This is a genomic window from Falsibacillus albus, from assembly GCF_003668575.1.
GTDB lineage: Bacteria > Bacillota > Bacilli > Bacillales > DSM-25281 > Falsibacillus > Falsibacillus albus.
In genome coordinates this window covers 1-115,343 of sequence record NZ_RCVZ01000005.1, presented here as the reverse complement: position 1 = coordinate 115,343, position 115,343 = coordinate 1, and the positions used below count along the sequence as shown (strand labels likewise).

The 115,343-nt window shown below is 42.4% G+C and carries 113 protein-coding genes; 112 read left to right on the top strand and 1 reads right to left on the bottom strand.

The features are described from left to right. Window positions 1-101 precede the first annotated feature (101 nt). Complete coding sequence (gene rpmB, locus D9X91_RS09170; protein WP_121680310.1) at window positions 102-290, bottom strand: 50S ribosomal protein L28; 189 nt, start codon at window positions 288-290, stop codon at window positions 102-104. 254 nt (window positions 291-544) lie between these two features. Between rpmB and D9X91_RS09165 the strand changes: the two genes are divergently transcribed. The 112 genes from D9X91_RS09165 to D9X91_RS08610 all read left to right on the top strand — a co-directional run bounded on the left by D9X91_RS09165 (window position 545) and on the right by D9X91_RS08610 (window position 115,261). Continuing rightward, window positions 545-907, top strand: a complete 363-nt coding sequence (locus D9X91_RS09165; protein WP_121680309.1) for an Asp23/Gls24 family envelope stress response protein — start codon at window positions 545-547, stop codon at window positions 905-907. A 17-nt stretch (window positions 908-924) separates the two neighbouring features. Further along, entirely contained in the window at window positions 925-2,610 is a 1,686-nt protein-coding gene (locus D9X91_RS09160; RefSeq protein ID WP_121680308.1) for a DAK2 domain-containing protein, read from the top strand. Window positions 2,611-2,700: 90 nt separating this feature from the next. After that, a complete protein-coding gene (sdaAB, locus tag D9X91_RS09155; RefSeq protein ID WP_121680307.1) occupies window positions 2,701-3,363 on the top strand; it encodes an L-serine ammonia-lyase, iron-sulfur-dependent subunit beta in 663 nt (220 codons plus the stop codon). Window positions 3,364-3,409: 46 nt separating this feature from the next. Beyond that, complete coding sequence (sdaAA, locus tag D9X91_RS09150) at window positions 3,410-4,297, top strand: L-serine ammonia-lyase, iron-sulfur-dependent, subunit alpha (RefSeq protein WP_121680306.1); 888 nt, start codon at window positions 3,410-3,412, stop codon at window positions 4,295-4,297. Then, entirely contained in the window at window positions 4,290-6,341 is a 2,052-nt protein-coding gene (recG, locus tag D9X91_RS09145) for an ATP-dependent DNA helicase RecG (protein WP_121680305.1), read from the top strand. Before sdaAA ends, recG begins: the two co-directional genes overlap by 8 nt. 126 nt (window positions 6,342-6,467) lie before the next feature. Further along, complete coding sequence (gene fapR / locus D9X91_RS09140) at window positions 6,468-7,049, top strand: transcription factor FapR (RefSeq protein ID WP_121680304.1); 582 nt, start codon at window positions 6,468-6,470, stop codon at window positions 7,047-7,049. Then, window positions 7,049-8,035, top strand: a complete 987-nt coding sequence (gene plsX, locus D9X91_RS09135) for a phosphate acyltransferase PlsX (RefSeq protein WP_121680303.1) — start codon at window positions 7,049-7,051, stop codon at window positions 8,033-8,035. Before fapR ends, plsX begins: the two co-directional genes overlap by 1 nt. Before the next feature lie 21 nt (window positions 8,036-8,056). Further along, on the top strand, window positions 8,057-9,004 hold the full coding sequence (gene fabD / locus D9X91_RS09130) for an ACP S-malonyltransferase (protein ID WP_121680302.1): 948 nt from the start codon (window positions 8,057-8,059) through the stop codon (window positions 9,002-9,004). Next, entirely contained in the window at window positions 9,001-9,744 is a 744-nt protein-coding gene (fabG, locus tag D9X91_RS09125) for a 3-oxoacyl-[acyl-carrier-protein] reductase (protein WP_121680301.1), read from the top strand. Before fabD ends, fabG begins: the two co-directional genes overlap by 4 nt. A gap of 74 nt (window positions 9,745-9,818) precedes the next feature. Beyond that, window positions 9,819-10,052, top strand: a complete 234-nt coding sequence (locus D9X91_RS09120; RefSeq protein ID WP_121680300.1) for an acyl carrier protein — start codon at window positions 9,819-9,821, stop codon at window positions 10,050-10,052. A 261-nt stretch (window positions 10,053-10,313) separates the two neighbouring features. Further along, on the top strand, window positions 10,314-11,060 hold the full coding sequence (gene rnc, locus D9X91_RS09115) for a ribonuclease III (RefSeq protein ID WP_121680299.1): 747 nt from the start codon (window positions 10,314-10,316) through the stop codon (window positions 11,058-11,060). 88 nt (window positions 11,061-11,148) lie between these two features. After that, window positions 11,149-14,715, top strand: coding sequence for a chromosome segregation protein SMC (gene smc / locus D9X91_RS09110; protein WP_121680298.1), 3,567 nt, complete (start codon window positions 11,149-11,151; stop codon window positions 14,713-14,715). 14 nt (window positions 14,716-14,729) lie between these two features. Next, entirely contained in the window at window positions 14,730-15,725 is a 996-nt protein-coding gene (gene ftsY / locus D9X91_RS09105) for a signal recognition particle-docking protein FtsY (protein WP_121680297.1), read from the top strand. 342 nt (window positions 15,726-16,067) lie between these two features. Next, window positions 16,068-16,400, top strand: a complete 333-nt coding sequence (locus D9X91_RS09100) for a putative DNA-binding protein (protein ID WP_121680296.1) — start codon at window positions 16,068-16,070, stop codon at window positions 16,398-16,400. A 12-nt stretch (window positions 16,401-16,412) separates the two neighbouring features. Further along, complete coding sequence (ffh, locus tag D9X91_RS09095) at window positions 16,413-17,756, top strand: signal recognition particle protein (RefSeq protein WP_121680295.1); 1,344 nt, start codon at window positions 16,413-16,415, stop codon at window positions 17,754-17,756. A gap of 96 nt (window positions 17,757-17,852) precedes the next feature. Next, window positions 17,853-18,125, top strand: coding sequence for a 30S ribosomal protein S16 (rpsP, locus tag D9X91_RS09090; RefSeq protein WP_121680294.1), 273 nt, complete (start codon window positions 17,853-17,855; stop codon window positions 18,123-18,125). Window positions 18,126-18,134: 9 nt separating this feature from the next. Continuing rightward, window positions 18,135-18,368, top strand: a complete 234-nt coding sequence (locus D9X91_RS09085; protein WP_121680293.1) for a KH domain-containing protein — start codon at window positions 18,135-18,137, stop codon at window positions 18,366-18,368. A 196-nt stretch (window positions 18,369-18,564) separates the two neighbouring features. Next, window positions 18,565-18,951: a YlqD family protein gene (locus D9X91_RS09080; RefSeq protein WP_121680292.1), complete on the top strand. Its 387-nt coding sequence runs from the start codon at window positions 18,565-18,567 to the stop codon at window positions 18,949-18,951. An 11-nt stretch (window positions 18,952-18,962) separates the two neighbouring features. After that, window positions 18,963-19,481 (top strand): ribosome maturation factor RimM, encoded by a 519-nt coding sequence (gene rimM / locus D9X91_RS09075; RefSeq protein WP_121680454.1) that lies wholly within the window; start codon window positions 18,963-18,965, stop codon window positions 19,479-19,481. Further along, complete coding sequence (gene trmD, locus D9X91_RS09070; protein ID WP_121680291.1) at window positions 19,478-20,215, top strand: tRNA (guanosine(37)-N1)-methyltransferase TrmD; 738 nt, start codon at window positions 19,478-19,480, stop codon at window positions 20,213-20,215. Before rimM ends, trmD begins: the two co-directional genes overlap by 4 nt. Window positions 20,216-20,357: 142 nt before the next feature. Then, window positions 20,358-20,702 (top strand): 50S ribosomal protein L19, encoded by a 345-nt coding sequence (gene rplS / locus D9X91_RS09065; protein ID WP_121680290.1) that lies wholly within the window; start codon window positions 20,358-20,360, stop codon window positions 20,700-20,702. A gap of 184 nt (window positions 20,703-20,886) precedes the next feature. Next, window positions 20,887-21,426 carry a signal peptidase I gene (lepB, locus tag D9X91_RS09060; protein WP_121680289.1) on the top strand — a complete coding sequence of 180 codons (540 nt, stop codon included), beginning with the start codon at window positions 20,887-20,889 and terminating at the stop codon, window positions 21,424-21,426. A gap of 40 nt (window positions 21,427-21,466) precedes the next feature. Continuing rightward, the gene (gene ylqF / locus D9X91_RS09055; RefSeq protein WP_121680453.1) at window positions 21,467-22,312 is read left to right on the top strand and encodes a ribosome biogenesis GTPase YlqF; all 846 of its coding nucleotides are present in this window, start codon (window positions 21,467-21,469) and stop codon (window positions 22,310-22,312) included. 141 nt (window positions 22,313-22,453) lie between these two features. Beyond that, window positions 22,454-23,218, top strand: a complete 765-nt coding sequence (locus D9X91_RS09050) for a ribonuclease HII (protein WP_121680288.1) — start codon at window positions 22,454-22,456, stop codon at window positions 23,216-23,218. Window positions 23,219-23,286: 68 nt separating this feature from the next. Then, window positions 23,287-25,134: a hypothetical protein gene (locus D9X91_RS09045; RefSeq protein WP_121680287.1), complete on the top strand. Its 1,848-nt coding sequence runs from the start codon at window positions 23,287-23,289 to the stop codon at window positions 25,132-25,134. Continuing rightward, window positions 25,131-25,427 carry an EscU/YscU/HrcU family type III secretion system export apparatus switch protein gene (locus D9X91_RS09040; protein ID WP_121680286.1) on the top strand — a complete coding sequence of 99 codons (297 nt, stop codon included), beginning with the start codon at window positions 25,131-25,133 and terminating at the stop codon, window positions 25,425-25,427. Before D9X91_RS09045 ends, D9X91_RS09040 begins: the two co-directional genes overlap by 4 nt. A 222-nt stretch (window positions 25,428-25,649) precedes the next feature. Beyond that, on the top strand, window positions 25,650-26,810 hold the full coding sequence (gene sucC, locus D9X91_RS09035; protein WP_121680285.1) for an ADP-forming succinate--CoA ligase subunit beta: 1,161 nt from the start codon (window positions 25,650-25,652) through the stop codon (window positions 26,808-26,810). Between the two features lie 18 nt (window positions 26,811-26,828). Continuing rightward, window positions 26,829-27,731 (top strand): succinate--CoA ligase subunit alpha, encoded by a 903-nt coding sequence (gene sucD, locus D9X91_RS09030; RefSeq protein ID WP_121680284.1) that lies wholly within the window; start codon window positions 26,829-26,831, stop codon window positions 27,729-27,731. 122 nt (window positions 27,732-27,853) lie between these two features. Continuing rightward, window positions 27,854-28,756: a DNA-processing protein DprA gene (gene dprA, locus D9X91_RS09025; RefSeq protein WP_121680283.1), complete on the top strand. Its 903-nt coding sequence runs from the start codon at window positions 27,854-27,856 to the stop codon at window positions 28,754-28,756. A gap of 268 nt (window positions 28,757-29,024) precedes the next feature. Next, window positions 29,025-31,100: a type I DNA topoisomerase gene (topA, locus tag D9X91_RS09020; RefSeq protein ID WP_121680282.1), complete on the top strand. Its 2,076-nt coding sequence runs from the start codon at window positions 29,025-29,027 to the stop codon at window positions 31,098-31,100. Window positions 31,101-31,466: 366 nt separating this feature from the next. Further along, window positions 31,467-32,771, top strand: coding sequence for an FADH(2)-oxidizing methylenetetrahydrofolate--tRNA-(uracil(54)-C(5))-methyltransferase TrmFO (gene trmFO, locus D9X91_RS09015; RefSeq protein ID WP_121680281.1), 1,305 nt, complete (start codon window positions 31,467-31,469; stop codon window positions 32,769-32,771). Between the two features lie 63 nt (window positions 32,772-32,834). Further along, window positions 32,835-33,734: a tyrosine recombinase XerC gene (xerC, locus tag D9X91_RS09010; protein ID WP_121680280.1), complete on the top strand. Its 900-nt coding sequence runs from the start codon at window positions 32,835-32,837 to the stop codon at window positions 33,732-33,734. A gap of 26 nt (window positions 33,735-33,760) precedes the next feature. Then, window positions 33,761-34,303, top strand: a complete 543-nt coding sequence (hslV, locus tag D9X91_RS09005; protein ID WP_121680279.1) for an ATP-dependent protease subunit HslV — start codon at window positions 33,761-33,763, stop codon at window positions 34,301-34,303. A gap of 39 nt (window positions 34,304-34,342) precedes the next feature. Then, window positions 34,343-35,743 carry an HslU--HslV peptidase ATPase subunit gene (gene hslU, locus D9X91_RS09000; RefSeq protein ID WP_121680452.1) on the top strand — a complete coding sequence of 467 codons (1,401 nt, stop codon included), beginning with the start codon at window positions 34,343-34,345 and terminating at the stop codon, window positions 35,741-35,743. A 106-nt stretch (window positions 35,744-35,849) separates the two neighbouring features. Next, window positions 35,850-36,629 carry a GTP-sensing pleiotropic transcriptional regulator CodY gene (gene codY / locus D9X91_RS08995; protein WP_121680278.1) on the top strand — a complete coding sequence of 260 codons (780 nt, stop codon included), beginning with the start codon at window positions 35,850-35,852 and terminating at the stop codon, window positions 36,627-36,629. 802 nt (window positions 36,630-37,431) lie between these two features. Then, entirely contained in the window at window positions 37,432-37,824 is a 393-nt protein-coding gene (gene flgB, locus D9X91_RS08990) for a flagellar basal body rod protein FlgB (RefSeq protein ID WP_121680277.1), read from the top strand. A 2-nt stretch (window positions 37,825-37,826) separates the two neighbouring features. Then, on the top strand, window positions 37,827-38,312 hold the full coding sequence (flgC, locus tag D9X91_RS08985; protein ID WP_121680276.1) for a flagellar basal body rod protein FlgC: 486 nt from the start codon (window positions 37,827-37,829) through the stop codon (window positions 38,310-38,312). Window positions 38,313-38,328: 16 nt separating this feature from the next. Next, window positions 38,329-38,646 (top strand): flagellar hook-basal body complex protein FliE, encoded by a 318-nt coding sequence (gene fliE, locus D9X91_RS08980; RefSeq protein ID WP_121680275.1) that lies wholly within the window; start codon window positions 38,329-38,331, stop codon window positions 38,644-38,646. Between the two features lie 51 nt (window positions 38,647-38,697). Further along, window positions 38,698-40,281: a flagellar basal-body MS-ring/collar protein FliF gene (gene fliF, locus D9X91_RS08975; protein WP_121680274.1), complete on the top strand. Its 1,584-nt coding sequence runs from the start codon at window positions 38,698-38,700 to the stop codon at window positions 40,279-40,281. Between the two features lie 7 nt (window positions 40,282-40,288). After that, window positions 40,289-41,308: a flagellar motor switch protein FliG gene (fliG, locus tag D9X91_RS08970; RefSeq protein ID WP_121680273.1), complete on the top strand. Its 1,020-nt coding sequence runs from the start codon at window positions 40,289-40,291 to the stop codon at window positions 41,306-41,308. Next, window positions 41,301-42,080, top strand: coding sequence for a flagellar assembly protein FliH (gene fliH, locus D9X91_RS08965; RefSeq protein WP_158598272.1), 780 nt, complete (start codon window positions 41,301-41,303; stop codon window positions 42,078-42,080). Before fliG ends, fliH begins: the two co-directional genes overlap by 8 nt. Further along, on the top strand, window positions 42,077-43,402 hold the full coding sequence (gene fliI / locus D9X91_RS08960) for a flagellar protein export ATPase FliI (RefSeq protein ID WP_121680271.1): 1,326 nt from the start codon (window positions 42,077-42,079) through the stop codon (window positions 43,400-43,402). The genes fliH and fliI overlap by 4 nt, the downstream gene beginning before the upstream one ends. Beyond that, window positions 43,399-43,851: a flagellar export protein FliJ gene (gene fliJ, locus D9X91_RS08955; RefSeq protein ID WP_121680270.1), complete on the top strand. Its 453-nt coding sequence runs from the start codon at window positions 43,399-43,401 to the stop codon at window positions 43,849-43,851. Before fliI ends, fliJ begins: the two co-directional genes overlap by 4 nt. 5 nt (window positions 43,852-43,856) lie before the next feature. Further along, the gene (locus D9X91_RS08950) at window positions 43,857-44,453 is read left to right on the top strand and encodes a MotE family protein (protein WP_121680269.1); all 597 of its coding nucleotides are present in this window, start codon (window positions 43,857-43,859) and stop codon (window positions 44,451-44,453) included. A 32-nt stretch (window positions 44,454-44,485) separates the two neighbouring features. Then, window positions 44,486-45,727 carry a flagellar hook-length control protein FliK gene (locus D9X91_RS08945; RefSeq protein ID WP_121680268.1) on the top strand — a complete coding sequence of 414 codons (1,242 nt, stop codon included), beginning with the start codon at window positions 44,486-44,488 and terminating at the stop codon, window positions 45,725-45,727. A 9-nt stretch (window positions 45,728-45,736) separates the two neighbouring features. Next, entirely contained in the window at window positions 45,737-46,372 is a 636-nt protein-coding gene (gene flgD / locus D9X91_RS08940; RefSeq protein ID WP_121680267.1) for a flagellar hook assembly protein FlgD, read from the top strand. Window positions 46,373-46,386: 14 nt separating this feature from the next. Next, window positions 46,387-46,782, top strand: a complete 396-nt coding sequence (locus D9X91_RS08935; protein WP_121680266.1) for a TIGR02530 family flagellar biosynthesis protein — start codon at window positions 46,387-46,389, stop codon at window positions 46,780-46,782. Window positions 46,783-46,856: 74 nt separating this feature from the next. Beyond that, window positions 46,857-48,062 (top strand): flagellar hook protein FlgE, encoded by a 1,206-nt coding sequence (locus tag D9X91_RS08930; protein WP_121680265.1) that lies wholly within the window; start codon window positions 46,857-46,859, stop codon window positions 48,060-48,062. Window positions 48,063-48,110: 48 nt separating this feature from the next. After that, window positions 48,111-48,332, top strand: a complete 222-nt coding sequence (locus tag D9X91_RS08925; RefSeq protein ID WP_121680264.1) for a flagellar FlbD family protein — start codon at window positions 48,111-48,113, stop codon at window positions 48,330-48,332. Further along, window positions 48,322-48,747 carry a flagellar basal body-associated protein FliL gene (gene fliL, locus D9X91_RS08920; protein ID WP_121680263.1) on the top strand — a complete coding sequence of 142 codons (426 nt, stop codon included), beginning with the start codon at window positions 48,322-48,324 and terminating at the stop codon, window positions 48,745-48,747. The genes D9X91_RS08925 and fliL overlap by 11 nt, the downstream gene beginning before the upstream one ends. Window positions 48,748-48,791: 44 nt before the next feature. Then, window positions 48,792-49,790 (top strand): flagellar motor switch protein FliM, encoded by a 999-nt coding sequence (gene fliM / locus D9X91_RS08915; protein WP_121680262.1) that lies wholly within the window; start codon window positions 48,792-48,794, stop codon window positions 49,788-49,790. After that, window positions 49,780-50,973: a flagellar motor switch phosphatase FliY gene (fliY, locus tag D9X91_RS08910; RefSeq protein ID WP_121680261.1), complete on the top strand. Its 1,194-nt coding sequence runs from the start codon at window positions 49,780-49,782 to the stop codon at window positions 50,971-50,973. Before fliM ends, fliY begins: the two co-directional genes overlap by 11 nt. Window positions 50,974-50,995: 22 nt before the next feature. Beyond that, window positions 50,996-51,358: a response regulator gene (locus D9X91_RS08905; RefSeq protein WP_121680260.1), complete on the top strand. Its 363-nt coding sequence runs from the start codon at window positions 50,996-50,998 to the stop codon at window positions 51,356-51,358. Window positions 51,359-51,386: 28 nt separating this feature from the next. Further along, entirely contained in the window at window positions 51,387-52,055 is a 669-nt protein-coding gene (locus tag D9X91_RS08900) for a flagellar biosynthetic protein FliO (RefSeq protein WP_121680259.1), read from the top strand. Next, window positions 52,048-52,713: a flagellar type III secretion system pore protein FliP gene (gene fliP, locus D9X91_RS08895; protein ID WP_121680258.1), complete on the top strand. Its 666-nt coding sequence runs from the start codon at window positions 52,048-52,050 to the stop codon at window positions 52,711-52,713. The genes D9X91_RS08900 and fliP overlap by 8 nt, the downstream gene beginning before the upstream one ends. 22 nt (window positions 52,714-52,735) lie before the next feature. Beyond that, window positions 52,736-53,005 carry a flagellar biosynthesis protein FliQ gene (fliQ, locus tag D9X91_RS08890; RefSeq protein ID WP_121680257.1) on the top strand — a complete coding sequence of 90 codons (270 nt, stop codon included), beginning with the start codon at window positions 52,736-52,738 and terminating at the stop codon, window positions 53,003-53,005. A 4-nt stretch (window positions 53,006-53,009) separates the two neighbouring features. Beyond that, window positions 53,010-53,786 carry a flagellar biosynthetic protein FliR gene (gene fliR / locus D9X91_RS08885; RefSeq protein WP_121680256.1) on the top strand — a complete coding sequence of 259 codons (777 nt, stop codon included), beginning with the start codon at window positions 53,010-53,012 and terminating at the stop codon, window positions 53,784-53,786. Then, window positions 53,783-54,865, top strand: a complete 1,083-nt coding sequence (gene flhB / locus D9X91_RS08880; RefSeq protein WP_121680255.1) for a flagellar biosynthesis protein FlhB — start codon at window positions 53,783-53,785, stop codon at window positions 54,863-54,865. The genes fliR and flhB overlap by 4 nt, the downstream gene beginning before the upstream one ends. Before the next feature lie 36 nt (window positions 54,866-54,901). Next, the gene (gene flhA / locus D9X91_RS08875; protein WP_121680254.1) at window positions 54,902-56,938 is read left to right on the top strand and encodes a flagellar biosynthesis protein FlhA; all 2,037 of its coding nucleotides are present in this window, start codon (window positions 54,902-54,904) and stop codon (window positions 56,936-56,938) included. Next, on the top strand, window positions 56,935-58,071 hold the full coding sequence (flhF, locus tag D9X91_RS08870) for a flagellar biosynthesis protein FlhF (protein ID WP_121680253.1): 1,137 nt from the start codon (window positions 56,935-56,937) through the stop codon (window positions 58,069-58,071). Before flhA ends, flhF begins: the two co-directional genes overlap by 4 nt. Then, complete coding sequence (locus tag D9X91_RS08865; protein WP_121680252.1) at window positions 58,068-58,952, top strand: MinD/ParA family protein; 885 nt, start codon at window positions 58,068-58,070, stop codon at window positions 58,950-58,952. Before flhF ends, D9X91_RS08865 begins: the two co-directional genes overlap by 4 nt. A gap of 8 nt (window positions 58,953-58,960) precedes the next feature. Beyond that, window positions 58,961-60,091, top strand: coding sequence for a protein-glutamate methylesterase/protein-glutamine glutaminase (locus tag D9X91_RS08860; protein ID WP_121680251.1), 1,131 nt, complete (start codon window positions 58,961-58,963; stop codon window positions 60,089-60,091). Continuing rightward, window positions 60,082-62,136: a chemotaxis protein CheA gene (locus D9X91_RS08855; RefSeq protein ID WP_121680250.1), complete on the top strand. Its 2,055-nt coding sequence runs from the start codon at window positions 60,082-60,084 to the stop codon at window positions 62,134-62,136. The genes D9X91_RS08860 and D9X91_RS08855 overlap by 10 nt, the downstream gene beginning before the upstream one ends. 17 nt (window positions 62,137-62,153) lie before the next feature. After that, window positions 62,154-62,606 carry a chemotaxis protein CheW gene (locus D9X91_RS08850; protein ID WP_407644183.1) on the top strand — a complete coding sequence of 151 codons (453 nt, stop codon included), beginning with the start codon at window positions 62,154-62,156 and terminating at the stop codon, window positions 62,604-62,606. A 12-nt stretch (window positions 62,607-62,618) separates the two neighbouring features. After that, window positions 62,619-63,260, top strand: a complete 642-nt coding sequence (locus D9X91_RS08845; RefSeq protein WP_121680249.1) for a chemotaxis protein CheC — start codon at window positions 62,619-62,621, stop codon at window positions 63,258-63,260. Continuing rightward, on the top strand, window positions 63,253-63,753 hold the full coding sequence (locus D9X91_RS08840; RefSeq protein WP_121680248.1) for a chemotaxis protein CheD: 501 nt from the start codon (window positions 63,253-63,255) through the stop codon (window positions 63,751-63,753). The genes D9X91_RS08845 and D9X91_RS08840 overlap by 8 nt, the downstream gene beginning before the upstream one ends. Further along, window positions 63,753-64,067, top strand: a complete 315-nt coding sequence (locus tag D9X91_RS08835) for a hypothetical protein (RefSeq protein WP_121680247.1) — start codon at window positions 63,753-63,755, stop codon at window positions 64,065-64,067. Before D9X91_RS08840 ends, D9X91_RS08835 begins: the two co-directional genes overlap by 1 nt. Window positions 64,068-64,236: 169 nt before the next feature. Beyond that, window positions 64,237-65,001 (top strand): FliA/WhiG family RNA polymerase sigma factor, encoded by a 765-nt coding sequence (locus D9X91_RS08830; protein ID WP_121680246.1) that lies wholly within the window; start codon window positions 64,237-64,239, stop codon window positions 64,999-65,001. Between the two features lie 124 nt (window positions 65,002-65,125). Further along, entirely contained in the window at window positions 65,126-65,425 is a 300-nt protein-coding gene (locus D9X91_RS08825) for a hypothetical protein (RefSeq protein WP_121680245.1), read from the top strand. Between the two features lie 9 nt (window positions 65,426-65,434). Further along, on the top strand, window positions 65,435-65,938 hold the full coding sequence (locus D9X91_RS08820; RefSeq protein ID WP_121680244.1) for a hypothetical protein: 504 nt from the start codon (window positions 65,435-65,437) through the stop codon (window positions 65,936-65,938). Window positions 65,939-66,095: 157 nt separating this feature from the next. Next, entirely contained in the window at window positions 66,096-66,806 is a 711-nt protein-coding gene (rpsB, locus tag D9X91_RS08815; protein ID WP_121680243.1) for a 30S ribosomal protein S2, read from the top strand. Between the two features lie 107 nt (window positions 66,807-66,913). Beyond that, complete coding sequence (gene tsf, locus D9X91_RS08810) at window positions 66,914-67,798, top strand: translation elongation factor Ts (RefSeq protein ID WP_121680242.1); 885 nt, start codon at window positions 66,914-66,916, stop codon at window positions 67,796-67,798. 119 nt (window positions 67,799-67,917) lie between these two features. Further along, the gene (pyrH, locus tag D9X91_RS08805; protein WP_121680241.1) at window positions 67,918-68,643 is read left to right on the top strand and encodes a UMP kinase; all 726 of its coding nucleotides are present in this window, start codon (window positions 67,918-67,920) and stop codon (window positions 68,641-68,643) included. Continuing rightward, window positions 68,643-69,200, top strand: coding sequence for a ribosome recycling factor (gene frr, locus D9X91_RS08800; protein WP_121680240.1), 558 nt, complete (start codon window positions 68,643-68,645; stop codon window positions 69,198-69,200). The genes pyrH and frr overlap by 1 nt, the downstream gene beginning before the upstream one ends. Window positions 69,201-69,439: 239 nt before the next feature. Continuing rightward, window positions 69,440-70,231 carry an isoprenyl transferase gene (locus D9X91_RS08795; RefSeq protein WP_121680239.1) on the top strand — a complete coding sequence of 264 codons (792 nt, stop codon included), beginning with the start codon at window positions 69,440-69,442 and terminating at the stop codon, window positions 70,229-70,231. A gap of 3 nt (window positions 70,232-70,234) precedes the next feature. Beyond that, entirely contained in the window at window positions 70,235-71,023 is a 789-nt protein-coding gene (locus D9X91_RS08790; RefSeq protein WP_121680238.1) for a phosphatidate cytidylyltransferase, read from the top strand. 35 nt (window positions 71,024-71,058) lie between these two features. Further along, window positions 71,059-72,204 carry a 1-deoxy-D-xylulose-5-phosphate reductoisomerase gene (gene dxr, locus D9X91_RS08785; protein WP_121680237.1) on the top strand — a complete coding sequence of 382 codons (1,146 nt, stop codon included), beginning with the start codon at window positions 71,059-71,061 and terminating at the stop codon, window positions 72,202-72,204. Window positions 72,205-72,271: 67 nt separating this feature from the next. Further along, window positions 72,272-73,537, top strand: coding sequence for an RIP metalloprotease RseP (rseP, locus tag D9X91_RS08780; protein ID WP_121680236.1), 1,266 nt, complete (start codon window positions 72,272-72,274; stop codon window positions 73,535-73,537). 21 nt (window positions 73,538-73,558) lie between these two features. Next, window positions 73,559-75,256 carry a proline--tRNA ligase gene (locus D9X91_RS08775; protein ID WP_121680235.1) on the top strand — a complete coding sequence of 566 codons (1,698 nt, stop codon included), beginning with the start codon at window positions 73,559-73,561 and terminating at the stop codon, window positions 75,254-75,256. A gap of 255 nt (window positions 75,257-75,511) precedes the next feature. Then, window positions 75,512-79,831, top strand: coding sequence for a PolC-type DNA polymerase III (locus D9X91_RS08770; RefSeq protein WP_121680234.1), 4,320 nt, complete (start codon window positions 75,512-75,514; stop codon window positions 79,829-79,831). A 717-nt stretch (window positions 79,832-80,548) separates the two neighbouring features. Further along, window positions 80,549-81,016, top strand: a complete 468-nt coding sequence (gene rimP / locus D9X91_RS08765; protein ID WP_121680233.1) for a ribosome maturation factor RimP — start codon at window positions 80,549-80,551, stop codon at window positions 81,014-81,016. 35 nt (window positions 81,017-81,051) lie between these two features. After that, window positions 81,052-82,191 carry a transcription termination factor NusA gene (nusA, locus tag D9X91_RS08760; RefSeq protein WP_121680232.1) on the top strand — a complete coding sequence of 380 codons (1,140 nt, stop codon included), beginning with the start codon at window positions 81,052-81,054 and terminating at the stop codon, window positions 82,189-82,191. A gap of 26 nt (window positions 82,192-82,217) precedes the next feature. Next, entirely contained in the window at window positions 82,218-82,490 is a 273-nt protein-coding gene (rnpM, locus tag D9X91_RS08755) for an RNase P modulator RnpM (RefSeq protein ID WP_121680231.1), read from the top strand. 6 nt (window positions 82,491-82,496) lie between these two features. Then, the gene (locus tag D9X91_RS08750) at window positions 82,497-82,817 is read left to right on the top strand and encodes a YlxQ family RNA-binding protein (protein WP_325050512.1); all 321 of its coding nucleotides are present in this window, start codon (window positions 82,497-82,499) and stop codon (window positions 82,815-82,817) included. A gap of 4 nt (window positions 82,818-82,821) precedes the next feature. After that, window positions 82,822-85,044 carry a translation initiation factor IF-2 gene (gene infB, locus D9X91_RS08745; RefSeq protein ID WP_121680230.1) on the top strand — a complete coding sequence of 741 codons (2,223 nt, stop codon included), beginning with the start codon at window positions 82,822-82,824 and terminating at the stop codon, window positions 85,042-85,044. Beyond that, on the top strand, window positions 85,041-85,319 hold the full coding sequence (locus tag D9X91_RS08740; RefSeq protein WP_121680229.1) for a DUF503 domain-containing protein: 279 nt from the start codon (window positions 85,041-85,043) through the stop codon (window positions 85,317-85,319). Before infB ends, D9X91_RS08740 begins: the two co-directional genes overlap by 4 nt. Window positions 85,320-85,334: 15 nt before the next feature. Further along, window positions 85,335-85,694 carry a 30S ribosome-binding factor RbfA gene (gene rbfA, locus D9X91_RS08735; protein WP_121680228.1) on the top strand — a complete coding sequence of 120 codons (360 nt, stop codon included), beginning with the start codon at window positions 85,335-85,337 and terminating at the stop codon, window positions 85,692-85,694. A 68-nt stretch (window positions 85,695-85,762) separates the two neighbouring features. Beyond that, window positions 85,763-86,668 carry a tRNA pseudouridine(55) synthase TruB gene (gene truB, locus D9X91_RS08730; RefSeq protein WP_121680227.1) on the top strand — a complete coding sequence of 302 codons (906 nt, stop codon included), beginning with the start codon at window positions 85,763-85,765 and terminating at the stop codon, window positions 86,666-86,668. 19 nt (window positions 86,669-86,687) lie between these two features. After that, window positions 86,688-87,641 carry a bifunctional riboflavin kinase/FAD synthetase gene (gene ribF, locus D9X91_RS08725; RefSeq protein ID WP_121680226.1) on the top strand — a complete coding sequence of 318 codons (954 nt, stop codon included), beginning with the start codon at window positions 86,688-86,690 and terminating at the stop codon, window positions 87,639-87,641. A 147-nt stretch (window positions 87,642-87,788) separates the two neighbouring features. Continuing rightward, window positions 87,789-88,058: a 30S ribosomal protein S15 gene (gene rpsO, locus D9X91_RS08720; RefSeq protein WP_121680225.1), complete on the top strand. Its 270-nt coding sequence runs from the start codon at window positions 87,789-87,791 to the stop codon at window positions 88,056-88,058. A 210-nt stretch (window positions 88,059-88,268) separates the two neighbouring features. Beyond that, on the top strand, window positions 88,269-90,392 hold the full coding sequence (pnp, locus tag D9X91_RS08715; protein WP_121680224.1) for a polyribonucleotide nucleotidyltransferase: 2,124 nt from the start codon (window positions 88,269-88,271) through the stop codon (window positions 90,390-90,392). A 149-nt stretch (window positions 90,393-90,541) separates the two neighbouring features. After that, on the top strand, window positions 90,542-91,519 hold the full coding sequence (locus D9X91_RS08710) for a polysaccharide deacetylase family protein (RefSeq protein ID WP_121680223.1): 978 nt from the start codon (window positions 90,542-90,544) through the stop codon (window positions 91,517-91,519). Window positions 91,520-91,568: 49 nt separating this feature from the next. Continuing rightward, window positions 91,569-92,804, top strand: a complete 1,236-nt coding sequence (locus D9X91_RS08705) for a M16 family metallopeptidase (RefSeq protein ID WP_121680222.1) — start codon at window positions 91,569-91,571, stop codon at window positions 92,802-92,804. A gap of 325 nt (window positions 92,805-93,129) precedes the next feature. Then, entirely contained in the window at window positions 93,130-93,372 is a 243-nt protein-coding gene (locus tag D9X91_RS08700) for a YlmC/YmxH family sporulation protein (protein WP_121680221.1), read from the top strand. Between the two features lie 367 nt (window positions 93,373-93,739). Next, entirely contained in the window at window positions 93,740-94,642 is a 903-nt protein-coding gene (dpaA, locus tag D9X91_RS08695) for a dipicolinic acid synthetase subunit A (RefSeq protein ID WP_121680220.1), read from the top strand. Next, the gene (gene dpaB / locus D9X91_RS08690; protein ID WP_121680219.1) at window positions 94,639-95,238 is read left to right on the top strand and encodes a dipicolinate synthase subunit B; all 600 of its coding nucleotides are present in this window, start codon (window positions 94,639-94,641) and stop codon (window positions 95,236-95,238) included. The genes dpaA and dpaB overlap by 4 nt, the downstream gene beginning before the upstream one ends. A gap of 126 nt (window positions 95,239-95,364) precedes the next feature. Next, window positions 95,365-96,411: an aspartate-semialdehyde dehydrogenase gene (gene asd / locus D9X91_RS08685; RefSeq protein WP_121680218.1), complete on the top strand. Its 1,047-nt coding sequence runs from the start codon at window positions 95,365-95,367 to the stop codon at window positions 96,409-96,411. Between the two features lie 71 nt (window positions 96,412-96,482). Then, a complete protein-coding gene (dapG, locus tag D9X91_RS08680; protein ID WP_121680217.1) occupies window positions 96,483-97,727 on the top strand; it encodes an aspartate kinase in 1,245 nt (414 codons plus the stop codon). Window positions 97,728-97,755: 28 nt separating this feature from the next. Continuing rightward, the gene (gene dapA, locus D9X91_RS08675; protein ID WP_121680216.1) at window positions 97,756-98,634 is read left to right on the top strand and encodes a 4-hydroxy-tetrahydrodipicolinate synthase; all 879 of its coding nucleotides are present in this window, start codon (window positions 97,756-97,758) and stop codon (window positions 98,632-98,634) included. Window positions 98,635-99,059: 425 nt separating this feature from the next. Then, the gene (locus tag D9X91_RS08670; protein ID WP_121680215.1) at window positions 99,060-100,730 is read left to right on the top strand and encodes a ribonuclease J; all 1,671 of its coding nucleotides are present in this window, start codon (window positions 99,060-99,062) and stop codon (window positions 100,728-100,730) included. A gap of 236 nt (window positions 100,731-100,966) precedes the next feature. Beyond that, complete coding sequence (locus D9X91_RS08665) at window positions 100,967-101,713, top strand: ClpP family protease (RefSeq protein WP_121680214.1); 747 nt, start codon at window positions 100,967-100,969, stop codon at window positions 101,711-101,713. Next, window positions 101,710-101,916, top strand: a complete 207-nt coding sequence (locus tag D9X91_RS08660) for a YlzJ-like family protein (protein WP_121680213.1) — start codon at window positions 101,710-101,712, stop codon at window positions 101,914-101,916. Before D9X91_RS08665 ends, D9X91_RS08660 begins: the two co-directional genes overlap by 4 nt. A gap of 501 nt (window positions 101,917-102,417) precedes the next feature. Continuing rightward, a complete protein-coding gene (locus D9X91_RS08655; protein WP_121680212.1) occupies window positions 102,418-104,778 on the top strand; it encodes a DNA translocase FtsK in 2,361 nt (786 codons plus the stop codon). A 414-nt stretch (window positions 104,779-105,192) separates the two neighbouring features. Then, a complete protein-coding gene (locus D9X91_RS08650) occupies window positions 105,193-105,921 on the top strand; it encodes a GntR family transcriptional regulator (RefSeq protein ID WP_121680211.1) in 729 nt (242 codons plus the stop codon). A gap of 67 nt (window positions 105,922-105,988) precedes the next feature. Then, window positions 105,989-107,080: a BMP family lipoprotein gene (locus D9X91_RS08645; RefSeq protein ID WP_121680210.1), complete on the top strand. Its 1,092-nt coding sequence runs from the start codon at window positions 105,989-105,991 to the stop codon at window positions 107,078-107,080. Window positions 107,081-107,368: 288 nt separating this feature from the next. Beyond that, window positions 107,369-108,904 carry an ABC transporter ATP-binding protein gene (locus tag D9X91_RS08640; RefSeq protein WP_121680209.1) on the top strand — a complete coding sequence of 512 codons (1,536 nt, stop codon included), beginning with the start codon at window positions 107,369-107,371 and terminating at the stop codon, window positions 108,902-108,904. Continuing rightward, entirely contained in the window at window positions 108,897-109,946 is a 1,050-nt protein-coding gene (locus tag D9X91_RS08635) for an ABC transporter permease (RefSeq protein ID WP_121680208.1), read from the top strand. Before D9X91_RS08640 ends, D9X91_RS08635 begins: the two co-directional genes overlap by 8 nt. Beyond that, the gene (locus D9X91_RS08630; RefSeq protein ID WP_121680207.1) at window positions 109,947-110,906 is read left to right on the top strand and encodes an ABC transporter permease; all 960 of its coding nucleotides are present in this window, start codon (window positions 109,947-109,949) and stop codon (window positions 110,904-110,906) included. A 401-nt stretch (window positions 110,907-111,307) separates the two neighbouring features. Continuing rightward, a complete protein-coding gene (gene yfmF / locus D9X91_RS08625; RefSeq protein ID WP_121680206.1) occupies window positions 111,308-112,591 on the top strand; it encodes an EF-P 5-aminopentanol modification-associated protein YfmF in 1,284 nt (427 codons plus the stop codon). After that, on the top strand, window positions 112,588-113,874 hold the full coding sequence (gene yfmH / locus D9X91_RS08620; RefSeq protein WP_121680205.1) for an EF-P 5-aminopentanol modification-associated protein YfmH: 1,287 nt from the start codon (window positions 112,588-112,590) through the stop codon (window positions 113,872-113,874). Before yfmF ends, yfmH begins: the two co-directional genes overlap by 4 nt. Before the next feature lie 97 nt (window positions 113,875-113,971). Next, window positions 113,972-114,694, top strand: coding sequence for an elongation factor P 5-aminopentanone reductase (ymfI, locus tag D9X91_RS08615; protein WP_121680204.1), 723 nt, complete (start codon window positions 113,972-113,974; stop codon window positions 114,692-114,694). A gap of 309 nt (window positions 114,695-115,003) precedes the next feature. After that, window positions 115,004-115,261, top strand: coding sequence for a DUF3243 domain-containing protein (locus D9X91_RS08610; RefSeq protein WP_121680203.1), 258 nt, complete (start codon window positions 115,004-115,006; stop codon window positions 115,259-115,261). Window positions 115,262-115,343 lie beyond the last annotated feature (82 nt).

Sequence of the window (115,343 nt, the reverse complement as noted above, 5' to 3'; positions counted from 1 at the left end):
GCCCGTGCATGTGGAAGTTGATTGTATACACAAAAGCAAAAATCACCCGAATATAAAAATAAAGCATCCGTCATTACCGGATGCTTTATTTTTATACGCAATTATACGCGTTCAACTTTACCTGATTTTAGTGCTCTTGCAGAAACCCATACACGCTTAGGTTTTCCGTCTACAAGAATGCGAACTTTTTGAAGGTTAGCGCCCCAGCTACGTTTTGTAGCGTTCATAGCATGTGAACGTGCATTACCTGAACGAGCTTTACGACCAGTTACTACGCATTTTTTTGGCATTGAATTCCCTCCTCACTTGTGAAGATGAAATATTTGTTCGTTTCATCATTTCAATTTCTTCAAAGATACTTTAATAATTTATCACACAACCTTTGAGAATGCAATACTTCAATAATAACCTTTCAAGAAAATTACCTTGACATTCCCATGAAGTACTGGAATGATAGAGTGCATCAAGGCTCTACTTTTAAAAATGTTTGAGATATAGTAAAATGTCATTATCCAAGGAGTATAATCCAAAGGGGGAACGACTCATGTCCATCGAATTAAAAACGAAATTCGGACAAATTGATATTTCAAATGAAGTAATAGCTACTATTGCCGGCGGGGCGGCAATCGATTGTTATGGAATTGTCGGAATGGCATCTAAAAATCAAATCAAAGATGGCTTAACCGATATTCTTCGCAAAGAAAATTTCACAAGAGGCGTGATCGTTCGGCAGGAGCAAGATGAAGTACATATAGATATGTACATTATCGTCAGCTATGGGACCAAGGTTTCGGAAGTTGCTCATAATGTGCAATCGAAAGTAAAATACACGCTGAATAAAACAGTCGGGTTAGCAGTTGAGTCAGTAAATATTTTTGTTCAGGGAGTTCGTGTAACGAACTCATAGATTGGAGGAAAAGATTCGTGTCGATTACAGTATTGGATGGGAAGCGTTTTGCAGAAATGGTGGTTCAAGGCGCCAACAACTTAGCCGCAAATGCTAATATGGTTGATGCCCTTAACGTCTTTCCAGTCCCAGATGGAGACACAGGAACGAACATGAATTTATCGATGACTTCCGGGGCAAAGGAAGTCCAGAATAATGTTCAATCCCATATTGGCAAGGTGGCTTCATCATTGGCAAAAGGATTATTGATGGGGGCACGCGGGAACTCGGGAGTGATCCTATCCCAGTTATTCAGGGGCTTCTCAAAGGAAATTGAAAGTAAATCTACCATCACTTCCATGGATTTCGCACATGCCTTGGAAGCGGGTGTGAATACTGCTTATAAAGCAGTCATGAAGCCTGTTGAAGGAACGATCCTCACCGTAGCAAAAGATGCAGCGAATGCAGCAGTCAAAGCGGCTGAAACGGAAACAGACCTCATCAAATTGATGAAAGAGGTTGTAAAGGAAGCAAAAGCTTCATTAAACCGTACGCCTGAACTCTTGCCGGTATTAAAGGAAGTAGGGGTTGTCGACAGTGGTGGACAAGGTTTGCTTTGCGTATACGAGGGCTTTTTGGCCGAATTGACGGGAGAAAAATTGCCAGACGTACCATCTTCGCAGCCTTCAATGGATGAATTGGTCAATGCGGAGCATCACAAAAGTGTTCAAGGTTTCATGAATACCGAGGATATTGAATTTGGGTATTGTACGGAATTCATGGTCCGATTTGAAGAGGCTAAAACAAAAAGCAATCCTTTCTCGGAAGAGCAGTTCAGAAATGATTTAAGTGCATTTGGGGATTCCCTGCTCGTTATCTCAGATGACGAATTAGCTAAAGTGCATATTCATTCAGAAACACCTGGAAAGGTATTGGACTATGGTCAGCGCTATGGTTCGTTGATCAAAATCAAGATCGAGAATATGCGTGAGCAGCACAGCGGCATAGTAGGGGAAACCCATGCGAAGCTTCAGACCGAACATGTCCAAAAGAAAAGCCTTGAGAAACAGGATTATGGCATTGTGACAGTTGCCATGGGTGATGGGATCTCAGAATTGTTCAAGAGCATCGGCGCCACTGGTGTCATCGAAGGCGGACAAACGATGAATCCCAGCACAGAAGATATCCTGAAGGCAATCAAAGGTGTAAATGCAAATAAAGTCATCATCCTGCCAAACAATAAAAATATCATCATGGCTGCAGATCAAGCTGCTGAAGTGGCAGAGTGCGACGTAGTTGTCGTTCCATCCAAAACTGTTCCACAGGGACTTTCGGCATTGCTTGCCTTCAACCCTTCAGGAAGCCTTGAAGATAACAAACAATCTATGGTAGATGCGATGGAGCATGTCAAAACCGGTCAGATCACATACGCTGTTCGTGATACTACGATTGACAACATTGCGATCACTAAGAATGATTATATGGAAATAGCGGATGGCAAAATCATCGGGACAAACCGTGAAAAAATCCCGGCTGCGTTCAATTTATTGGAAAAAATGATTGATGAAGATTCCGAGATCCTCACGATCCTTTTCGGTGAAGACGTTGAAGAGGGCGAAGTGGACGAGCTGGTTGCCATGATCGAGGCAAAATTTGATGATTTGGAGATTGAGGTTCATAATGGAAAGCAGCCGTTATATTCCTTTATCTTTTCAATTGAATAATAGGATATAATACTAAATAGAAGGGAACTCCCCTTCTATTTAGTATGTTGGCATGTTTTTATTTTTTTCTGTCATCAAGGGGGAATTGCGATGAAATATAAAAGTGTTTTTGATATTATCGGTCCTGTAATGATAGGTCCTTCAAGTTCACATACAGCAGGGGCGGCAAGGATTGGCCGTGTTGCCAGGAGCTTGTTTGGAAGAGAGCCTAAATGGGCGGATATTTCCTTATATGGGTCTTTTGCCAAGACATATAAAGGGCACGGAACGGATGTAGCATTAGTCGGTGGTCTGCTCGATTTCGATACCTTTGATGAACGGATCATCAATGCATTGGAAATAGCGAAAGAAAAGAAGATGAAAATCAAATTTCGTGAGGAAGAAGCAATCAGCGATCATCCAAATACTGCAAGAATTAAATTGGGCGACGATTTGGGTGAATTGGAGCTTGTTGGTATATCCATCGGCGGCGGGAAAATTGAAATCACCGAGCTCAATGGATTCCAACTTAAGCTTTCAGGACATCATCCTGCCATCCTGGTCGTCCATAATGACCGTTTTGGGGCGATTGCATCGGTTTCCAATATATTGGCAAAATATGAACTTAACATCGGTCAAATGGATGTGTCTCGAAAGGAAAAAGGCCAAATGGCACTGATGACGATTGAAGTGGACTCGATGATCGACGACGCCGTTATCGAGGAACTGAAATCACTTCCAAACATTACTCAAGTAACAAGAATCGTTGATTAATTAAGATTGTGGCAGCGCTTACAAAGCGCAAGGGAGGTTATTGTGTATGTTTCGAAATGTTGCAGAGCTAGTCGAACTAGCCGAGAGTCAAAACAAAAAAGTATCGGAAATCATGATTGAACAAGAAATGGAAGTAAAACAAAAAACGAGGGAGGACATCATGTCCTTCATGGATCGAAACCTTGAAGTGATGGAACAGGCTGTGGAGCGTGGGATTCAAGGGGTGAAGTCTCATTCAGGTTTGACAGGCGGCGATGCGGTCCTTCTTCAAAAATATATTGAAAAGGGTCAATTCCTTTCTGGTGAAACGATTTTGGATGCTGTCAGCAAAGCGGTTGCGACAAATGAAGTAAATGCGGCGATGGGAACGATATGTGCCACCCCAACGGCAGGATCAGCAGGGGTGGTGCCTGGTACATTGTTTGCGGTAAAAGCGAAATTAAATCCAACACGTGAAGAAATGATTCGTTTTCTATTTGCTGCTGGCGCCTTCGGATTTGTCGTTGCCAATAATGCTTCTATTTCAGGAGCGGCAGGCGGATGTCAGGCGGAGGTTGGATCAGCGGCTGGGATGGCTGCTGCTGCCATCGTTGAAATGGCAGGCGGAACCCCTGCGCAGTCTGCAGAGGCGATGGCAATAACACTCAAAAATATGCTCGGATTGGTTTGCGATCCTGTGGCAGGTCTTGTAGAAGTCCCTTGTGTGAAAAGAAATGCGATGGGAGCAGCAAATGCGATGGTGGCTGCCGATATGGCACTTGCCGGGGTCACAAGCCGGATACCGTGCGATGAAGTCATTGATGCAATGTTCAAGATCGGCCAATCGATGCCGACAGCACTGAAAGAAACTGCACAGGGAGGTTTGGCGGCCACTCCAACCGGTCGGGAACTTGAAGCCAAGATCTTTGGAATACCGCTGAATAAACGTGGCTAGCAAAGGGTTACAATCGTCTGTTTCAATTTTGAAGGGGATCGGCCAGGAAACGGAAGAGTCGCTTGCTGCCATGGGGATATTCACGATTCAAGATCTCCTTGATTATTTTCCGTATAGGTACGAAGACTACCGACTAAAGGACCTTGCCGATGCACAGCATGAGGAAAGAGTTACTGTTGAAGGGAAGGTTCATAGTGAGCCTTCTCTTATGTATTTTGGAAGAAAAAAATCAAGGCTGACTGTAAGAATTCTGGCAGGGAGATATTTGATTAAGGTCGTATTTTTCAACCAGCCTTATTTGAAATCCAAAATGGAGATCAACGAAACGGTCACGATTTCCGGAAAATGGGATCAGCATAGACAAACGATTACGGCATTGGAGTTTCATAACGGCCCTCACATAAAAAAAACGGATTTCGAACCGGTTTATTCAACAAAAGGTTCGATTAGTGTCAAGGCTTTAAGGAAGTTCATAGGTTTGGCCCTAAAAGAATTCGGTCATGAAATCAGAGAAAACATTCCTGAAAGCCTCAAGAGCATGTATAAGCTTCAAGACCGGCTATTAGCAATGAAGTCCATGCATTTTCCATCTTCACAGGAAGATATGAAACAAGCAAGAAGACGTTTTGTGTATGAAGAATTCCTGTACTTTCAATTAAAAATGCAGGCCCTAAGGAAGTTTGAACGTGAACAGACAAGCGGTATATCCCAGAATTATGATATAAAGAGATTGAAAAAGTTTATATCGAGCTTGCCGTTCCCGTTGACGAACGCACAAAAAAGGGTTGTGAACGAAATATGCAAGGATATGAAATCCCCATACAGAATGAACAGGCTCCTTCAAGGGGATGTCGGATCTGGCAAGACAGTTGTAGCGGCAATCGGCTTGTTTGCATCCTTTACGGCGGGATTCCAAGGTGCCTTGATGGTCCCAACGGAAATCTTAGCCGAGCAGCATGCAGAATCTCTATTTGAGCTTCTATCCCCATCAGGATTGACAATCGCTTTGCTGACGAGTTCGGTAAAAGGCAAGAAGCGCAGAGAAATATTGGAGCGCTGTGCAGCAGGTGAGATTGACGTCTTGATCGGTACGCATGCCTTGATTCAAGAAGAAGTGGTTTTTGACAACCTCGGTTTGGTCATCACCGATGAACAGCACCGGTTCGGCGTGGAGCAAAGGCGAGTATTGAGGGAAAAAGGAGAAAATCCGGATGTTCTTTTCATGACGGCGACCCCCATTCCGAGAACATTGGCAATCACTGTCTTTGGGGAAATGGATGTTTCGATCATAGATGAAATGCCTGCAGGAAGAAAGGCGATTGAAACCTATTGGGCAAAGCACGATATGCTTGACCGAGTATTGGGGTTTGTCGAAAAAGAATTGGCAAATGGCCATCAAGCCTATGTCATCTGTCCACTGATTGAAGAATCTGATAAGCTTGACGTCCAAAATGCAATCGATGTATATAATATGCTTTCCCAGCACTTTCAAAGCAAATATAAAGTTGGACTCATGCATGGACGCCTTTCCTCGGATGAAAAGGAAATGGTCATGAAGGAGTTCAGCGAAAATGCTGTCCAGCTGCTCGTTTCTACAACAGTTGTCGAGGTCGGCGTCAATGTCCCGAATGCAACAATGATGATGATATATGATGCAGAGCGGTTCGGATTGGCGCAGCTGCACCAGTTGAGAGGGCGTGTCGGCAGGGGGAGCGAACAGTCCTACTGCATCCTGCTCGCTGACCCAAGAACAGAAGTCGGCAAAGAACGGATGAAAATCATGACCGAAACAAATGATGGGTTCGTGCTTAGTGAAAAAGACCTTGAATTGAGAGGGCCAGGGGACTTTTTTGGCAAAAAGCAAAGCGGGCTTCCTGATTTTAAGGTGGCAGATATGATCCATGATTATCGAGCTCTGGAAATTGCCAGGAATGATGCAAAAACGTTGATAGATTCAGAAGAATTTTGGACGTCATCCGAGTATGAAAGTTTAAGAGCTTACTTGGAGAGGACAGGCGTTTTGAATGGAGAAAAGCTAGACTGATTGATCAGGATGCAGGGGGAATTTCCTTGCATTCTGATTTTTTTAATCATATACTACTATTAGTACCAAGTCCTAATAGTTAATTCAGTTGGATACTATCCTACTATTAAAGATGGTGTTTATTCCATGAGAGTTTCTAAAAAAAATAGACAACGCCAGTTAATCGAAACAATAAAAGAAAATCCATTCATCACTGATGAAGATCTGGCTGAAAAATTTTCTGTAAGTGTCCAGACGATACGTTTGGACAGGCTGGAGCTTGCCATTCCTGAATTGAGGGAACGGATTAAAAGTGTGGCAGAAAAAAGCTTCGAAGATGAAGTGAAATCCCTTCCGCTTGAAGAGGTCATTGGGGAAATCATTGATATAGAATTAGACCAAAATGCCATTTCCATCTTTGATGTCCGCAAAGAACATGTTTTCCAGCGAAACTTGATCGCAAGGGGGCATCACCTCTTTGCACAGGCCAATTCACTGGCAGTCGCTGTCATCAACGATGAATTGGCATTAACCGCGAAAGCAGCAATACAATTTACCCGTTCGGTTAAAGAAGGGGAAAGGGTCGTTGCAAAAGCACGGGTTACGGAAACATTTAAGGAACAGGGCCGGACGATGGTTGAAGTTGTCAGTTATGTTGGCCAGGAAATGGTGTTTAAAGGAAATTTTGAAATGTATCGCTCGAATAAGAAGACAAAGGATGAATCATGATGAAGATTGCCATTGACGCAATGGGTGGAGACCACGCTCCAAAAGAGATCGTATTAGGGGCGTTAAGCGCAGTGAAGGAATTTCAGGATCTTGAAATCATCCTTTACGGTGTGAAAGATGAAATAATGAAATACATAGATGGTGATGTACCCCGCTTGGAAATCATCCATTCCGATGAAGTCATTTTAGGTACAGATGAGCCTGTCAGGGCCGTTCGCCGCAAAAAAAATTCTTCCATGGTGATGATGGCACAAGCTGTTGCCGACGGTAAAGCGGATGCCTGCGTCTCAGCCGGGAATACAGGGGCGTTAATGGCTGCTGGATTATTCATTGTCGGCAGAATTGAAGGAATAGAAAGACCAGCCCTTGCCCCGACCCTGCCGACCTTGGACGAAAAAGGTTTCGTGATGCTCGACCTTGGAGCGAATGCAGATGCAAAGCCGGAGCATTTATTGCAATATGCGGTAATGGGTTCCGTTTATGCTGAAAAAGTCAGGGGAATCGCGAATCCGCGAGTAGGCTTATTAAATATCGGCACCGAGGAGAAAAAAGGAAATGAATTGACCAAGGAAGCATTCAAACTGCTGAAAGCCGGTCAATCCATTAATTTTATTGGAAATGTAGAATCCAGGGATCTGCTTCATGGACCAGCAGATGTAGTGGTAACCGATGGATTCACAGGCAATATGGTATTGAAAACACTCGAAGGGACGGCTATGTCTGTATTTTCGATGTTAAAGGATACACTCACCAGCAATTTAAAAAGCAAAATCGCTGCCGGCTTGATCAAATCCGATTTGATGAAACTAAAGGGGAAAATGGATTATTCAGAGTATGGGGGCGCAGCACTTTTCGGATTAAAAACCCCTGTGGTAAAAGCACATGGATCTTCAAACGCCAGGGCTCTCTACAATGCCGTCAGACAAACAAGGGAAATGGTCAAGCACGATGTCCCTGAAAAGATAAAAACGATAATCAAACAATAAATACCAAAGGAGGAAAACGTAATGGGCAAAATCGCTTTTGTATTTCCCGGCCAAGGATCTCAGACAGTTGGAATGGGAAAAGATGTAGTTGATAATCATAATGGGGCCAAGGAAATTTTTCGCAAAGCAGATGAAAGATTGGGATTTTCGTTATCCCAGTTGATCTTTAACGGACCTCAAGAAGACCTGACTTTGACAACGAATGCCCAGCCTGCTTTGCTTACAACGAGCATTGCCATCCTAGAGGCGCTAAAAGAAGAAGGCATTATGGCAGACTTCGCCGCAGGCCACAGTTTAGGGGAATACTCAGCACTTGTTGCGGCAGGCGCTTTATCATTTGAAGATGGCGTGTATGCTGTGAGAAAAAGAGGGGAATTGATGGAAGAAGCAGTTCCAAATGGTGAAGGAACGATGGCTGCCGTACTTGGAATGGACCGCGAGGCATTAAAGAAAGTTACCGATGATGTTTCAGCACAAGGGAATTCCGTGCAGCTTGCAAATTTGAATTGTCCTGGCCAAATTGTCATTTCAGGAACTGCAAAAGGCGTTGAGCTTGCCTCGGAACAAGCTAAGGAAAATGGTGCAAAACGTGTGCTCCCACTTCAAGTCAGCGGACCGTTTCATTCCGAATTGATGAAGCCGGCTGCGGAAAAGTTCGCTTCAATACTTGAGGAAGTGGACGTGAAGGATGCACAGATTCCGGTCGTCGCCAATGTAACGGCAGAGCCGATGAAAAATTCAGAAGAGATTAAAGAAAAGCTGATAGAACAATTATATTCTCCGGTTTTATGGGAGGATACGGTTGAGACGATGCTAGCTCAAGGTGTCGATACATTTATTGAAATCGGACCCGGAAAAGTATTGTCCGGTTTGATCAAAAAAGTCAATCGCAGGGTCAAGACGTATTCCATTCAAGATATGGAGAGTTTGGAATCTGTAATGTCTTCTTTAAAGGAGGAGTCACAATGAATTTACAAGGGAAAGTTGCGCTTGTAACCGGAGGTTCAAGAGGGATCGGGCGTGAGATCGCCATTGAGCTTGCCAAGGAAGGTGCAAAGGTTGCGGTGAACTACGCCGGGAGTGAAGCGAAGGCCAACGAAGTAGTGGACGAAATCAAGTCTCTTGGCGGGGAAGCAATCGCTATACAATGCAACGTGGCTGATGGAGAGCAAGTGCAGAATATGGTAAAGGAAACGATCAATCGATTTGGTCAGATGGACATTTTGGTGAATAATGCCGGGATCACACGTGACAATCTCATCATGCGAATGAAGGAAGATGAATGGGATGATGTCATAAATACGAACCTAAAAGGTGTATTCTTGTGTACAAAGGCTGTTACGCGACAAATGATGAAACAACGGTCCGGCAGGATCATCAACATTTCTTCCATTGTCGGTGTAAGCGGCAACGCTGGACAGGCTAATTATGTTGCAGCAAAGTCTGGTGTCATCGGCTTAACAAAAACGACGGCAAAAGAGCTGTCATCGAGGGGTATTACCGTGAATGCCATCGCCCCTGGTTTTATTTCTTCTGACATGACGGATAAACTATCTGAAGAGGTAAAGGCGGAAATGTTCAAGCAAATCCCGCTTGCAAGATTCGGCGAACCAAAGGATATTGCCAAGGTAGTGACGTTCCTTGCATCTGACGCAGCTAATTATATGACAGGGCAAACGCTTCATGTTGATGGCGGAATGGTCATGTAATAAGCAAGAAAAAAAATCTATCATTTATTATTTTGAGGAAATACTCTATAATGACTTGAGGGGAGGTGAGCACAATGGCAGAAGTATTAGATCGCGTAACGAAAATTATCGTTGATCGTCTTGGTGTTGACGAGTCCCAAGTAACTCTTGAAGCTTCATTTAAAGATGATTTAGGAGCTGATTCCTTAGACGTAGTTGAATTGGTTATGGAACTTGAAGACGAGTTTGACATGGAAATTTCTGACGATGATGCTGAAAAAATTGCCACAGTCGGAGACGCTGTGAATTACATAAAAGCAAATGCTTAATCGTTAGGACGATAATTTTTTAAAAGGCTGGCCATGAGATGCTCGGCAACCATTCATCACTTTTGCACATCGCTGCAGTTTAAGGGGAGAAGGTCGCTAAGTAATTTGTGGTCAGCCCTTTCGTATTTTTTAGCCTTTTAGTTGCATTGGTCTGTTAAAAGAATCAAACAAAAAATACGGATACCCTTTGCGCTTGAGCTTAATTTGGAATAAACTTGTTTTATGTGTTTTATTGAAATTATTTAGCAAGGTGGAGGACCTATGCGTAAGTCAAACAGAGAAAAAGAGAAACGCAGCTTACATAAGATGAGCGAAGCATTTAAGGAATTTCAGAAGGGAATCGGCATTTCCTTTCATAATGAGCAGCTGTTGAAGCAAGCTTTTACCCATTCATCCTATGTGAATGAGCATCGACGCAAACCGTTTGAAGATAATGAAAGGTTGGAGTTTCTAGGTGACGCTGTATTGGAATTAACGGTGTCGAAGTACCTTTATAACAAATACCCGACAATGAGTGAGGGAGAATTGACCAAGTTGCGGGCGGCAATCGTCTGTGAACCTTCTCTTGTTACCTTTGCCCATGAATTGAACTTCGGCAAGCTCGTCCTATTGGGGAAAGGCGAAGAAATGACAGGTGGAAGGGAAAGGCCGGCATTGCTGGCGGATGTCTTTGAAGCATTCATAGGTGCCCTTTACCTTGATCAAGATCTAGAAACGGTCATATCATTTTTGGAAAAGGTTGTTTATCCAAAAATTAATGAAGGTGCTTTTTCTCATGTGATGGATTATAAAAGCCAGTTGCAGGAAGTCATTCAAAAGGACGGTGCGGGTCTGATCGAGTATAAAGTCCTTCAAGAAAAAGGGCCAGCCCATAGCCGTGAATTTGTGTCACAGGTTTCGTTGAATCAAGAAATCCTGGGAACGGGGACAGGCCGTTCAAAAAAAGAAGCAGAACAGCATGCAGCCCAAATGGCATTGGAAAAATTAAAAGTGAATCAACAGCATTAATCTAGGAGCGGGATGTACAGAACTTGCCGTTAGGGCAATGACATTCCCCGCTCCTTTTTGAAAATAGATGAAAGCAGGGGGAAGACTTATGTTCCTCAAACACTTGGACGTAGTTGGATTTAAGTCATTTGCAGAAAGGATTTCCATTGATTTTGTCCCGGGGGTAACCGCAGTCGTCGGTCCCAACGGTAGTGGAAAAAGCAATATTACCGATAGTATCAGATGGGTATTGGGTGAGCAATCGGCAAAATCCCTTCGTGGAGCAAAAATGGAGGATATCATCTTTGCAGGGAGCGACTCACGTAAAGGATTGAATTTCGCCGAGGTTTCGCTTACTTTGGATAACGAAGACCGCTTTCTTCCCATCGATTATTTCGAAGTATGCGTTACAAGACGTGTGTACCGCTCGGGTGATAGTGAATTCTTAATAAATAAACAGTCTTGCAGATTAAAGGACATCATCGATCTTTTCATGGATTCAGGGTTGGGCCGTGAAGCTTTTTCGATCATCAGCCAAGGAAAAGTGGAGGAGATCCTCAATAGCAAGGCTGAAAACAGAAGAAGCATCTTTGAAGAGGCTGCAGGGGTTTTAAAGTATAAGACACGAAAAAAGAAGGCTGAGACGCGTTTATTCGAAACGCAGGAAAACCTTAATCGTGTCAATGATATCCTTCATGAATTGGAAGGGCAGGTAGAACCACTCAAAATTCAGGCCTCCATGGCAAAGGACTATTTGGAGAAAAAAGAAGAGCTTGAAAAGTATGAAGTAGCCTTGACGGTCCAGGATATTGAAGAATTACATAGAAGATGGGAAAAGTTAAAAGAAGATTTTGAACAGCACCAGCAGCAAGAGAGCGAATATTCTGCTGAAATTAATCAGCGTGAAGCGAATTTGGCCGGGACCCGCGATCGATTGGGCGCGCTGGATGAATCCATAAACGGTCTGCAGCAGGCACTTCTAACAGCCAGTGAAGAACTGGAAAAGTTGGAAGGACGGAAAGAGGTCTTGAAGGAGCGCCAAAAAAATGCTTCGCAGAACAAAGAACAACTGCAGAAGAATATTGAAGAGGCAGCACTGAAACAAAAGGAGCTGGAGGAGCAGAAACTGTTGTATGAACAGGAGCTTGCACTCCAGAAGGAAGAAGCGGAGAACCTTAAAAATGCACTCCGTGAAAAAAATGAATTAATTCAGCAATTTGATGCAAATATTGAAGAAAGAATTGAATCGTTGAAAAGCGATTATATCGAATTGCTGAATGGCCAAGCATCCTCAAAAAATGAACTTCAATACTTGGACCAACAATTGACCCAACAGCTATCCAGAAATGAAAAATTGGATGCAGAAAACCAAAAATATATTGAGCTGAGAAAGAAGATCCTTGAAGAGAAGCAGTTCCATCAGCAGGAATTGTCGGGGATCAAGGAGAAGCTCGAGGTACAGGTTCACTCATTCCGGGAAGCCAAGCAAAAATTGGAATCGCTTAGAAATCAATATCAAAAGCAGGAAACAACACTCTATCAAGCATACCAATATTTGCAGAAATCAAAATCCCGAAAAGAAATGCTTGAGGAAATGGAAGAAGAATATACAGGATTCTTTCAAGGGGTCAGGGAAGTCCTGAAGGCCCGCAGCAACAAACTGCCGGGAATTGAAGGCGCCGTTGCAGAGCTTGTAAAGGTCCCGAAGGAATTTGAAACTGCAATGGAAACAGCGCTTGCAAGTTCCATGCAGCATGTAGTAGTCCAAACAGAAGATCACGGAAGACAAGCAATCGCTTTTCTTAAAAAGCATCAATATGGCAGGGCAACTTTTCTTCCGATGAGCGTATTGAAGAGCAAAAAATTGGCATCATCTCAAGTTCATATGCTTAGCCAGCATGATGAATTCGTAGGACTTGGTGCAGATTTGATCAAATTCGATTCTGCCTACCAAAATATATTTGAAAATTTATTGGGCAGCGTGGTCATCACAAAAACATTGAAAGGCGCAAACCAACTTGCAAAGCTCCTCCAATACCGGTATCGAATCGTAACCCTCGAAGGGGATGTCGTCAATCCGGGTGGATCGATGACCGGTGGAACCATCAAGCAGAAGAACAATTCTCTTCTAAGCCGAAAAGGCGAATTGGAGGATATTAAAGAAAAGCTTGTAACCATGGAACAAAAGACACACCAACTTGAAAATCATGTAAGATCGATAAAGAATGATGTCTCATTACAGGAGAAGAGCCTTGATGAAATGCGGCAGACAGGTGAGTCGCTTCGTATAAAGGAAGAGCAGGTAAAGGCCGAATTAAGACAGACAGAGGCACAAGAAGCAAGCATGAATGAGCGGCTTGGTGTCTATGATATTGAGATGGAAACCTATACAGCCGAAAGGGACAGGATCTCCCAAAGGAAGGATGAGCTTTCCGAAACGCTTGAACAAGGAAAGGCGAAATTGAAGGCTTTGGACGAGGAAATAGAGCTTCTCACAAAGAAAAAGGATTTACAGCGCCATTCAAAAGATTCTCTTATAGGCGAAATCAGTGATTTGAAGGCAGCGCTTGCTGTAAAGAATGAGCAGCTTGCCAGCAGCAAGGATCGGCTGGAACGATTAAAAAGGGAACTGGCGGAAATCAGCCAAAAGAAATCCAACTATGAAGATAATCTTCATTGGCTTGACAATGAAATGGATGGTACAGACAGCGGAGAGGAAGAATTATCGAATGCAGCGGAATTGAAGCGGAAGGATAAATTCGAGACAGCTGCTTTGATTTCCACCAGAAGGGAAGACCGCGTAAAGCTGCAATCGGAGCTTGAGGGTCATGAGCTTGAATTGAAAGAGCTTAAAAGGCAATATAAAGGGCTTGTTGAAGTACTCAAAGACGAAGAAGTGAAAATCAATCGCTTGGATGTGGAACTTGAAACCCGCTTGGCTCATTTGCGGGAAGAATATATGCTGTCGTTTGAAGCAGCGAAAGCAGAATATGTTTTGGAAGTGCCTATCGATGAAGCCAGAAAGAAAGTGAAATTGATTAAAATGGCGATATCCGAGCTTGGAAATGTAAATCTCGGTGCGATCGACGAATACGAACGGGTCGCAGAGAGGTATGATTTCCTAAAGATGCAGCAATCCGATTTGCAGGAAGCAAAGGAAACGCTTTATAAAGTGATGGATGAAATGGATGATGAAATGATCAAACGATTTTCAGAGACGTTTGAAGCCATCCGAAGTCATTTTGAATTCGTATTTAGAGCATTGTTTGGAGGGGGCAGGGCTGAGCTAAAGCTGACAGATCCCTCGGATTTATTGAATACGGGTGTGGAGATCGTGGCCCAGCCCCCAGGAAAGAAACTGCAAAACCTCGGATTGCTGTCTGGCGGGGAACGCGCTCTCACAGCGATAGCCCTTCTCTTCTCCATTTTAAAGGTCAGGCCAGTCCCGTTCTGTATATTGGATGAAGTTGAAGCGGCATTGGATGAAGCCAACGTACATCGTTTTGCAAAATATTTACGGAATTTCAGCCAGGAAACCCAATTTATCGTCATCACCCATCGAAAAGGAACGATGGAAGAAGCTGATGTCCTTTACGGCGTTACGATGCAGGAGTCAGGCGTTTCCAAATTGGTTTCGGTAAAATTGGAAGAATCACAGGAACTTGTTAAAGCATAAAAGGACGTGAAGGTATGAGTTTTTTCAAAAAATTAAAAGATAAATTCACTGTTTCTACGGATTCAGTAACTGAAAAATTCAAGGACGGTTTAACGAAAACCCGCGATAATTTCTCCAACCGTGTCAATGATTTGGTCGCCCGCTACCGAAAGATCGATGAAGATTTTTTTGAAGAGCTGGAGGAAATCCTCATTCAAGCGGACGTTGGATTTGAAACGGTCATGGAGCTTGTGGAAGAATTGAAACTAGAAGTGAAACGACAAAACATGCAGGATCCCAAGGATGTCCAATCCGTCATTTCGGAGAAGCTTGTGGAGATTTATCAATCCGGTGAAGAGGCTCCCAACGAACTGAATATGCAAGAAGATGGACTGACTGTCATCTTGTTCGTAGGCGTCAATGGCGTTGGAAAGACAACGACAATCGGAAAGCTTGCCCATCAATTTAAGTCAGAAGGAAAAAAGGTCGTCATGGCAGCCGGGGATACTTTCCGTGCAGGTGCCATCGAACAGCTTGAGGTTTGGGGCGAACGTGTCGGTGTCGATGTAATCAAACAGGGGGCAGGATCAGATCCCGCAGCCGTAATGTTCGATGCGATCCAATCTGCCCGTGCGAGAAAAGCGGATGTACTGCTATGCGACACTGCTGGCCGGCTCCAAAATAAAGTCAATTTGATGAACGAGCTTGAAAAGGTTAAGCGTGTCATCGAAAGGGAGATCCCTGGGGCACCACATGAAGTCTTGCTCGTACTTGATGCCACGACTGGCCAAAATGCCATGATCCAGGCAAAAACTTTTAAAGATGCAACAAATGTAACGGGGATTGTCTTAACAAAGCTAGATGGGACCGCCAAGGGCGGAATCGTTCTCGCGATCAGGAATGAACTGCACATCCCGGTGAAATTTGTTGGATTGGGAGAAAGAATGGATGACCTGCAGCAATTCGATGCAGAGAAATACGTGTACGGGCTATTCTCTAACTTGATTGAAAAAGAAACGGATGAGGAATAGAACTCTTTCACAACATTGAAATAAAGTATTTTTATCAAGGGAAGCTGTGACGTTCCTTCGGCAAACAATCTGGCATGAGCGAACAATCCTGCCGATTGCCAAGGAAAGGAGCAGGTTCCCTTCTGCTTTTTACAATTGCTGAAAAGGAATTATGCCTAAAGGTTGATTGAAGCGAGCATCCTTCCGCGGAAATCAACATTGCACAACCTAGGGGGAATATCACCGCTCTCACGAAGGGTGAAGTAAAAGTCAGTTGAAATTACAGGGGAAGCCTTGACTTTCCTAGAAAATCTGTGTATTCTTCATATGTAAAGGTTTTTCACTTAACAAGGGGGAATGGACATGCTTGAAAAGACTACAAGGATGAACTATCTCTTCGATTTTTATCATTCCTTGTTAACACCTAAACAAAGCAATTATATGTCCCTCTATTATCTTGATGACTTTTCGCTGGGCGAAATTGCCGAAGAATATGAAATCAGCAGGCAAGCTGTTTATGATAATATAAAGCGAACGGAAGTCATGCTTGAGGAATATGAGGAAAAACTTCAATTATTTCAAAAATTTCAAGAGCGAACCAAAATTTTTCAAAAGATGAAGGAAACGCTTCAAAGCGAAACTGATTCAAAGAATGAATTATTTTCCATGCTGGAAAGGCTTGAGAAATTAGATTAGGAGGCGGCATATATGGCATTTGAAGGATTAGCCGACCGACTGCAGAACACGATACAAAAAATCCGTGGAAAAGGAAAAGTCAACGAAGCGGATGTAAAAGAAATGATGCGGGAAGTTCGCCTGGCTCTACTTGAGGCAGACGTTAACTTTAAAGTTGTAAAGGACTTCGTCAAGAAAGTAGGCGAACGGGCCGTCGGCCAGGAAGTAATGAAAAGCTTGACACCAGGGCAGCAGGTCATTAAGGTCGTACAGGAAGAGTTGACCCAGCTTATGGGCGGGGAACAAAGCCAAATTGCAGTGGCGAAACGTCCGCCGACAGTCATCATGATGGTCGGATTGCAAGGGGCAGGGAAAACGACGACAACCGGAAAGCTTGCCAATGTCCTGCGGAAAAAGTATAACCGAAAGCCATTGTTGGTTGCAGCGGACATCTATCGTCCAGCCGCGATCAAACAGCTTGAAACGTTGGGGAAACAACTCAGCATGCCTGTCTTTTCTTTAGGTGACCAAGTGAGTCCTGTGGAAATTGCCAAGCAGGCGGTCGAAAAGGCAAAAGAAGAACACCATGATTATGTTCTTATTGATACAGCAGGCCGTTTGCATGTGGATGAAGCGCTGATGGATGAGCTGAAGGACATTAAAGAAGTGACAAAGCCTGATGAAATCTTTCTAGTTGTCGATGCGATGACAGGGCAGGATGCCGTCAATGTGGCACAAAGCTTCAATGAACAGCTCGGCATTTCAGGTGTCGTCCTTACCAAGCTGGATGGCGATACCCGTGGTGGTGCTGCACTTTCCATTCGCGCCGTAACAGAAAAACCGATAAAATTTGTCGGTTTAGGTGAAAAAATGGATGCGCTTGAGCCGTTTCATCCTGAAAGAATGGCTTCACGAATCCTTGGCATGGGCGATGTTCTGACCTTGATTGAAAAAGCACAAGCCAATGTGGATGAAGAGAAGGCGAAAGAACTCGAGCAAAAGATGCGCACGATGTCATTTACGTTTGATGACTTTTTGGAGCAGCTTGGACAGGTTCGCTCAATGGGACCTTTGGATGATATATTGAAAATGCTTCCGGGTGCAAACAAAATGAAGGGCATCAAAGACCTTCAAGTGGATGAGAAGCAGATCAACCACGTTGAAGCAATCATTCGTTCGATGACCAAGCATGAAAAGGCCCATCCAGAAACAATCAATGCGAGCCGCAGAAAACGAATTGCGAAAGGAAGCGGAAGGACCGTACCGGAGGTCAACCGTCTACTTAAGCAATTCGAAGAAATGAAAAAAATGATGAAACAAATGTCGAACATGCAGCAAAAAGGCAAGAAAAAAGGATTTAAATTTCCCTTTATGTAGGGTAAAATGAAAGTGTTAAGAAAAAACACTTTACAAACAAAATACACATTTGTTATTATACTATCTTGTGTGAAACTATTCGGAGGTGCTTTAAAAATGGCAGTAAAAATTCGTTTAAAACGTATGGGAGCAAAAAAATCCCCTTTCTATCGTATTGTAGTAGCAGATTCTCGTTCACCGCGTGATGGTCGTCAAATTGAAACAGTAGGAACTTACAATCCTGTTGTTCAACCAGCACAAGTGAACATCGACGAAGAATTAGCTCTTAAATGGTTGCAAAATGGTGCTAAGCCATCTGACACAGTTCGTAACCTTTTCTCTAAACAAGGCATTATGGAAAAATTCCATAACGCTAAAAACAGCAAGTAATCACTGCTGATGAAAGATTTAATCTTGACAATTGTCAAACCTCTTGTCGATCACCCCGACGATGTGGATGTTCAAGTAACTGAAGACGATCGTCATATCACCTATCAATTATCGGTCCACAAAGACGATATGGGCAAGGTGATCGGCAAGCAGGGGCGTGTTGCTAAATCCATTCGAACTGTGGTATACGCTGCAGCAGGGTCTACACAACATAAGAAAATCTATCTTGAAATTGTCGAATAGGGAGGGATAACCTCCCTTTTTACATATCAAAAAAATGGCTATATAAAAACTCACATAGGTGTGGCACTAGCAAATTCCTCAAATACAACAACATGTACATACTCCCCTACCTTTCGAGGAAATACTCATGTAAAATCTTGCAGACAAATTTTTTCAAAACAATATAATACGGATCATCTCGGGGAGGTGTTTTTTAATGAAAATCATCCAAAAGGTTACCGTGAAACAGGTGTTGACTGAAAACAGCAAGCAAAAGCTTCTGGGAGATTACGAAAAAAGAAAATTCCAGCTTGGCAAAGAATGCGATCAGCTTCGCTTTGAGTTGAAAAAATTAGAAAAGACAAAGAAATATGCGTCAAACAATTTGAAGGGACACTTTGAAAAAGAGATCGAGTCTAGACAGGAGAAAATCAAGCTGGTAGACTTTCAAATTGACCAATTACATATCTTGCCGTTGGGCAGTGAATTGAAGGACCAAGAAATACAAAGTGTAATCGATGTCCAGATTGGAGACAATTGGGATGATATTTCTGCCGGGAAAACCTTGATCATTGAAGATGGGGTCATCAAGGATATACGCTAGAGGTGATGGAAATGAATAAATGGTTTAATGTTGGGAAAATTGTCAATACACATGGGATCAAAGGTGAAGTCCGTGTTATTTCAAGGACGGACTTTGCAGAGGAAAGATATAAGCCTGGAAACAGACTCTACCTATTTATGGACAAAGCTGAAAGTCCTCTTGAATTGATTGTGAAATCACATCGGGTTCACAAAAATTTTGATTTATTGACCTTTGATGGTTTTGAAAACGTAAACGATGTAGAGAATTTCAAGACAGGGATATTAAAAATAAAAGAAGAACAATTAACTGATCTGGATGAAAATGAATTCTATTTTCATGAAATACTAGGCTGTAAAGTAAAGACAACATCTGGTGAAGAGATAGGTGAGATTAAAGAAATCTTAACCCCCGGCGCTAACGATGTATGGGTGGTTAAAGGGACGAATGGCAAGGAACTTCTCATCCCATATATTGAAGATGTTGTGGTGGACGTAAATATATCAGACAAAATCGTGGTTATTGAACCGATGGAAGGGCTGCTTTCATGAAAAGTATCGATATCCTGACTTTGTTTCCTGAAATGTTCTCTGGCGTGTTCGGCCATTCCATCCTGAAAAAGGCAGCTGATAAGGAAATCGTACAATATAATGTCGTCAATTTCAGGGAATTCTCTGACAATAAGCACCAGCAAGTCGATGACTATCCATATGGCGGCGGGGCAGGAATGGTGTTGAAGCCTCAACCGATATTCGATGCAGTCGAGGATCTATCCAAAAAGAGCAAATCCTCTCCAAGGGTCATTTTGATGTGTCCGCAGGGTGAAAGGTATACTCAGGCAAAAGCGGAAGAATTGGCTAACGAAGACCATTTAATCTTTGTATGCGGGCATTACGAAGGTTATGACGAAAGAATCAGACAGCATGTGATTACGGATGAAATATCCATCGGGGATTACGTGCTTACAGGCGGAGAACTTGGAGCAATGGTCGTTGTCGACAGTGTTGTGAGGCTCTTGCCGGATGTACTGGGAAATGAAGATTCACCTGTAAAGGATTCTTTCTCCTCAGGATTACTTGAGCACCCACAATATACTCGTCCGGCGGACTTTCGCGGGATGAAGGTCCCGGAAGTGCTGCTATCCGGAAACCATCGCTTGATTGAAGAATGGAGAGAGAAGGAATCGCTGAAAAGGACACTCGATCGAAGACCTGATTTGCTGAAAAAATACCCGTTGTCCGATCAGCAAAAAAAGTGGCTGCAACAACGGAAAAATCCCCAGTAATTATATTGCATAACAAGTTTCGTTATGATATGATATTTTTTGTGGCTTGGGCAGATTCTTTCTATCCAAGTCCGTTGAAAACGATGTTCCGCTACAATGCAATTTCGTTTGTAAGAGCATCTGTTGGAAGGAGTTGAAATCGATGCACAAATTGATTGAAGAAATCACAAAAGAACAGCTTCGCAGTGATATGCCTACATTCCGTCCTGGTGATACAGTACGTGTACACGTTAAGGTTGTCGAGGGTACTCGTGAACGTATCCAGCTATTTGAAGGTGTTGTAATCAAACGCCGTGGCGGTGGTATCAGTGAAACTTTCACTGTACGTAAAATATCTTATGGTGTTGGTGTTGAACGTACTTTCCCAGTACACACACCAAAAATTGCGAAACTAGAAGTAGTGCGTCGCGGTAAAGTTCGCCGTGCGAAACTTTACTACCTACGTAGTCTACGTGGTAAAGCCGCTCGTATTAAAGAAATTCGATAATCAAGAGATAAAGGGGCTTGGAGACAAGCTCCTTTTTCATTCTTAAAAAAATCTTCATCCCATTTCAGATGACTAAACATCTATTAAATAGACCATGATTGAACTATAGATGTTTCAACCATTTGGCATTTGTGGAATATCTACATATATATTTCAAATATTGTTGAATCAGGTGGTGAAGGTTTTGGCGAAGAAAAAGAACGAGGCGTGGGAATGGGTAAAAACATTTATCATCGTTTTGGCCGCTGTGTTCCTGATAAGATATTTTTTATTTGCGCCAATTGTAGTTGATGGGTTATCGATGATGCCAACCCTTCATAATGGGGATCGAATGATTGTCAATAAAGTAGGGAAACCAAACCGTTTCGACATCGTGGTTTTTCATGCTCCGGAGCATAAAGACTACATAAAGCGCGTGATCGGCCTCCCTGGAGATAAAGTGGAATATAAAGATGATACACTTTATATTAACGGAAAAGCTTATAAGGAACCTTATTTGGATAAATACAAAAGACAAGTGGATGATGGTCCTTTAACTGAGGATTTTACATTGAAGGATTATATCGGCCAAGACCGCGTCCCAAAAGGGGAAATTTTTGTGATGGGTGACAATCGCCGCTACAGCAAAGACAGCAGGCATATTGGGACAATCCCCCTCTCAAAGGTAATTGGTGACACGCATGTCATCTATTGGCCCATGAAGGATATGAAATTGTTAAATTAGAACTTAATGCAATCAATAAAGGAACTGGAGGCGAATGGCCTTGACGATTCAGTGGTTTCCTGGCCATATGGCTAAGGCAAGGAGAGAAGTTTCCGAAAAGCTGAAACTCGTAGATATTATCTATGAATTGGTGGATGCAAGAATTCCACTGTCATCACGAAACCCGATGATTGAGGATATCATCGGCCAAAAACCAAGGCTCATCCTGTTGACGAAAGCGGATATGGCAGATAAAGAGATGACAAGAAGCTGGATTGAATTTTTTGAAAAAAGTGGCCAGAAGGCTATTGCCATCAATTCCCAAGCTGGAACAGGCCTGCATGAGATCGTGAAATATTCGAACGAATTGTTAAAAGAGAAATTTGACCGGATGAGAGCAAAGGGCTTAAAAAAACCGAGAGCAATACGAGCAATGATTGTAGGGATTCCGAATGTCGGAAAGTCCACCTTGATTAACCGGCTTGCCAAAAAGAATATCGCCAAGACCGGAAATACACCTGGCGTAACGAAGGCGCAGCAATGGATCAAAGTCGGGAAAGAGCTTGAACTTTTGGACACGCCTGGAATTCTCTGGCCTAAATTTGAAGATGAAGAAGTCGGGTATCGTCTGGCGCTGACAGGAGCCATTAAGGATACCATTTTAAATCTACAGGATATTGCGGTTTACGGATTGAAATTCTTAGAGGCCCATTACCCTGAGAGGCTCCATGAACGTTATCAGTTGGCTGAAGGGGTAGAGGTGGTCGAGATGTTTAATAAAATCGGCAGCTTGAGAGGTTGTCTTATGGGAGGCGGAGAAGTCGATTATGACAAAACCGCAGAACTGATCATCCGTGATATACGTGCGGAAAAGCTTGGGCCGCTGACATTCGATTTTCCCGAGTGATGATTGAAAAGATGAAAAGGGTTGACTGAAGACAAAGGAATTTTCCAACGACGATTTAGGAGAATTTCAATGACTTTTTGGTCAACTCTTTATTATTTTTTGAGTGTGTCGATAAATAAATTGAGATGATGGTGAATGAAGATGAAGTCAATGTCAATAAAAGAAATTGCCAGTGCTCTGTCCATGGTTGAGGATGAAGCCGATAAGTTCCTGATGGATTGCAGGAACGATGATCGCAAAGGCGTTCAGAAACTTGTGGCGCAATGGCAAAAAGCAAATGAACAGAGAAAGAAAGCAGAAAGAGATTTTCATGAGCTATTGAGATATGAAAGAGGATTGTGGGAGAGAGGCTTCGATTTGATAGCAGGCATTGATGAGGTGGGAAGGGGCCCTCTGGCAGGACCTGTTGTAGCCGCAGCGGTCGTGCTGCCGAAGGACTTTCGTTTGATTGGCATCAATGACTCCAAAAAATTGAGTGAAACAAAGAGAGAGCTATTTTATGAAGAGATCTATAAAGGGGCTATCCATGTCGGGGTCGGCATTCTTGCAGCGGAGGAAATCGATGCCTTGAACATCTATCAAGCAACGAAAAAGGCAATGCTTTCCGCGCTTAAAGGGTTAGGGGCTATGCCTGACTATTTACTGATCGATGCAATGGAATTGCCTGCACCCATGCCGCAGTCGTCCATCATCAAAGGCGACGCAGCCAGTGCTTCCATTGCCGCAGCATCTATCATTGCAAAGGTGACAAGAGACAGGATGATGAAGGAGTATCATCAGAAGTACCCGCAATACGGATTTGCCCAAAACATGGGCTATGGCACGAAAGAACATTTGGACGCCTTACATAAGTGGGGACCTACACCGATTCACCGGAAAACCTTTGCACCAGTAAAAAATTTATAACTTCTGCTGCTGGAGGCGTTTTGGAGAAATCAGGGATTAAATAGATTTTTTATCAGGGAGTGGGTTACATGGTTTCACCAGCAAGCAATTCAGTTAATCGAAGCAATGCCGACAACGTCCCAAAAAATCAAATCCGCAGTTTTAAATCAGGAGAAATCATCCATGGGACAATTAAAAAAATGTTTTCAAACGGTACGGCAGAAGTTCAGGTCGGTTCCCAGAAGTTGATTGCCAAGCTTGAAACGGGTGTGAAATTGACCGACTCTAATTGGTTTCAAGTTTCTTTTCAAAAAGGTGAATTGAGATTAACACCTATCCCGAATGTTCAAATTAGTGATAGTGGAATGGCAGAGGTGTTTAAAAACTTGAATCTCCCAGCGGATAATGCAACAAAAAAGCTGGTTCAATTCTTGATGCAAGAAAAATTGCCGCTGACCAAGGAGGTTATTGTCAATGCATCGCTGTGGCTGAAGGATGCCCCCACAATCTCCAAAGGACTGAAAGCGTTAAAGGTCATGTTCGAAAGAGGAATGCCTCTATCGAAAAGCATATTCCTTGCACTAACATCGATGGCAGAAGAAAATGGAATATCCGGACTGATGGACAACCTGCATGAAAAGCTTCTTCTTTCATCAAATAAATCTTCTACGACTGCCTCTCTGTTGTCGGTCATAAATGAATTAAAATCAGATGAAAGCTTGGCATATTCGAAAGCACTCACGATGCTGGTAAAGGATGCTGTTGGCCATGATAGCCACTCGACCGGTCATATCGACATTTTGAAATCAATTGGAGTTGCCGATCCTTCCATAGAAACTTCAAAGGGGTTTTATCGGTCTTTAATTGAGAAATTTCTGGCCAGTGAAATTCCCGATCAAGAAAAAGACCTGTCCGAATTCCAACATGTATTGAAAAACGATGCTTCTCTTGAAAAGTACATACCTGAATTAAAACGGCTGATCAACCAGTTGGGTGCAAATATCAAGGCTGCATCACCCTCTTCAGAAACTGATGACATCCTCGCAAAAACCAGTGAACTTATGGATGAGATGTCCATGGGAACAAAACCAACGCTAGAGAAGGTTTACAGACATTTTGTTAGTGGCTATGCCGTTTTGGCCAGTGGCAAAGAATCATTGATTGGTGAAGAGCAGCTCAGTTTGCTGCTGGGAACTTCCTTAAGTGAAGCTGCTTCTGAAATGAAACTATTGAGGGAAAGCGGTAAACAGCCCGAAGGTTCTCTAAACCTCGTGGAGGAAGCATTAACAGCGGTAAAAAGCGATTCACACCAGCTGGATAAGGGCGGCGTGCTATTGTTACTGAAACATGTGTTGGATCGCTTGGGTATCGACTATGAGTCAGGCTTATTAAAGGAGTCCGCCCAACCCGATCAGCTTCAGAATAAATTAAAGCCGTTACTAGTCCAATTCTTACAAGAAGGGCATTCGCAGGAGCTGAAGGATGCGGCCCAAAGGGTATTATCCCATTTGAATGGACAGCATATATTGAGTGTGGAGAATGGGCCGCTTCAAAATATTATCATGCAGTTTCCTTTCCAACTCCTTTCAACCTCAACAGATGTGACGCTGCAATGGACAGCTAAAAAGAGGGAAAACGGAGAAATCGACCCTGATTATTGCAAGATTCTATTTTACTTGAATCTACGAACTTTGAATGAAACGATCATTGACATGAACGTCCAAAATCGGGTTGTTTCCTTGACGCTCCATAATGAGAAGGAGTTGAATGAAGCTGCAGCCCCCTTTTTGCCGATCCTATCATCAGGTTTGGAAGCCATCGGCTATAAGCTATCATTCGTGCAGTGCAGACCGTTGGAAAAAACAGAAAAAAGATTGGGGCAAGATTGGATGCTTGACAGCAGCTCATCGTATTCGGGAGTGGATATGAAGGTATGAAAAAAAATACAAAATCATACAAAAGAAAAGAAGCGGTAGCGCTCAGCTATAAGGCTGAACAACAGCAGTCGCCGAGTGTAGTTGCAAAAGGGAAAGGGAAAATCGCGGAAAATATATTAAAAAAAGCAGAAGAACATAACATCCCTATCCAGGAAGATCCCAGTCTTGTTCAGTTATTGGGACAGCTGAATATACAGGAATCAATCCCCGAGGAACTCTATCAAGCGGTCGCAGAAGTATTTGCCTTTGTGTACAGGCTTGACCGTGAATCTAAGGATGAGAATGAATTATAGGACATTAAAAGTTTTTCCAAAAAAGTTTTATGCTCATTCGTTCTCAAAATCACATGGGGAATATATTTGATTTAACAGGTATAAATGTATAAATTACGCCCAGGAATGTTCTGAAATTTAAAACTAATATAATATTTGAGTCGAAACGGTAGACATATTTTCATACATTTTATACAATGAAAGCGCAGTCTATTTTTTGAAGAGTTTGATAGGAGGATGAATATGAATATCCATGAGTACCAAGGTAAAGAAATCCTCAGAAAATACGGGGTTGCAGTACCGAATGGAAAAGTAGCTTTTACCGTTGAAGAAGCAGTTGAAGCTGCAAAAGAACTAGGTACAAGCGTAAATGTTGTTAAGGCACAAATCCACGCTGGAGGACGCGGAAAAGCGGGCGGCGTAAAAGTTGCAAAGAATCTTGATGAGGTTCGTACATATGCAGAAGAAATTCTGGGTAAAACGCTGGTTACCCATCAAACTGGTCCTGAAGGGAAAGAAGTAAAGCGCTTACTTATTGAAGAAGGCTGCGATATTAAAAAGGAATATTATGTCGGCCTAGTTTTGGATCGCGCGACTTCACGCGTTGTTCTAATGGCTTCCGAAGAAGGCGGAACGGAAATTGAAGAAGTGGCGGAAAAGACGCCTGAAAAAATCTTTAAAGAAGTCATCGATCCGGTTGTTGGATTGACAGGCTTCCAAGCACGTAGAATCGCATTCAATATCAACATCCCTAAAGAGTTGATCAATAAAGCAGCTAAATTCATGATGGGTCTTTATACGGCCTTTGTTGAAAAGGATTGTTCAATTGCAGAAATCAATCCACTTGTTGTAACTGGCGACGGAAACGTCATGGCATTGGATGCGAAATTGAATTTTGATTCAAATGCTTTATATCGTCAAAAAGACATTCTTGAATATCGCGATCTTGAAGAAGAAGATGCAAAGGAAATCGAAGCTTCCAAGTATGATTTGAGCTACATTTCCCTTGATGGGAATATCGGATGTATGGTTAATGGTGCCGGTCTTGCAATGGCCACTATGGACATCATCAAGCATTACGGAGGAGACCCTGCTAACTTCCTGGATGTTGGGGGCGGTGCTACAGCTGAAAAAGTTACTGAAGCATTCAAAATCATTCTTTCCGATGAGAATGTTAAAGGAATTTTCGTTAACATCTTCGGCGGTATCATGAAGTGTGATGTCATTGCTTCTGGTGTTGTAGAAGCAGCTAAGCAAGTTGGCCTTTCTGTGCCTCTTGTTGTTCGCTTAGAAGGTACGAATGTTGATCTTGGCAAAAAGATCCTAAGTGAATCAGGAATCAATATCATCGCTGCAGAATCTATGGCTGACGGCGCACAAAAAATCGTTAACCAAGTAGGATAAGAAAGGCAGGGAAACGTAATGAGCGTATTCATTAATAAAGATACGAAAGTAATTGTACAAGGGATTACCGGTTCCACAGCTCTTTTCCATACAAAGCAAATGCTGGAATACGGAACGAAAATCGTCGCTGGTGTCACACCAGGAAAAGGCGGGTCAGAGGTAGAAGGAGTGCCAGTATTCAATACGGTTGCTGACGCTGTGAAAGAAACAGGAGCAAACGTATCAGTCATCTATGTCCCTGCACCATTCGCTGCAGATGCGATCATGGAAGCGGTTGATGCTGAATTGGATATGGCCATCTGCATCACTGAGCACATCCCGGTATTGGATATGGTGAAAGTAAAACGCTATATGGAAGGCAAAAAGACTCGTTTGGTAGGTCCTAACTGCCCTGGCGTCATCACCCCGGAAGAGTGCAAAATCGGCATCATGCCTGGTTACATCCATACGAAAGGGCACGTTGGTGTTGTTTCCCGCTCTGGTACGTTGACTTATGAAGCTGTTCATCAATTATCAGAAGCAGGCATCGGCCAATCGACAGCGGTTGGAATCGGTGGAGACCCTGTGAATGGGACAAACTTCATCGATGTATTGAAGGCATTCAATGATGACCCTGAAACATATGCTGTCATCATGATTGGTGAAATCGGCGGAACAGCTGAAGAGGAAGCTGCAGAATGGGTGAAAGCCAACATGACGAAGCCTGTAGTAGGCTTTATCGGCGGCCGTACTGCACCTCCAGGAAAGCGAATGGGCCATGCTGGTGCCATCATTTCCGGCGGAAAAGGAACTGCTGATGAAAAAATCAAAGTCATGAATGCATGCGGAATCGAAGTCGCTGAAACCCCATCAGTCATGGGTGAAACTTTGATCAAAGTCCTAAAAGATAAAGATCTGCTTGAAAAATGTAAAACTCATTAATCATAAAAGGCACAAGTGCTAGACTTTTTCAACAGATGATGCCCCTCTTTAAGAGGGGCATCCTTTTAGATTTCTTTCCGTATGATAATTTAATAGATTTTAAAAATGAATAGGAGGAAATAATGAACGAGATATTATTTGAACTGATAAAAATACATCATTCTGCCTCTCTGACAATCCAGCAATTTGTTAGGCTTATGAAAGCAGACCCCCATCTCACATCCTACCAAAGTTGGAATGCATCCACTTGGCAGAAAAACCTTCATCTCCCACTCAAAAAAACACTGCAAATAATTGAAAACCTCAACCGCATACCCTTCAAACGCTTGTTCCATACTTATGAAGAAAGGCAAATCCGCTATATAAGCATCCTGGACCCTGACTATCCTCCTCATTTAAAGAACATATATAACCCTCCATGGATTCTTTACACTCTGGGTAATGCGAATCTTCTTAACAGCAAGCAAATTGCCGTAGTAGGTTCGAGGCGTCCGCTGATGACATCTCAATATGCATTGAAGAAAATCCTTCCTGATTTGCTGGCCGATGGCTTTACAATTACAAGCGGATTGGCAAAAGGGATTGATGCAGAAGCGCACAAAATGGCCATAAGCCTTGGAGGAAAGACCATAGGAGTCTTGGGAAGTGGATTTTTTGAAATATATCCGCAGGAAAATCGCGGTCTTGCAGAGAATATGAAAATAAATCAGTTATTGATCTCTGAATACCCGCCATATCAAAGGCCGAATCGATGGCATTTTCCAATGAGGAATAGAATCATCTCTGGACTTGCATTAGGAACACTTGTGATACAAGCTTCAAAAAAGAGTGGATCTCTCATTACAGCTGAGCTGTCTTCCGAAGAAGGCCGTGATGTTTTTGTGGTTCCTGGCCCCATTCATTTTCCTCAATATGAAGGCTCGAATCTGCTCATTCAAGATGGGGCAAAACTGGTTCAAAATGGTCGTGAAATAATGGAAGAATTAAATCATTTTCTCGTTGAAAGACCAATAAAAAACAATTGATTATGTCAAAACAGTTGCATTTCATTTAAATATGTTATACATTTTGCAACAGAAACAAAAAAAGATGATCCTACCAATCAACAGGAAATATCCGGGACAAATGTGATTCAATTCTACTTTGGACTGTAAACGGTTTCGGATGTATAAAAAGATTTTTTTTCGTTGACAAATGAAACTAAGATAGATAAGATTTTCGCTTGTGGACAAAAAAGTCGTGTAAATACTAAATTATGATTTATGAAATTACTACCTCTAAGGAGGATTATGGATGTCAGATTTTTTAGTCATTGTGGAATCGCCGGCAAAGGCGAAAACCATCGAACGCTATTTAGGAAAAAAATATAAGGTTAAAGCATCTATGGGGCATGTGCGTGATTTACCAAAGAGCCAGATGGGTGTGGATACTCAACATAACTTCGAACCGAAATATATCACAATTCGCGGAAAAGGTCCGGTTCTGAAGGAATTGAAGACCGCTGCGAAAAAAGCGAAGAAAATCTACCTTGCGGCCGACCCGGATCGTGAAGGGGAAGCTATCGCTTGGCATCTAGCCCACAGCTTGGACATTGATGTCCATTCCGATTGCCGAGTTGTGTTCAATGAAATAACAAAAGATGCAATCAAGGAATCATTTAAGCATCCTCGCCCGATCAACATGGATTTGGTTGATGCCCAGCAAGCCCGGAGAATTCTTGACAGGCTGGTCGGATATAATATCAGTCCATTACTATGGAAGAAAGTGAAAAAAGGACTCAGTGCAGGAAGGGTTCAATCAGTTGCAGTCAGACTGATCATTGATCGGGAAAATGAAATTAAAGGATTCGTCCCGGAAGAATATTGGACCGTTGAAGCAGAGTTTCAAAAGGGAAAATCCAATTTCAATGGTTCCTTTTATGGGATAAACGGTAAAAAAGTTGAATTGAAATCGGAAGATGAAGTCAAAAATATTCTCAAGCAGATAAAAGGAAAAGAATTTGAAATTACGAATGTAACGAAAAAAGAGAGAAAGCGAAACCCTGCACCTTCATTTACTACTTCATCCCTTCAGCAGGAAGCAGCACGGAAATTGAATTTCAGGGCAAAAAAGACGATGATGCTTGCTCAGCAATTATACGAAGGAATTGAACTTGGAAAGGAAGGAACGGTCGGGTTGATCACCTATATGAGGACAGATTCGACACGTATATCAGAAGTCGCGCAAAAAGAGGCTTTCGATTTTATTCAAGATCAATATGGAAAAGAGTATACCCGAACTGATCAAAGGAGCGGCAAGAAAACTGCTAAGGCGCAGGATGCCCATGAGGCGATACGCCCGACCAGCACATTAAGGGATCCAAGTTCGATGAAGCCTTACTTAAGCAGGGATCAACTTAGGTTATACCGATTGATCTGGGAACGCTTCTTAGCAAGCCAAATGGCTTCAGCCGTCATGGACACGATGAGCGTGGATATTGCGAATGGTGAGATCATATTTAGATCGACCGGTTCTAAAGTCAAATTCCCAGGGTTTATGAAAGTGTATGTAGAAGGATCTGATGATCAACTCGAAGAAAAAGAGAATATGCTTCCGAAGCTGGAAAAAGGTGATATAGTCAAATCTGAGATGATCGATCCTAAGCAGCATTTCACTCAGCCGCCTCCACGATATACAGAAGCCCGGCTGGTCAAAACTCTGGAAGAATTAGGGATAGGGAGGCCGTCGACATATGCACCAACATTGGATACGATACAAAAAAGAGGATATGTCGCACTAGACAACAAAAGATTCATCCCGACAGAACTTGGGGAAATTGTCTTGGAATTAATTCTGGAATTTTTCCCTGATATCTTGGATGTCGAATTCACGGCAAAAATGGAAACAAGCCTGGATGATATTGAAGATGGAAATGTACAATGGGTGAAAATCATCGATGAATTCTACCGTGATTTTGAAATACACCTGGAAAAAGCGGAAAAGGAAATGGAAGAAGTTGAAATAAAAGATGAATATGCCGGGGAAGATTGTGAGCATTGTGGAAATCCCATGGTCTTTAAAATGGGGCGCTATGGAAAGTTCATGGCTTGCAGCAATTTCCCTGATTGCAGGAATACCAAGCCGATCGTAAAAGAAATTGGAGTGAAATGCCCGAAATGCAAATCAGGTAATATAATAGAAAGAAAAAGTAAAAAACGTCGAATTTTTTATGGATGTGATCAATTTCCGGAATGTGATTTCCTCTCATGGGATAAGCCACTTGAAAGAAGCTGTCCAAAATGTGATCAACTCCTAGTGGAAAAGAAATTGAAAAAAGGCGTTCAAGTGCAATGTACGAATTGCGATTACAAAGAAGAACCTCAAAAATAGCCGGAAAGGGTGGGCGAATAAGCTCACTCTTTTCTGTTTGTTTGTGGATGGCAAGATCTTATTAGATTGCGGCGTGGGTTGTTGCTCAATTTGACGTGGATGGGAGCGGCAGGTGCTGGACTCCTCTAAAATGCAAACACATTTTCCTTGTGAGTAATCAAACAACTCCACTGATTTGTAAGTCAAAAGTAAAGTCAACCCCGCTAAATCTTAATAAAATGAATTTTTGTAGGTAAATTCTTAAACTTGTGCTATTCTTATTTATGGTTTTTCTTTCGTATCATATAAGTTTATTGTACAATGCCAAAAGAGATGTAAAAGCAGGGAAGTAAACTCTGTTTTAAAGATATAGGAGGTTAGCATTAAATGACCCAAACTGTTAATGTAATCGGAGCTGGGCTTGCTGGAAGCGAGGCGGCTTGGCAAATTGCAAAACGAGGAATTAAAGTCAATCTATTTGAGATGAGGCCAGTGAGGCAGACGCCTGCGCATCATACGGATAAATTCGCTGAATTGGTCTGTTCCAATTCGTTAAGGGCCAATACACTTACAAATGCTGTTGGTGTACTTAAGGAAGAAATGAGGATGCTGGACTCAGTCATCATTAATTCTGCAGATGCATGCGCTGTACCTGCAGGGGGGGCGTTGGCGGTAGATCGCCATGAATTCGCTGCACGGGTGACAGAGAATGTGAAAAATCATCCAAATGTGACAGTATACAACGAAGAAATTACTGACATCCCCGATGGCATCACAGTTATTGCAACAGGCCCTTTGACGAGTGAATCACTTTCTGCAAAGCTGAAGGAATTGACTGGGGAAGAATATTTATATTTTTATGATGCAGCAGCACCAATCATTGAAAAAGACAGCATCGATATGGATAAAGTATATTTGAAATCCAGATACGATAAAGGCGAGGCTGCTTATTTGAACTGTCCAATGAACGAAGAAGAGTTCGATGCATTTTATGAAGCACTGATCAATGCCGAAACTGTTCCATTGAAGGAATTTGAAAAGGAAATTTTCTTTGAAGGATGCATGCCGATAGAAGTAATGGCTCAACGAGGCAAAAAGACCATGCTTTTTGGACCGCTGAAGCCTGTCGGGCTTGAAGATCCGAAAACAGGGAAGCGTCCATATGCCGTCGTGCAGTTGAGGCAGGATGATGCTGCAGGAACGCTATATAATATCGTTGGTTTCCAAACGCACTTGAAATGGGGACCGCAAAAAGAAGTACTTAAACTTATTCCAGGATTGGAAAATGCTGAAATAGTACGATATGGCGTAATGCACCGCAATACGTTCATCAACTCCCCGAGCGTATTGGAACCGACCTATCAATTTAAAAATAGGGAGAATCTATTCTTTGCCGGACAAATGACAGGCGTTGAAGGATATGTAGAGTCTGCTGCAAGCGGATTGGCAGCGGGCATAAATGCTGCAAGGCTTGCATTGGGTGAAGAGTTGGTCAAATTCCCGCATGAAACAGCGATTGGAAGTATGGCCAATTATATCACGACGACGAGCAAAAAGAACTTTCAGCCGATGAATGCCAACTTTGGTTTATTTCCGGACCTCCCAGTCAAAATCAGGGGGAAAAAAGAAAGAAATGAACAGCATGCGAATCGTGCGTTAGAAACAATTCAAAACTTTGTGAAAAGTTTGTAATATCAATTGCAAGGGCTACTAAATTGTGATAATATTTAGTAGCCCTTGTGAGGTGTTATGGAAATGGATCAAAATCCAACAAAATTATTACAATTGTTTATTGAATATTTACAAATCGAGAAACATTATTCAGAGTATACAATAGAGCAATACCGAAAAGAAATAAATGATTTTTATTTATTCATGAATGAGCAAGGTATAAAAGAGCTGGAAAATGTTGAATATTTTGATGCGAGGGTTTTTTTGACTCGACTGCATGAGCAGGAATATGCCCGTGCAAGTGTATCCAAAAAAATATCCAGTTTGAGAAGCTTTTATAGGTTTTTGATGAGGGAAAAGTACGTCAAGGAAAATCCCTTTTCCATGGTGTCTCAACCCAAATCCAATGTTCGCTTGCCTAAATTTTTTTATGAAGAGGAGCTACAGGTGCTTTTTGAAGCAGCTCATGAGCCGACTCTGCTTGGTGCCCGAAATCTCGCATTATTGGAGCTTTTATATGCAACAGGGATACGGGTGAGTGAATGTGCGGACATTCACTTGAAAGACATCGATTTTCACTTGTCGACAGTATTGGTTAGAGGGAAGGGCAAGAAGGAACGGTATGTCCTTTTTGGCAGCCATGCTCATGAAGCATTGGAGGAATACATAAATAATAGTAGGGGAAAATTAATGGGCTCAGCCGAGCATCCTTATCTCTTTGTAAATGCTCGCGGGAAGCATTTGACAGTAAGAGGGATTCGCTACATATTAAACGAACTTATCAAGAAAGCTTCTCTTACAAACAAAATGCATCCTCACATGCTGAGGCACACATTCGCCACCCATTTATTGAACCAGGGTGCAGATCTCCGAACCGTTCAAGAGCTTCTTGGACATGAGCATTTGTCATCCACACAGGTTTATACGCATGTTACGAAAGAGCATTTGAAGAAAACTTATATGGCTCATCATCCTAGGGCCTAATCACTCCGAAAGGGGAGGTAAATGAAATGGGAAATTTTCATGCAACAACAATCTTTGCAGTCCATCATCAAGGAAAATGCGCGATGGCTGGCGACGGACAGGTGACATTCGGAAATGCGGTAGTCATGAAACATACAGCCCGAAAGGTAAGGAAGTTGTTCAATGATAAAGTCATTGCGGGTTTTGCCGGATCTGTCGCAGATGCTTTCACGCTTTTTGAAATGTTTGAGTCAAAGCTTCAGGAGTATAATGGAAACTTGCAGCGTGCCTCTGTAGAGCTAGCTAAGCAATGGCGCAGCGATAAAGTGTTAAGAAAGCTTGAAGCTATGCTGATTGTCATGGATGAAACACATTTACTCCTCGTATCCGGCACAGGGGAAGTGATTGAGCCCGATGACGGAATATTAGCAATCGGATCTGGCGGAAATTATGCATTGTCTGCAGGCAGGGCCCTTAAACAACACGCAGGGGAGCATTTGACTGCAAAGGATATTGCGAAAGCTTCACTGGAGATAGCAGCGGATATTTGTGTTTATACAAATGGCAACATCATTGTTGAAGAGCTGTAAATAAAGGGAGTGAGCCGCTTGAACTTGAAAAAGGATAAAATGATGAGTTTGACCCCGCGTCAAATTGTTGAGAAGTTGGATCAATATATCATTGGACAGAAAGAAGCGAAGCGAGCTGTGGCGGTCGCACTAAGGAACCGCTATCGGCGCGGATTGCTCGATGAAAAATTAAAGGATGAAATCATCCCTAAAAATATCTTAATGATCGGTCCTACTGGTGTTGGAAAAACCGAAATCGCTCGTAGGATGGCTAAACTGGTGGGAGCCCCTTTTATCAAGATCGAAGCAACGAAATTCACTGAAGTAGGATACGTTGGCCGAGATGTAGAGTCTATGGTTCGAGACTTAATGGAAACGTCTGTCCGCTTGGTGAAAGAAGAAAGAATGGAATCGGTCAAGGAGAGGGCAGAGCAAAATGCAAATCGGCGCCTTGTCGATTTATTGGTTCCCGGAAGCAAGAAAAATTCGAATTATAAAAATCCATTTGAAATGATTTTCGGTGGCAATAATGGCAGTGAAAATGATGCGGAAAATGATTCAGCTGAAGAAAAAACCAATTACGAGAGAAAGAAAATCATCACTGATAAATTGGCAAAAGGCGAATTGGAGAACGAACTTGTAACCGTTGAGGTGGAAGAACAAGCACCATCCATGTTCGATATGCTTCAAGGCTCGGGAATGGAGCAGATGGGGATGAATATGCAGGATGCCTTCAGCAGCTTCATGCCCAAGAAAACGAAGAAACGCAAACTCACAGTCAAGGAAGCAAGAAAGGTGCTGACAAATGATGAGGCCCAGAAACTCATCGACATGGATGAAGTAACGTCAGAAGCTGTGTATAGAGCGGAGCAAACGGGTATTATCTTTATCGATGAAATCGACAAAATTGCAAGCAAAGGCTCGAACAGTTCTTCTGCCGATGTATCCCGTGAAGGAGTCCAGCGTGATATCCTGCCAATCGTAGAAGGATCTACAGTTGTAACGAAGTACGGTTCTATCAAAACAGACCATATTCTTTTCGTTGCTGCAGGTGCATTCCATATGGCTAAGCCGTCTGATCTGATTCCTGAATTGCAAGGAAGGTTTCCAATCCGCGTAGAGCTCTCAAAGCTCTCTGTCGAAGACTTTGTGAAGATTCTTGTTGAGCCTGACAATGCACTTGTCAAACAATACAAAGCATTATTGGAAACAGAAGGTATAGAAATTGAATTTTCTGACGATGCTATTCGTAGAATTGCTGAGACAGCTTTTAATGTCAATCAAAATACGGATAATATAGGTGCAAGGCGACTCCATACAATCTTGGAGAAATTGCTGGAAGATCTTTCATTTGAAGCACCTGAAATAACATTGGGCAAAGTGGATATCACTCCTCAATATGTGGATGAAAAACTAGGTGCGATTTCTCAGAATAAGGACTTAAGCCAATTCATTTTATAAAAGTTTGAATGGAAAGTCTGTGTGGTATATGAATTTAACGTACGGAAAATTACTGAAATTAGTTTAAATAATAGATGAACTTACAGTGTCACTAGGAGGAAAAATAATGAATTTATTAGCGAAAACAAGAAAAATTAATGCCATGCTTCAAAGAGCAGCCGGTAAACCGGTGAATTTTAAGGAAATGTCCGAGACGCTTTGTGAAGTGATCGAAGCGAATATCTTCGTCGTCAGCCGTCGCGGAAAATTATTAGGATATTCCATCAATCAGCAAATTGAAAATGAGCGTATGATCAAGATGCTTGAAGATCGTCAATTTCCAGAGGAATATACGAAGAACTTATTCAACATCAATGAAACTTCTCCTAACCTTGATGTCGAGAGCGAATATACGGCATTTCCGGTAGAGAACAAACAGCTTTTCCAAAGTGGCTTAACGACAATCGTTCCGATCATCGGAGGCGGTGAGCGTTTAGGCACATTGATTCTTGCACGTCTTGAAGCTAAATTCCTTGATGACGATTTGATCCTTGCAGAATATGGGGCTACCGTTGTTGGAATGGAAATCCTTCGTGAAAAAGCCGAGGAAATCGAAGAGGAAGCGCGAAGCAAGGCCGTCGTTCAAATGGCCATTAGTTCTTTATCCTACAGTGAACTTGAAGCGATTGAACATATCTTCGAGGAATTGAACGGAAATGAAGGACTTCTAGTTGCTTCAAAAATTGCTGACCGTGTCGGCATCACAAGATCTGTCATTGTCAACGCTTTGAGGAAACTTGAAAGCGCCGGTGTCATTGAATCCCGTTCATTGGGGATGAAAGGAACATACATCAAGGTGTTAAACGACAAGTTCTTATTGGAATTGGAAAAACTAAAAACAAACTAATTATAAATGCAGCCATTTCGATAGGCTGACTGAGACTGTGGATGAATTCGAAAGGAATTTCGAGTTTATCTACAGTCTTTTTTTATTGCACGTTGATATCCTGAAGTTTCATAAGAAATTATTGAGAGAGCAATTTCAAATGTCGTGATGGGATTTCAGTCGTTTTCATAAGGATCACCACCGCCTGCCCTCAGTGAAAATAAACATTACTTCTAGGCACCCCCCATCGTTCTTTCGACAGAGTTCATGTGCATCCCTACAAGAGTTTCATTCAAGCCCATTATCTTGAAAATGAAGGTTGCTGATTGAATGTCAGCCTTTTTTGTAAGGGGAAAAATAATAAATTGTTAATGAGTGAAATTGTCATTCATTCGTCATATTTGTAAAAGAATGAAGTAACTGTGTGAACCAAAGCTGTTCAGAAAATTGAAAACAAATGTATCTTTGGAACTGCATCATAAAAAGGAAAAATAGAAATCCAGCAAAAATAATATTTAATCGGATTATTTGTGTCAATATTTATGGGTATATTTTACCTTTTATGATGATTGCCTTATATATTTGGCGGATTTTATTTCCGACTGGAAAAGAATATGGTATTCTATCCATATAATGTCGAATGGTGTCAAAGATTGATACAGGTAAAAAGACCCTTTCGCAAAAATGGTCCTTATGAAGTGGGCGAAAACCTGAAGCTATCATAGACACAAAGCTTTTAAATTATTACAATAGTTATTGGGTTTTTGGGAATTTTGTAAAAAATGATAAATACTTGTCATATTTATGGTTAGGAGTGTACAAATTGAGATTATTTTCTAACACTGTGGGGACGATTGAGCAGGCGCTAGATTATTCCGCGCTGAAACAAAAAGTGATTTCACAGAACATTGCAAATGTGGACACGCCCAACTACAAAGCGAAGGATGTAAGTTTCAAGAAATTTTTAGAAGAAGCCAACTCAAGTCAGGTGGAAGCCTATAGAACCGATCCAAAGCATTTTTCTTTTACGAGTTCCAGTGAAAGCCCGGCTGTCATTTCGCAGGCAAATGTTCGATATAATGAAAACGGTAATAGCGTGGATGTGGATAAAGAAATGTCAGATCTCGCATCGAATCAAATTTACTTTGATGCATTGACATCGCAATTAAATAATCAGTTCTCCATTCTGCAGGCTGTGATCAAGGGAGGCAAGTGATCATGAATATGTTTCATAGCATGAATGTGACCTCTTCGGCACTTACAGCCCAGAGGCTCAGAATGGATGTTATCTCGTCCAATATGGCGAACGTCGATACGACAAGAGGAGAATATAAAAAAGATGAAGTTGTGAACGGGAAGCTGGTAAAAGCTCATTGGGAGCCGTACCGGCGAAAGACCGTTGAACTTGCGCCAAAGGATGCTTCATTCAATTCTTTATTAAACACGGCAATGGGCAATGGGGGAACCATTGGAGATGGCGTCAAGGTTAGCCGGATCAAGGAAGATACAACAACACCTTTTAAAAAGGTCTATGATCCCAGCAACCCAGATGCTGATAAAGATGGATTTGTAAATATGCCAAACGTTGATCCGCTTAGAGAAATGGTGGACTTGATCAGTGCCACTCGTTCGTATGAAGCCAATGTAACCGTCTTTAACTCATCAAAGGCTATGATGATGAAATCATTGGAAATAGGAAGATAAAAGGAGGCATTCATTTATGGGCTTCGGTCAAATTAATTCGATTGCCGATTCGGTTTTACGACCGTTGGATGCAACAAAAGTTCAAAAAAATTTAGAAACGCCAAATGAAGCACAAGCCAAATTCGCAGACTTTTTAAAAGAGTCCTTGAACGCAGTGAATAATTCACAAGTTGAATCAAACAAACTGACTGAAAAAATGGCAAATGGCGAGAATGTTGATTTGCACCAAGTGATGATTGCTGCGCAAAAAGCCAATATTACGATGCAGACGACAATTGAACTAAGGAATAAAGCTGTTGAAGCTTATCAAGAGATTATGAGAATGCAAGTGTGATAACGGTTATCCACTCATAAGAAGAATATAGAGAATAACCGGGGGATTGTCATGAATGAAACTTTACAAAACTATTTGAACAAAATAAAACGTTTTTGGGCAGGGCGTTCAAAAAATCAAAAAACAATGTTGGTAGGCTCTCTTATATTCTTAGTAGTCTTAGTATCAGTTGTGAGTTACTTTGCTACGAGGGAAACAATGGTGCCGCTATACAGTAATCTATCCGCCAGTGAAGCAGGGAGCATCAAAGAAAATCTTGATGGGAAAGGCATCCATTCTGAAGTGGCGGATGGAGGGACTACGATCAAGGTTCCCGCTCAGGATGTAGATACACTCAAGGTGCAGCTGGCATCGGAAGGAATTCCTAAGTCGGGCAGCATCGACTACTCTTTTTTCAGCCAAAATGCAGGCTTCGGGATGACCGATAATGAGTTCGATGTGTTGAAGCTCGATGCCATGCAGACAGAATTAGCCAATCTCATCAAAGGGATTGATGGAGTGAACGATGCAAAAGTGATGATCAACTTGCCTGACAAGGGGATTTTTGTATCGGACCAACAGGAGAAAGCTTCGGCATCGATTGTATTGAACACAAAATATGGATTCCAGATGGATCAGAAGCAAATAAAATCTTTGTATCACTTGGTTTCTAAAAGTGTTCCGAACCTTCCTACAGATAATATCGTCATCATGAACCAATATTTTGAGTATTTCGAAATGGAAAATGAAGATTCTTCTCTTTCTGGAAAATTTGCTCAGCAAATGGATGTGAAAAAACAGATCGAAAAGGATATCCAGCGCCAGGTGCAAAATATGCTGGGCACATTAGTTGGATTTGACAAAGTCGTTGTATCCGTATCAGCTGATATAGACTTTACCCAGGAAAATAGGGAAGAAAACCTTGTTTCTCCTGTTGATCAGAATAATTTGAAGGGGATTGAGGTCAGCGCCAAGCGCATAACCGAGACCTTCTCCGGGAAAGGGGCGGTTCCTGGAGGCAGTCCAACAAGTGAAACAACAAGTGATACACCAACCTATCAGGGTTCACAGGATTCGAACGGCGATTATGAAAGAAAAGAAGAGACGATCAATAATGAAGTGAACAAAGTCCGCAAACAGATTGTGGAAAGCCCATATAAGGTAAGGGATCTCGGCATTCAGGTCATGGTAGAACCGCCCAATCCAAAAGATCCTGCATCATTGCCGCAAGGACGTGTGGATGATATTAAACAGATTCTATCCACAATCATCCGAACCACCGTCGATAAGGATTCCGGTACGGATTTGACCCAAAATGCCCTTCAGGACAAAGTCGTTGTATCCGTACAGCCATTCAATGGGAAGATACAGATGGATACCGCTGCTAAATCGGTTCTTCCTTGGTGGGTATACGTCGTAGGCGGCATATTGTTGGCCATTATCGTCCTGCTATTCTTGTTTTTATTCAGATCGCGTAAAAAAGAAGAAATTTCTATTGAAGAAGAAGTAGAGCCGTCCAAGCCAATCTATGTCCAGGACGTAAATCAAGAAAAAGAGACAGAATCTACAGTGAAAAGAAAGCAATTAGAAAAGATGGCGAAGGATAAACCAGAAGAATTCGCCAAGCTTTTGCGGACTTGGCTAGCAGAAGACTAGAGGGAGGATGGACACTTTGAGAAAAGAAAAAGAATTAACCGGAAAGCAAAAAGCTGCTGTCCTCCTCATTTCATTAGGACCTGATGTATCTGCATCTGTTTATAAGCATTTATCCGAGGAAGAAATTGAACGGCTTACATTGGAAATCTCCAGTGTTAAAAAAGTAGATTCATTGGCGAAAGAAGAAATCTTAGAGGAATTTCATAATATTGCAGTTGCGCAGGATTATATTTCACAAGGTGGAATCGGTTATGCGAAAACGGTTTTAGAAAAGGCTTTGGGACAGGATCAAGCGACTGCCATCATCAATAGGCTGACATCTTCTCTTCAAGTTAAGCCATTTGATTTTGCCCGTAAAGCCGATCCTGCCCAAATACTGAACTTTATCCAAAACGAACATCCACAAACGATTGCTCTTATCTTATCTTATTTGGACCCACAGCAGGCAGGATTGATATTATCCGAGCTTCCTCAAGAAGTTCAGGCTGACATTGCCAAAAGGATTGCATTGATGGATGGCACCTCGCCTGAAGTGATCAACGAAATTGAGTCAATCCTTGAAAGGAAATTGTCAACGACTGTCACCCAGGATTACACCCAGACCGGTGGCATAGAGGCATTGGTTGAGGTATTGACCGGAGTGGACCGGACTACGGAGAAGACGATCTTGGATTCCCTGGAAATCCAGGATCCAGAGCTGGCGGAAGAAGTCAAGAAGAGAATGTTTGTATTTGAAGACATTGTCACATTGGACAATCGATCGATTCAGCGCGTCATTCGCGATTGTGAAAATGAGGACTTGCTTCTTGCACTTAAAGTATCCAGTGAAGAAGTTAAACAAATCGTCTTTAGAAATATGTCCAATCGAATGGTCGATACATTCAAGGAAGAAATGGAATTCATGGGGCCGGTTCGTTTGCGTGATGTAGAGGAAGCTCAATCAAGGATTGTTTCAATCATTCGCAGATTGGAAGAAATAGGGGAAATCATCATTGCTCGAGGTGGAGGAGACGATATCATTGTCTAGAATCATAAAGTCCAATTCGGCCTTTAAAGAGTCAAAAGAGCAGTTGAAAGTGATCGAATTAAGACAGGTTTTCAGGGGCATTCCATCTGAATCAGAAACCACAGACAAACAATCTTATTTCTTGGAAAGAGAAAAAGAGAGAATGATTGCCATCGCAAAAAGGGAAGCCGAAGAGCTGCTTGCATCGGCTGCCCAAGAAGCGGAGCACCTTAAGATGGGTTTAGATGAAGAAAAGGCAAAGTTCGAGCAAGAAAAATCCTCTTGGCTTGAACAAGCGAAGAATGAAGGTTTTGAAGCGGGATTTCAGACAGGGCAGGAAGCTGGGTACCAACAATACAAGGAATTATTGGCTGCAGCAAAAAGAACAACTGACCTTTCCAAGGTCGAATTCTCCCAATACCTTGATTCGGCAGAGAATGTCATTTTGGAGTTGGGCATGAAGGCGGCAGAAAAGATCTTGAATGATGTCATCGCCGGTCATCCAGAGCGATTCCTTCCAATTGTCAAACGTGCGCTGAAGGAAGTTCGTGAATATAGTGAAATTCAAATTCATGTTCATCCGTTTCAATACGATTTTTTAATAAGTCAAAAAGAAGAGCTTGAATCGGTGTTTCCGAAAAATACACAGGTCTTCATCTATCCGGATGAAGACCTCGGGGAAATGAATTGTTTCATTGAGTCCCCGAATGGAAGAGTGGATGCCAGCATCGATAGTCAATTGATCGAGCTGAAAGGCAGGCTCCTATCAATACTTGAGGGTGATTCTGTTTGAAAGCAAAAGAACTGATTCCATATATACCGGACATTGATACATTCAAGCGATATGGCAGAGTCAAACGTGTCGTCGGGCTGATGATCGAGTCTCAAGGTCCTGAATGCTCCATAGGGGATGTTTGTTGGATCCGAGTCATTTCACAAAAAAAGACAAGGAAAATCCAAGCTGAAGTGGTGGGCTTCAAAGAAGAAAGTGTCATGTTGATGCCCTATGCATCCATTAATGAAATAGCACCAGGATCATTAGTAGAAGCGACTGGACAAACCTTGGAAGTTAGGATGGGCCACCAGCTGATCGGGAGCGTCGTTGATTCCTTGGGACAGCCAATGGATGGCGGCGTATTGCCAAAAGGCCTTTCAGCCATCCCGACAGAGCAATCTCCCCCCAATCCTTTAAGCAGGCCACCGATCGAAGAACCTCTGGAAGTAGGAGTCAGGCCAATCGACAGCTTGCTGACGGTAGGCAAGGGACAGCGGATCGGAATTTTCGCCGGAAGCGGTGTCGGAAAGAGCACGCTGCTTGGAATGATTGCCCGCAATACGAAGGCAGACGTCAATGTCATCGCCCTGATTGGGGAGCGGGGACGGGAGGTCCGGGAGTTTATCGAAAGGGACCTTGGCCCCGAAGGTTTGAAAAAAACGATTGTCGTGGCAGCAACTTCAGATCAGCCGGCTTTGATGAGGATTAAAGGTGCATTTACTGCTACTGCCATTGCGGAATATTTCCGTGATAAAGGAATGAATGTCATGTTTATGATGGATTCCGTCACCAGGGTGGCCATGGCGCAAAGGGAAGTGGGCTTGGCAGTGGGGGAACCACCTGCTACAAGGGGATATACACCATCAGTATTCGCCATCCTGCCAAAGCTTTTGGAAAGGACCGGTACAAATGAATTTGGTTCCATCACTGCATTTTATACTGTACTCGTCGATGGTGATGACATGAATGAGCCGATTGCAGATACAGTCCGCGGGATTTTGGATGGCCATCTCGTCCTGGATCGAAACTTGGCAAACAAAGGACAATTCCCAGCCATCAATATCTTGAAAAGCGTAAGCCGCTTAATGAACCATCTCGCATCAGAAGAACACCAAAAGGCGGCTGAACGTATACGCGACCTCTTGAGCACCTATTTGAATTCGGAGGATCTCATCAATATCGGCGCGTATAAAAGAGGAGCCTCAAGGGAGATCGATGAGGCAATCGATTTTTATCCAAAAATTATATCTTTTCTTAAACAAAAAACGAATGAAGCAATTTCGATGGATGAAGCCATCCAATCATTAATCCAACTTGCAGATGAAGGTGATTGGGCATGACCAGCTACCAATTTAAATTCAACAAGATTTTGACTGTCAAAGAACGTGAGAAGGATGAAGCTTTGGCAATTTATCAGGACTCTGTAAAAAAATTCAAAGAAGCAGCAGATCATTTGTACAAGCTTTTAAAGAAAAAAGAAGACCTTCAGGATTTTCAATCCGAACAATTGCGACAAGGCTTCTCCATTCATGAGGTAAGGCATTATCAACAATTCTTGACCAATATCGAAAAGACGATTTCCTATTATCAAGAACTTGTCATCAATGCAAGGAACAGGATGAATTGGAATGAGCAAAATCTTCAAGAGAAAAATATCGAAGTAAAAAAATACGAAAAAATCCGTGAGAAGGATTTCATGCAATACCAGGAGCTTGTGAACGATATCGAAACAAAACGATTGGATGAAATATCGACCATGCAATATTCTTTTCGCGAAGGAATCAGGTGATATCTATGGGGAAAACAGCTGAAAGAGAAATTCAGAATGGAAGCGGACGATTTCAAAAATTCCTCTTGATCGTTGTCATCCCAATCCTTTTTGCCATTGCAGTTGCCTTGATCGTCATGACGGTTTCAGGAATAAATGTATTTGAAAAAGGAATGGAAATCGGTCAGAAAATTCCATTCATCTCAAAGATGATGCCAAATGATCAGCAAAATGATATCAAAGCATATGAAAACAAGGTAGTTGGATTAGAAGCGGAGATCAAAGATAAAGAAGCGAAAATTTCCCAGCTTCAAAATCAAATCGACTCCCAGGATTCTGAAAAAGAGAAACTTGTGCTTGAACAGCAGCGGTTGAATGATGAAATTGATGAACTGAAGCAAGTGCAAGCCGACAATAAAAAGGCATACAAGGAAATCGTCAGCACATACGAAAGCATGTCGCCGAAGAGTGCTGCTCCAATCATCGAAAAAATGAAGGAAGAGGATGCAGTGAAACTCCTCTCAAAAATCAGCAATGAATCATTGGCACAGATTTTGGCTAAGATGCCTCCCGATCAAGCTGCAAAATATACAGAGAAGCTCACAGCCATTCAAGCGAATTAATCTTTGGCGCACATTTGAAAGGAGGTGACACGATGAATGTAGCAGGATTGATGCTTTCAACCTCTCCAAACAGAGCTGCAAATGGCGGTCCTACTGGAGATGTAAAGGTTGGAAGTGGTTTTAGGAACATTCTGGGAGCCCTAAATCAACATGTAAATGGCGGCCAGGAGCCTCAACAGGAAGGGATCAACTTGGAGGACTTGGAGAAGCTGCTTGTATTTTTAAATCAGCCGTCAGCGTCATTACCACAAGCTGATCCTGAAGCGGATAAAAAAGACATGACTTTGTCGGAAATTAGTACTGCCTTGGGTTTAACAAAGGAAGGTTTGTTAAAGAGCATAAAGGAATTGTTCGGGAAAACCTCTCAATTAAAGGGTGCCAACAACAAAGCAGATACAAAAGCTGAGGGAAACGAGGACCCAATCCAAATGCTCCTTGTACTTTTGCAGCAAATATCCAATCTGCCGAAAGCGTCATTTAAACAGCTGCCGCCGCAGAGTTTGGCAAATGTCTTAAAGGCGGCAAAGGTCTTCGAATCGTTGAGTGCATCAAAGGATTTAAACATTGATGGCATTAAGAAACTGGTTGATGCAAAAGAGGGGATCAACAAAATTAAAAACACGATGACAACTATATTGGCAAATCCACAAAAAACAGATGCGAAGAGCGTGTTGAAAAGTTCGTTTGCACAAATGATGGCAACAGGGACATTAAAGGATGCATCGAACGTTTCGCAAAAGCAGACTGCGGTGAAAACGGAGGGGAGGATGGACACTTCCTTTCAGCCGAATATGTCGAAGATTGAACAGTTTGTCATCTTTGCCGGCAAGGATTCCAAGACGCCAAGCTTCGATTCGTTTGTCAAGCAGTTCAGTGACATCCTATCGAAATCGCAGCTGACTCAATTGCCGAATGGAAATAAGCTGTTGATCAAGCTATATCCAGAACATTTAGGTTCATTGAGAATCGAATTGCTTCAGCAGGATGGGAAAATGACGGCAACGATGCTCGCATCCACCAGCTCGGCAAAGGATTTACTTGAAAATAACTTATCCCATTTGAAAGCCGCATTCCACCAGCAAAATATCAACGTTGATAAAGTAGAAATCATGACAAGTGCGAACGAATCCCAAAGGTTTGACCGTCAGAATCAGCAGCAGTCCTCTCAGCAGGAGCAGCCGAAGGATGAACAGAACGGGCATGCGATTAACGATCCGGAAGAGATGGGGTTTGCGGAGGAATTAAGTGAATTACTAACCAATACAACGAATTAGGTGAAATGTATGACAAATTCTATCAACTCCAACCTTATGTTGAGCAGCTATCAAAATAATGCAAAAAAAACCGGGAATGATGTTTTAGGAAAAGACGATTTCATGAAGATCTTGATGACACAGCTGCAAAATCAAGATCCGACAAATCCCCTGCAAGATAAGGATTTCATTGCCCAAATGGCAACATTTTCAAGCCTTGAGCAAATGACGAATATGAATCAATCGCTGGAGAAATTTGTCCAAACGGAGCAGCAGAGCCAACTGATGCAGTTCAATCAATTTGTCGGGAAACAGGTCCATTGGCATAAGCTGCAAGAATCCGCTGATCCAAATGCGGATCCGATCGTTACAGAAGGAACCGGAAAGGTGAAATCAATTCAATTCAAAGAGGATACTGTCGATCTTATTTTGGATGACGGTACCGTTTTAAGTCCTGCGAACGTATCAGAAGTTACCGATACTTCTTCCCAGGAAAACCCGTTAATACAGGCAAGCTATTTAATTGGCAAAAACATAAGCTATCTGGATGGAGAACAAATGGTTTCGGCCATGGTGAAATCAGTATCGCTAAAAGATGGAAAATTGATGTTCACTTCAGAAGACGGCAAGCAAATAGAAGCAAAAAAAATTACTAGTATCGAATAATAAGGAGTGGTTGTATGGATCGAAATTATATTCATCATGCTCCATCACAGCCCGTTGCGTCGCATATTCATACACCAAAGCAACTCCATAAGAGTGTTCAAAGCGGACTATTCCAGCAGCAACTCCAAAAAGCCATTGCATCAAACGAATCCCAATTGTCCATCAGCAAACATGCAAGTCAAAGGCTGAAAATGAGAGGGATTGAATTGGCTGCGAATCAGTGGAAGCAGATCACTTATAAAGTGCAGGAAGCAAGGGAAAAAGGAGTAACAGACTCGCTCGTTATATTACCGAACGCCGCATTGATCGTCAGCGCAAAAAATCGGACGGTCATTACAGCAATGAGCAGGCAGGAAGCACAATCTCAAATTTTCACGAATATCAATGGAACGATTTTAATAGACGAATAGGCTGGACCTTAAAAAGGAAGCCTGCAAGCTGTGGAATGACAGAAGCAGCTTGACGACGAAAGGAGATCAAAATAATGCTTCGATCAATGTACTCTGGAATCAGTGGAATGAAAAACTTTCAAACGAAGCTTGACGTAATCGGGAACAACATTGCCAATGTAAATACGTATGGCTTCAAAAAAGGTCGTGTGACATTCAAAGATACGATGAATCAAACGATATCAGGTGCGAGTGCGGCTCAAAACAACCGTGGAGGGAAAAATCCAATGCAGGTTGGATTAGGCGGGACGCTTGCAACGGTCGATACAATCACGACACAAGCCAGTTTGCAGACGACCGGCCGCCCGCTCGACTTGGCGATCAACGGTGATGGCTACTTTGTCGTCAAGCAAGGCAACGCAAATTTTTATACAAGGGCTGGGAACTTTTATCTTGATGATAACGGAACGCTTGTCAATGCGGATGGATTAAAGGTGCAGCAATATAGTAAAGGTGTGTTAAAGGATATTAAAGTGAATGTAAACGCAGCATTGCCGGCAGTATCCACAACGAAGGTGGATATTGAAGGAACCCTGCCTAAACTGCCAAATTCCACATTTACATCCGATACTGCTGGCGCAGTCCAACAAATCAAAGTCGTAGACACAAAAGGAGAAGAGCACACCCTTGATGTCCAATTCAAACCTTCCGGATCTAATTGGACAATTACGGTTACGAACAATGAGGGGACAGCTCCAGTTTCCAAGGATTACACTGTAACCTATGATGCTGCGAATGAAAAATATACGACATCAGATACCATCAATTTGGCATCAGATTTGGGAATGACAGATGGCAAAGATGGCGTGGCCTTTGATTTTAGTAATTTAACAGAAGGAAGCACTGATTCCATTGCAGCACTCGTAAACCCTGACGGGAACCTGGAAGGTTCATTGGAAAGCTTCAATATTGGTGCTGGCGGTGAAATCAACGGTGTTTACTCCAATGGACTTGTTAAAACACTTGGTGTGTTGGCACTCGCGAAATTCAGCAATCCTTCTGGACTTTCCAAGACAGGAAATAATACGTTCCAGGAATCAATCAACTCCGGAACTGCCAATATTAACGTCCCTGGTGAGGGAAGAGGCAGCATTGCTTCTGGTTCATTGGAAATGTCCAACGTCGACCTTTCGGAGGAATTTACCGAGATGATCGTGGCACAGCGTGGTTTCCAGGCTAATACACGCATCATCACGACTTCGGATGAAATCCTTCAGGAGCTTGTAAACTTAAAACGCTAGTCGCAAAGGGGGGAACGGGACCGGGATATTCCGGTCCTGATACATATCGTGATTAAGGTATCCAGGCTAAACGGAAAATCATTTATGTTGAATGCACTTTATATAGAAACAGTCGAAGCTTTTCCTGACACGACAATTACGCTGACAAATGGGAAGAAATTCGTTGTGAAAGAATCGGTGGAACAGGTGAGAGAGTTCATCCTCCAGTTTTACCAGTCGATTAATCTCCTGGGGAAATTTGATTTGGAGGGAAAACAGGATGAAGAATAAACCACTCTCAATTATGTTGATAATACTTGTTTCCATCACATTAGTAGGAGCGATCGCTGTTGTCGTGATCATGAAGACGGCGAATGATGATCCAAACAAAAAGCCTTCCATCGACGACATAATTGCCATGTCTGTCGATATTCCAGAAATCACAACAAATCTGAAAGATGATCAATATGTAAAACTTTCACTGAAGGCCCAGACTGATAGTAAAGATGCTAAGGATGAACTGGAGAAGCGGGATTTTCAAGTGAAAAATATTTTAATAGAAGAACTTTCTGAAATGAGTGCAAAAGATTTGGATGGAAAAAAAGGAAAAGAAAAGCTAGAAGAAGTAATAAAATCGAGGACAAATGCCTTGATGCAGGATGGAAAAGTGGATAAGGTCTATATCACCTCCTATATCATCCAATGAAGAAACATGTACAGTTCATTTATTAACATAAGGAGGTGAGCAGTATGGCGGGGGAAGTCTTATCACAGAATGAAATCGATGCATTGCTGTCAGCGTTGTCGACAGGGGAGATGAATGCGGACGATTTAAAGAAAGAGGAAGAAGAGCGTAAAGTAAAAGTTTACGATTTTAAGAGGGCGCTTCGTTTTTCAAAAGATCAGATCAGAAGTTTGACAAGGATCCATGAAAACTTCGCGAGGCTGCTGACAACCATGTTCTCGGCTCAACTAAGAAACTTTGTGCAAATTTCGGTGGCGACGGCAGACCAAATCCCATATGAAGAATTCATTCGTTCCATTCCGAAAATGACGATCTTAAATGTTTTCGAAGTTCCGCCGCTGGATGGTCGAATCTTGATGGAAGTCAACCCGAACATCGCATACGCAATGATAGACCGTGTGATGGGAGGAAAAGGATCCAGCGTCAACAAAGTCGATAATTTAACTGAAATCGAAACGAAAATCATGACTAATTTATTTGAAAAAGCTTTTGAAAATTACAGGGATGCCTGGGGGAATGTCACTGATATTGAACCGGTTCTATCGGAATTTGAAGTGAATCCACAATTTCTACAAATGGTATCCCCTAATGAAACAGTCGTTGTGATTTCGATGAATACGACCGTTGGAGAGACAAGCGGCATGATTAATATCTGTATCCCGCATGTCGTTCTTGAGCCGATCATACCAAAGCTATCTGTTCATTACTGGATGCAAAACCAAAAGAAAGACCGTGAACCAGAGGAATTCAATAGATTGGAAGAAAGAATCAAGCATGCAGAAGTCCCCTTGATCGCACATTTGGGAGATTCTCAGATTACCATCGAAGATTTTCTGATGCTCGATATCGATGATGTGATCGAGCTGAAGCAAAAAATAGATGATCCGCTCATCATAAAGGTCGGGGAGAGCCCCAAATTCATTGCACAGCCTGGTAAGTTGAACAAAAAATTAGCCGTACAGATATTAGATACCTTGAAGGGGGGAGTTGAAGATGATGAGTGACGATATGCTTTCGCAAGATGAAATTGATGCACTCCTTCGCGGAACTTCAGAGCCTGAAGAAGAGACAAAGGATACCAGCTCAGATCTAATTGTAGAAGAATACTTATCATCGATGGAACAGGATGCACTCGGTGAAATTGGAAACATTTCATTTGGGAGCTCTGCAACTGCACTATCAACTTTGTTGAATCAAAAGGTTGAGATCACAACACCTGCAGTATCCATTATTGACCGAAATAAATTAACAGAGGAATTTCCGCATCCATACGTAGCTATTGAAGTGGAATACACAGAAGGCTTTTCGGGTACGAACCTTTTGGTCATCAAGCAATCGGACGCATCGATCATCGCAGATTTGATGCTCGGAGGTGATGGGACGAATCCGGAGGACCACATGGGAGAGATCCAGCTCAGCGCGGTCCAGGAAGCGATGAATCAAATGATGGGATCTGCTGCTACATCGATGTCAACGGTGTTCAGCAAGAAAGTGGATATCTCACCACCGACGATTGATTTGTTAAATGTCCAACAAGGCGAAGGAACGGATGCCATTCCGAAACAGTCGCTTCTAGTAAAAATATCCTTCAGACTGAAAATCGGAAGTTTAATCGATTCCAGCATCATGCAGCTGCTTCAGCTGGAGTTCGCCAAGGATCTTGTTCATGAGTTGATGAATCCAGCTCCTGCTGCATCACCTGAAGAATTTTCTCCACCTGAGGCTCCGATTCAGGAGGAAACACCAACCGCCCATGCGCCTGAAATCCATGAGCGGCAAAATGAAATGGCCTATGCAGGTGCAGCTGTCAACCATCAGCAGCCTACTGGACCACAGCATTTTGGAGGATATGGAGGGACGCAGCAAGCGAATGTCCAGCCGGCGATGTTTTCAAATTTTGATGCTTCACCGGTGCAAAGCCATGAACCGAAGAATCTGGACATGCTGATGGATATTCCATTGCATGTAACCGTAGAACTCGGTAGGACGAACAAGTCGGTCAAGGACATTTTGGAGCTTACATCAGGCTCTATCATTGAGCTTGACAAGCTGGCAGGTGAACCGGTCGACATTCTCGTGAACAGTCGTTTGATTGCGAAAGGGGAAGTCGTGGTCATTGATGAGAATTTTGGGGTGCGGATAACGGATATCGTCAGTCAATCTGACAGAATAAAAAAATTAAAGTAAAGAGCAGACGGAGGTTATTGTAATGGGAAAAAGAATTTTAATTGTAGATGATGCAGCATTCATGCGGATGATGATCAAAGATATTTTATCAAAAAACGGATTTGAGGTCGTGGCAGAGGCAGCTGATGGAGCACAGGCTGTGGAGAAATATAAAGAACTTAAGCCAGATCTCGTAACAATGGATATCACAATGCCTGAAATGGATGGTATTACGGCATTGAAGGAAATCAAAAAACTTGATGGAGGCGCGAAGATCATCATGTGCTCGGCAATGGGCCAGCAAGCCATGGTCATAGACGCCATTCAAGCAGGCGCAAAAGATTTCATCGTGAAACCATTCCAAGCAGACCGTGTTATCGAAGCCATTCAAAAAACACTCGCATAAATAGTCACATTAAAGAAGGTGCCATACATTGTCTAAATGGACAAAGATTGTTGCAAGTTTTCTAATCGTATTTTTCGTTCTGCATGTGGAGATCACAACTGCCCATGCAGACGGCCTTAATGGGGAAGAAACAGTAAAGGATTGTATCAAACAAAAGAACTGCCAGGATGGTTCAGCCGCCCCTGAAAAGAGCGGAGCTTCGGATCCATCCTCAAAGCCATTCATTAGTGCATGGGATATCATCAAGATGATATTTGCCTTGCTGTTTGTCTTGGCGCTCCTATATGGCCTGCTTAAATTCATTAACAAGAGAAGCCGATCTTATCAGCATTCAAGGCTAATTGAGAATCTTGGCGGTACACCGCTGGGAGGAAATCGTTCGATACAATTGGTCAAGGTGAACAATAGGATCCTCATTTTGGGAGTTGGCGAAAACATCCAATTGTTGAAAGACATCGATAATCAGGATGAATTCTCGGAAATACTGAACCATTTCAAGGATGACACTGAATCACAAATACAGCCTGTTGATTTTTTATCAAAGCTATTGAATGGAAAAGACAAAAAGAAGGATGCCGTCCAAACACCGAATTCATCGTTTAAAAAAATGCTTACAGATCAGCTTCAAGATTTCAAAGGCGGCAGGAAAAAAATCATGAATGAGCTGGAGAAAAAGGAGCAAGATCCACATGAATGAATTTATGCAGTATTTCAACACAAGCGCTCCCGATAATGTCGCTGTTTCAGTCAAGCTTTTGCTTCTATTGACGGTGTTATCCCTGGCTCCGAGCATCTTGATCCTGATGACCTGCTTTACAAGGATCATCATTGTCCTTTCATTTGTCAGGACGTCGCTTGCCACTCAGCAAATGCCGCCAAATCAAGTATTGGTGGGACTTTCATTATTTTTGACATTTTTTATCATGGCACCGACGTTCAGCCAAGTGAATGATCAGGCATTGACACCATTGTTTGATGGGAAGATCAATCTTGAACAGGCTTATGAGAAAGCGGCTGATCCCTTCAAAGATTTCATGAGTGCCCATACAAGGCAAAAGGATCTGCAATTATTTTTATCATATTCAAAGGCGGATCAGCCTAAGACGATACATGATATCCCATTGACTACACTGGTCCCGGCTTTTGCGATCAGCGAGATCAAGACGGCCTTTCAAATCGGCTTCATGATATTCATCCCTTTTTTGGTCATTGATATGGTCGTTGCAAGTGTATTAATGTCCATGGGGATGATGATGCTTCCGCCGGTCATGATCTCACTGCCCTTTAAAATACTTTTATTCGTTTTGGTGGATGGCTGGTATTTGGTGGTCAAATCATTGTTACAAAGCTTTTAATTATGTAAGTAGGTGAAGCAGTATGAGTGAAGAAATGGTCATTTCCATTGCGGAAAAAGGCATTTATACAACATTAATCATTACAGGTCCATTATTGCTACTTGCTTTGGTGGTCGGTTTGGCTGTGAGTATTTTTCAGGCTACGACTCAGATCCAGGAGCAGACTTTGGCCTTCATTCCAAAGATCGTAGCGGTGTTGGTCGGAATCGTGTTCTTCGGACCCTGGATGCTAAGTCATCTATTATCTTTTGCAACCGATATATTCTCGAACTTGAACCGGTTTGTAGGTTGAATGCATGGAGGACTTGCTTCCGAAACTTTCCGTTTTTTTATTGGTATTTGTCAGGGTGTCGACATTTTTTGTCACGATGCCATTATTTTCTTACCGGACCATACCGGCCAGGCACCGTATCGGGTTAGCTTTTTTGCTGGCTTGGATCATGTATTATTCCATTGATGCAGAGCCATTCGAAATCAACGGTGAATATTTTTTGCTTATCTTGAAGGAAGCAATGGTCGGACTCATGATCGGCTTCGTCGCTTATATGATCATGTCGGCGGTGCAAATAGCCGGGGGATTCATTGATTTCCAGATGGGCTTTGCGATCGCAAATGTGATCGATCCACAGACGGGCGCACAAAGCCCTTTGATGGGCCAATATTTATATACATTTGCTCTACTTCTGCTCCTAACTGTGAATGGACATCATTTGATCTTGGACGGAATTTATTACAGCTATCAATTCATCCCCATTGATCATTGGATTCCATGGGGAAATGCAAACTTGATTGAGTTTATCATCCGATCGTTCAGTTCGATGTTCGTCATTGCCTTTCAAATGGCCATTCCGGTCGTTGCTTGTCTGTTCCTGGTAGATGCAGCACTGGGGATTGTTGCGAGGACGGTTCCCCAATTGAATGTATTTGTTGTGGGTTTTCCGATCAAAATCGGTGTTAGCTTCATCGTATTGACCATCGTTTTAGGCGTGATGATGTCTGTAGTGGAGGGGATCTTTTCAACCATGTTCGATACGATGAGGACGGTCATGAAGATCGTAGGTGGTACATCATGACATGGATTAAGCTGGATTTGCAATATTTTGCCGGTGAGAAGACAGAAAAGGCGACCCCTAAAAAGAGGGAAGATGCAAAGAAGAAAGGCCAAACGGCGAAAAGCCAGGACGTAAGCACCGCTGTCATCATGCTTGCCGTTTTCTCATTTTTATTATTCGGCTCGTCCTTAATAGGTAAAAGTGTCTACCGATTATTTACTCATTCATTCGAGAAATACATGCTGATGGATTTGACCGAGGAAAATGTAAAAGTCATCATGATGCAAGTCATGAAGGAACTTGCCATTCTATTGGGACCGATCATGCTTATTGCCTTGATTGCAGGATTGGTGGCCAATTATGTACAAGTCGGCGTCATGTTCACGACAGAGCCGCTGACCCCAAAACTCGAAAAGATCGATCCCATTAAAGGGTTTAAGCGGATTTTTTCGATGAGGGCGATCGTTGAGCTTCTGAAATCAGTTCTAAAGATTTCCTTCGTCGGGATCGTTACCTTTGTTGTCCTTTGGCTGAGGATCGATGAAGTGTTGGGGCTTTCATACAAATCCATCGGGGATATATTGAAAACGATGGGGAGCCTGGCCATTCAAATGGGTATTGCTGCTTCGATTGCCCTATTGTTTTTGTCCATTCTTGATTATTTGTATCAAAAATATGATTTTGAAAAAAGTATTCGGATGTCCAAACAGGATATTAAAGATGAGCACAAAAATACAGAAGGCGATCCGATGATCAAATCACGGATCAAACAGCGTCAAAGAGAAATGGCGATGCGCAGGATGATGCAAGAGGTTCCAGATGCAGATGTGGTCATCACGAATCCGACGCATTTTGCCATTGCCCTCAAATATGATGAGAACAAAATGGACGCCCCTTTCGTGGTAGCGAAAGGCGTTGATTTCATGGCCCAGAAAATCAAGTTGATTGCGAAGGAGAATGAAGTCGTTACCGTTGAAAACCGGCCGCTTGCGAGGGCGCTTTATGACCAGGCTGAAATTGGCCAAGTGGTCCCGGAAGAATTCTTCAAGGCAATCGCAGAAATATTAGCATATGTATACCGAATTAGAAACAAAATCTAGCAACCCAGTTGTTTGATAAGTAAGGAGAGAACCAGTATGTCAGCAAGAGATATTTCCGTCCTGCTCAGTGTCATCCTGATCGTAGCCATGTTGATCATCCCGCTTCCGGCCTGGATGTTAAGTGTGTTCATCATCATCAATATATCTCTCGCACTTTTAGTCCTGCTAACATCGATGAATATGCAGGAGCCATTGCAATTTTCCATTTTTCCTTCCTTATTGCTCCTGCTTACATTATTTCGGCTTGGACTGAATGTTTCGACAACGAGGTCTATTTTGAGCAGAGGGGAAGCAGGCGGCGTTGTCGAAACGTTCGGAACGTTCGTTGTTGGTGGAAATGTTTTGGTCGGCCTGGTGGTCTTCTTGATCTTGATCATCATCCAATTCGTCGTCATTACAAAAGGTTCGGAGCGTGTTTCAGAAGTTGCGGCAAGGTTCACTTTGGATGCCATGCCTGGGAAGCAAATGAGCATCGATGCCGATTTGAATGCTGGCATGATTTCAGAGCATGATGCAAGGGAACGCCGTGAAAAAGTCGGCAGGGAAGCCGACTTTTACGGGGCGATGGATGGTGCAAGTAAGTTTGTTAAAGGTGACGCCATCGCCGGAATCATTATCGTCTTAATCAATTTGATCTTTGGAATCATTATCGGAATGACGCAAAAGGGGCTCGGTATTGCAGACGCAGCCACGAAGTATTCGCTGTTGACGGTTGGTGACGGGATTGTCAGCCAAATACCTGCACTGCTCATTTCGACTGCGACAGGTATCGTCGTGACAAGGGCTGCTTCGGATGGAAACCTTGGGCAGGATATCGTATCACAGCTGCTGGCTTATCCTAAAATGCTCTATATTGCTGGAGGGACCATTTTCCTTTTGGGGATTGCGACACCGATCAATGATTTGCTTACTATACCGATTGCAGCTGCGTTGGGCATTGGGGGGTATATGCTTTCCAGGGTTCCTGAACAAGATCCGAATGAACTGCTCGATCAGGAAGAGGAAATGGAAACCGATGAAATGAAAAGTCCCGAGAGCGTTGTGAATTTATTGAATGTCGATCCGATTGAATTTGAATTTGGATATGGCTTGATTCCATTGGCGGATGCCAATCAAGGAGGGGACTTGCTTGATAGGATCGTCATGATAAGGAGGCAGCTGGCTCTCGAGCTGGGCCTAGTCATACCGGTCGTCCGCATCCGTGACAATATCCAGCTCCAGCCAAACGAATATCGTTTGAAGATCAAGGGAAATGAAATGGCGCGAGGTGAGCTTCTGCTTGATCATTACCTTGCCATGAGTCCCGGCGGGGATGATGAATCCATCGAAGGAATCGATACGATTGAACCTTCATTTGGTCTTCCTGCCAAGTGGATTACAGAGGATCAAAAAGAGCAGGCTGAAATCTTTGGCTATACCGTCGTCGATCCGCCTTCCGTCGTTTCCACGCACATCACAGAAACAATCAGGACGAATGCTCATGAGCTCCTTGGAAGACAGGAAACCAAACAGCTTGTTGATCATCTAAAGGAAACTTATCCGATCTTGGTGGAAGAGGTCACCCCAACACCGTTAACTGTCGGTGAAGTACAAAAAGTATTGGCGAAGCTTTTAAGGGAAAGTGTCTCGATCCGCAATTTGCCCATCATTTTTGAAACGTTGGCCGATTTCGGAAAAATGAGCTCTGATACTGATTTGTTGACGGAATATGTAAGGCAGTCTTTGGCAAGGCAAATTACATCTCAATATGCAGTCGATGGATCGCAATTGAAGGTCATCACTCTCTCAGGGAAAATCGAAAAGATGATCGCAGAAGGTGTGCAGCAAACGGAACATGGCAATTATCTTTCCATCGATCCTAATGATTCACAGCAAATCCTGGAGGCAATAGCGAATCAAGTGGAGCAGTTGTCGCTTGTCGAACAGGCGCCAATCTTGCTATGCTCGCCTGCCGTCCGGATGTATGTAAGACAAATGACCGAAAGATATTTCCCTCAAATGCCAGTTTTATCCTATAATGAATTGGAAGCGAATATTGAAGTACAAAGTGTCGGGGTGGTGAATGTAGCATGAAGGTAAAGAAATATGTCGCTCCATCCATGACGGAAGCGATGCAGAAAGTAAAAGGCGAGCTTGGGGAAGATGCCGTCATTTTAAACTCCAAACTCATTTATACAGGTGGGATTCTTGGCCTTTTCAAAAAAAAGAATATTGAAGTGATTGCTGCGATTGATTCGAATCAATCTCAACCGGCACAGATCGTGAAGGAAAAACCTCAAATTTTGGTAGAAAAAGAGATTTCAAGAAACTCATCCGCTCCACAACGGAATGAGCAAATGGAAAAAGAAATGGTAGAGCTTAAAAGGATGATTTCCAATTTGTCCATCCAAGCGCTTCCTGATTCAGCTCAATATCCAAATCAGGTAAATGAAGTCATTCAGCAGCTGATTTTACAGGATATAGGTACCCAAACCATATCGGATATAGGTCAAGCACTGGCTGAGAAATGGAGGAATACGAAAGAAGATGTTGGGAAACAGGACATCATACGGTGGTGCAAGGCTGAGTTATTGAAGAAAATTTCCAATGTCCATTTTGGAGGCATTTCATTTCAAAAAAAATTCATTAATATTGTTGGGCCAACAGGTGTTGGGAAAACGACCACTCTTGCAAAGATAGCAGCTGAAGCCGTCATTAATCAGAAAAAAAAGGTGGCATTCATCACGACGGATACTTATCGCATCGCTGCGATCGATCAACTGAAAACCTACGCCAGCCTTTTGAATGTGCCAGTTGAAGTGGTATATAAATTAGAAGATTTCAAACATGCAGTAGATTCTTTCAAGGATTATGATCTTATTTTCATCGATACGGCAGGGCGTAATTATCGGGAAGAGAAATATGTCAATGAGCTTCAACAAGTCATTGATTTCGATGCTGAAATGGAAACCTTCCTCGTACTTTCATTGACCTCGAGGGAATCCGATCTGGAGAACGTTATCCAGCAATTCAAACGCGTCGGCATTCATCGGTTCATATTTACGAAGCGGGATGAAACAGCAAGTTATGGAATGATCTACAACTTGATCCTCAAGCATCGGATCGGTGCAGCCTATTTAACGATAGGTCAGGATGTCCCTGATGACATCGAAGAAGCATCTTCAACCCGTGTGGTTGATTACTTATTGGAAGGTATGGGCCTATGAGTGATCAAGCAGAAAGACTCCGTCAAAAAATGCAGGAGCAGCAAACCGCCAAAAGCAGCAGCAAGGCCAAAACCTCTGCCATCGTGAGCGGAAAAGGCGGTGTCGGCAAGTCCAATATTTCCGTGAATTTTTCATTATCACTTGCAAGTAAGGGATACAAGGTTTTACTCATTGATTTCGATATTGGTATGGCTAACATTCATCTGCTCCTAGGAACAGCTGCTGAAAAAAGCATCGTCGATTATTTGGAGGACAAGAACCTTGCGATCAATGACGTCATTGTCCCGGTTTCTACAAACCTTTCGTATATAGCTGGTGGAAATGGACTGTCACAAATATTTGAAATGAGTGAGGATTACATTTCCAGGCTGCTGTTCGGTTTAGAGGCGCTGGAAAGCGATTTTGACTATATTCTTTTTGATATGGGGGCAGGAGCCACCAGCGTCTCTCTTCATTTTTTACTATCGGTGGACGACATCATCGTCATCTCGACGCCTGAACCCACCTCCATCACAGATGCTTACTCGATGATAAAGTTCATTACGCTAAAAGATCCCAACTCCACTCGGAAGTTCTCCGTCATTTGCAACCGTGCAGAAAGTGAAAGTGAAGGAAAGGAGACTATGCAGCGACTGAAGACAGCTTCAAATAAATTTCTAAATATTGAAATCAGTGCATTAGGGATGCTCCCTGAAGACCCTCATGTCAAAAAAAGCGTCTTGAAACAACAGCCATTCTCACTGGGATTTCCAAAAGCACCTGTCTCGTTGTCCCTTGAAACAGTCGTTCGGAATTTTCTATCCGAAGAGGATTCAAGAGTGATGACAATGACAAAGACAAGCTTTCTATCAAGACTTCGAAATCTTTGGATTGAAAGGTAGGGGGCCTGATGAAACTAATTAAAGTATTAGTAGTCGATGATTCAGCCTTCATGCGGAAATTAATCATCAATTTTTTAGAAGAGGAACCATTCATTGAAGTGGTGGGATTTGCCCGCAATGGTGAGGATGCTTTGAAGAAAATAAACATATTGCAGCCTGATGTCATCACTTTGGACATAGAAATGCCCATCATGAATGGGCTGGAAGCATTGAAGAAAATAATGCAAGAGATTCCTACTCCTGTAGTCATGCTTTCAAGCATGACAAAAAAAGGAGCCGACCAAACAGTTCAAGCAATGGATTTCGGAGCTGTTGATTTTGTGGCGAAGCCATCAGGGACGATCTCACTTGACCTCCATAAGATCAAGGACGTTTTGGTTCAGAAAGTAATTTCGGCGAGCAAAGTGCATGTTTCCAAGTTAGCGAAACCCCTATTAGAGGAAACAAAAGACTTTTTTCAGCCGGAATTGTCCCAATTTATAGAAAATGAAGTGAAAGAAGTTCAATCACCAAGGGTCGAGGCAACCAAATGGAGTCCCGATAGTGAAAAACTGATTTGCATCGGAACCTCTACAGGAGGGCCAAGAGCTTTACAGCAAGTTCTTACAAGCCTTAAGGAATCGATCGATGCACCGATATTATGTGTACAGCATATGCCGCCTGGTTTTACCAAATCATTGGCGGACAGACTGAATCAGCTGTGCGAAATCACGGTGAAAGAAGCGGAAGATGGGGAGATATTGAGAAAAGGTTGTGCATACATCGCCCCGGGCGGCTACCATCTTTGCGTTAAAACGGTTGGAAAAAGTGCAGCCATCCAACTTAATCAATCCCCTCCGAGGAATGGTCATCGGCCTTCGGTGGATGTCATGTTTGAATCCATCAGTGAGCTGCAACAATACGATAAGGTTGCAGTCATCATGACAGGGATGGGCTCGGATGGAGCAACCGGTCTCAAAAGCTTGAAGGACAAAGGGAATTGCAGAATCATAGCAGAATCTGAAAATACATGCATTGTATACGGAATGCCCAAAGCGGCGCTTCAGACCAATCTCGTTGATGATGTTGAAGACTTGGGGCAAATCGCCAATGCTATTTTAAAATATATGAATAGAGAGGTGTCGAGAAGATGGAAATGAATCAATATCTAGAAGTTTTTATTGAAGAAAGCAGAGAGCACTTGCAAGCATGCAACGAACATATTTTGTCTTTGGAGAAGAATCCGGAAGATTTGACCATAGTCAATGAAATTTTCCGGTCAGCCCATACGCTTAAAGGGATGTCTGCCACCATGGGATATGAAGACTTGGCCCACTTGACCCATATGATGGAAAACGTGCTCGACGCAATACGCAATGAAAAAGTAAAGGTCACTCCAGATGTATTAGATGTCGTCTTTCTATCAATTGATGATTTAGAAGCGATGGTCGAATCGATTGCCTCAGGCGGCGATGGCAAACGCAACATTACAGAAGTCGCAGATAAGTTGAAACAGATTGAAGAAGGCGAATTTCCTCACTCCAGTCTGGACAACTCCGACGCCAAGACAGAAGTTGCTGCAGCCGTGGCTGCTCCAGAAAGAAAGCCCTCCAAAAATGAATACGATCAATTTGAACAAACAGTCATTCAGCAATCTAAAGATCAAGGATTTGAATGCTTTGAGATTTCAATATCGCTTAGAAGTGATTGTTTACTGAAAGCTGCTAGAGTATATATGGTTTTTGAAGTGCTGGAAAAGAGCGGGGAAGTCATCCGATCCAATCCATCGGTTGAGAAGCTGGAAGAAGAACAATTTGACGATGAATTCACCGTTACATTGATAACGAAAGAAAGCTCCGAAGATATACATAGTAAAATCATGAAAGTATCGGAAGTCGAATTGGTTGAGATCGCTTTCGTAAACTTGGAAGAGACTGTCCATGAAGTTATCAATGATGCACCGCCGGAAGAGACAAAGGATATTCAACTCCCTGAGGCTGCTAAAAAGTCAACTGAAGAAGCTGCTAAATCATCCGGGCCAAAGACGATTGCTTCCAATAACAAGACGATCAGGGTCAGTATTGAGCGGCTGGATAGTTTGATGAACTTATTCGAAGAGCTGGTCATTGATCGTGGAAGACTTGAGCAAATTTCCAGGGAACTGGACCATCCGGAACTGCATGAGACGGTTGAAAGGATGTCGCGGATATCCGGGGATTTACAAAGCATCATTTTAAATATGCGGATGGTTCCGGTAGAAACGGTGTTTAATAGATTTCCTCGCATGGTCCGCCAATTGGCAAGGGATTTAAATAAAATGATCAACTTGGAAGTCATAGGGGCTGAAACGGAGCTCGATCGTACGGTCATCGATGAGATAGGAGATCCTCTTGTCCACTTGCTGAGAAACGCAATGGACCACGGCATCGAAAAACCAGAAATCAGAAAGGCCAATGGAAAGCCTGAGGAAGGGACGATCCAGTTAAAGGCATACCACAGCGGCAATCATGTATTTATAGAAATTGAAGATGACGGAGCAGGGATCAACAAGGAGCGGGTATTGCAGAAAGCGATATCAAAAGGCATTATAACAGAACAAACTGCACAGACATTAACAGATCGCCAGGTTTTTGAGCTTATCTTTGCATCAGGATTTTCGACAGCTGAAGCGATCTCAGATATTTCCGGGCGCGGCGTAGGCCTCGATGTAGTTAAATCGACGATCGAGTCATTGGGCGGGACGATTACGATTGATTCAAAGGAAGGCAGCGGCTCAATTTTCTCCATTCAGCTTCCTTTGACGCTTTCGATTATTTCGGTCATGCTTACAGAAATCCAAAAAGAAAAATATGCGATTCCACTTTCATCCATCATTGAAACAGCAATCATCAAAAAATCGGATATTCTCCATGCCCATAATCAAAAGGTCATTGACTTCCGTGGAAGAGTGGTGCCGCTTGTCGAATTGAAAGAAGTTTTTGACGTACCTGGAGGAGAAGAAGAAAACGAATTTTTATCATTGGTCATCGTAAGAAAAGGCGATAAAATGGCTGCGCTCATCGTCGATTCATTCATCGGACAGCAAGAGGTTGTCCTCAAGTCGCTGGGGAACTATTTAACCAATGTTTTCGCCATTTCCGGAGCCACGATCCTGGGTGATGGGCAGGTAGCATTGATATTGGATTGCAACGCATTAATTAAATAGGGATAGGGGGAGAGTACATGAGTGAAATGGTAAAAGACGTGTTAAATCAAACTAAATTCATAGTCTTTCAATTGGCAGATAAAGAATATGCGATTCCTGTCAATCAAGTTCGATCAATTGAAAAATTGCAGCATATAACCCGTGTGCCGGGAACAGTAGATTTCGTGGAAGGGGTCATTAACCTTCGAGGTGTGGTGACACCGATCGTCGATATGAGGAAGCGATTCCTATTACCGGAAGCAGCGTATACGGAAAGCACGAGAATCATCATCGTAGCTTTCAATGAAATGGAAGTAGGCTTCATCGTCGATGCAGCAAATGATGTCCTTGACCTTTCCGCCGATTCAATCGAACCCCAGCCCGATGTCGTGGGTGCAATTGAAGCGGAGTACATCAGCAGTGTCGCAAAATTAGAAAAAAGGCTATTGATATTAGTGCATTTGGAAAAGGTATTAAATCCAATAGATTAAGGATTGTTGCAAATGGGAATAGAACAAAGGATCACAAACCTGCACTTGGATGTTTTAAAGGAAATTGGCAACATTGGGGCTGGGCATGCAGCTACGTCATTGTCGACATTATTGAACCGAAAAGTGGATATGAAGGTCCCCAATGTCCATATCGTTTCTTTTGATGAAATGATGGAGATGGCAGGTGGAGCGGAAAATGTAGTGGTGAGTGTGTTTTTGAGAATCGAGGGTGATGCACCGGGGAGCATGTTTTTTCTATTATCCTTGGATCAAGCAACTCGCTTCCTGCATCAAATGACGGGAGATCCCACCCTTTCGCTCGAAGAATCGCCATATGCTGAAATGGCCGTTTCTGCCATGCAGGAATTAGGCAATATTTTATCAGGTTCCTATTTATCATCATTAGCAAATTTTACGAATTTAAACTTGTATCCTTCTGTGCCGGCTTTAAGCATCGATATGGTCGGGGCCATTGTCGGCTATGGGTTAATTGAGTTATCCCAGACGAGCGACTATGCCATCGTCATCGATACTGCCTTGAATGAAGAGGGGTCTGTGAAGGAAAATAGTGTAAAAGGGCATTTTTTCCTTCTTCCCGATCCCCCATCGTTTGAAACGATATTCAATTCCTTAGGGGTCCCAATCAATGGTTAGTTTAATGGAAGTGGTAAAGGTAGGCATAGCTGACATGAATGTGGTGAAAGCTCCGCAGTCCATTCGGACGACAGGACTCGGTTCTTGCGTTGGGGTCGTATTGTATGATGAAACATCCGGAATCGCGGGACTCTCACATGTGATGCTGCCTGATTCAGCTTTGAACAAAGATGGTGCGAAATTAAACAAAGCAAAATTTGCAGATACAGCAATAGCGGATTTAAGAGATTGCCTGATTCGTTCCGGGGCGATCCCGTCGCTGCTTAAGGCAAAAATTGCAGGCGGTGCACAAATGTTTCAGTTCGCTTCACAAAGTGATGTGATGAGAATAGGTCCAAGGAATGTAGAAGCAGTGAAAAAGGAGCTGCAACGATTCAACATAAAGCTTGCAGGAGAAGATGTCGGAGGGAATAATGGGAGAACGATTGAGTTTGATACCGAAACGAGTCTGCTTCATATTAGAACGGTAAGCAAAGGGGAGGCCGTTCTATAATGTCTGGGTCTTTCGTTTGGAATTTATGGTTCGCCATTATCGGGTTCACCTTTTATTTTATTCTTTCATTCCCAAGCCACTTGCCGCGAGCCGTGATGATCGGCTCAATAATATCCGGGTTCATCTTCTTTATCACTGCTTTTATCATTCGATGGGCGATAGCCTTTATTTTAAAGGAAAGCAAAGATGGGCTGCCTCAAGATGTGGGAAATCATTACGAAGATCTTCAATATCTGCAAACTGGACATGAAAATAGTGGAGAAATCGACAGTGAAGAAACAGCGAGGATCATTCAATCATTATTAAAAGAGTAGTTTTTCTGCCAACCCCCATCTTGAAAATGGCACATTCGCAAAGGAAGAATAATGATGGGAACAGGCGGTTTCTAAAAAAATCCATATATAGATTTAGGTGTATGGTCAGATATTTTTTTCCTGGCTATTTTGCTATAATAATACTAACAACGCGGCGAGGAGGAGAACCATGTCGCATGTATCGACAAAGGAAGAATACAAATTATGGGATGCTTGGATGAATGACCGTGATACGGAAGCGGGCGACCTATTAGTGAGAAAATATTTGCCCCTTGTTTCATTTCACGTCCAGAGAATTGCGATTGGGCTTCCCCGTAATGTCTCGAAAGAAGATATTAAAAGCCTTGGGATGATGGGATTATTAGATGCATTGAATAAATTCGATCCTTCAAGGGATTTGAAATTTGATACATATGCCTCCTTCAGAATAAGGGGGGCGATCATTGATGGGCTGAGGAAAGAAGACTGGCTGCCTAGGAGCACGAGGGAACGGGCGAAAAAAATTGAGCAGGCAATTGAATTCCTTGAGCAGAAAAACATGAAAACCGCCACTGTTGAAGAGATTTCCAGCCACTTGCACCTGTCGTCGGAAGAAATATCGCAAACGATGAACGAACATTTTTTCTCCAATGTTCTCTCGATCGATGAGCATATATACGATCATGACGATAAAGAAGGCCAATCGTTCTCGGTAAAAGACGAAAATGCGCCGACTCCTGAAGAACAATTGGTTAAAGGTGAATGGATCGAGGAATTATCTGAAGTCATCTTAACTTTAAATGAGAAAGAACAGTTGGTTCTCAGCCTTTTCTACCATGAAGAACTAACACTTACCGAAATCGGGGAAATCTTAAGTTTATCCACTTCCAGGATTTCGCAAATCCATTCAAAAGCATTATTTAAGTTAAGGAAAACACTCATCCAATTTCAATGAGTGCCAGGAAAGGCTGTTAAGCTGAAAAATGCTTTATTTTTCAATCCTGTAACGGAAATCAACCATTTCTCTTCAATATGAGCATGAAACTCACAAAAACAGCATTTAAAAATGAGGTGCTTTCATGAGTTTAAAATTAATCGAAATGCAAGTGGCTCTTCCGAGGACTTTAGATGCTAGCAAAACAGCCGAACTGATTCAACAAAGGGGACAGGTCATCAACGAAGAAGCTTCCGCACAGCTTGAGAAAACTTCAGTGGAAAAGAGGAGTCAGATTTCCAAGAGCGAAAACGCTGAAAAGAATTCCAATGATAATAAGCAGGAAAAGCCCAAGCATCCTCATTCTTCCGGCAAAGATAGACGGAAAGACAACAAGGGCTATCAACACCCTTATAAAGGGAATAATTTTGATTACAGCCAATAAGGAGATCAAATGGTTACTTTTTTATTAATCGTTTCTTTCATTTTTAATATCGTGATCATGTTTTCGGTCGTTCTTCTTTATGTAAGGCAAAACAGATTAGTGGAAACAGAAAATAATCAACGAAAAATGATGAATGAGATGGAAGACGTGATAACGGCTTATTTAATCGAAATGAAGGAGGAAAATGAAAAATTCCTCTCACAGATCCAAGAGGTCAAAGAAAACAAACCAATGAAAGCAGCCGTCGAGTCAGATGATATGACGGAGATCGCTCCATCACACAAAAGAAGACATGCGGTTAGTGCCTACAAGAAATCCCTTTCCCCTGGAAGAGATGATTTGATCATATCCGAGGCCGAACAAAAGGTCGATCGAGACGAGGCAGAAAACACGTTCCTTCAAAAAGCGATGGATCTTCAAAAACAAGGGCTATCCATTGACGAAATTGCAAAAGAATTAAATACTGGAAAAACAGAAATTGAGCTGTTATTAAAATTTCGTCAATTCCAGTGAAGAAGGACTTGATTGCCAGGCACGCTTATGCTATATTAATTCATGGTGTGATTACACACGCTCCATGATGCAACAGTTGGTGCTATCTTAAGGATAGTTTCTGTTGATAGATGATTGGGGCGGAGGAAAAATAAAACCAATTTAGGAGGAAACACACATGTCAGTAATTTCAATGAAGCAATTACTTGAGGCTGGTGTTCATTTCGGTCACCAAACTCGCCGCTGGAACCCTAAGATGAAGAAATATATCTTCACTGAGCGTAACGGCATCTACATCATCGATCTTCAAAAAACAGTTCGCAAAGTTGAGGAAGCATACAACTTTGTAAAAGAACTTGCAGCTAACGGAGGAAAAATCCTTTTCGTTGGTACAAAAAAGCAAGCTCAAGAATCTGTTAAAGAAGAAGCAGAACGCAGTGGAATGTACTTTGTCAACCAACGTTGGTTGGGTGGTACATTGACTAACTTCGAAACAATCCAAAAGCGTATCCAACGTTTGAAAAATATTGAAAAAATGGCTGAAGACGGTACTTTTGAAGTACTTCCTAAAAAAGAAGTTGTTCAGCTTAAAAAAGAACAAGAGCGTCTTGTGAAATTCCTTGGTGGAATCAAAGACATGAACGGTCTTCCTGATGCTTTATTCATCATCGATCCTCGTAAAGAGCGCATCGCTGTTGCAGAAGCACGCAAATTGAACATCCCGATCGTTGGTATCGTTGATACGAACTGTGATCCAGATGAAATTGATTATGTAATCCCTGCAAACGATGACGCAATCCGTGCAGTTAAACTCCTAACTGGTAAAATGGCGGATGCTATCCTTGAAGCTAAGCAAGGTGAAGAAGAAGCGGCTGTAGCTGCTGAGTAATGAATTAAGGTGATAAGTGGGATGCACCCTTATCACCTTTTTTTAAAGATTGAGCCTTGGCAAATAGCCAATTATGATTTACATAAACCTTAAGGAGGACTTTCATTATGGCAATTACTGCACAAATGGTAAAAGAATTACGTGAAAAAACAGGTGCTGGCATGATGGACTGCAAAAAAGCACTGACTGAAACAAATGGCGATATGGATCAAGCAATCGACTTCCTTCGTGAAAAAGGTATTGCGAAAGCTGCTAAGAAAGCTGATCGCATCGCTGCAGAAGGTACTACTTTCATCCTAAGCGAAGGCAATGATGCTGTTATTCTTGAGGTAAACTCTGAGACAGACTTCGTTGCGAAAAACGAAGGTTTCCAAAACCTTGTAAAAGAACTTGCTACACATTTGTTGAAAAACAAACCTGCAAACGTTGAAGAAGCTGTTTCTCAAAAAATGGAAAACGGCAACACTGTTGAAGGCCACATCAACGAAGCGATCGCTAAGATTGGTGAGAAGCTTACTCTACGCCGTTTCGAAATCAAAACAAAAGGCGACAACGCTGCATTCGGTGAATACCTGCATATGGGCGGCCGCATTGGAGTGCTGACTGTAATCGAAGGAACAACTGACGCGGAAGTGGCGAAAGACGTTGCTATGCACGCTGCTGCATTGAACCCTAAATATATCTCCCGCGACCAAGTTTCTGAAGAAGAAGTTCAGCGTGAGCGTGAAGTGCTTACTCAACAAGCTCTTAACGAAGGTAAACCTGAAAACATCGTTGCAAAAATGGTTGAAGGCCGCCTAGGCAAATTCTTCGAAGATATCTGCATCGTGGACCAATCTTTCGTTAAAGATCCAGATCAAAAAGTAGGCAAATTCGTTCAATCCAAAGGCGGTAAGATCACTGCTCTTGTTCGCTACGAAGTAGGAGAAGGAATTGAAAAACGCCAAGACAACTTCGCAGAAGAAGTAATGAGCCAAGTTAACAAAAAATAATAATAGAACCAAATAAATAGGGAGCACATAGTGTTCCCTTTTATATAAGAAAAGCGAATCCGGGATCCCCGGATGGATGAAGGTCCATTGCAACAAAACATTACATATCGGAGGTTCATATGAGCGTTCCTAAATATAAACGAGTCGTGTTAAAATTAAGTGGGGAAGCACTTGCCGGTGATAATAGCTTCGGGATCAATCCTTCTGTTATCAAGTCAATTGCTGAACAAGTCAAGGAAATTGCAGAATTGGACATTGAAGTGGCTGTCGTAGTCGGCGGCGGAAACATCTGGAGAGGGAAAATTGGCAGCGAGATGGGCATGGATCGCGCTTCTGCAGACTATATGGGCATGCTTGCGACTGTCATGAACTCCCTTGCTCTTCAGGATAGCCTAGAACAGCTCGGAATTGAAACACGTGTTCAAACATCCATCGACATGAGGCAGGTTGCAGAGCCATATATCCGCAGACGTGCAATCAGGCATCTTGAAAAGAAACGCGTTGTCATCTTTGCTGCAGGAACAGGGAACCCTTATTTCTCGACTGATACCACTGCTGCATTGCGTGCTGCCGAAATCGACGCAGAAGTTATTTTAATGGCCAAGAATAATGTGGATGGCGTATATACAGCAGATCCGAAGGTGGATAAAGATGCAGTCAAATATGACGAATTATCCTATTTGGACGTAATCAAAGAAGGATTGGCTGTAATGGATTCCACAGCATCCTCTTTATGCATGGATAACGACATTCCATTGATTGTTTTTTCCATAATGGAAAAAGGCAACATCAAACGAGTGGTTTTAGGTGAAACCATCGGAACAATTGTAAGGGGGAAAGCATAATGTCACAAGAAGTATTAAACAATGCAAAAACAAAGATGGAAAAAGCAGTACAAGCTTTTTCTCGCGAGCTTGCAAGCATCCGTGCAGGCAGAGCCAATGCATCTTTATTGGACAAGATATCCGTTGATTACTATGGTGCACCGACTCCAATCAATCAATTAGCATCAGTATCTGTGCCGGAAGCCCGATTGCTGGTCATCCAGCCTTACGACAAATCTATTCTTGGTGAGATCGAAAAAGCCATCCTGAAATCTGATTTAGGGATCACACCTTCTAATGACGGGTCTATCATCCGCATTGCCATCCCGGCACTTACGGAAGAACGCCGTAAGGAACTAGTGAAGACTGTCAAAAAAGAAGCTGAAGATGCAAAGGTGGCAATCCGTAATATCCGCCGCGATATCAACGACGACTTGAAGAAGCTCGAGAAAAACGGAGAGCTGACGGAGGATGATTTGCGCGGCTATTCTGATGATGTCCAAAAATTGACGGATACGAACATCAGCAAAGTGGATCAAGTTGCAAAAGATAAAGAAAAAGAGATTTTGGATGTATAATTTATCTTTCTAAAAGACGCAATATTTCAATGCCTGGCACCCGCTATAATCATATATCGTTATACGTTTAGGGATGAATGACGATATAATGGCGGAAGCCGGGCATTTTTATTTTGATTCGCCTTCATATTTTATACATATTTAAGGATAATGAAGATATCTTGAATTTTTTTTGGTATGATAGAAGTTGCGAACTGAATTCTAATTTCGATAAGTTCAATCAAGTGGAGGACTTGTTTATGTTAAATAAAATCAATTTTTGGAAAAGCTCAAAAAATAACGATGAAATAGCTGACCGCATTATGGATATAAAAAAACTTCAAATCCCTAAACATATCGCCATCATCATGGACGGAAATGGACGTTGGGCAAAAAAACGTGCTCTTCCACGTATCGCCGGCCATCATGAAGGGATGAAAGTCGTAAGGCGGATCACCAAATTGGCGAATCATTTAGGAGTCGAAGCATTGACGTTATATGCTTTTTCAACAGAAAATTGGAAGAGGCCAAAACTTGAAGTGGATTATTTAATGAAGCTTCCTGAAGAGTTTCTAGGAACTTTCCTGCCTGAACTAATAGAAGAAAATGTTAGGGTCACTATGGTCGGGTATAAGGAGCATTTGCCCAAGCATACGCTAGCAGCTATTGAAAAAGCGATGGAACAAACGAAGGATAATGATGGCCTTGTTTTGAATTTTGCCTTGAATTATGGAAGCCGGGCAGAAATCATTGAAGCGGTGCGTAATGTCTTAACTGATGTAAAAAGTGGTATAATAAATGCTAATGAGATTACGGAAGAAAATTTTTCTGACTATCTAATGACATCAAATTTGGAAGATCCTGATCTTTTGATTAGAACGAGTGGAGAAATCAGGCTCAGCAACTTCATGCTATGGCAGCTTGCATATACTGAATTCTGGTTTACTGATGTATTATGGCCAGATTTTTCTGATGAACATTTGCTGCAGGCAATCGAGGTTTATCAAAATCGATCTAGAAGATATGGTGGTATTCACAGTGAGGAGTCATAAGGAATGAAACAAAGAATCATAACGGGTGCATTGGGGATCGCTATTGTACTCCCAATCATATTTTATGGAGGCATCCCATTTTTATTACTAACGTATTTGATGGCGACAGTCGCTCTATATGAAGTGTTCAGGATGAAAAAAATCCGCCTCATTTCCACCCCGGGGCTGCTTTCGCTGGCAGTTTTATGGATTTTTTTGATCCCAAGTAAATATAATGAGGTAATTGGTCAATTTCATTTTACCAAAATTGAATTTGTCACGATGGGAATCTTACTTTGCCTGACATACACTGTGGCATCCAAAAACCGCTTTACATTTGATGATGCAGGTTTTGCGATCCTATCCACACTATATGTGGGCATAGGCTTTTTCTATTTCAACGAGGTAAGGGACATCAAATTGACTTGGGTGTTTTATGCGTTATTCGTCATATGGGCAACGGACTCAGGGGCGTATTTTATTGGCCGTTCCATGGGTAAGAAAAAATTGTGGCCGGAAATCAGTCCGAACAAAACGGTCGAAGGCTTTTTCGGCGGGGTGATCTGCGCCCTCATTGTAGCTGTTTTATTTGGAATCTTTTCGGACATCCCTGCTTCAATGCCGAAGCTGTTGATTGCTACAGCTGTTCTTTCGGTTTTTGGGCAGATAGGGGACCTAGTAGAATCGGCTTTAAAAAGGTATTACGGGGTAAAGGATTCTGGTAACATACTCCCTGGCCACGGTGGGGTTTTGGATCGATTTGACAGTTTGCTTTTTGTACTACCGATCATGACATTTATTTTAATCAACTGAAATAAATGGCGCTGTAATTAATGGGAGTGTGAGAAATGAAATACATAAGTTTGTTGGGGGCCACGGGCTCGATAGGAATGCAAACATTGGATGTAATAAGAAACCATTCGGAAGCATATAGATTGATAGCATTTTCTTCCGGCAGGAACATGGATGAAACAAGGAAAATCATCAAAGAGTTCAAACCAAAGCTGGTTTCCGTACAAAATAAAGATGATTGCAAACGCCTCGAAGCTGAATTTGATTCTTCCATATCCTTTTCATATGGAGAAGAAAGCCTGGTAGAGGTGGCTGTATATGAAAAAGCGGATATCCTTGTCAACGCTGTCCTGGGAAGTGTAGGGCTATTTCCGACATTGCAAGCAATCAAGGCAAAAAAGACGATTGCAATTGCAAATAAGGAGACGCTTGTAACTGCAGGGCATCTAGTCATGGAGGCTGCGAGGGAAAATGATGTTGAGCTTCTGCCGGTTGATAGTGAGCATTCCGCCATATTTCAGGCATTGCAGGGGGAAAATCCAAAAAATATCGAAAAGTTGATTCTTACTGCATCTGGAGGAAGCTTCCGAGATCGGACCAGGAATGAATTGAAGGAAGTTACGGTTGAAGAAGCCTTGAACCATCCAAACTGGTCAATGGGGGCAAAAATCACGATCGATTCTGCTACGATGATGAATAAAGGTTTGGAAGTCATTGAAGCACATTGGCTCTTCGATATTCCTTTTGAACAAATTGAAGTTCTGCTCCATCGTGAAAGCATCATCCATTCTATGGTTGAGTTTCACGATAGCAGCGTGATCGCCCAGCTTGGTACACCGGATATGAGGGTGCCCATCCAATATGCACTCACCTACCCGGACCGATTTCCATTTCCAAAGGCAAGCAAGCTGAATCTAGCCCAAATCGGAAAGCTTCATTTTCAAGAAATGGACATGGATCGATTCTATTGCTTGAAGCTTGCCTATCAGGCAGGCGTGGCCGGTGGTACTATGCCGACAGTTTTAAATGCAGCAAACGAAGCGGCCGTCAGCGGTTTCCTAAAAGGGAAAATCAAGTTTTTACAGATCGAAGAGTTGATTGAAAAAGCACTTAGCCGCCATAATAGGATTAAACACCCTGATCTAAGCACCATCCAAGATGTGGACAAGGAAACAAGAAGCTATATCGATTCGCTTTTATAAGTAAAGCAGAGGCAGCTAGTATAAAAACAATTTTTTCTTATCTTTTATAAAAAAGGTGGTTTTACAATTGGAAACAGTAATAGCCTTTATCGTCATTTTCGGGGCTTTAGTTTTTTTCCATGAACTCGGCCATTTTGTTTTCGCCAAAAGAGCGGGGATATTATGCAGGGAGTTTGCAATTGGATTTGGACCGAAAGTGTTTTCAGCCAAAAGAGGCGAAACCACTTATACGATAAGACTGCTGCCAATAGGCGGGTTTGTCCGCATGGCAGGAGAAGACCCAGAAATGGTTGAGCTGAAACCCGGGCACAGGGTTGGGCTGGTGCAGAACCATGATGGGCTAGTGGAGAAAATCGTTTTAAATAACCGGGAAAAATACAATAACTTATTAGTAGTGGAAGTGGAGCATGCAGATCTTGAAAAGGAATTGATCATCCGCGGCTATGAAGATGATGACGAGGAGGAAGTTTTGAAAACCTTCCGCCTATCAAAAGAAGCAGTCATGATTGAAGATCAAGTCGAGACGCAAATTGCTCCTTGGGATCGTCAATTTGCCTCAAAGACACTTGGCCAAAGAGCGATGGCGATTTTTGCAGGACCGATGATGAATTTCATCTTGGCCTTTGTCGTATTTGTGATCATAGCCCTTTTTCAAGGAATACCAGTCAATGATCCGGTATTGGGCAAGATTTCTCCTGATGGGGCCGCTCATGAAGCTGGACTTCATAAGGGGGATACCGTCTTAAGCATTGAAGGAGCAGAAATTTCAAGCTGGTCAGACGTTGTTGACGTTGTCAGGAAACACCCAGGTGATGAATTGACATTCACGGTTGAACGGGATAACAAAACTATCGATATACCTGTCACGCCTAAATTGACTGAAGCAGATGGCGGGAAGATTGGGTTGATTGGTGTGATGAGCCCAGTTGAGAAATCACCGATAAAGTCAATCGGCTATGGATTTAAGGAAACATACAGCTGGACTGTGGAAATCTTCCACATGTTAGGAAAGCTGCTTACAGGACAATTTTCCATCAATGCTCTTTCCGGCCCAGTCGGCATATATGTTTCAACAGAGACTGTCGCAAAATCAGGTGTATTCTATTTAATGAAATGGGGCGCGATCCTGAGCATCAACTTAGGTATCATGAATTTATTGCCGATTCCTGCATTGGATGGCGGACGATTAATGTTCTTTGTTGCGGAAGCTCTGCGGGGCAAACCAATTGACCGCCACAAAGAAGGACTCGTTCACTTTATCGGATTTGCCTTGTTGATGGTACTCATGCTGATCGTTACCTGGAACGATATTCAGAGATTCTTTTTACAATAATGTTTAATTGAGGTGCAAGTAATGAAGCAAAGTATGACACTGATCCCCACTTTGAGGGAAGTACCGGCAGATGCTGATGTAAAAAGCCATCAGCTGTTGCTCCGGGCTGGATTTATAAGACAAAATGCGAGCGGAGTATATAGTTTCCTTCCTTTGGGGAAGAAGGTGCTGCAAAATATCGAACAAATCGTAAGGGAAGAAATGATGGCTGCCGGCGCAATGGAAATCTTAATGCCTGCTTTGCAGCAAGCGGAACTATGGCAGGAGTCGGGGCGCTGGTATTCGTACGGACCCGAATTGATGCGTTTGAAGGATCGCCACAGTCGGGAATTCGCGCTTGGTGCTACGCATGAAGAAGTCATCACGAGCTTGGTGCGTGATGAAATAAAGTCATATAAAAAACTGCCATTGACGCTTTATCAAATTCAAACAAAGTTCCGAGACGAAAAAAGGCCGCGTTTTGGTCTCCTCCGAGGCAGGGAGTTCATCATGAAGGATGCCTATTCTTTTCATTCTTCTCCTGAAAGCCTGGACGAAATCTATAAAAAAATGTTCCAAGCCTACTCCAATATTTTTGAAAGATGCGGTTTGAATTTCCGTGCGGTCATCGCCGATTCTGGAGCGATGGGCGGAAAGGATACCCATGAATTCATGGTGTTGTCAGAAATTGGTGAAGATACGATCGCTTATTCAAACGAATCGGATTATGCAGCAAATATAGAAATGGCACCTGTATTGGCAGCATATGAAAAGGCAAACGAACAGCAAGAAGAGCTTGTGAAAGTCGAGACAAAGGATCAGAAATCCATCGAACAAGTAGCTGCATTCTTAAATGTTCCCGCATCGAAATGCATCAAAACACTTATCTTTAAAGCAGATGACCAATTCGTACTGGTACTCTCCCGTGGAGACCATGAAATCAATGATATAAAATTGAAAAACTATTTAGAAGCTGCTTCCGTAGAGCTCGCTTCACCGGAAGAAACAAAAGCATTGATGAACTGTTCCGTTGGTTCCTTGGGTCCGATCGATGTGGACAAGGATCTGAAAATCGTTGCCGACCATGCAGTGGAATATGTCATCAACGGTGTATGCGGGGCTAACGATGAGGATCATCACTATACGAATGTCAATCCTTCAAGGGATTTGGAAGTAGCAGCATATACGGACTTAAGGTTTATTCAGGAAGGAGATCCTTCTCCAGATGGGAAAGGAATCATTCAATTTGCCAAAGGAATAGAAGTTGGCCATGTATTCAAACTGGGTACAAGATATAGTGAAGCGATGAATGCCACTTATCTTGATGAAAATGGACGTGCACAGCCTATGATAATGGGCTGCTATGGAATCGGGGTTTCCCGGACACTTGCAGCAGTGGCCGAACAGTTTAATGATGAAAAGGGCTTTGTATGGCCGGCCAATATTACACCGTTCGATTTACATCTCATCCCGGTGAATATGAAGGATGAGCAACAGGCTGCGTTGGCGAATGAATTGTATTCAGTTCTAGGTCAACATAGATTCGAAGTGTTGATGGACGATCGCCAAGAACGGCCGGGAGTGAAATTTGCTGATTCCGACCTCATCGGACTCCCGATAAGAATAACTGTAGGAAAAAAGGCAAGCGAAGGCATTGTCGAGGTAAAGGAAAGAAAGACAGGCAACATGTTTGAAGTCCATAAAGATGAATTGCTTGAGAAAATATCATCACTTTTATAAAGAATCATAGGGTACCCAAGTGGTACCTTTTTCTTTCGGTGGTATTTTCAAAAATCCATCATAAAGTTATTCATTTGAGCAGTAGGTGCGAGTCTCCGAACGGTTCCCCCTCCCGCACCTCGGAAAGCAAGCAGCTTGCAGATGAAATCACCAAATAGATTTGTGTCTCTTGAAAAAATCAACATTGAATTTGTACAATGTTTTCCTTAACATGTTAACTAGAGAAAAATGAAGTATCGATGGGAGAGTGTAAAAATGAGTGGCAATCCCTCCGATAAACGAGAACGATTTCGTGTTTTATTGGATCAAATACAACTTACAGAAGATCAATATATGCCCTACTTTGACGGAGCTGAAATCGTAAAGCTTGTCCTTGACCGCAAAGAAAAAAAGTGGCAGTTTCAATTTCAATTTTCCAAGATCATCCCATGTGATTTATTTTCACTGTTTTCCCAAAGACTTGAGCGAACCTTCCAGCATATTGCTAAGGTGTCTTTTTCGATAACAACAATCGATTCTACGATTTCAGATCAATTGATTATTGACTATTGGAATCATTGCATCAAAGAGATAGATGGGATTTCCCCTCCGCTCCTTGCGCTGTTGAACAAGCAGCATCCTACAATCAAGGGAAATAAGATATTGATCCAAGCCACCAACGATACAGAAGCAAGGACATTAAAAAAGAAATACGGTGATTGGATCACGAAAATATACCAAAGCATTGGGTTTCCTCCGCTGATTCTGGATACGGAAATAAAAGAAGAAGGGCCATCTGAGGAATATACTCAATTCTTGGCAGCGAAACTAAAAGAAGATGAAGAACGTGCTAAACAAGCAGTCATAGAAATGCAGAAGAAAGAATCAGAGGGATCAGATGCTGTGGAGGACTCTGGACCATTGCAAATCGGCTTGACCATCAAAAATGACGCTGATTTCCGGAAGTTGGAAGACATTTATGATGAAGAAAGAAGAATCGCCATTGAAGGGTATATCTTTGATGCAGAGACGAAAGAGCTTCGAAGCGGACGCACATTGTTGACCTTTAAGATAACCGATTATACAAGCTCAATGATCATCAAAATGTTCTCACGCGATAAAGAAGATGCCGCAATGTTCAATCGTGTCAAAAAAGGTTTATGGGTGAGGGTCAGAGGAAGCGTTCAAAATGATACCTTTGTCAGGGATCTTGTGATGATTGCCAATGACATTAATGAAATAAAGCCAGTTCTGAGACATGACCTTGCTCCAGAAGGTGAAAAACGGGTTGAGCTGCATCTTCACACACCAATGAGTCAAATGGATGCAGTTTCATCTGTCGGCGAACTGGTGGGCCAGGCAAAGAAATGGGGGCACCCGGCCATAGCAATTACCGATCATGCAGTTGCACAGTCCTTCCCTGAAGCCTATAGTGCAGGGAAAAAGCATGACATCAAGCTCTTGTATGGAGTGGAAGTGAATTTGGTGGATGACGGGGTTCCAATCGTTTACAATGATGCTCATCGATTACTTGCAGATGATACTTATGTCGTATTCGATGTTGAGACGACAGGGCTTTCCGCTGTCTACAATACCATTATCGAGTTAGCCGCTGTCAAAATCCGAGATGGGGAGATCATTGACCGATTTGAATCCTTTGCAAATCCCCATCATCGATTATCCGCAACCACCATCAATCTAACAGGGATCACAGATGACATGGTGGAAAATGCCCCGGAAGTGGATGAAGTCATAAAGAAATTCTACGATTGGATCGGGGATTCAATTCTCGTTGCCCACAACGCTTCGTTTGATATGGGCTTCTTGAATGTCGGATACAAAAACGTCGGGCTTGGGAAAGCGGTCAATCCGGTCATCGATACACTCGAGGTTGCCAGGCTGCTATACCCTGAATTTAAAAACCATCGATTGAACACATTGGCGAAGAAATTTGATATCGATTTGACCCAGCATCATAGGGCTATTTATGATGCTGAAGCAACTGGCTACCTACTTTTGAAGATGCTGAAAGATGCCCACGAAAAAGGGATTGAATACCATGATCAATTCAATGATTATATGGGGAAAGGCGATGCTTATAAGAGAGCAAGGCCTTCCCATTGCACACTTCTTGCCCAGAATGAAGAGGGATTGAAGAATATATTCAAGCTTGTGTCGATCGCCCATCTGAATTACTTTTATCGAGTTCCAAGGATTCCGCGTTCTCAGCTTCAAAAGCACCGTGATGGAATTTTGATTGGGTCTGGCTGCGATAAAGGGGAAGTTTTTACCGGTATGATGCAAAAAGCTCCGGAGGAAGTGAAGGAACTTGCCTCATTTTATGATTATCTCGAAGTGCATCCAAAAGATGTCTACAAACCTTTGATTGAGATGGAGCTTGTCCAGGACGAAAAGGCACTTGAAGAGATCATCGGCAATATTGTGAAGCTTGGGGAAGAGCTGGATATCCCGGTCGTGGCAACCGGAAACGTCCACTATTTGAATCCCAACGATAAAATTTACCGAAAGATATTGGTCAATTCGCAAGGAGGCGCTAACCCGTTAAACAGGCATGAGCTCCCGGATGTTCATTTCCGGACCACCGACGAAATGCTGAAGTGCTTTTCATTCCTTGGGGAAGAAAAAGCGAAGGAACTTGTCGTCGCTAATACGAACAAAATTGCCGACATGATTGAAGGGATCAAAGTCATTAAAGATGATCTATACACCCCGAAAATCGAAGGCGCGGACGAAGAAATGAGAAGCATGAGCTATGGCATGGCCAAAAAAATATACGGAGATGACCTTCCTGAAATCGTTGAAGCCCGTTTGGAGAAGGAATTGAAAAGCATCATCGGGCACGGCTTTGCAGTCATTTATTTGATATCGCATAAGCTTGTTAAAAAATCGCTGAATGACGGATATCTGGTCGGGTCCCGTGGTTCCGTCGGGTCGTCATTTGTTGCTACGATGACGGAAATAACGGAGGTAAATCCTCTCCCGCCTCATTATGTATGTCCAAACTGCAAGCACTCTGAATTCTTTAACGATGGGTCTGTAGGATCTGGATTTGACTTGCCGGATAAAGATTGTCCAGAGTGCGGAACGGTTTACAAAAAAGATGGACACGACATTCCTTTTGAAACATTCCTTGGCTTCAAAGGGGATAAAGTGCCAGATATCGACTTGAATTTCTCGGGGGAATATCAGCCTCAAGCTCACAATTATACGAAAGTTCTTTTCGGTGAGGACAATGTTTATCGTGCAGGGACCATCGGCACTGTTGCCGACAAGACAGCGTTCGGATATGTAAAGGGATACTCTCAGGATAATAACTTAACCTTAAGGGGAGCTGAAGTTGAGCGACTTGCACAAGGATGTACAGGTGTCAAGCGTACAACCGGACAGCATCCAGGGGGAATCATCGTCGTACCGGATTACATGGATATATTCGATTTTTCGCCGATCCAATTTCCTGCCGATGATAATAAGTCTGAATGGAAAACGACACATTTTGATTTCCATTCCATACACGATAACTTATTGAAACTCGATATTCTGGGACACGATGATCCGACGATGATCAGGATGCTGCAGGATTTGAGCGGGATCGATCCGAAGACGATCCCTACAGATGATCCAGAAGTAATGAAGATTTTCAGCGGACCTGAGCCGCTCGGCGTAACTGAACAGCAAATCATGTGCAAGACGGGCACGCTGGGAATTCCCGAATTTGGTACGAGGTTTGTCAGGCAGATGCTTGAAGACACAAAGCCTACCACTTTCTCCGAATTGGTCCAGATTTCCGGCTTGTCGCATGGGACCGATGTTTGGCTAGGGAATGCCCAGGAGCTGATCCATAACAGCATCTGCAACCTTAGTGAAGTTATCGGCTGTCGTGATGACATCATGGTTTATTTGATTTATCAAGGGCTGGAACCGGCATTTGCCTTTAAAATCATGGAATCTGTACGTAAAGGTAAAGGTCTGACAGACGAAATGGAAGAGGAAATGAGGAATAATGAGGTTCCGGAATGGTATATCGATTCTTGTAAGAAGATCAAATACATGTTCCCGAAAGCCCATGCGGCTGCTTATGTATTGATGGCAGTAAGGATTGCATACTTTAAAGTGCATCTACCGCTCCTTTATTATGCTGCATACTTTACCGTTAGGGCAGAGGATTTCGATGTTGATGCAATGGTGCGCGGAACAGAAGCGATTCGTGCAAAAATAGAAGAAATCAATGCAAAAGGTTTGGATATGTCCACAAAGGAAAAGAACCTATTGACAGTTCTTGAACTATCGCTCGAGATGTGCGAGAGGGGCTTCAAGTTCCAGCGGGTTGATTTATACAAATCAAGCGCTGACGAATTCATCATTGAAGGAGACACCTTGATCCCTCCATTCAATTCCATTCCTGGACTGGGCACAAATGCCGCCATCAATATCGTCAATGCACGGGAAGAAGGCGAATTCCTGTCCAAGGAAGATTTGCAGCAGCGTGGAAGAGTATCGAAAACAATCATCGAATACTTGGATAATCATGGCTGTTTGGAATCCCTTCCAGAGCAGAATCAATTATCATTGTTTTAATCTAAGAGGCTGCTCCCTGCTTTAATGGGGCAGCCTCTTTTACATGAATACGGAGATGATTTTGGCAGCGGGAGAAATCACATCAGCCGAAGTATTGTAGATGAAATTTTCAAATTATCAACCAATTGGGTGGACATATCAACTTAATTTTTGAGATATCAACCAAATTGGGGGATTTATCAACCAAATATTAAAAATATCAACCAATTGACAACAAACGGCGAATTTTCCGCCGGCTATCGACTAGCGAACTTCGGGGTTCTTCCCTACGATAAGTCAACATCGCATCGCTTTGCTCTTCGTGTTTCCTTTATCTCCGACGTACAGGATGTACTAGCAAAGGCGTTGCCACAGGACGTGGTGAACTTAGCCTTTGTTCCTTATCTCTTCGCCTCTAAGCAAGCCGGCTCCGCTTTTCTTATTGTCCAGCTCCGGCAGCTAGAGGCTAGTAGACTTCCCTCAGCACGCTTACGATAAGTCAACATCGATTGGCTTTCGCCAATCGTGTTTCCTTTATCTCGCGGTGCTTCAGTCCAGTCAATACGCCTCTAAGCAAGCTGCCTGCGCTTTTCTGATTTGCATAAAAATATTGGTTATGGTATATTTTTATTGGAAATACTACTTATAACTCTAAGTCAAAGAGTGGGGCGCCCCCACTCTTTCGTGTTGTTACAGGAAGTTTTTGGAGTGAATCTGCGAGAAATCCAGGAGGTATGTATGAGTAAAGTAACGGACATGGTCGAAGAGCTCGTTACACCTATTCTAGAGGATATGCAGCTCGAATTAATCGATATCGAGTATGTAAAAGAAGGGAAAAACTGGTTCCTTCGCGTATTTATTGATAAGGACAATGGTGTAGATATTGAGGAATGCGGGCTGGTGAGTACACGGTTAAGTGAAAAACTGGATGAAATTGACCCAATACCTCACAATTATTTTCTTGAAGTTTCTTCACCCGGTGCTGAACGGCCATTGAAAAAAGAGAAGGATTTTGAAAAGGCTGTAGGGAAATATGTAAATGTGAAAACATATGAACCGATAGATGGCGAGAAAACCTTTGAAGGAACGCTTCTTGAGTATGATAACGATACTTTGATATTAGAAATCAAGATCAAGACTAAAACGAAAACGGTCGAGCTGCCGATGGACAAAGTGGCAAAAGCCCGATTAGCCGTTTCTTTTTAAAGGGTATCGTTTTTAATTGAAGGGGGATGAAAAAGATGAGCACAGAATTATTAGATGCTCTCAATCTGCTTGAAAAAGAAAAAGGCATTTCGAGAGATATTTTGATTGAAGCGATCGAAGCAGCGCTGATTTCTGCATATCGACGCAATTTTAACCAAGCCCAGAATGTCCGCATCGACTTAAACTTAGGTTCTGGCACGATGCGTGTATTCGCTCGCAAAGAGGTAGTGGATGAAGTCTTCGATTCACGCCTTGAAATTTCTTTAGAAGATGCTGCGAAGATCAATCCAGCATACGAAGTCGGGGATGTAGTCGAAATCGAAGTAACTCCGAAGGACTTTGGAAGGATTGCAGCCCAAACGGCGAAGCAAGTCGTTACACAACGTGTACGTGAAGCTGAACGTGGAATTATTTATTCAGAATACGTTGACCGTGAAGAAGATATTATGACCGGTATCGTTCAGCGTCAAGATCCCCGCTTTATCTATGTTAGCTTAGGGAAAATCGAAGCATTGCTTCCACCGAGTGAGCAAATGCAAAATGAAAGCTATAAACCGCACGATCGTGTGAAGGTTTTCATCACAAAGGTGGAGAAGACCACCAAAGGTCCTCAAATTTTTGTTTCCAGAACACATCCAGGTCTTTTAAAACGCCTGTTTGAAATCGAAGTACCAGAAATCTATGATGGTACCGTTGAGATCAAGTCGGTGGCACGTGAAGCAGGAGACCGTTCCAAAATTTCCGTGCAAGCTGAAAACCCTGAAGTGGATGCAGTCGGAGCATGTGTAGGTCCTAAAGGATCACGTGTACAAGCGATTGTAAATGAACTTAAAGGTGAAAAAATCGATATTGTCGAATGGTCTGAAGATCCTGTTGTCTTCGTTGCTAATGCACTCAGCCCTTCAAAGGTATTGGACGTTCAAGTGGATGAAGAAGAAAAAGCTACAACTGTTGTGGTTCCAGACTATCAACTTTCCCTTGCGATTGGGAAAAGAGGTCAAAATGCCCGTCTTGCAGCAAAATTAACAGGCTGGAAAATTGATATTAAGAGCGAATCCGAAGCGAGGGAACAAGGCATCTATCCTAGAGGCAATGAAGAACCTGCTGAAGAGGACTCTTATTATGATGAAGATGAATTGAAAAATGCGTTTGACTTTGAAGAAGAACTTGATTAATAGGCAATAGGGCAGAGGTGAAAAGAATGGCATCTCAAAAGAAGATTCCTATGAGAAAATGTGTCGCGACCGGAGAAATGAAACCTAAAAAAGAGATGGTCCGCATCGTACGCTCCAAAGAAGGCGAAGTCTCCATCGACACGACCGGAAAAAAATCCGGCAGGGGGGCATATCTTTCTCTGGAAAAGGAAGCGATTTTAGCAGCTAAGAAAAAAAACGCCTTAGCCAACCAGCTAGGTGCAAAAATAGATGATACCATTTATGATGAACTTCTTCAGCTTGTGGAGAAGGGGATTTAACCATACATGACGAAACAAAACCAATGGATGTCATTATTAGGATTGGCAAATAGAGCAAGAAAAATCATTTCAGGCGAAGAGCTTGTTTTGAAGGAAGTTAAAAATGGTCGAGCAAAGCTTGTATTGCTCTCGAAGGATGCATCGCAAAACACTTCGAAGAAAATACTGGATAAATGCCATTATTACCGAACACCTGTCAAGATGGTAGAGAACAGAGATGATCTCGGGCAGGCAATAGGTAAACAGGCGAGGGTAGCCGTGGCAGTTATAGATGAAGGCTTTGCCAAAAAGCTTGCATTATTGCTCGATGAATCTCAATGGGGGTGAACATATGAGTAAAATGCGAATTTACGAATATGCAAAAAAACATAATGTTTCAAGTAAGGATATCATTACAAAGTTGAAGGATATGAATGTGGAAGTCTCCAATCATATGACCGCAATCGAAGATGATGCGGTGAAGAAATTGGATTCTATTTTCAATGTCAAAAATGAGAATGGAAAAAAACAAGCTAAACCACAATCATCCAAACAAAATACGAATATCCAGCCTAAAGGCAGCGGAAAACCTGCTGGTCAAAAAACGGATGACAAGGAGGATGCACCTACAAAAGTAAAGGTGAAATCTGGTCCTAAAAACCGTGAAGGCAAAAAACATGATCAGCAAAATCAATCAAAAGAAAATAAAGTCCTGAACAACAATCAGAAGAAGAAAAAAGGCAATAATCCGAAAAATAGAAATCAAGGTAACAATCGCCCGCAAAATCAGCCGCAGCAACAAAAGAAAAAGGAAAAAGAATTGCCTGAAAAGATCACATTCACAGATTCTTTGACTGTTTCTGAACTTGGAAAAAAGCTGCATCGTGAACCTTCTGAAATCATTAAGAAGCTATTCATGCTGGGAATCATGGCGACAATCAATCAAGAAATCGACAAAGATGCGATTGAATTGATTGCTGGTGAATATGGTGTTGAAGTGGAAGAAGAAATTAAGGTCGATACAACGGATCTTGAAGTTTATTTCACGGAAGATGAAGAAGGCGATCTTGTTGAACGTCCATCAGTCGTGACGATCATGGGCCACGTAGACCATGGTAAAACGACGCTTCTTGATTCCATCCGCAACACAAAGGTCACTGCTGGAGAAGCCGGCGGGATCACACAGCATATCGGTGCTTATCAAGTAAAAGTAAATGACAAGAAAATCACGTTCCTGGATACTCCTGGACACGCCGCATTTACAACAATGCGTGCGCGTGGAGCCCAAGTGACGGATATCACCATTCTTGTCGTCGCAGCGGATGACGGTGTTATGCCGCAAACAATCGAAGCCATCAATCATGCAAAAGCTGCAAAGGTTCCAATCATTGTGGCCGTCAACAAAATGGATAAAGAAGCAGCAAATCCAGATCGTGTCATGCAGGAATTGACAGAGCATGGACTCATCCCTGAAGCATGGGGCGGCGATACAATTTTCGTTCCGCTATCTGCATTATCAGGTGATGGAATTGACAATCTGCTCGAGATGATCCTGCTTGTAGGTGAAGTAGAGGAATATAAAGCAAATCCAAATAGAAATGCAATCGGTACAGTTGTAGAGGCCCAATTGGATAAAGGCCGTGGTTCGGTAGCGACGCTATTGGTACAAAACGGTACGCTTCGCGTCGGGGATCCGATTGTTGTCGGAAACACCTTCGGCCGTGTTCGTGCAATGGTGAATGACCTTGGGCGACGTGTCAAAGAAGCAGGCCCTTCAACTCCTGTAGAAATCACAGGATTAAATGATGTTCCTCAAGCGGGAGATCGTTTCGTTGTATTCAATGATGAGAAAACCGCTCGTCAAGTTGGTGAAAACAGGGCGCAACAAGCTCTACAAGCACAACGCGGAGAAAAATCACGCGTCAGCCTTGATAACCTGTTTGAACAAATGAAGCAAGGTGAAATGAAAGACTTGAATATTGTCCTCAAAGCGGATGTACAAGGTTCTGCAGAAGCTATGGCGGCGTCCCTTCAAAAAATAGAAGTGGAAGGCGTCAATGTCAGAATCATTCATACAGCAGTCGGGGCAATCAATGAATCGGATATCACGCTTGCCGCTGCTTCCAATGCAATTGTCATCGGCTTTAACGTACGTCCTGATGTCAATGCGAAACGCGCTGCCGAAGCAGAAGGCGTTGACATCCGTCTGCACCGAATCATCTATAAAGTGATTGAGGAAATCGAATCTGCGATGAAAGGGATGCTTGATCCGGAATTTGAGGAAAAAATCATCGGTCAAGCTGAAGTTCGTCAAACATTCAAGGTTTCTAAAGTCGGTACAATTGCTGGAAGCTTCATCACAGAAGGGAAAATCACTCGCGACAGTGGTATCCGCTTGATCCGCGACGGCGTCGTGATCTTTGAAGGTGAAGTGGATGTGCTGAAACGCTACAAAGATGATGCAAAAGAAGTCAGCAAAGGCTACGAATGCGGAATCACAATCAAGAACTATAATGACATCAAAGAAGGCGACATCATCGAGGCATATGTCATGGAGGAAATCGCTCGCAAATGATTGCATCAGCAGAATTTGACTGCTTGATCTATGATGCCCAATCCCTTAAAGACAAAAGAGCCGTGCTTCAACGTGTGTTGACGCGGCTCAAACAAAAATACAACGTTTCCGTTTCAGAAATCGGCCATCAGGACGTCTGGCAGCATACCCGGATTACGCTTGTAACCGTTGCTTCCTCCCGTCAAGCAGCCGAAAAGGAATTGGAGCGAGCCATTAAATTTATTGATTCCTTCCCTGAGTGGGAAAGGGGACAGACATCCTTTGAATGGTTGTAAAAGAGGTGAATCTTAATGAGCCACCGTACTAATCGTGTAGGCGAACAAATGAAGAAAGAACTTGGCGATATCATCGGCCGAAAAATCAAAGACCCGCGCATTGGATTTGTAACGGTCACGGATGTTGAAGTATCCGGCGACCTTCAACAGGCAAAGGTATACATTACCGTATTGGGTGATGATGATCAAAAAGAAAATACGCTTAAGGGGTTAGCGAAAGCAAAGGGATTCATCCGATCCGAAATCGGACAAAGAATCCGCCTCCGCAAAACACCTGAACTCATTTTCGAATTTGACGAATCCATTGACTACGGAAATCGAATTGAGTCCCTCTTGAAGGGAATTCAAGACGACGAACCGAACGGCGATGAATAAGTATATAAAAGGATAGACTATGTCTATCCCTTTTTTATGTAAAAAATCATTAAAGGTGTGTGAGGATTATGGACGGCATCCTGCCAATATGGAAGCCAGCAGGTATGACTTCCCACGATTGTGTTTTTAAAATAAGGAAGATGCTTCGGATGAAAAAGGTCGGGCATACAGGAACCCTCGATCCTGACGTGACAGGCGTATTGCCGATTTGCCTCGGGAAGGCAACTAAAATTTCCGAATATATGATGAATACTGGAAAGTCTTATGTGGGCGAGGTCGTGGTTGGCTTTTCAACCACAACCGAAGATGCATCGGGGGAGATCGTTGAAGCAAAACGAGTCGAAGAGCCGATAACCAAGGAAGAGGTCCTAGAGGTGTTCAATCAGTTGACAGGTGAAATCACCCAAACTCCTCCGATGTACTCCGCAGTGAAAGTGAAAGGGAAAAAACTATATGAATATGCACGTGCAGGAATTGAAGTTGAAAGACCATCGCGAAGGGTTCAAATCAAAGACATTCAATTGACAAGCCAAATTTCTTTCAGTGATGGCAAGGCCATATTCAGCTTTTCTGTTGACTGCAGCAAGGGGACGTATATTCGAACATTGGCGGTCATGATCGGTGAAAAACTTGGATATCCCGCTCATATGTCAAAACTGGTAAGAACTTCATCAGGATCATTTTTACAGGAAGACTGCTTCACGTTCGAGGAACTGAACGAGCTGATTGAGAAGGGTGAAATTGATAAGGCTGTCGCCCCTTTGGAGCGGGGGATTTCTCATTTGCCCAATATTGAAATTAGTGATAAAGTAGCAGAGAAAGTAAGAAATGGAGCCGTTTTAGAAAAGTCTTCTGTGCCTATAGTGGACCTCCAGTCGGTCTTGATACATGATGGGAATGCGCTTGCAATATATCAACCACATCCATCCAAGCCAGAATTCATTAAACCGGTCAAAGTTCTACGCAATGAATAGAGGAATTAGGTGAGGTATTTTGAAGGTTATAACAATCCATCATCCCCATTCTTATCAAAAGGATGATTTCCCTCCATTGGTCATGGCGCTTGGATATTTCGATGGAGTGCATCTTGGGCATCAAAAAGTGATGAACACAGCGATATCCATTGCGAAAGAAAAGAACATTCAAAGTGCTGTCATGACGTTTGACCCCCATCCATCTGTCGTATTGGGCCATAAACATAAGCATATAGAATATATCACACCTCTCCAGGAAAAAATTAATTTGGTTGAATCCTTGGGGATTGATTATTTATTTATTGTCCGCTTTACGTCAGATTTTGCTCATTTGCTCCCACAGGAATTTGTGGATGATTATTTGATCAGATTGAATGTCCAGCACGTGGTGGCAGGCTTTGATTATAGCTATGGCAGACTTGGGAAAGGAAAAATGGATACGATGCCATTTCATTCCCGACATGTATTCACGCAAACCACGGTTGAGAAGCTGGTGAATGAAGAAGATGAAAAAGTCAGTTCATCATTGATCAGGGAAAAAATAGCAAATGGGGAAGTAGATAGAATCCCGAGTCTATTAGGCAGGTTTTACAGAACCGATGGAACTGTCGTCCATGGGGATAAAAGAGGAAGAAAAATAGGTTTCCCGACAGCAAATATCGAAATGAATGATGACTTTCTGATCCCTAAAAATGGCGTATATGCCGTACGTATGCTCGTTAATAATGAATGGGAGAATGGAGTATGCAACATCGGATATAAACCGACATTCAAAAATCCCGATGAATTTTCACTTACCATCGAAGTGCATCTGTTTGATTTCGACCGCTCCATTTACGGAGAAGAAGTCGTTATTCAATGGCATAAACGTCTACGCGCTGAAGAAAAATTCAATGGTATCGATGAATTGATCGCTCAAATTGGTATGGATAAAGAGAAAGCCATTCAATACTTCGAAAATCATCATGTTTAGACTTGCTTTTTACATACTTTAATAGTATTCTTATATACGTATGAAATGAACCTTTGCTTGGCAAGGCGAGTCTCCGACGCTTGCTCAGTAATAGGGGATTTGAAAGGATTTCATATCCTTTTACTTAATTTTAGGAGGTGAATCAGGATGGCTATCACTCAAGAGCGTAAAAACGAACTTATCAGTGAGTACAAAGTACACGACACTGACACTGGATCACCAGAGGTTCAAATTGCTATCCTTACTGAATCAATCAACAATTTGAATGACCACTTACGTACTCACAAGAAGGACCACCACTCTCGTCGCGGTCTTTTGAAAATGGTAGGTAAACGTCGTAACCTATTAACTTATTTGCGTAACAATGACGTTCAACGTTACCGTGAATTAATCACGAAGCTTGGTCTACGTCGATAAGTTATGACAAGAAGCGGGATTTCTTCCCGCTTTTTTATTAGGTTAAAAATCATATTATTTTATTTCAAATTGTTTTGGAATTTGCATGTTTGTCAAGAATACATAATAACTTTTCTTTACGATATTTCTGCACAATGTGCTTTATATGATAAAATGTAACAAATATGTGTGAATAATTAGATGATGTTCAAAATAGAGAGGGGTTCATATATGGATCAAAGTAAACAGGTCTTTTCGACAGACTGGGCCGGTCGAAAATTGACAGTCGAAATAGGACAATTGGCGAAGCAGGCAAATGGAGCAGTTTTAGTACGATATGGTGACACAGCAGTATTGAGTACGGCTACTGCCTCGAAGGAACCGAAAAATCTTGATTTCTTTCCATTGACAGTTAATTATGAAGAACGTCTATACGCGGTTGGTAAAATTCCGGGAGGTTTCATTAAACGTGAAGGAAGACCAAGTGAAAAAGCCATTTTGGCAAGCCGCCTGATCGATAGACCGATTCGCCCGCTTTTCGCGGATGGCTTCAGGAATGAAGTTCAAGTCATCAGCATGGTCATGAGTGTGGATCAAGATTGTTCATCTGAAATGGGCGCAATGTTTGGTTCATCCTTGGCATTATCAGTATCCGATATTCCATTTGATGGACCGATTGCCGGAGTGATTGTCGGTTTGGTCGATGATGAATTTGTGATCAATCCAACAGTTGAACAATTGGAAAGAAGCACAATGCATTTGACAGTTGCTGGTACGAAAGATGCCATCAACATGGTTGAAGCCGGTGCACAGGAAGTTCCTGAAGAAACGATGCTAGAAGCGATTATGTTCGGTCATGAAGAAATCAAGAAATTGATTGCATTCCAAGAAGAAATTGTGGAAAAAGTCGGCAAGGAAAAGATGGCAATCGAGCTGTCTGTCATTGATTCAGACATTGAAGCTCAAGTCCGTGAGCTGTGCGAAGAAGAGATGATCGCTGCCATCCAAGTACAGGAAAAGCATGCGCGCGAAGATGCCATCAAGGCTGTAAAAGATAAAGTCTTAGCCGTCTTCGAAGAACGCGAGGAAACAGAAGAAGAAACGACTAAACAAGTGAAGAAGGTATTGGACAAGCTTGTAAAAGGTGAAGTGCGACGCCTGATCACAGAAGATAAAGTCCGTCCGGATGGCCGCGGCGTCGACGAAATACGTCCGCTTTCATCAATGGTTGGCATATTGCCGCGTACACATGGTTCCGGCCTCTTTACGCGAGGACAGACGCAGGCCTTGAGTGTATGTACACTTGGCGCTCTTGGGGATGTTCAAATTCTAGACGGATTGGGCATCGAGGAATCAAAACGATTCATGCATCATTACAATTTCCCTCTCTTCTCAGTTGGTGAAACAGGTCCGATGAGAGGTCCAGGCCGCCGTGAAATTGGCCATGGTGCACTTGGTGAACGTGCCCTTGAACCGATCATTCCAAACGAAAAGGATTTTCCATATACAATCAGGCTTGTATCGGAAGTGCTTGAATCAAATGGCTCTACTTCACAGGCAAGCATCTGCGGAAGCACCCTTGCCATGATGGACGCCGGAGTCCCAATTAAAGCACCGGTTGCCGGGATCGCGATGGGGCTTGTCAAATCAGGTGAATATTATACAATCTTAACGGATATCCAAGGAATGGAAGATCACTTGGGTGACATGGACTTCAAAGTAGCCGGAACTGAAAAAGGCGTGACTGCGCTTCAAATGGATATTAAAATCGAGGGTCTTTCACGCGAAATCCTTGAAGAAGCACTTCAGCAAGCCAAAAAAGGCCGTATGCAAATTTTGGACAGCATGCTTTCAACGATATCGGCACCAAGAGAGTATTTATCTCAATATGCGCCTAAGATTTTAACGATGTCAATCAATCCGGATAAAATCCGTGATGTCATCGGACCGAGCGGGAAACAGATCAATAAAATCATTGAAGAGACAGGCGTCAAGATTGATATTGAACAAGACGGTACAGTATTCATTTCATCAGTTGATGAAGATATGAATAAGAAAGCGAAAAAGATCATCGAAGATATCGTCCGTGAAGTGGAAGTCGGTCAAATGTATCTTGGTAAAGTAAAACGGATCGAAAAGTTCGGTGCTTTTGTTGAAATATTCAATGGGAAAGATGGTCTTGTCCATATTTCCGAACTGGCTGAAGAACGCATCAGAAAAGTGGAAGATGTCGTTTCATTGGGTGATGAAATACTAGTGAAGGTCATCGATATCGACAATCAAGGTCGAGTCAATCTTTCTCGTAAAGTCGTATTAAAAGAACAACGGGAAAAAGAAGAACAGCAAGAAAAATAATCATTAGAACCAAGGCTGACCCAACCAAGCTGCGGATCCCCGTACTGAATGTGCGAGGCGTCACCGTTCTTGAAAGGGTCGGCCTTTTTATTTGATGTGTTCTACCTTGTCCTTCACATTCATAATTTATATGGAAGGAGGAGGAGAACGTGAGAAAGAGTCTGGTAGTTGAAATAGGTTTGATTGTGATCATTACGATTGCAGCCGTTCAGAATCCGTTATCAAGTCAATATGTATATCGGCTGAAGGAAAGTGCCGTCGAAGCGGCGGGCTCGAATAATGATGTATATTCAAAAATAGAAAAAGCAGCAGAACAATTTTCAATTAAGCCACAAGATGCTAAAATTGATAGAGTATGGAAAACCATCCCTGGATATAATGGACTGAAAGTGGATATAGATGCCTCTTATAAAAAAATGAAAAAAGATCAAACGTTTAGTGAACAAAAGCTCATATTCAAGCAGGTTCCGCCTAAAGTCCATCTGAAGGATTTGCCTCCCGCCCCGATCTATAAAGGAAATCCCGATAAACCAATGGTTTCCCTACTAATAAATGTAGCTTGGGGGAATGAATTCCTCCCTGATATGCTGGCAACATTGAAAAAACAAAACATTCATGCAACCTTTTTTCTTGAGGGAAGATGGGTGAAGCAAAACCCTAAGCTTGCAAAAATGATCGTCGATGCTGGTCATGAAATCGGGAATCATTCGTATACACATCCGAATATGAAAATATTGTCGTCCAATCGGATCAAGGACGAGTTGTCAAAAACAAATGATGTGATTAAAGCGACGACTGGGACAGAGGTAAGATGGTTTGCGCCTCCAAGTGGAAGCTACAGGGATGAAGTTGTTCAAATCGCAGATGAACTCAATATGGGAACGATCATGTGGAGCGTTGATACAATCGATTGGCAGAAGCCATCTCCGGATGTCCTGATCCAAAGGGTTGTATCAAAAGTCCACCCTGGTGCCATGATATTAATGCATCCGACAGAATCATCCTCAAAAGCGCTTGATCAGTTAATCACCCAAATTAAAAAGAAGCAATTGCGTTTTGGGACAGTTTCTGATTTAGTAGATGAAGAGAGGATCGTCAAATTATCGGCCGCTGATCAGGCAGAATGAGATAATCAAAGCAATCTCTGTGTATTCAACAAGAATAGGAGGAACACTTTTGATCAAGAAATATACATGCCAAAACGGCGTAAGAATTGTACTAGAAGAAATCCCAACCGTACGTTCGGTTGCTATCGGAATATGGATAGGGACTGGATCAAGAGATGAGACCCCAGAAAATAACGGAATCTCTCATTTTTTGGAGCACATGTTCTTTAAAGGAACTGAAAATAGAGGAGCACGTGAAATAGCTGAAGCATTCGATGCAATCGGAGGGCAGGTAAATGCATTTACCTCCAAAGAATATACGTGCTATTATGCGAAGGTGCTGGATAACCATTCTGAGATGGCACTGGATATATTGTCCGATATGTTTTTCAACTCCACTTTCGATCAAGAGGAGCTGAAGAAGGAAAAGAATGTCGTTTTTGAAGAAATAAAAATGTATGAAGACACTCCGGATGATATCGTCCATGATTTATTAAGCAAGGCAGCTTATCAAAGTCATCCGCTAGGTTACCCTATTTTAGGAACGGAAGAAACACTTGATACTTTCGATCAGAACAAATTAAAAGAATACATGCACAATATGTATACGCCTGACAAGGTTGTGATATCCATTGCAGGAAATATCAATGAAGAATTCATCCGAACAGTGGAGAAAAAGTTTGGTACATATAAGGGTGGAAATCGAGCTATTTTTGAGAAAGAACCGGAATTTCACTTTAATCAACTTGCTCGGAAAAAAGACACTGAACAAGCCCACTTATGTTTAGGGTTTGAAGGCCTTCAAATTGGGCATAGAGATGTTTACAGCCTGATCGTATTAAATAATATTCTTGGTGGAAGCATGTCATCAAGGCTATTTCAGGAGGTACGAGAAAAAAGGGGACTTGCATATTCCGTATTTTCGTACCATACCTCTTATAAAGACAGCGGTATGGTAACCATTTATGGAGGAACAGGCGCTAAGCAAATGGACCAATTATTTGATACCGTGCAAGAAACATTGGCACTATTGAAAAAAGACGGGATCACTGAAAAAGAATTACTGAATAGCAAGGAGCAGTTAAAGGGCAATTTGATGCTGAGCCTCGAAAGTACAAATAGTCGAATGAGCCGGAATGGGAAGAACGAACTCCTGCTTGGCAGGCACCGCTCACTAGATGAGATCGTCGACGAAGTGGATTCAGTGACCATTAAAGGCGTCAATGAATTAAGCAACCGTATTTTCACCGACCTTTATTCGCTATCCTTAATCGGTCCAAATGGTGATTTGCCAAAAGGTATTTAATATAAAAATGATGGGAGGGCTCCCGGGTGATCGTTCATCCGGAAAGCCCTCTCTTTTAAGTTCTTTTTCAAATATTGGGCTTTTAATGAAAATGAGACTGGGGAGGGAAAAGGGGGCAAGGTGAGGAGCGAGGAGGCTCACCACCAGCCCCGCGGAAAGTGAGCATCCTTCCGTGGAAATCAACTTTGCACAACCCATTGTAGATTCTGCTCTTCTCAAGACAAAACAGTGGTAAACATAATCTAAACTAATTCCTGAAATCCACTTCTAAAATGGAAAAGCTTTTTATACATTGATATAAAAGGAAGACATGGAGGTGTGCAACATGAGGCTAAGTGAACTCAGCGGAAAAGAAATCGTCGATTACCGCAGAGCCGAAAGGTTGGGCGTATTGGGACAAACCGACCTTGAAATTGATGCAAGGACCGGGCAAATCGGCTCGCTCATCATCCCAACCGGGAAATGGTTCGGGAGCAGGAATAAAGGAGCAGAAATTCGCGTTCCATGGACGCATATCCGCACAATCGGGAGCGAAATGATGATTTTGGAAGTTCCAGAAGACCGATAAATTTCAGATAAAGGACCGTTCCGTTTTTGGGGACGGTCTTTTATTTGCTTTTTTCTCGAAAATACTTTCTCAAATGTTCTTGTTTTACAGGCTTTCTTTTATATAACTCATCAGATGCAGCATCGAACCACCTCACTTCGTGTGAGGCTCCTCGGAAAGCCATCATCCTTCTAAGGAAATCAACCATACATAACCTCTGATGAATAGCAGCAAAAATGACGAAAACCGCCTTTTGAATTTGGAAATGAAAAAACTGCATAACTATTTGAATGGATGACTCACCGAATGTTTTTCTTTCTCATACACTGATGAAGTGAAAACGATTTTAACAGTTCGATGATTAAGACTAAAGAAGGTGAATGCATTGATGTTGACTGGAATGCAGATCACAGTGATCGGCGGAGATGCTCGTCAACTGGAAATCATTCGAAAGCTGACCGAATTGGACGCTAAACTATCTCTTATTGGATTCGAACAGCTGGACCATGCATTTACAGGAGCAGTGAAAGAAAAATTGAATGATGTGGACTTTACCACGACAGACGCGATCATATTGCCAGTGCCGGGGACGAATTTAGAAGGCAAAGTGGAAACCATTTTCTCAAATGAAAAAGTATTGCTCACCGAAGAGATTTTAAGAAAAACGCCTGCGCATTGTACCGTTTATTCCGGGATCAGCAACGCGTATCTTGATGGAATAACCAAGAAAGCAGACCGTCGGCTCATCCAGCTTTTTGAACGGGATGATGTTGCTATCTATAATTCTATTCCGACGGTGGAAGGCACCATCATGATGGCGATCCAACATACCGATATTACGATTCATGGCTCGAATGTGACTGTATTGGGACTTGGAAGGGTCGGAATGAGCGTTGCGAGGATTTTTAATCATTTATGTGCAAAGGTCAAGGTAGGAGCTCGCAAATCAGAGCATATTGCCAGAATCACCGAGATGGGATTGACCCCTTTTCATTTGAATGATCTGGCTAAGGAAGTACAGGATACAGATATTTGTATCAATACGATCCCGCATCCAATCGTCACGGCAAGTGTCATTGCCAAAATGCCCCCGCAAACTTTGATTATTGATTTAGCTTCCAAGCCAGGTGGAACGGATTTCCGATATGCGGAAAAAAGGGGCATAAAGGCTTTGCTCGCTCCTGGACTGCCGGGAATCGTCGCACCTAAGTCTGCCGGTCAAATCTTGGCTGGTGTCCTATCACAACTGCTCGAGGATGATCTCTTGAATAGAAAGGAGTCTACAACATGAGTTTGGCAGGAAAAAGGATCGGTTTTGGATTAACAGGTTCACATTGTACGTATGATGCTGTATTCCCGGAAATCGAAAAGCTTGTAAGTGCCGGCGCTGAAGTAATACCCGTCGTAACTTTTACCGTTCAAAACACAGAGACCCGTTTTGGAAAAGGAGAAGATTGGATCGAAAGGATAGAAAAAGCCACAGGGACGAAAGTGGTGGATTCCATTGTGAAAGCAGAACCATTGGGTCCTAAATTGCCGCTTGATTGTATGGTCATTGCCCCGTTGACAGGGAATTCCATGAGTAAATTCGCCAATGCGATGACCGACAGTCCTGTATTGATGGCAGCAAAGGCCACACTAAGGAATCATCGGCCGGTCGTATTGGGGATATCCACTAACGATGCACTGGGGTTAAATGGAGTAAATCTGATGAAATTAATGGCAGCCAAGGATATCTATTTCATCCCATTCGGCCAGGATGAACCGCAAAAGAAGCCGAAATCGATGGTGGCGAGGATGAGTATGCTTCAACCGACGATTCTCGAGGCGATTGAAGGCCGTCAGATCCAGCCTGTATTGGTAGAAAGATATATGGATGGGGAGTAATTCCCCTTCAACTTTTTCCCGAATTCTGATTGAAAATTATATGGGTATTAAATTGAATGTGTTAAAATAAACGTTATTAATATTTTCATTAATTATTACTGAAGAATCGGAAGGGGAATAAATCTCATGTCAGCATCAGGTTTACATGTAGCGGTTGTCGGCGCGACCGGCGCCGTGGGTCAACAAATGGTACAAACTTTAGAAAATAGAAATTTTCCAATTCGAAAATTGACTCTTCTTTCCTCAGCTAGATCTGCAGGGACGAAGGTTTCATATAATGGCCAGGACATCATTGTTGAGGAGGCAAAGCCGGAAAGCTTTGAAGATGTGGATATCGCATTGTTCAGCGCAGGCGGAAGCATTTCAAAGCTGTTTGCTCCCGAGGCGGTTAAACGCGGGGCGATCGTGGTAGATAATACAAGTGCCTATCGAATGGATCCGGATGTCCCGCTCGTCGTTCCTGAAGTGAATGAGGAAGATTTGCGCACTCATAATGGTATCATAGCTAATCCAAATTGCTCTACGATCCAAATGGTTGTGGCATTGGAGCCGATTCGAAAGAAATATGGCCTGTCAAAGGTTGTTGTTTCAACTTATCAAGCTGTATCCGGTGCAGGTGCAGCCGCTATTGAAGAATTGCACACCCAATCGCAGGATATTATTGATGGAAAAGAAGCCAAACCTGAAATCCTGCCTGTGAAAGGTGATCAGAAGCATTATCAGATTGCTTTCAATGCTATTCCTCAAATCGATAAGTTTCAGGATAACGGCTATACATTTGAAGAAATGAAAATGATAAATGAAACAAAGAAAATCATGCATATGCCACAATTAAAAGTGGCTGCAACATGTGTCCGTTTACCAGTTGTCACAGGACATTCTGAATCCGTATATATTGAATTGGAGTCAGAAAATACAACGGTGTCAGAACTACAGGCCCTTTTAGAATCTGCACCTGGAATTGTTCTCCAGGACCGTCCTGAAGAACAGTTATATCCAATGCCGGCTCACTCTGTTGGAAAGAATGATGTCTTTGTTGGAAGAATACGTAAAGATTTGGATGACCAGAAAGGCTTCCATTTATGGATCGTTTCTGATAACTTACTTAAAGGTGCAGCATGGAATTCAGTGCAAATTGCAGAAAGTTTAGTGAAGTTGGGAATAGTGAAGTAATCCCGACATAGACTAATCGAAAATAACTCCTATATTAAACACTTGAAATAGGAATGGTTTGAGGTGTAACAATGAAAATGATCGTACAAAAGTTTGGCGGCACGTCGGTTCGTGATCCCGAGAGCCGTAATCAAGCTAAAAAGCAGATTGAGAAAAGCATTGCTGAAGGCTACAAAGTCGTGGTTGTGGTATCTGCAATGGGAAGAAAAGGTGAACCATATGCAACAGATACACTGCTCTCGCTTGTAGGGGGGCAGGGCACGGCAATCAGCAAAAGGGAGCAGGATGTTCTGCTTTCATGTGGAGAAACGATTTCGAGCGTGGTTTTTACCAATTTGCTAATTCAATCTGGAATTAGTGCAGTGTCGCTTACAGGTGCACAAGCTGGCTTTATTACCAATAACGATCATACAAATGCTAAAATCATTGAGATGAAGTGCGACCGCATCATACGCGAATTGAAATATAATGATGTCGTCGTGGTTGCAGGTTTTCAAGGTGCAGCAAAAAATGGGGATATCACCACGATCGGACGTGGTGGAAGCGATACATCGGCTGCAGCCCTAGGAGCAGCATTGAATGCAGAATGGATTGATATCTTCACTGACGTAGAAGGGATCATGACAGCTGACCCGCGGATTGCTGAAAAGGCGCGTCCGTTGGAAGTTGTCACGTATAATGAAGTGTGCAACATGGCTTACCAGGGCGCCAAGGTCATTCACCCAAGGGCAGTGGAAATCGCCATGCAGGCAAAAGTGCCGATCCGGATCAGATCCACATATTCAGATGGGATGGGTACCTTGGTCACATCCATGAATAAGCAAAATAGAGGTTCTGATATAAGGGAGCGCCTTGTGACGGGGATTGCTCATGTCGGCGGCGTAGCACAAATTAAAGTGTTCGCTAAAAAAGATCAGTATAATTTGCAATCAGAAGTGTTCAGCGCAATGGCCCGTGAAAATATCAGCGTCGATTTTATTAATATTTCGCCAACAGGAGTCGTCTATACTGTCTCACAGGCGGTCCTACCTCGGGCATACTCTGTACTTAAGGACTTAGGTTACGATCCGAAGGTGGAAGAAGGGTGTGCAAAAGTTTCGGTGGTTGGTGCAGGGATCACAGGCGTTCCCGGTGTAACATCAAAAATTGTGACTGCCCTTTCTGATGAAGGAATCCGAATTCTTCAATCGGCAGACAGCCATACGACCATATGGGTGCTGGTGAAGGAAGACGATCTGGTGAAAGCGGTCAACGCTTTGCATGATGCTTTTCAACTACAAAAAGATATTTTTGAATACAATGCGACGGATTTTTAATTTTTATTGAGGCAAGGAGAGTATGAAGATGATTAATTTTGGCCGTGTATCTACAGCAATGGTCACACCTTTTGATAACAAAGGGAACATCGATTTCGCAAAAACAACGACACTTGTCAATTACTTGATTGAAAATGGTACGGACTCATTGGTCATCGCCGGAACGACTGGTGAATCACCTACATTGACAACGGAAGAGAAGCTTGCACTGTTCCGCCATGTGGTAAAGGTAAATGGTGGAAGGGTGCCAATCATCGCCGGTACTGGAAGCAACAATACACAAGCAACAATCGAGTTGACGAAAAAAGCGGAAGCCATCGGGGTTGACGCTGCCATGATTGTCGCTCCTTATTATAATAAACCAAGTCAGGAAGGGATGTACCAGCATTTTAAAGCGGTTGCTGAGTCTACTTCCTTGCCTGTCATGCTTTATAATGTTCCGGGACGATCAGTGGTGACGATCCATCCAGAAACTGTGATCAAGCTTTCAAAGCTGCCAAACATTGTGGCAGTTAAAGAAGCAAGCGGTGATTTGGATGCCATGACAGATATCATTGCCGGAACGGATGAGGATTTTGCTTTATATAGCGGCGATGATGGATTGACCCTTCCTGTATTATCGATCGGTGGAAACGGAGTTGTTTCAGTTGCATCCCATGTGATCGGAAATGAAATGCAGGAAATGATCAGCGCTTTTTATGAAGGAGAAATACCAGCAGCCTCCAAACTGCATCAGAAATTACTGCCATTGATGAGAGGGTTATTCTCCGCACCAAGCCCGACTCCTGTCAAGACCGCCCTCCAAATGAAGGGTCTTGATGTCGGATCTGTGAGGCTGCCATTGATTCCTTTAACTGAACAGGAACGCAATGGAATTGCTTCTTTATTAAATAATATTAAAGAATAATTTGCCCGGATTAGGTGGGTGACTCAGTATCAAAAGGCATCGAGTGAGCTTCTCCTCGATGCCTTTTGTGTTTGGAAGTTTTCGCAAAGCTTCTTGTTTTTAAAGGCTGTTTTCTAAAAGATTGTTGTTTTTGCACAAACTTTACGAAAAGAGCCTTTTTAAATCTAGTTTTTGTGAATCATTCTACAACTGTTGTTGGGAGCGAGCATCCAGCTGCTGTAATCAACCTTGCAAGTATTACAAACCTTGCAATAGAAGCATACAACAATCAGTGGCGGCTTTAAAAAGGAGCATATATTTTATAAGCTATGAATTAGCATGCCCATCCTCTCTTGCATTAATTTAGTTGTAATGGCAATTTATCATCAAGTATAATAAACATAACTGATTAATGATCGGGAAATTCAACATGGGAGGAACGAAAATTGCTAAATAGAGAGACTGAAATGATTAAGATCATTCCACTTGGTGGAGTAGGAGAAAACGGAAAAAATATGTATGTTCTTGAAATTGACCATGAAATGTTCGTTATCGATTCGGGTTTGATGTTCCCGGAAAACGAAATGCTTGGTATTGATATTGTTATTCCTGATATTTCTTACTTGGTTGAAAATAAAGATCGCATCCAAGGAATATTCTTGACTCATGGCCATGAAGATGCATTGGGAAGCCTTTCCTACGTTCTTAAAAAAATAAAAGTTCCTGTCTTTGGAACAAAGCTTACAGTGGCTCTTGCTAAAGAGAAGCTAAAGGAACAGGATTACAAAGGGGCTCCACCAAAATTCGTCACCATCCATTCTGATTCAAGATTAACATTCGAAACAGTCGAGATTTCATTCTTTAAAACGACACATAGCATCCCAGATTCCATTGGTCTATGTTTTCATACATCTGAAGGAAATATTGTCCATACGGGTGATTTTAAATTCGACCAGGCGGCTGAAGGCATGTATCAACCAGAAATCGGAAAAATGGCAGCAATCGGTCAAGAAGGCGTTTTATGCTTATTATCCGACAGTACTGATGCTGAACGCCCAGGGTACTCCATCTCGGAGTCGGTCATTGCTTGTCAAATGTCCGATTCATTTCATCAAGCAAAGGGCAGGATCATCGTTGCATGCTTCGCTTCCAATTTGATTCGGATTCAGCATGTGTTCAGGGCTGCCAAGGAAAATGACAGAAAAGTGGCGCTTGTAGGAAAAAACATCCAGAGAGTGATTGATCTTGCTGTAAATTTGGAGTATCTGGAAGTCGACAGCGACCAAATCGTTTCTGTAGAAGAAATCAATCAGCTACATGATGATGAAATCGTGATTTTGACGACGGGGATTCAAGGGGAACCGATCGAGGCGCTTCAAAAAATGGCCAAACAAGCACATAAATTAGTGAACATCCAGGAAGGCGATACCGTATTCATCACTGCAACTCCGTCCCCTGGATTGGAAATTCTCATGTTCAAAACGATGGACATGCTGTTTAGGGCAGGGGCGAACGTTTTGTCCAGCTATAAAAAAGTCCATGTTTCTGGCCATGGAAGCCAAGAAGAATTAAAATTGATGCTGAACCTGATGAAGCCTAAATATTTCATTCCTGTACAAGGGGAATATAGGATGTTAAAGGCCCATGCGAAAATCGCCCAAAGCTTGGGGATGGATTCTCATCAAATATTCATTCCTGAAAAAGGTGATGTCATTGAATATAAGAAAGAAAGAATGAAGATGTCCGGCAAGGTTGCCGCTGGCAATGTCCTAATAGATGGTATCGGTGTAGGGGATGTAGGGAACATCGTATTGCGTGATAGAAGGCTCCTATCTCAGGATGGAATATTCACTGTTGTGGTGACATTAAATAAAAAGACAAGAAGCATCGCATCGGGTCCCGAAATCATTTCACGAGGATTTGTCTATGTGCGGGAATCGGAAAAATTGATGGAGCAATCGACCAAACTGGTAAAGGACATCGTAGAAGGCTACCTTGCGAGGGATGCTTATGAATGGTCCAATATCAAGCAGGATATACGAGACCAGCTGAATTATCTATTATTTGAGAAAACGAAGCGCCGTCCAATGATCTTGCCGATCATTATGGAAGTATAATTAGTCGTTTGCACAAATAAAAATTAAAGAGGAATGGAGCAGGGCAAGAGAGGCCTGCTCCATTTTGTTTTCCGCCGAAGTTAAACGACAGATCACATGGCCCTCCTTTCAAAAAGCAAGCACCCTGCCGAGGAAAACAGATCTTACTCATATTTGATGTTTTTTTGACGTCCAAGAATGAAAAAAGTTGGAAAGTAAATACTAACGTTATCATTCGTCCGAAGGGAGATAACGTTATGGAATACCACATGAATGAAGAGCCGCAAAAGGATAAAGATGAAAAAGATGATAAACCATCAGGTTTAATGGAAAAAATACAGCAATTGGGTCAAACGAATGTTGCTCAGCTATCGCAGGATTCCAAAATTCATTGTTTGACGATTGTTGGTCAAATTGAAGGGCATATGCAGCTGCCTCCCCAAAATAAAACCACCAAATATGAGCATGTAATACCACAATTGGTAGCAATCGAACAGAATCCGAAAATAGAAGGACTCCTCGTATTGCTGAATACCGTCGGCGGCGATGTAGAGGCTGGGCTTGCCATTTCTGAAATGATCGCTTCGTTGTCAAAGCCTACAGTATCCATTGTATTGGGGGGCGGGCATTCGATAGGGGTGCCGATTGCAGTATCATGTGATTATTCATTCATTGCAGAAACAGCCACGATGACGATACATCCTGTCAGGTTGACCGGTTTGGTGATCGGGGTCCCACAAACCTTTGAGTATTTAGATAAAATGCAGGATCGTGTAGTGAATTTTGTAACGAAGCACTCAGAGATGTCTGAAGAAAAATTCAAGGACTTGATGTTTGCCAAAGGTAATTTAACAAGGGATATCGGAACAAATGTAGTGGGGGCTGATGCCGTGAAGGATGGATTGATCAATGAAGTCGGCGGCATCGGAAAAGCGATGATGAAATTGAATGAAATGATTGAAATGAAAGCAGAGCATAAAGATCAAGAGGGGATGATTCAATGATCCTATATACGACCGTCCCCCAGGAGCTCATCTTTCCTGCTGATGCATCAAGCTATTCGAATCAAAAAATGGTCACGTTCAACGGAGTGCCGTTAATGGTTGAACAAAATGAGCGAGGCTACAGGGTTCTTCGCGTTTTAAGCAGCGATCCATCACATTTTTTAGATCGGTCCTATGAACCCGGCCAATATATTCAAATGTAGTAAAAGGCTTAGAATGAACCATTTTCGTGCTGTTTGGACTATGCTATAATATAACAATAGGTGAAATATTTACTGATGAGGCTATTTCTAATGAAGCCGTGCGCACTGTGAGCCTATATGAAGACCCAAAATGGGGGATATATAACTCATGAATAGTGCGTAACGATTTCAAAGGACATGCCTCATCATTGTTTTTTTGAAGGCTCTTTTCCCATGCTTCGTTGCTTTAGCCAATAAAGTAGTTTGTTTATGCAAAGTATCAACTTCAAAATAGCGTATATAGGCAGAAAAGAGCTGGAAAACGATAATTCAACCAACAAAATAGCTATTTATACGCTAATATCGCTTATAGGATTTTAACAACAATTTATCTTTACGGGAACAGCCTTATGGAAACCTGTCTATACAACACAAGGTTGTAAACAAAGGACTGGGGCAGGATGAACAAGTTTGTCCGCTCCCTGGAATACATATTAAACTTGATATTTAGGTGATTAACTTATGGCAAAGAGAAAAAAAAGAAGCCGAAAATCAACGGATTTGAAAAGGACCCTTCAATTTGAATTGATCGGGATTCTGTTGGCGGCGCTCAGCGTCATTTCCATCATCAAGCTTGGAGCCGTGGGCAAGGCCGTCGTGCTTTTCTTTCGCTTTTTCCTTGGTGAATGGTATATGACCGCACTCATTGGAATCATACTCTTAGCAGGATATTTTATGGTGAAGAGGGAATGGCCCTACTTTTTCAAAAGAAGGCTTGTAGGACTTTATGTCATGCTGTCGAGCATGCTTCTTCTCAGCCATCTTCAAATTTTCGGCCAAATGGCCAAATCCGGTCCTTTCAAAAATCCAAGCGTCATCACCAACACATGGGAGATGTTCTGGATGGAGGTAAGAGGGGAGACAAGTACACAGGAACTCGGCGGAGGAATGATCGGTGCCATCCTTTTTGCCATGTCGCATTTTTTATTCGATTCAAAAGGCACCAAAATCGTCGCAATTGTATTGATCTTGGTTGGTTTTATATTGATTACCGGCAAATCGATCGGCGATTCCGTGGCAAAGGTCGGAAATATTTTTGGGACATTTTTTCAAGAACAATGGGAAGCCTTCCGTGAAGATATGAGGGAATGGTCAGAGGAAAGAAAGAATAAAAAACAACAGAAGCAAGAACAAGGGAAAAAAGAAAAGAAGAAACCGAAAGAAGCTCCAGCTGAACCTGACTCATATTCCAATGAAGAGGATCAACCGGCTGAGAAGCTAGAACCGATCATTTCTAGCTTTGCAGACAGGGCTTATTCTTCCTCTTCCGCTGGTCCAGGTTCCGGCGATGAAACGGACGGAAAAGGAAAGGCAATGATTGGAGAAGAAAGCGGCAAGGCATTGGACGAAGGGGAAGAAAATGCACCACCCATTACATTTACTGAAGTCGAAAATGAAGATTATCAATTGCCATCCATCGGAATTTTGAAAATGCCTAGAGCAACAGATCAAAGCAATGAATACGAATTAATTCATGCAAACGCGGCAAAACTCGAACGGACGTTCCAAAGTTTCGGTGTAAAGGCGCGCGTCACACAAGTGCATCTTGGACCGGCGGTGACGAAATATGAAGTTCATCCCGATGTGGGAGTGAAGGTAAGCAAAATCGTAAGCTTGAGCGATGACTTAGCATTGGCCCTCGCAGCAAAGGATATCCGCATCGAGGCACCGATCCCTGGAAAATCGGCTATCGGGATAGAAGTGCCAAACTCGGAGGTAGCCATGGTTTCTTTACGGGAAGTATTGGAATCCAAAGAAAATGACAAGCCGGATGCCAAGCTGCAAATCGGACTTGGCAGAGATATAACAGGAGAAGCTGTATTGGCAGAACTCAATAAAATGCCGCATTTATTGGTTGCTGGTGCAACCGGCAGCGGAAAAAGTGTTTGCATCAATGGAATTATCACGAGTATTTTAATGAGGGCAAAGCCTCATGAAGTAAAATTAATGATGATTGATCCAAAAATGGTAGAGTTAAACGTTTATAATGGAATTCCCCATTTATTGGCGCCGGTTGTGACTGATGCGAAAAAAGCTTCTCAGGCATTAAAAAAGGTCGTCAGTGAAATGGAACGAAGATATGAGCTATTCTCCCACACGGGTACAAGGAATATTGAAGGCTACAATGAACATGTCAAACGCCATAATACAGAAACGGGAGAAAAACAGCCCCTTCTTCCATATATTGTCGTTCTCGTCGATGAGCTGGCAGACTTAATGATGGTAGCTTCCAATGATGTGGAAGACTCCATTACGAGGCTTGCCCAGATGGCAAGGGCTGCGGGGATCCATTTGATCATCGCTACGCAGCGCCCATCTGTTGATGTCATAACTGGTGTCATCAAGGCAAATATCCCATCACGAATTGCATTCGCAGTGTCCTCTCAGACCGATTCACGAACGATACTTGATATGGGTGGTGCTGAAAAGCTTTTAGGCCGAGGAGACATGCTATTCCTTCCTGTAGGGGCTTCGAAGCCTGTCCGTGTTCAAGGTGCTTTTCTATCGGATGAAGAAGTAGAGGAAATCGTTGATTTTGTCATTGGACAGCAAAAGGCACAATATCAGGAAGAAATGATTCCTGAAGATATTCCTGAGACTTCGGAGGAAGTGGAAGACGAGCTTTATGATGATGCTGTGCAATTGGTGGCAGAAATGCAGACGGCCAGCGTTTCGATGTTGCAGAGAAGGTTCAGGATCGGCTATACGAGAGCTGCGCGTTTGATTGATGCAATGGAATTAAGGGGAGTGGTCGGTCCATATGAAGGAAGCAAACCCCGGACTGTACTGGTATCAAAATCTTCGGAAGAACATACTTCTTGATTCCTGCAGCGGTATTCAAGTGTTCAGAAAAACACAGGTTATTCATGCCTGTGTTTTATTTTTATGCAAAAATAGGAGTGATATTGTAAGAGGTCAGACATCTATCGTCTATATTTGGAATGTGACATACTAATGAAAGCGTTTTATATTTCAAAAGTAAGAAAATTGTAATAAGGAAAAACAGTAATTTATATGTAAAAAGAACCATTTATTTCTATAAAACCGCTTGTTTATTGCATGTTTTTCCCAAAAGTTGTCTTGAAAATTAAAATTATTTAAACTAATGCTAGTTTTTTTTACAAAAACTTAATACCCTATTTATTTATAGTAAAAAAAGTGTTATAGTATTTTCGATTAGTAGGAATGATATACATCAGAGGTCTGATGTCTTGAGAAAAAATGGTGGTGGATCCAATGACAATTAAATCTGACAGTAGACATTTGTATTTGCAAGTAATCGATCGAATCAAAAAGGATATAGAAGCCGGTATATATAGAGAGAAAGAGAAGCTTCCTTCTGAATTCGATCTTGCAAAACAATTGGGGGTAAGCAGGGCAACCTTGCGTGAAGCTCTTCGTATATTGGAAGAAGAGAATGTGATTATCAGACGTCACGGAGTAGGGACATTTGTTAACGCAAAGCCTTTGTTTACTTCGGGAATTGAACAATTGAATAGTGTTACAAACATGATCAAACAAGCTGGAATGGAACCGGGCACCATTTTCTTAAGTTCCTCGACTCAAGGACCGACAGAGGACGATGTTCGTCGATTTTCATGTGGTATGGATGAAGAGATGGTTGTGATTGAAAGGGTTCGGACAGCCAGTGGAGAGCCGGTTGTATATTGCACTGATAAGGTTCCTGGAAGCGTTTTCCCTGGTGATTTCACCCATGAGGATGGATCGATTTTCACTTTTTTTGAACAAGAAGGGAAGCGGAAGATCACACATGCTGTGGCCCAAATCGAACCGATTGGATATCATGAAAAAATTTCACCGATTTTGGAATGCGACCCTGAAACTGCGCTGCTTGTTTTGAAACAGCTGCATTTCGATGAAAATGACGAACCGATCCTTTATTCTGTCAATTATTTCAAAGCAGACAAATTCAGCTTCCAGGTGCTGCGGAAACGCATCAACTAAGCTGGACGGACTCTTCTAGTCTATGCACCTACTAAATCATCCAATTAAATTACAGGGGGTAACTTGAGTGAAAAAGCGTAAACTTGGTGTAGCATTATCACTAGTACTGGCAGCCGGAACACTTTTAGGCGCTTGTGGGACAAGCGATAAAGAAGGCAAGAACGGCGGAGATGGAAAAGATAAATTCACTGTTGCAATGGTTACGGACGTTGGGGGAATCGATGATAAATCATTCAACCAATCCGCGTGGGAAGGAATGCAGAAATTCGGAAAAGACAATGGCCTTGAAAAAGGTCCAAACGGATATGACTATTTGCAATCTCATGAAGATGCAGACTATACAACAAATTTAAATACAGCTGTCCGCAAAAACTTCGATTTAATCTATGGAATCGGCTTCAGCATGGCGGATGCGGTTGATAAAATTGCAAAACAGCGTAAGAATGCTCACTTTGCAATCGTGGATTCAGTAGTGGATGATCCAAACGTAGCAAGCATCACTTTCAAAGAAAACGAAGGTTCTTTCTTGGTTGGTGTTGCTGCAGGTCTTACAACTAAAACAAATAAAATCGGCTTTATCGGCGGCGTTGAAAGCCCGCTGATCATTAAATTCGAAAGCGGATTTATTGCAGGTGTTAAATCAGTCAACCCTGATGCCGATGTCAAAGTACAATATGCAGGAAGCTTCACAGATGTTTCAAAAGGACAGCAAATCGCATCAAGCATGTATTCTTCAGGTGCTGACGTCATTTATCATGCTTCCGGTGGTACAGGAAACGGCGTGTTCAAAGAAGCGAAAGACCGCAAGAAGAAAGATCCAAACAAAGATTTCTGGGTAATCGGTGTTGACCGTGACCAAACGGATGAAGGAAAAGTTGATGTTAATGGCGAAACCAAAAATGTTACTTTGACTTCCATGGTTAAACGCGTTGACTTGGCAGTGGAAGATTTGTCTAAAAAAGCAATGGATGGCAACTTCCCAGGCGGCAAGGTCATTGAATATGGATTGGACCAAGATGGAGTCGGAATTGCCCCTACACAAGATAATTTAACGGATGATATTGTAAGCAAAATCAAAGAATACAAAGATAAAATCGTGAACGGAGACATTAAAGTCCCTGCAACACGCGATGAATTAAAAAGCTTCAAAGCTGAGTAAGCTCTGATTCTGAGGAATAAACGGGTATAGCACTTCCTATACCCGTAATTGTTCCTTTTTTAATAAACAGATCATCTACAAAAGACTGAATAGAGTCCGGAATGTTTGGAGAGTTGTTTGGTCAACTGTCATAGCAGCCATAGTAAAATGCTAAATAGAGATTTGAAAATTAGATCGATTCCTATTTCTATTTAGGATTTTATAATAGGAAACGCAATCTATTTTCCTATTTTTTCTAAGAAGTCTGACCTCATACTACTTGAATATGGGATATAAGGAGTGAAAAGGGTGGAACACGTTATTGAAATGCTCAATATTCGTAAGGAATTTCCAGGGATCGTTGCAAACGATAATATCACCCTCCAATTGAAAAAGGGTGAGATCCATGCTTTGCTAGGAGAAAATGGCGCTGGAAAATCAACTTTAATGAATGTGCTTTTCGGACTTTACCAGCCAGAAAAAGGGGAAATTCGAGTCAAAGAAAAGCCTGTGAAAATAACAAACCCGAACATTGCCAATGATTTGGGGATTGGCATGGTTCACCAGCATTTCATGCTTGTCGACACATTTACGGTAACTGAAAATATCGTGCTGGGTAAAGAGCCAAAAGCCCTAGGGAAAATTGATATTAAAAAGGCTGAAAAAGAAGTAAGGGAAATATCGGAGAAATATGGGCTTGCTGTCGATCCGCAGGCGAAGATTTCAGAAATTTCTGTTGGCATGCAGCAGCGTGTGGAAATTTTGAAAACACTCTACCGCGGTGCAGAAATCCTGATTTTCGATGAACCGACTGCCGTCTTGACACCACAGGAAATAAAAGAATTGATTCAAATCCTTAAAAAGCTGATCAATGAGGGTAAATCCATCATCTTAATCACGCATAAGCTGAAAGAAATCATGGAGGTATGTGACCGTGTAACAGTTATTCGCAAGGGGAAAGGGATAGGCACATTGAATGTGTCCGATACAAACCCGGTCGAATTGGCGAGTTTGATGGTCGGCAGGGAAGTTACATTTAAAACTGAGAAGAAAGATGCTGTTCCAAAAGGAAATGTGCTTGAAGTTGAAAATCTTGTCGTTAAAGATCACAGAGGAGTCTCTTCGGTCAATGACTTGAATCTTTCCGTTCGCTCTGGAGAAATTGTCGGTATAGCTGGAGTCGATGGAAATGGACAGACTGAATTAATTGAGGCTTTGACAGGCCTTGCAAAATCGGAAAGCGGTAAAATCAAGCTTAATAATAAGGAAATACAAAATCTAAAGCCTCGAAAGATTACAGAGTCCGGAGTGGGGCATATTCCCCAGGACCGCCATAAACATGGTCTTGTACTTGATTTTCCAATTGGAGAAAACATGGTGCTCCAAACTTACTATCAATCTCCATTTTCCAAATCCGGGGTGCTGAATTATAAGACAATCTATCAAAAGGCAAAACAATTGATTTCCGAGTTTGATGTAAGGACGCCAAGTGAATTTACCCTTGCCCGTGCACTATCTGGGGGGAATCAGCAGAAGGCAATCATTGGACGGGAAGTAGACCGTGATCCGGATTTATTGATTGCGGCACAGCCTACTCGAGGATTGGATGTTGGAGCAATAGAATTCATCCATAAACGCTTGATTGAACAACGGGATAAAGGCAAGGCAGTATTGCTTATTTCATTTGAATTGGATGAAATCATGAACGTAAGTGATCGTATTGCTGTCATTTATGAAGGCCGCATCATAGATATCGTCAATCCGAAGGAAACAACTGAGCAAGAATTGGGCTTATTAATGGCCGGATCCACTCGTTCGAAAGAAGGTGTCAATTCAAATGATTAAACGTTATATGAATGTTTTCGTTCCACTGATTGCGGTATTGCTGGGTGTTATCGCCGGATCGATCATCATGCTGGTGAGCGGCTATAACCCTATTGCAGGATATACATCATTATGGAATGGTGCATTTGGTGAGATATTTTATGTAGGAGAAACCATTCGCCAGGTCATCCCATATATTTTAGCTGGACTGGCTGTTGCATTTGCCTTCCGGACAGGACTTTTCAACATCGGAGTAGAAGGTCAATTGATCGTTGGATGGCTGGCCGCGGTTTGGGTCGGACTTGCATTCGATCTCCCGAAATTCATCCACCTTCCATTGGCAATTTTGGCGGCTGCGGTTGCTGGTGGATTATGGGGATTTGTTCCAGGTATTTTAAAAGCAAAATTAAAAGTTCATGAGGTTATCGTGACAATCATGATGAACTATGTGGCATTGCATGTTTCCAATTACATCATTCGCACAGTTTTATCTGACAAGAGCGATAAGACAGATTCCATTCACGCATCAGCATCATTGGCATTCAGTGACAAGATGCAGCAAATGACTGATTATTCTCGACTTCACTGGGGATTCCTGGTAGCAATCATCTGTGTTTTCATAATGTGGTTCCTGCTTGAGAAAACAACGAAAGGCTATGAATTGAGATCTGTCGGATTCAATCAGCATGCCTCTGAGTATGCAGGTATGAATGTAGATAGAAATATTGTCCTTTCGATGGTTATTTCTGGTGCGTTCGCTGGACTGGCTGGTGCGATGGAAGGATTAGGGACATTCGGTTATGCGTCCATCAACTCAGCATTTACAGGAATAGGATTTGATGGGATTGCTGTTGCTCTTCTTGGAGGCAACACTGCAATCGGTGTCGTTTTTGTAGCAATCCTATTTGGTGCTCTGAAAGTAGGGGCGTTAAATATGCCAATGGAATCCGGAGTTCCAAATGAATTGGTCGATATCATCATCGCTTTGATCATTTTCTTTGTTGCTTCCAGCTATCTGATTCGCGTTTTCCTATTAAAAATGAGCAAAAAGGAGGGGAAATAAGTGGACATAATTCAAGTCTTATCGATCATCGTCCCATCTGCCCTATTATTTGCAGCACCACTTATTTTCACTGCCTTGGGCGGTGCGTTTTCTGAGCGTTCAGGTGTCGTCAACATCGGGTTGGAAGGCTTGATGGTCATCGGAGCGTTTACATCAATCGTTTTTAATTTAAGCTTTGCCGATACTTTTGGAGATGCCACGAAATGGTACGCCCTATTGGCAGCTATGGTTGCTGCTTGTTTGTTTTCTTTGCTGCATGCGGTCGCATCGATCACATTCCGGGCAGACCAAGTCGTTTCAGGTGTGGCAATCAACCTGTTGGCGGTAGGCTTGACATTGTTTCTCGTCAAACTTATTTACGGCAAAGGGGAAACCGATATGGTGTCCCAGGCTTTCAATAAAGTGGATATACCGATATTGTCGCATATCCCATTGATTGGAAGGATTTTCTTTGCCAATACGTATTATACGTCTTATGTAGCGATCATCGCTGCAATAGTCGTTTGGTACATTATTTTCAAAACACCTTTCGGATTAAGGCTGCGTTCTGTCGGTGAACATCCGATGGCTGCAGATACAATGGGTATCAATGTAACGAAAATGCGATATATCGGTGTCATGATATCCGGTGCATTGGCAGGAATTGGCGGAGGAATCTTTGCTGAATCCATTTCTTCTAACTTCGGCCACGGTACCATCAACGGACAGGGCTACATGGCATTAGCTGCTTTGATCTTCGGCAAGTGGAATCCGCTAGGTGCGATGGGAGCTGCATTGTTCTTCGGCTTTGCTCAAAGTTTGAGCATCGTGGGGAAGAGCTTGCCGTACCTTGACAGCATTCCAAGTGTATATTTATTGATTGCACCATATGTACTCACCATACTTGCACTTGCTGGATTCATCGGAAGGGCAGATGCACCGAAAGCATTGGGCCATCCATATGTGAAAGGGAAAAGATGATTTGTGAGAAATGATAAAACAATAGCGTGCTAATTTCTTCAGACTGTAAACAAATTCAATGAATGGATTTGTTTACAGTCTTTTTTTTATCTTTCTTATAAAGTAGCCATAATTTGATGTTGATTTGAGCGGAAGGTGCGAGACTCCGGAGGGCTCACCGCCCGCCTCTCTAAAAGCAAGCATCCTGCAGCGGAAATCAACTTTACAAAAACTTGAGAAATATAAAACTATATGAATGAAAAAAGTAATTATATCACTGATTTTCTTCATTAATTTCCCTGAATGGGTAAAACTTGATAGTTGGCTTCGTAAACATGTATAGTAAGGATAAATTTACAACAAACTAATTGATGCTGAAAAATATGTTCTGAAGCGTGAAATTGATAAAAGGAGGAGTACGAATGGCAAAGGTAAATGAATCGATTAAAGATAAAAATGGCTATCATCTCCATGTAATCAAAACTGAAAAATATAAGACGAATACATTTGTCTGGAAGATGAAGGCACCTCTGACAGAAGAAGATGTGACACTCAGGGCTCTGCTTCCCCAGGTCATGCAGAGCAGCACAAAGGACTACTCGACGACCACAGAGCTGCGTTCCTATCTGGATGAGCTGTATGGCGCCAGCTTCTATGTGGATCTTGCCAAGAAAGGTGAGTACCATATCATCAGTTTCACCTTGGAGATTGCCAATGAAAAGTTTTTGAAGGACCAAACTCCTTTATTAAGAAAGGGCATGGAATTTTTAGCATCAGTCATATCCAATCCGAATGTCGAAGATAATACGTTTCATCATGAAACGGTCGAGAAGGAAAAACGGACTTTGAGACAGCGCATACAGTCCGTATATGACGATAAGATGAGGTATTCCAATGCGCGGCTGGTAGAGGAAATGTGCGAAGGAGAACCTTTTTCGCTTCATGCCAATGGAACGAAGGAGAAAGTCGATGAAATCACGGCTGATTCTCTTTATCAATATTATCAGCGGTCTATCGCAGAAGACGAATTGGATTTTTATATAATCGGTGATGTGGAAGAACCAGAGGTGGAAACGCTTTGTAATGAACTATTTTCCTTTAATCCGAGGACGCCTCAAACGGTTGAAGTTTCAAGAGGCAAATCGGATAGTGAACCTAAGGAAATAAAAGAAAATCAAGATGTAAAGCAAGGGAAACTGAATATCGGCTACCGTACAAACATAACTTTCGGGGAAGAAGATTATTTTCCGTTGACGGTCTTCAATGGCATTTTTGGCGGTTTTTCACACTCCAAACTTTTTATCAATGTCCGTGAAAAAGCCAGTCTTGCCTATTATGCTGCCAGTATAGTGGAGAGCCACAAAGGGCTTTTGATGGTCATGTCCGGGATTGATAATAACAATTATGATCAAGCGGTAAAAATCATCCATGAACAGATGGATGCAATGAAAAAAGGAGATTTTACAGAACAGGAAATCGAGCAGACAAAAGCGGTCATTCGAAATCAGCTCCTTGAAACCATTGATACTGCACGAGGGATGGTTGAGGTCCTTTATCATAACGTCGTTTCAAAACAAAATATCACGATCGAAGAGTGGCTGCAAAGTGTGAAAGAAACCACAAAGGATCAAATCGTCGCTGCAGCCGATAAAATTAAGCTTGATACGATTTACTTTCTTACAGGAACGGAGGGGAATCAATCATGAAGAAAATTGATTTCGATCAACTGCAAGAATCGCTATATTTCGAAAAGATGGAAAATGGTTTGGATGTCTATATTTTGCCAAAGAAGGGGTTTAACAAGACGTTCTGTACATTTACGACAAAATATGGGTCCATTGACAATCATTTTGTTCCCCTTGACCAAACTGATTTTGAAAAAGTACCTGACGGGATCGCACATTTCCTAGAGCATAAATTGTTTGAAAAAGAAGATGGAGATGTATTCCAGCAATTCAGCAAGCAGGGCGCATCATCCAATGCATTCACTTCATTCACTAGGACGGCCTACCTTTTTTCAAGCACTTCCGATGTGGAAAAAAATTTAATCACCCTCATCGATTTTGTACAGGATCCATATTTTACAGAGAAGACAGTCGAAAAAGAAAAGGGAATCATTGGTCAAGAAATAACGATGTATGATGATAATCCTGACTGGCGCCTGTATTTTGGCTTGATTCAAAATATGTACCACCATCACCCAGTGAAAATCGATATTGCCGGAACGGTGGAATCTATTGCTGATATAACGAAGGATATGCTGTATTTATGCTATAACACATTCTACCACCCGAGCAATATGCTTTTGTTTGTAGTCGGTCCGGTAGACGCTGAAGAAACAATGTCGCTTATCCGCAATAATCAAAACAAAAAAGATTTTAAAGAACAAACAGAAATCAAGCGGAAGTTTGAGGAAGAACCGACAAATGTGGCAGAAAAGAAGCAAGTGTTGAAAATGAATGTCCAATCATCCAAATGCCTTGTGGGCATCAAGGCATTGGACGTCAATCAATCCGGACAAGAAATGCTTAAAAATGAGTTAACGATCAATGTCATGTTCGATATGCTATTTGGTAAAAGCTCTCAGAATTATTTTGATTTATACAACGAAGGGTTGATTGATGAATCCTTTTACTATGATTACACGCAAGAATCCGGGTTTGGATTCGCCATGATCGGAGGGGATACCGAAAAGCCGGATCAGCTTGCCGATCGCATCCAACAAATCCTGCTTGCTGCAAAGAACGGGGAAAGTTTATCAGAAGAAGCTCTCGAACGGTCTAAGAAGAAAAAAGTCGGGGCATTCTTAAGGGCAATCAATTCACCTGAATATATCGCGAATCAATTTACCCGCTATGCATTCAACGAAATGGAGCTCTTTGAAGTTGTCCCTACTTTGGAAAAGATCACATTTGAAGATATCAAAAGAGAAGCAGCAAGGTTAATCGAGGAAGACCGTTTAACCGTGTGCCAAGTCATTCCGAAATAGTCATTGTCTGAAACCGCGACAACTAAATTCGCGGTTTTTTTCCTTTGAACTGATATAATATTAAGTAATTAAAGCAGTGCAGAAAGGACATTCACTCTTGAAAAAATTCGCGTTGATTACAGGTGCAAGTGGAGGAATTGGGAGAGCGGCAGCAAAGTCACTTGCTAAGGAAGGCTGGAATCTTTATTTGCATTACCATCAAAATGAAGAAGCATGTAAAACATTAATGGAAGAGCTCTCACCGCTTGACCTGGAGCTTATCCCGATTAAAGCTGATTTGAATACACCAGGCGGGATCAAGCAAATCACCGATCAGCTATTCGAGCTGGATGCCATTGTTTATACATGCGGCACATCCCATTATGGTTTATTCGTCGATACAGCTACAAGCGATATGAAAGACATGATGACATTGCATGTAGAAAGCCCGATGATCCTCATTCAGCAATGTCTGCCTAAATTAATGAGAAAAGATCATTCATCCATAGTCCTCATCAGTTCCATCTGGGGACAGACCGGAGCTGCATGCGAAGTATTATATTCAACAGTGAAAGGAGCTCAAATTGCCTTCGTTAAAGCCCTTAGTAAAGAAGTCGCCAGAAGCGGAGTCCGTATCAATGCCGTTGCTCCAGGGGCGGTTGAAACGAGGATGATGAGCGGATATACAGATGAGGAGCTTAAGGAGATTGAGGACGATATTCCAATGGGCCGGATCGCAAGACCTGACGAAATCGCAGAGGCAGTATTATTTCTGATCTCTCCAAAATCCTCTTATATGACGGGGCAAGTTATGGCTGTAAATGGCGGATGGCACACTTAAAAAAGCTGTTCATTTGATTTTGATTGAGAGGTAGTTGCGAGACTCCGCTGCGAAGCGAGGAGATATTAGGCGGATGTTCGATTAAGTTCGACACGTCGTGTGCCAACAGCGAAAAACCCCACTTCGTGTGAGGCCCCTCGGAAAGCGAGCATCCTGAAGCGGAATTCAACCTTACACAACCTTTAATGAATAGCAGCAAACTATACGAAAAGAGCGTTATGAAAAGACTTGAAAAAATTACGTTTGAATGCATATTTTGAATCTCCGGTAGCAAAATAATCATTGAACTTAAATAAAGGAGGTTCAATCATGTCTGTTTTAAATAATTGGGAAGATTGGAAGAGCTTCTTGGGTGACCGCTTAAATCAAGCTGAAGGCAAAGGTATGAATAATGAGGCTGTGACAGATTTGGCCTATCAAATCGGGGATTATTTGGCAAATGAAGTAGAAGCTAAAAATGATCAAGAGAAAGTGTTGGCCGACCTTTGGTCAGTTGCTTCCCCGGAAGAACAGCATGCGATTGCCAGCATGATGGTTAAGTTGGTTCATAATAACGGCACCCGCTAAGAGAGAGGACTTTCCTCTCTCAGCTTGTAGAGAAAGAGGTATTTCTTCTCTACAAGCTTTTTTGTTGTAACTAACTTTCCAA

Excerpts from the sequence above, each read along its gene's own strand:
- rpmB (WP_121680310.1), bottom strand. The coding sequence starts at position 290 with ATGCCAAAAAAATGCGTAGTAACTGGTCGTAAAGCTCGTTCAGGTAAT.
- D9X91_RS09165 (WP_121680309.1), top strand. The coding sequence starts at position 545 with ATGTCCATCGAATTAAAAACGAAATTCGGACAAATTGATATTTCAAAT.
- sdaAB (WP_121680307.1), top strand. The coding sequence starts at position 2,701 with ATGAAATATAAAAGTGTTTTTGATATTATCGGTCCTGTAATGATAGGT.
- sdaAA (WP_121680306.1), top strand. The coding sequence starts at position 3,410 with ATGTTTCGAAATGTTGCAGAGCTAGTCGAACTAGCCGAGAGTCAAAAC.
- fapR (WP_121680304.1), top strand. The coding sequence starts at position 6,468 with ATGAGAGTTTCTAAAAAAAATAGACAACGCCAGTTAATCGAAACAATA.
- plsX (WP_121680303.1), top strand. The coding sequence starts at position 7,049 with ATGAAGATTGCCATTGACGCAATGGGTGGAGACCACGCTCCAAAAGAG.
- fabD (WP_121680302.1), top strand. The coding sequence starts at position 8,057 with ATGGGCAAAATCGCTTTTGTATTTCCCGGCCAAGGATCTCAGACAGTT.
- fabG (WP_121680301.1), top strand. The coding sequence starts at position 9,001 with ATGAATTTACAAGGGAAAGTTGCGCTTGTAACCGGAGGTTCAAGAGGG.
- D9X91_RS09120 (WP_121680300.1), top strand. The coding sequence starts at position 9,819 with ATGGCAGAAGTATTAGATCGCGTAACGAAAATTATCGTTGATCGTCTT.
- rnc (WP_121680299.1), top strand. The coding sequence starts at position 10,314 with ATGCGTAAGTCAAACAGAGAAAAAGAGAAACGCAGCTTACATAAGATG.
- smc (WP_121680298.1), top strand. The coding sequence starts at position 11,149 with ATGTTCCTCAAACACTTGGACGTAGTTGGATTTAAGTCATTTGCAGAA.
- ftsY (WP_121680297.1), top strand. The coding sequence starts at position 14,730 with ATGAGTTTTTTCAAAAAATTAAAAGATAAATTCACTGTTTCTACGGAT.
- D9X91_RS09100 (WP_121680296.1), top strand. The coding sequence starts at position 16,068 with ATGCTTGAAAAGACTACAAGGATGAACTATCTCTTCGATTTTTATCAT.
- ffh (WP_121680295.1), top strand. The coding sequence starts at position 16,413 with ATGGCATTTGAAGGATTAGCCGACCGACTGCAGAACACGATACAAAAA.
- rpsP (WP_121680294.1), top strand. The coding sequence starts at position 17,853 with ATGGCAGTAAAAATTCGTTTAAAACGTATGGGAGCAAAAAAATCCCCT.
- D9X91_RS09085 (WP_121680293.1), top strand. The coding sequence starts at position 18,135 with ATGAAAGATTTAATCTTGACAATTGTCAAACCTCTTGTCGATCACCCC.
- D9X91_RS09080 (WP_121680292.1), top strand. The coding sequence starts at position 18,565 with ATGAAAATCATCCAAAAGGTTACCGTGAAACAGGTGTTGACTGAAAAC.
- rimM (WP_121680454.1), top strand. The coding sequence starts at position 18,963 with ATGAATAAATGGTTTAATGTTGGGAAAATTGTCAATACACATGGGATC.
- trmD (WP_121680291.1), top strand. The coding sequence starts at position 19,478 with ATGAAAAGTATCGATATCCTGACTTTGTTTCCTGAAATGTTCTCTGGC.
- rplS (WP_121680290.1), top strand. The coding sequence starts at position 20,358 with ATGCACAAATTGATTGAAGAAATCACAAAAGAACAGCTTCGCAGTGAT.
- D9X91_RS09050 (WP_121680288.1), top strand. The coding sequence starts at position 22,454 with ATGAAGTCAATGTCAATAAAAGAAATTGCCAGTGCTCTGTCCATGGTT.
- D9X91_RS09045 (WP_121680287.1), top strand. The coding sequence starts at position 23,287 with ATGGTTTCACCAGCAAGCAATTCAGTTAATCGAAGCAATGCCGACAAC.
- D9X91_RS09040 (WP_121680286.1), top strand. The coding sequence starts at position 25,131 with ATGAAAAAAAATACAAAATCATACAAAAGAAAAGAAGCGGTAGCGCTC.
- sucC (WP_121680285.1), top strand. The coding sequence starts at position 25,650 with ATGAATATCCATGAGTACCAAGGTAAAGAAATCCTCAGAAAATACGGG.
- sucD (WP_121680284.1), top strand. The coding sequence starts at position 26,829 with ATGAGCGTATTCATTAATAAAGATACGAAAGTAATTGTACAAGGGATT.
- dprA (WP_121680283.1), top strand. The coding sequence starts at position 27,854 with ATGAACGAGATATTATTTGAACTGATAAAAATACATCATTCTGCCTCT.
- topA (WP_121680282.1), top strand. The coding sequence starts at position 29,025 with ATGTCAGATTTTTTAGTCATTGTGGAATCGCCGGCAAAGGCGAAAACC.
- trmFO (WP_121680281.1), top strand. The coding sequence starts at position 31,467 with ATGACCCAAACTGTTAATGTAATCGGAGCTGGGCTTGCTGGAAGCGAG.
- xerC (WP_121680280.1), top strand. The coding sequence starts at position 32,835 with ATGGATCAAAATCCAACAAAATTATTACAATTGTTTATTGAATATTTA.
- hslV (WP_121680279.1), top strand. The coding sequence starts at position 33,761 with ATGGGAAATTTTCATGCAACAACAATCTTTGCAGTCCATCATCAAGGA.
- hslU (WP_121680452.1), top strand. The coding sequence starts at position 34,343 with ATGATGAGTTTGACCCCGCGTCAAATTGTTGAGAAGTTGGATCAATAT.
- codY (WP_121680278.1), top strand. The coding sequence starts at position 35,850 with ATGAATTTATTAGCGAAAACAAGAAAAATTAATGCCATGCTTCAAAGA.
- flgC (WP_121680276.1), top strand. The coding sequence starts at position 37,827 with ATGAATATGTTTCATAGCATGAATGTGACCTCTTCGGCACTTACAGCC.
- fliE (WP_121680275.1), top strand. The coding sequence starts at position 38,329 with ATGGGCTTCGGTCAAATTAATTCGATTGCCGATTCGGTTTTACGACCG.
- fliF (WP_121680274.1), top strand. The coding sequence starts at position 38,698 with ATGAATGAAACTTTACAAAACTATTTGAACAAAATAAAACGTTTTTGG.
- fliG (WP_121680273.1), top strand. The coding sequence starts at position 40,289 with ATGGACACTTTGAGAAAAGAAAAAGAATTAACCGGAAAGCAAAAAGCT.
- fliJ (WP_121680270.1), top strand. The coding sequence starts at position 43,399 with ATGACCAGCTACCAATTTAAATTCAACAAGATTTTGACTGTCAAAGAA.
- D9X91_RS08950 (WP_121680269.1), top strand. The coding sequence starts at position 43,857 with ATGGGGAAAACAGCTGAAAGAGAAATTCAGAATGGAAGCGGACGATTT.
- D9X91_RS08945 (WP_121680268.1), top strand. The coding sequence starts at position 44,486 with ATGAATGTAGCAGGATTGATGCTTTCAACCTCTCCAAACAGAGCTGCA.
- flgD (WP_121680267.1), top strand. The coding sequence starts at position 45,737 with ATGACAAATTCTATCAACTCCAACCTTATGTTGAGCAGCTATCAAAAT.
- D9X91_RS08935 (WP_121680266.1), top strand. The coding sequence starts at position 46,387 with ATGGATCGAAATTATATTCATCATGCTCCATCACAGCCCGTTGCGTCG.
- D9X91_RS08930 (WP_121680265.1), top strand. The coding sequence starts at position 46,857 with ATGCTTCGATCAATGTACTCTGGAATCAGTGGAATGAAAAACTTTCAA.
- fliL (WP_121680263.1), top strand. The coding sequence starts at position 48,322 with ATGAAGAATAAACCACTCTCAATTATGTTGATAATACTTGTTTCCATC.
- fliM (WP_121680262.1), top strand. The coding sequence starts at position 48,792 with ATGGCGGGGGAAGTCTTATCACAGAATGAAATCGATGCATTGCTGTCA.
- fliY (WP_121680261.1), top strand. The coding sequence starts at position 49,780 with ATGATGAGTGACGATATGCTTTCGCAAGATGAAATTGATGCACTCCTT.
- D9X91_RS08905 (WP_121680260.1), top strand. The coding sequence starts at position 50,996 with ATGGGAAAAAGAATTTTAATTGTAGATGATGCAGCATTCATGCGGATG.
- fliP (WP_121680258.1), top strand. The coding sequence starts at position 52,048 with ATGAATGAATTTATGCAGTATTTCAACACAAGCGCTCCCGATAATGTC.
- fliQ (WP_121680257.1), top strand. The coding sequence starts at position 52,736 with ATGAGTGAAGAAATGGTCATTTCCATTGCGGAAAAAGGCATTTATACA.
- fliR (WP_121680256.1), top strand. The coding sequence starts at position 53,010 with ATGGAGGACTTGCTTCCGAAACTTTCCGTTTTTTTATTGGTATTTGTC.
- flhB (WP_121680255.1), top strand. The coding sequence starts at position 53,783 with ATGACATGGATTAAGCTGGATTTGCAATATTTTGCCGGTGAGAAGACA.
- flhA (WP_121680254.1), top strand. The coding sequence starts at position 54,902 with ATGTCAGCAAGAGATATTTCCGTCCTGCTCAGTGTCATCCTGATCGTA.
- flhF (WP_121680253.1), top strand. The coding sequence starts at position 56,935 with ATGAAGGTAAAGAAATATGTCGCTCCATCCATGACGGAAGCGATGCAG.
- D9X91_RS08865 (WP_121680252.1), top strand. The coding sequence starts at position 58,068 with ATGAGTGATCAAGCAGAAAGACTCCGTCAAAAAATGCAGGAGCAGCAA.
- D9X91_RS08860 (WP_121680251.1), top strand. The coding sequence starts at position 58,961 with ATGAAACTAATTAAAGTATTAGTAGTCGATGATTCAGCCTTCATGCGG.
- D9X91_RS08855 (WP_121680250.1), top strand. The coding sequence starts at position 60,082 with ATGGAAATGAATCAATATCTAGAAGTTTTTATTGAAGAAAGCAGAGAG.
- D9X91_RS08850 (WP_407644183.1), top strand. The coding sequence starts at position 62,154 with ATGAGTGAAATGGTAAAAGACGTGTTAAATCAAACTAAATTCATAGTC.
- D9X91_RS08845 (WP_121680249.1), top strand. The coding sequence starts at position 62,619 with ATGGGAATAGAACAAAGGATCACAAACCTGCACTTGGATGTTTTAAAG.
- D9X91_RS08840 (WP_121680248.1), top strand. The coding sequence starts at position 63,253 with ATGGTTAGTTTAATGGAAGTGGTAAAGGTAGGCATAGCTGACATGAAT.
- D9X91_RS08835 (WP_121680247.1), top strand. The coding sequence starts at position 63,753 with ATGTCTGGGTCTTTCGTTTGGAATTTATGGTTCGCCATTATCGGGTTC.
- D9X91_RS08830 (WP_121680246.1), top strand. The coding sequence starts at position 64,237 with ATGTCGCATGTATCGACAAAGGAAGAATACAAATTATGGGATGCTTGG.
- D9X91_RS08825 (WP_121680245.1), top strand. The coding sequence starts at position 65,126 with ATGAGTTTAAAATTAATCGAAATGCAAGTGGCTCTTCCGAGGACTTTA.
- D9X91_RS08820 (WP_121680244.1), top strand. The coding sequence starts at position 65,435 with ATGGTTACTTTTTTATTAATCGTTTCTTTCATTTTTAATATCGTGATC.
- rpsB (WP_121680243.1), top strand. The coding sequence starts at position 66,096 with ATGTCAGTAATTTCAATGAAGCAATTACTTGAGGCTGGTGTTCATTTC.
- tsf (WP_121680242.1), top strand. The coding sequence starts at position 66,914 with ATGGCAATTACTGCACAAATGGTAAAAGAATTACGTGAAAAAACAGGT.
- pyrH (WP_121680241.1), top strand. The coding sequence starts at position 67,918 with ATGAGCGTTCCTAAATATAAACGAGTCGTGTTAAAATTAAGTGGGGAA.
- frr (WP_121680240.1), top strand. The coding sequence starts at position 68,643 with ATGTCACAAGAAGTATTAAACAATGCAAAAACAAAGATGGAAAAAGCA.
- D9X91_RS08795 (WP_121680239.1), top strand. The coding sequence starts at position 69,440 with ATGTTAAATAAAATCAATTTTTGGAAAAGCTCAAAAAATAACGATGAA.
- D9X91_RS08790 (WP_121680238.1), top strand. The coding sequence starts at position 70,235 with ATGAAACAAAGAATCATAACGGGTGCATTGGGGATCGCTATTGTACTC.
- dxr (WP_121680237.1), top strand. The coding sequence starts at position 71,059 with ATGAAATACATAAGTTTGTTGGGGGCCACGGGCTCGATAGGAATGCAA.
- D9X91_RS08775 (WP_121680235.1), top strand. The coding sequence starts at position 73,559 with ATGAAGCAAAGTATGACACTGATCCCCACTTTGAGGGAAGTACCGGCA.
- D9X91_RS08770 (WP_121680234.1), top strand. The coding sequence starts at position 75,512 with ATGAGTGGCAATCCCTCCGATAAACGAGAACGATTTCGTGTTTTATTG.
- rimP (WP_121680233.1), top strand. The coding sequence starts at position 80,549 with ATGAGTAAAGTAACGGACATGGTCGAAGAGCTCGTTACACCTATTCTA.
- nusA (WP_121680232.1), top strand. The coding sequence starts at position 81,052 with ATGAGCACAGAATTATTAGATGCTCTCAATCTGCTTGAAAAAGAAAAA.
- rnpM (WP_121680231.1), top strand. The coding sequence starts at position 82,218 with ATGGCATCTCAAAAGAAGATTCCTATGAGAAAATGTGTCGCGACCGGA.
- D9X91_RS08750 (WP_325050512.1), top strand. The coding sequence starts at position 82,497 with ATGACGAAACAAAACCAATGGATGTCATTATTAGGATTGGCAAATAGA.
- infB (WP_121680230.1), top strand. The coding sequence starts at position 82,822 with ATGAGTAAAATGCGAATTTACGAATATGCAAAAAAACATAATGTTTCA.
- D9X91_RS08740 (WP_121680229.1), top strand. The coding sequence starts at position 85,041 with ATGATTGCATCAGCAGAATTTGACTGCTTGATCTATGATGCCCAATCC.
- rbfA (WP_121680228.1), top strand. The coding sequence starts at position 85,335 with ATGAGCCACCGTACTAATCGTGTAGGCGAACAAATGAAGAAAGAACTT.
- truB (WP_121680227.1), top strand. The coding sequence starts at position 85,763 with ATGGACGGCATCCTGCCAATATGGAAGCCAGCAGGTATGACTTCCCAC.
- rpsO (WP_121680225.1), top strand. The coding sequence starts at position 87,789 with ATGGCTATCACTCAAGAGCGTAAAAACGAACTTATCAGTGAGTACAAA.
- pnp (WP_121680224.1), top strand. The coding sequence starts at position 88,269 with ATGGATCAAAGTAAACAGGTCTTTTCGACAGACTGGGCCGGTCGAAAA.
- D9X91_RS08700 (WP_121680221.1), top strand. The coding sequence starts at position 93,130 with ATGAGGCTAAGTGAACTCAGCGGAAAAGAAATCGTCGATTACCGCAGA.
- dpaA (WP_121680220.1), top strand. The coding sequence starts at position 93,740 with ATGTTGACTGGAATGCAGATCACAGTGATCGGCGGAGATGCTCGTCAA.
- dpaB (WP_121680219.1), top strand. The coding sequence starts at position 94,639 with ATGAGTTTGGCAGGAAAAAGGATCGGTTTTGGATTAACAGGTTCACAT.
- asd (WP_121680218.1), top strand. The coding sequence starts at position 95,365 with ATGTCAGCATCAGGTTTACATGTAGCGGTTGTCGGCGCGACCGGCGCC.
- dapG (WP_121680217.1), top strand. The coding sequence starts at position 96,483 with ATGAAAATGATCGTACAAAAGTTTGGCGGCACGTCGGTTCGTGATCCC.
- dapA (WP_121680216.1), top strand. The coding sequence starts at position 97,756 with ATGATTAATTTTGGCCGTGTATCTACAGCAATGGTCACACCTTTTGAT.
- D9X91_RS08665 (WP_121680214.1), top strand. The coding sequence starts at position 100,967 with ATGGAATACCACATGAATGAAGAGCCGCAAAAGGATAAAGATGAAAAA.
- D9X91_RS08660 (WP_121680213.1), top strand. The coding sequence starts at position 101,710 with ATGATCCTATATACGACCGTCCCCCAGGAGCTCATCTTTCCTGCTGAT.
- D9X91_RS08655 (WP_121680212.1), top strand. The coding sequence starts at position 102,418 with ATGGCAAAGAGAAAAAAAAGAAGCCGAAAATCAACGGATTTGAAAAGG.
- D9X91_RS08650 (WP_121680211.1), top strand. The coding sequence starts at position 105,193 with ATGACAATTAAATCTGACAGTAGACATTTGTATTTGCAAGTAATCGAT.
- D9X91_RS08635 (WP_121680208.1), top strand. The coding sequence starts at position 108,897 with ATGATTAAACGTTATATGAATGTTTTCGTTCCACTGATTGCGGTATTG.
- yfmF (WP_121680206.1), top strand. The coding sequence starts at position 111,308 with ATGGCAAAGGTAAATGAATCGATTAAAGATAAAAATGGCTATCATCTC.
- yfmH (WP_121680205.1), top strand. The coding sequence starts at position 112,588 with ATGAAGAAAATTGATTTCGATCAACTGCAAGAATCGCTATATTTCGAA.
- D9X91_RS08610 (WP_121680203.1), top strand. The coding sequence starts at position 115,004 with ATGTCTGTTTTAAATAATTGGGAAGATTGGAAGAGCTTCTTGGGTGAC.